General features: G+C 46.2%; 96 protein-coding genes (1 of these 96 only partly in view). 59 read left to right on the plus strand and 37 right to left on the minus strand.

Going from position 1 to position 99,452, the window contains the following annotated elements:
• Nucleotides 1-168: the end of a hypothetical protein gene (locus tag BUB37_RS16745; RefSeq protein ID WP_072994980.1), read on the plus strand. The gene continues 192 nt to the left of window position 1, outside the view; the window shows 168 of its 360 coding nt (coding positions 193-360); its start codon lies off the left edge, out of view; its stop codon occupies nt 166-168.
• Between the two features lie 587 nt (nt 169-755).
• Here the strand turns inward: BUB37_RS16745 and BUB37_RS16750 are convergent.
• From BUB37_RS16750 to BUB37_RS16775, 6 genes are all read right to left on the minus strand, one after another.
• Complete coding sequence (locus BUB37_RS16750) at nt 756-6,788, minus strand: alpha-2-macroglobulin family protein (RefSeq protein ID WP_072994981.1); 6,033 nt, start codon at nt 6,786-6,788, stop codon at nt 756-758.
• Nucleotides 6,789-6,904: 116 nt separating this feature from the next.
• Nucleotides 6,905-7,690 carry an SDR family oxidoreductase gene (locus tag BUB37_RS16755; protein ID WP_072994982.1) on the minus strand — a complete coding sequence of 262 codons (786 nt, stop codon included), beginning with the start codon at nt 7,688-7,690 and terminating at the stop codon, nt 6,905-6,907.
• 35 nt (nt 7,691-7,725) lie between these two features.
• On the minus strand, nt 7,726-8,037 hold the full coding sequence (locus BUB37_RS16760) for a cupin domain-containing protein (RefSeq protein WP_094766779.1): 312 nt from the start codon (nt 8,035-8,037) through the stop codon (nt 7,726-7,728).
• A gap of 137 nt (nt 8,038-8,174) precedes the next feature.
• Nucleotides 8,175-10,319: an OmpA family protein gene (locus tag BUB37_RS16765; RefSeq protein ID WP_072994984.1), complete on the minus strand. Its 2,145-nt coding sequence runs from the start codon at nt 10,317-10,319 to the stop codon at nt 8,175-8,177.
• Nucleotide 10,320: 1 nt separating this feature from the next.
• A complete protein-coding gene (locus BUB37_RS16770; protein WP_072994985.1) occupies nt 10,321-11,259 on the minus strand; it encodes a PorP/SprF family type IX secretion system membrane protein in 939 nt (312 codons plus the stop codon).
• 19 nt (nt 11,260-11,278) lie between these two features.
• Nucleotides 11,279-14,170 carry a T9SS type B sorting domain-containing protein gene (locus tag BUB37_RS16775; RefSeq protein WP_072994986.1) on the minus strand — a complete coding sequence of 964 codons (2,892 nt, stop codon included), beginning with the start codon at nt 14,168-14,170 and terminating at the stop codon, nt 11,279-11,281.
• Between the two features lie 255 nt (nt 14,171-14,425).
• On the opposite strand from BUB37_RS16775, the gene BUB37_RS16780 reads away from it, so the two are divergent.
• From BUB37_RS16780 to BUB37_RS16810, 7 genes are all read left to right on the plus strand, one after another.
• Nucleotides 14,426-15,784 (plus strand): UDP-N-acetylmuramate--L-alanine ligase, encoded by a 1,359-nt coding sequence (locus tag BUB37_RS16780; RefSeq protein WP_072994987.1) that lies wholly within the window; start codon nt 14,426-14,428, stop codon nt 15,782-15,784.
• Between the two features lie 125 nt (nt 15,785-15,909).
• Nucleotides 15,910-16,608, plus strand: a complete 699-nt coding sequence (gene radC, locus BUB37_RS16785) for a RadC family protein (RefSeq protein WP_072994988.1) — start codon at nt 15,910-15,912, stop codon at nt 16,606-16,608.
• Nucleotides 16,609-16,646: 38 nt separating this feature from the next.
• The gene (locus BUB37_RS16790; RefSeq protein WP_072994989.1) at nt 16,647-17,945 is read left to right on the plus strand and encodes a DUF7033 domain-containing protein; all 1,299 of its coding nucleotides are present in this window, start codon (nt 16,647-16,649) and stop codon (nt 17,943-17,945) included.
• Entirely contained in the window at nt 17,938-18,627 is a 690-nt protein-coding gene (locus BUB37_RS16795; RefSeq protein ID WP_072994990.1) for a YjjG family noncanonical pyrimidine nucleotidase, read from the plus strand. Before BUB37_RS16790 ends, BUB37_RS16795 begins: the two co-directional genes overlap by 8 nt.
• A gap of 56 nt (nt 18,628-18,683) precedes the next feature.
• Nucleotides 18,684-19,235: a hypothetical protein gene (locus BUB37_RS16800; protein ID WP_072994991.1), complete on the plus strand. Its 552-nt coding sequence runs from the start codon at nt 18,684-18,686 to the stop codon at nt 19,233-19,235.
• Nucleotides 19,232-20,662: a DUF5723 family protein gene (locus tag BUB37_RS16805; RefSeq protein ID WP_072994992.1), complete on the plus strand. Its 1,431-nt coding sequence runs from the start codon at nt 19,232-19,234 to the stop codon at nt 20,660-20,662. Before BUB37_RS16800 ends, BUB37_RS16805 begins: the two co-directional genes overlap by 4 nt.
• Nucleotides 20,663-20,748: 86 nt before the next feature.
• Nucleotides 20,749-21,690, plus strand: coding sequence for a hypothetical protein (locus BUB37_RS16810; RefSeq protein ID WP_139278128.1), 942 nt, complete (start codon nt 20,749-20,751; stop codon nt 21,688-21,690).
• On the opposite strand, the gene BUB37_RS16815 is transcribed toward BUB37_RS16810, so the two are convergent.
• Nucleotides 21,687-22,964 (minus strand): replication-associated recombination protein A, encoded by a 1,278-nt coding sequence (locus BUB37_RS16815; RefSeq protein WP_072994994.1) that lies wholly within the window; start codon nt 22,962-22,964, stop codon nt 21,687-21,689. The genes BUB37_RS16810 and BUB37_RS16815 overlap by 4 nt on opposite strands.
• A gap of 141 nt (nt 22,965-23,105) precedes the next feature.
• On the opposite strand from BUB37_RS16815, the gene BUB37_RS16820 reads away from it, so the two are divergent.
• Nucleotides 23,106-23,858 carry a rhomboid family intramembrane serine protease gene (locus BUB37_RS16820; protein ID WP_072994995.1) on the plus strand — a complete coding sequence of 251 codons (753 nt, stop codon included), beginning with the start codon at nt 23,106-23,108 and terminating at the stop codon, nt 23,856-23,858.
• A 25-nt stretch (nt 23,859-23,883) separates the two neighbouring features.
• Here the strand turns inward: BUB37_RS16820 and rlmB are convergent, their stop codons facing one another.
• The 4 genes from rlmB to BUB37_RS16840 all read right to left on the minus strand — a co-directional run bounded on the left by rlmB (nt 23,884) and on the right by BUB37_RS16840 (nt 30,427).
• Nucleotides 23,884-24,618 carry a 23S rRNA (guanosine(2251)-2'-O)-methyltransferase RlmB gene (gene rlmB, locus BUB37_RS16825; RefSeq protein WP_072994996.1) on the minus strand — a complete coding sequence of 245 codons (735 nt, stop codon included), beginning with the start codon at nt 24,616-24,618 and terminating at the stop codon, nt 23,884-23,886.
• A 290-nt stretch (nt 24,619-24,908) separates the two neighbouring features.
• Nucleotides 24,909-25,763 carry a hypothetical protein gene (locus BUB37_RS16830; RefSeq protein ID WP_244526873.1) on the minus strand — a complete coding sequence of 285 codons (855 nt, stop codon included), beginning with the start codon at nt 25,761-25,763 and terminating at the stop codon, nt 24,909-24,911.
• A 23-nt stretch (nt 25,764-25,786) separates the two neighbouring features.
• The gene (locus BUB37_RS16835) at nt 25,787-27,217 is read right to left on the minus strand and encodes a SusD/RagB family nutrient-binding outer membrane lipoprotein (RefSeq protein WP_072995073.1); all 1,431 of its coding nucleotides are present in this window, start codon (nt 27,215-27,217) and stop codon (nt 25,787-25,789) included.
• A 12-nt stretch (nt 27,218-27,229) separates the two neighbouring features.
• Entirely contained in the window at nt 27,230-30,427 is a 3,198-nt protein-coding gene (locus BUB37_RS16840; RefSeq protein ID WP_072994997.1) for a SusC/RagA family TonB-linked outer membrane protein, read from the minus strand.
• Nucleotides 30,428-31,104: 677 nt separating this feature from the next.
• Here BUB37_RS16840 and rpsL point away from each other — a divergent pair.
• The 37 genes from rpsL to BUB37_RS17025 all read left to right on the plus strand — a co-directional run bounded on the left by rpsL (nt 31,105) and on the right by BUB37_RS17025 (nt 55,016).
• Complete coding sequence (rpsL, locus tag BUB37_RS16845; protein WP_010519393.1) at nt 31,105-31,479, plus strand: 30S ribosomal protein S12; 375 nt, start codon at nt 31,105-31,107, stop codon at nt 31,477-31,479.
• A 71-nt stretch (nt 31,480-31,550) separates the two neighbouring features.
• Nucleotides 31,551-32,027, plus strand: a complete 477-nt coding sequence (rpsG, locus tag BUB37_RS16850) for a 30S ribosomal protein S7 (protein ID WP_072994998.1) — start codon at nt 31,551-31,553, stop codon at nt 32,025-32,027.
• A gap of 6 nt (nt 32,028-32,033) precedes the next feature.
• Entirely contained in the window at nt 32,034-34,163 is a 2,130-nt protein-coding gene (gene fusA / locus BUB37_RS16855; protein ID WP_072994999.1) for an elongation factor G, read from the plus strand.
• A 12-nt stretch (nt 34,164-34,175) separates the two neighbouring features.
• Nucleotides 34,176-34,481 (plus strand): 30S ribosomal protein S10, encoded by a 306-nt coding sequence (gene rpsJ, locus BUB37_RS16860; RefSeq protein ID WP_007094989.1) that lies wholly within the window; start codon nt 34,176-34,178, stop codon nt 34,479-34,481.
• Between the two features lie 188 nt (nt 34,482-34,669).
• Nucleotides 34,670-35,287, plus strand: coding sequence for a 50S ribosomal protein L3 (gene rplC, locus BUB37_RS16865; RefSeq protein ID WP_072995000.1), 618 nt, complete (start codon nt 34,670-34,672; stop codon nt 35,285-35,287).
• Complete coding sequence (rplD, locus tag BUB37_RS16870; protein ID WP_072995001.1) at nt 35,287-35,919, plus strand: 50S ribosomal protein L4; 633 nt, start codon at nt 35,287-35,289, stop codon at nt 35,917-35,919. The genes rplC and rplD overlap by 1 nt, the downstream gene beginning before the upstream one ends.
• 3 nt (nt 35,920-35,922) lie before the next feature.
• The gene (gene rplW / locus BUB37_RS16875) at nt 35,923-36,213 is read left to right on the plus strand and encodes a 50S ribosomal protein L23 (protein ID WP_072995002.1); all 291 of its coding nucleotides are present in this window, start codon (nt 35,923-35,925) and stop codon (nt 36,211-36,213) included.
• Between the two features lie 9 nt (nt 36,214-36,222).
• Nucleotides 36,223-37,047: a 50S ribosomal protein L2 gene (gene rplB / locus BUB37_RS16880; protein WP_072995003.1), complete on the plus strand. Its 825-nt coding sequence runs from the start codon at nt 36,223-36,225 to the stop codon at nt 37,045-37,047.
• A gap of 13 nt (nt 37,048-37,060) precedes the next feature.
• The gene (gene rpsS, locus BUB37_RS16885; protein WP_072995004.1) at nt 37,061-37,339 is read left to right on the plus strand and encodes a 30S ribosomal protein S19; all 279 of its coding nucleotides are present in this window, start codon (nt 37,061-37,063) and stop codon (nt 37,337-37,339) included.
• A gap of 3 nt (nt 37,340-37,342) precedes the next feature.
• Entirely contained in the window at nt 37,343-37,750 is a 408-nt protein-coding gene (rplV, locus tag BUB37_RS16890; protein WP_072995005.1) for a 50S ribosomal protein L22, read from the plus strand.
• A 1-nt stretch (nt 37,751) separates the two neighbouring features.
• Nucleotides 37,752-38,474, plus strand: coding sequence for a 30S ribosomal protein S3 (gene rpsC / locus BUB37_RS16895; protein WP_072995006.1), 723 nt, complete (start codon nt 37,752-37,754; stop codon nt 38,472-38,474).
• Between the two features lie 17 nt (nt 38,475-38,491).
• Nucleotides 38,492-38,920: a 50S ribosomal protein L16 gene (gene rplP / locus BUB37_RS16900; RefSeq protein ID WP_072995007.1), complete on the plus strand. Its 429-nt coding sequence runs from the start codon at nt 38,492-38,494 to the stop codon at nt 38,918-38,920.
• Nucleotides 38,921-38,928: 8 nt separating this feature from the next.
• Nucleotides 38,929-39,120 (plus strand): 50S ribosomal protein L29, encoded by a 192-nt coding sequence (rpmC, locus tag BUB37_RS16905; protein ID WP_072995008.1) that lies wholly within the window; start codon nt 38,929-38,931, stop codon nt 39,118-39,120.
• A gap of 13 nt (nt 39,121-39,133) precedes the next feature.
• Nucleotides 39,134-39,394 (plus strand): 30S ribosomal protein S17, encoded by a 261-nt coding sequence (gene rpsQ, locus BUB37_RS16910; RefSeq protein WP_072995009.1) that lies wholly within the window; start codon nt 39,134-39,136, stop codon nt 39,392-39,394.
• A 2-nt stretch (nt 39,395-39,396) separates the two neighbouring features.
• Nucleotides 39,397-39,765 (plus strand): 50S ribosomal protein L14, encoded by a 369-nt coding sequence (gene rplN, locus BUB37_RS16915; protein ID WP_013993867.1) that lies wholly within the window; start codon nt 39,397-39,399, stop codon nt 39,763-39,765.
• An 11-nt stretch (nt 39,766-39,776) separates the two neighbouring features.
• Nucleotides 39,777-40,091, plus strand: coding sequence for a 50S ribosomal protein L24 (gene rplX, locus BUB37_RS16920; protein ID WP_072995010.1), 315 nt, complete (start codon nt 39,777-39,779; stop codon nt 40,089-40,091).
• Nucleotides 40,092-40,093: 2 nt separating this feature from the next.
• Entirely contained in the window at nt 40,094-40,645 is a 552-nt protein-coding gene (gene rplE / locus BUB37_RS16925; RefSeq protein WP_072995011.1) for a 50S ribosomal protein L5, read from the plus strand.
• Nucleotide 40,646: 1 nt separating this feature from the next.
• Complete coding sequence (gene rpsN / locus BUB37_RS16930) at nt 40,647-40,916, plus strand: 30S ribosomal protein S14 (RefSeq protein ID WP_072995012.1); 270 nt, start codon at nt 40,647-40,649, stop codon at nt 40,914-40,916.
• 63 nt (nt 40,917-40,979) lie between these two features.
• A complete protein-coding gene (gene rpsH, locus BUB37_RS16935; protein ID WP_072995013.1) occupies nt 40,980-41,378 on the plus strand; it encodes a 30S ribosomal protein S8 in 399 nt (132 codons plus the stop codon).
• A gap of 21 nt (nt 41,379-41,399) precedes the next feature.
• Nucleotides 41,400-41,942: a 50S ribosomal protein L6 gene (rplF, locus tag BUB37_RS16940; RefSeq protein WP_072995014.1), complete on the plus strand. Its 543-nt coding sequence runs from the start codon at nt 41,400-41,402 to the stop codon at nt 41,940-41,942.
• A 9-nt stretch (nt 41,943-41,951) separates the two neighbouring features.
• Nucleotides 41,952-42,308 carry a 50S ribosomal protein L18 gene (rplR, locus tag BUB37_RS16945; protein ID WP_072995015.1) on the plus strand — a complete coding sequence of 119 codons (357 nt, stop codon included), beginning with the start codon at nt 41,952-41,954 and terminating at the stop codon, nt 42,306-42,308.
• An 8-nt stretch (nt 42,309-42,316) separates the two neighbouring features.
• Nucleotides 42,317-42,841, plus strand: a complete 525-nt coding sequence (gene rpsE, locus BUB37_RS16950) for a 30S ribosomal protein S5 (RefSeq protein ID WP_072995016.1) — start codon at nt 42,317-42,319, stop codon at nt 42,839-42,841.
• Between the two features lie 12 nt (nt 42,842-42,853).
• Entirely contained in the window at nt 42,854-43,036 is a 183-nt protein-coding gene (gene rpmD, locus BUB37_RS16955) for a 50S ribosomal protein L30 (RefSeq protein ID WP_072995017.1), read from the plus strand.
• A 14-nt stretch (nt 43,037-43,050) separates the two neighbouring features.
• Nucleotides 43,051-43,503, plus strand: coding sequence for a 50S ribosomal protein L15 (gene rplO, locus BUB37_RS16960; protein ID WP_072995018.1), 453 nt, complete (start codon nt 43,051-43,053; stop codon nt 43,501-43,503).
• Nucleotides 43,504-43,515: 12 nt separating this feature from the next.
• The gene (gene secY / locus BUB37_RS16965; RefSeq protein ID WP_072995019.1) at nt 43,516-44,859 is read left to right on the plus strand and encodes a preprotein translocase subunit SecY; all 1,344 of its coding nucleotides are present in this window, start codon (nt 43,516-43,518) and stop codon (nt 44,857-44,859) included.
• Nucleotides 44,860-44,861: 2 nt separating this feature from the next.
• Entirely contained in the window at nt 44,862-45,077 is a 216-nt protein-coding gene (gene infA / locus BUB37_RS16970) for a translation initiation factor IF-1 (RefSeq protein ID WP_013751343.1), read from the plus strand.
• A gap of 20 nt (nt 45,078-45,097) precedes the next feature.
• Nucleotides 45,098-45,214 carry a type B 50S ribosomal protein L36 gene (ykgO, locus tag BUB37_RS16975; protein ID WP_013305171.1) on the plus strand — a complete coding sequence of 39 codons (117 nt, stop codon included), beginning with the start codon at nt 45,098-45,100 and terminating at the stop codon, nt 45,212-45,214.
• Between the two features lie 2 nt (nt 45,215-45,216).
• The gene (rpsM, locus tag BUB37_RS16980) at nt 45,217-45,591 is read left to right on the plus strand and encodes a 30S ribosomal protein S13 (protein ID WP_072995020.1); all 375 of its coding nucleotides are present in this window, start codon (nt 45,217-45,219) and stop codon (nt 45,589-45,591) included.
• Nucleotides 45,592-45,603: 12 nt separating this feature from the next.
• The gene (rpsK, locus tag BUB37_RS16985) at nt 45,604-46,008 is read left to right on the plus strand and encodes a 30S ribosomal protein S11 (RefSeq protein ID WP_072995021.1); all 405 of its coding nucleotides are present in this window, start codon (nt 45,604-45,606) and stop codon (nt 46,006-46,008) included.
• Nucleotides 46,009-46,099: 91 nt separating this feature from the next.
• Nucleotides 46,100-46,705 carry a 30S ribosomal protein S4 gene (rpsD, locus tag BUB37_RS16990; protein WP_072995022.1) on the plus strand — a complete coding sequence of 202 codons (606 nt, stop codon included), beginning with the start codon at nt 46,100-46,102 and terminating at the stop codon, nt 46,703-46,705.
• An 18-nt stretch (nt 46,706-46,723) separates the two neighbouring features.
• The gene (locus BUB37_RS16995; protein WP_072995023.1) at nt 46,724-47,716 is read left to right on the plus strand and encodes a DNA-directed RNA polymerase subunit alpha; all 993 of its coding nucleotides are present in this window, start codon (nt 46,724-46,726) and stop codon (nt 47,714-47,716) included.
• A gap of 61 nt (nt 47,717-47,777) precedes the next feature.
• Nucleotides 47,778-48,320, plus strand: coding sequence for a 50S ribosomal protein L17 (gene rplQ / locus BUB37_RS17000; protein ID WP_072995024.1), 543 nt, complete (start codon nt 47,778-47,780; stop codon nt 48,318-48,320).
• A gap of 95 nt (nt 48,321-48,415) precedes the next feature.
• Entirely contained in the window at nt 48,416-49,537 is a 1,122-nt protein-coding gene (gene carA / locus BUB37_RS17005) for a glutamine-hydrolyzing carbamoyl-phosphate synthase small subunit (RefSeq protein WP_072995025.1), read from the plus strand.
• Nucleotides 49,538-49,655: 118 nt separating this feature from the next.
• Nucleotides 49,656-50,948: a phosphopyruvate hydratase gene (gene eno / locus BUB37_RS17010; RefSeq protein ID WP_072995026.1), complete on the plus strand. Its 1,293-nt coding sequence runs from the start codon at nt 49,656-49,658 to the stop codon at nt 50,946-50,948.
• Nucleotides 50,949-51,072: 124 nt separating this feature from the next.
• On the plus strand, nt 51,073-52,608 hold the full coding sequence (locus tag BUB37_RS17015) for a glycogen synthase (protein ID WP_072995027.1): 1,536 nt from the start codon (nt 51,073-51,075) through the stop codon (nt 52,606-52,608).
• Nucleotides 52,609-52,727: 119 nt separating this feature from the next.
• A complete protein-coding gene (locus BUB37_RS17020; RefSeq protein ID WP_072995028.1) occupies nt 52,728-54,014 on the plus strand; it encodes a citrate synthase in 1,287 nt (428 codons plus the stop codon).
• Between the two features lie 90 nt (nt 54,015-54,104).
• Entirely contained in the window at nt 54,105-55,016 is a 912-nt protein-coding gene (locus BUB37_RS17025; protein ID WP_072995029.1) for a dimethylarginine dimethylaminohydrolase family protein, read from the plus strand.
• Here the strand turns inward: BUB37_RS17025 and BUB37_RS17030 are convergent.
• On the minus strand, nt 55,013-55,420 hold the full coding sequence (locus BUB37_RS17030; RefSeq protein WP_072995030.1) for an ACT domain-containing protein: 408 nt from the start codon (nt 55,418-55,420) through the stop codon (nt 55,013-55,015). The two genes, BUB37_RS17025 and BUB37_RS17030, sit on opposite strands and share 4 nt — an antisense overlap.
• 102 nt (nt 55,421-55,522) lie before the next feature.
• Here BUB37_RS17030 and ctlX point away from each other — a divergent pair, with 102 nt between their 5' ends.
• A complete protein-coding gene (gene ctlX / locus BUB37_RS17035) occupies nt 55,523-56,452 on the plus strand; it encodes a citrulline utilization hydrolase CtlX (RefSeq protein ID WP_072995031.1) in 930 nt (309 codons plus the stop codon).
• Nucleotides 56,453-56,474: 22 nt separating this feature from the next.
• Here ctlX and BUB37_RS17040 read toward each other — a convergent pair whose 3' ends face one another.
• From BUB37_RS17040 to BUB37_RS17060, 5 genes are all read right to left on the minus strand, one after another.
• A complete protein-coding gene (locus BUB37_RS17040) occupies nt 56,475-57,125 on the minus strand; it encodes an SCO family protein (protein WP_244526877.1) in 651 nt (216 codons plus the stop codon).
• A 16-nt stretch (nt 57,126-57,141) separates the two neighbouring features.
• Nucleotides 57,142-57,753 (minus strand): toxin-antitoxin system YwqK family antitoxin, encoded by a 612-nt coding sequence (locus BUB37_RS17045; RefSeq protein WP_094766777.1) that lies wholly within the window; start codon nt 57,751-57,753, stop codon nt 57,142-57,144.
• An 8-nt stretch (nt 57,754-57,761) separates the two neighbouring features.
• Nucleotides 57,762-58,532, minus strand: coding sequence for a YHYH protein (locus tag BUB37_RS17050; protein ID WP_072995033.1), 771 nt, complete (start codon nt 58,530-58,532; stop codon nt 57,762-57,764).
• 130 nt (nt 58,533-58,662) lie between these two features.
• A complete protein-coding gene (locus tag BUB37_RS17055; protein WP_072995034.1) occupies nt 58,663-59,292 on the minus strand; it encodes a hypothetical protein in 630 nt (209 codons plus the stop codon).
• A gap of 8 nt (nt 59,293-59,300) precedes the next feature.
• Nucleotides 59,301-60,374 carry a YHYH protein gene (locus BUB37_RS17060; protein WP_244526878.1) on the minus strand — a complete coding sequence of 358 codons (1,074 nt, stop codon included), beginning with the start codon at nt 60,372-60,374 and terminating at the stop codon, nt 59,301-59,303.
• Nucleotides 60,375-60,672: 298 nt separating this feature from the next.
• On the opposite strand from BUB37_RS17060, the gene BUB37_RS17065 reads away from it, so the two are divergent.
• Together BUB37_RS17065 and BUB37_RS17070 are read left to right on the plus strand one after the other, a co-directional pair.
• Nucleotides 60,673-61,704 carry a sensor histidine kinase gene (locus BUB37_RS17065; protein WP_072995036.1) on the plus strand — a complete coding sequence of 344 codons (1,032 nt, stop codon included), beginning with the start codon at nt 60,673-60,675 and terminating at the stop codon, nt 61,702-61,704.
• Nucleotides 61,691-62,383, plus strand: coding sequence for a LytR/AlgR family response regulator transcription factor (locus BUB37_RS17070; protein ID WP_072995037.1), 693 nt, complete (start codon nt 61,691-61,693; stop codon nt 62,381-62,383). Before BUB37_RS17065 ends, BUB37_RS17070 begins: the two co-directional genes overlap by 14 nt.
• A 2-nt stretch (nt 62,384-62,385) precedes the next feature.
• Here the strand turns inward: BUB37_RS17070 and BUB37_RS17075 are convergent, their stop codons facing one another.
• Both BUB37_RS17075 and BUB37_RS17080 read right to left on the minus strand, forming a co-directional pair.
• The gene (locus BUB37_RS17075; protein ID WP_072995038.1) at nt 62,386-63,390 is read right to left on the minus strand and encodes a phosphotriesterase family protein; all 1,005 of its coding nucleotides are present in this window, start codon (nt 63,388-63,390) and stop codon (nt 62,386-62,388) included.
• Entirely contained in the window at nt 63,387-64,181 is a 795-nt protein-coding gene (locus BUB37_RS17080) for a DUF3050 domain-containing protein (RefSeq protein ID WP_072995039.1), read from the minus strand. The genes BUB37_RS17075 and BUB37_RS17080 overlap by 4 nt, the downstream gene beginning before the upstream one ends.
• A gap of 281 nt (nt 64,182-64,462) precedes the next feature.
• Here BUB37_RS17080 and BUB37_RS17085 point away from each other — a divergent pair, with 281 nt between their 5' ends.
• Nucleotides 64,463-65,137 (plus strand): class I SAM-dependent methyltransferase, encoded by a 675-nt coding sequence (locus tag BUB37_RS17085; protein WP_072995040.1) that lies wholly within the window; start codon nt 64,463-64,465, stop codon nt 65,135-65,137.
• Nucleotides 65,138-65,165: 28 nt separating this feature from the next.
• Here BUB37_RS17085 and BUB37_RS17090 read toward each other — a convergent pair whose 3' ends face one another.
• From BUB37_RS17090 to BUB37_RS17130, 9 genes are all read right to left on the minus strand, one after another.
• The gene (locus BUB37_RS17090; RefSeq protein ID WP_072995041.1) at nt 65,166-66,086 is read right to left on the minus strand and encodes a response regulator; all 921 of its coding nucleotides are present in this window, start codon (nt 66,084-66,086) and stop codon (nt 65,166-65,168) included.
• A gap of 6 nt (nt 66,087-66,092) precedes the next feature.
• Nucleotides 66,093-68,411, minus strand: a complete 2,319-nt coding sequence (locus BUB37_RS17095; protein WP_072995042.1) for a sensor histidine kinase — start codon at nt 68,409-68,411, stop codon at nt 66,093-66,095.
• A complete protein-coding gene (locus BUB37_RS17100; protein ID WP_072995043.1) occupies nt 68,411-69,625 on the minus strand; it encodes a DNA cytosine methyltransferase in 1,215 nt (404 codons plus the stop codon). Before BUB37_RS17100 ends, BUB37_RS17095 begins: the two co-directional genes overlap by 1 nt.
• Nucleotides 69,626-70,096: 471 nt before the next feature.
• The gene (locus BUB37_RS17105; RefSeq protein ID WP_317616557.1) at nt 70,097-71,026 is read right to left on the minus strand and encodes an RluA family pseudouridine synthase; all 930 of its coding nucleotides are present in this window, start codon (nt 71,024-71,026) and stop codon (nt 70,097-70,099) included.
• Nucleotides 71,027-71,058: 32 nt separating this feature from the next.
• The gene (locus BUB37_RS17110) at nt 71,059-71,682 is read right to left on the minus strand and encodes a class I SAM-dependent methyltransferase (protein WP_072995044.1); all 624 of its coding nucleotides are present in this window, start codon (nt 71,680-71,682) and stop codon (nt 71,059-71,061) included.
• 218 nt (nt 71,683-71,900) lie between these two features.
• Entirely contained in the window at nt 71,901-73,346 is a 1,446-nt protein-coding gene (locus BUB37_RS17115) for a NupC/NupG family nucleoside CNT transporter (protein WP_072995045.1), read from the minus strand.
• Nucleotides 73,347-73,379: 33 nt separating this feature from the next.
• A complete protein-coding gene (locus BUB37_RS17120) occupies nt 73,380-74,009 on the minus strand; it encodes a bifunctional nuclease family protein (RefSeq protein WP_072995046.1) in 630 nt (209 codons plus the stop codon).
• Between the two features lie 86 nt (nt 74,010-74,095).
• Entirely contained in the window at nt 74,096-75,064 is a 969-nt protein-coding gene (locus BUB37_RS17125; RefSeq protein WP_072995047.1) for an electron transfer flavoprotein subunit alpha/FixB family protein, read from the minus strand.
• Nucleotides 75,065-75,114: 50 nt separating this feature from the next.
• A complete protein-coding gene (locus BUB37_RS17130; RefSeq protein WP_072995048.1) occupies nt 75,115-75,855 on the minus strand; it encodes an electron transfer flavoprotein subunit beta/FixA family protein in 741 nt (246 codons plus the stop codon).
• 176 nt (nt 75,856-76,031) lie between these two features.
• On the opposite strand from BUB37_RS17130, the gene BUB37_RS17135 reads away from it, so the two are divergent.
• The 5 genes from BUB37_RS17135 (at nt 76,032) to BUB37_RS17155 (ending at nt 84,266) form a co-directional block, all read left to right on the plus strand.
• Nucleotides 76,032-77,009: a pyruvate dehydrogenase complex E1 component subunit beta gene (locus BUB37_RS17135; RefSeq protein ID WP_072995049.1), complete on the plus strand. Its 978-nt coding sequence runs from the start codon at nt 76,032-76,034 to the stop codon at nt 77,007-77,009.
• A gap of 105 nt (nt 77,010-77,114) precedes the next feature.
• Nucleotides 77,115-79,616, plus strand: a complete 2,502-nt coding sequence (locus BUB37_RS17140) for a DUF5686 family protein (protein WP_072995050.1) — start codon at nt 77,115-77,117, stop codon at nt 79,614-79,616.
• A gap of 205 nt (nt 79,617-79,821) precedes the next feature.
• Entirely contained in the window at nt 79,822-80,349 is a 528-nt protein-coding gene (locus BUB37_RS17145; RefSeq protein WP_072995051.1) for an inorganic diphosphatase, read from the plus strand.
• A gap of 109 nt (nt 80,350-80,458) precedes the next feature.
• The gene (locus BUB37_RS17150; RefSeq protein ID WP_072995052.1) at nt 80,459-82,846 is read left to right on the plus strand and encodes a sodium-translocating pyrophosphatase; all 2,388 of its coding nucleotides are present in this window, start codon (nt 80,459-80,461) and stop codon (nt 82,844-82,846) included.
• Between the two features lie 316 nt (nt 82,847-83,162).
• The gene (locus BUB37_RS17155; protein ID WP_072995053.1) at nt 83,163-84,266 is read left to right on the plus strand and encodes a glycoside hydrolase family protein; all 1,104 of its coding nucleotides are present in this window, start codon (nt 83,163-83,165) and stop codon (nt 84,264-84,266) included.
• A gap of 129 nt (nt 84,267-84,395) precedes the next feature.
• Here BUB37_RS17155 and BUB37_RS17160 read toward each other — a convergent pair whose 3' ends face one another.
• Nucleotides 84,396-84,890, minus strand: a complete 495-nt coding sequence (locus tag BUB37_RS17160) for a GNAT family N-acetyltransferase (RefSeq protein WP_072995054.1) — start codon at nt 84,888-84,890, stop codon at nt 84,396-84,398.
• Between the two features lie 318 nt (nt 84,891-85,208).
• A complete protein-coding gene (locus BUB37_RS17165) occupies nt 85,209-87,635 on the minus strand; it encodes a TonB-dependent receptor (RefSeq protein ID WP_072995055.1) in 2,427 nt (808 codons plus the stop codon).
• Between the two features lie 19 nt (nt 87,636-87,654).
• Between BUB37_RS17165 and BUB37_RS21965 the strand changes: the two genes are divergently transcribed.
• The 4 genes from BUB37_RS21965 (at nt 87,655) to BUB37_RS17180 (ending at nt 91,741) form a co-directional block, all read left to right on the plus strand.
• Entirely contained in the window at nt 87,655-87,777 is a 123-nt protein-coding gene (locus BUB37_RS21965; protein ID WP_262987431.1) for a hypothetical protein, read from the plus strand.
• Nucleotides 87,778-87,830: 53 nt separating this feature from the next.
• Nucleotides 87,831-88,994, plus strand: a complete 1,164-nt coding sequence (locus BUB37_RS17170; protein WP_072995056.1) for a sensor histidine kinase — start codon at nt 87,831-87,833, stop codon at nt 88,992-88,994.
• Nucleotides 88,975-89,745: a LytR/AlgR family response regulator transcription factor gene (locus BUB37_RS17175; RefSeq protein ID WP_072995057.1), complete on the plus strand. Its 771-nt coding sequence runs from the start codon at nt 88,975-88,977 to the stop codon at nt 89,743-89,745. Before BUB37_RS17170 ends, BUB37_RS17175 begins: the two co-directional genes overlap by 20 nt.
• A gap of 1,006 nt (nt 89,746-90,751) precedes the next feature.
• Entirely contained in the window at nt 90,752-91,741 is a 990-nt protein-coding gene (locus BUB37_RS17180) for a DUF4138 domain-containing protein (protein ID WP_170863182.1), read from the plus strand.
• Nucleotides 91,742-91,791: 50 nt separating this feature from the next.
• On the opposite strand, the gene BUB37_RS17185 is transcribed toward BUB37_RS17180, so the two are convergent.
• The 7 genes from BUB37_RS17185 to BUB37_RS21670 all read right to left on the minus strand — a co-directional run.
• Complete coding sequence (locus BUB37_RS17185; RefSeq protein WP_139278129.1) at nt 91,792-92,610, minus strand: hypothetical protein; 819 nt, start codon at nt 92,608-92,610, stop codon at nt 91,792-91,794.
• Between the two features lie 291 nt (nt 92,611-92,901).
• Nucleotides 92,902-93,381: a hypothetical protein gene (locus BUB37_RS17190; protein WP_072995060.1), complete on the minus strand. Its 480-nt coding sequence runs from the start codon at nt 93,379-93,381 to the stop codon at nt 92,902-92,904.
• Nucleotides 93,382-93,469: 88 nt separating this feature from the next.
• Nucleotides 93,470-94,648: a hypothetical protein gene (locus tag BUB37_RS17195; RefSeq protein ID WP_072995061.1), complete on the minus strand. Its 1,179-nt coding sequence runs from the start codon at nt 94,646-94,648 to the stop codon at nt 93,470-93,472.
• Nucleotides 94,627-95,772 (minus strand): hypothetical protein, encoded by a 1,146-nt coding sequence (locus BUB37_RS17200; RefSeq protein ID WP_212635315.1) that lies wholly within the window; start codon nt 95,770-95,772, stop codon nt 94,627-94,629. The genes BUB37_RS17195 and BUB37_RS17200 overlap by 22 nt, the downstream gene beginning before the upstream one ends.
• Complete coding sequence (locus BUB37_RS17205) at nt 95,759-98,266, minus strand: DUF4280 domain-containing protein (RefSeq protein ID WP_072995063.1); 2,508 nt, start codon at nt 98,264-98,266, stop codon at nt 95,759-95,761. The genes BUB37_RS17200 and BUB37_RS17205 overlap by 14 nt, the downstream gene beginning before the upstream one ends.
• 8 nt (nt 98,267-98,274) lie before the next feature.
• Nucleotides 98,275-98,514 carry a hypothetical protein gene (locus tag BUB37_RS17210; RefSeq protein ID WP_072995064.1) on the minus strand — a complete coding sequence of 80 codons (240 nt, stop codon included), beginning with the start codon at nt 98,512-98,514 and terminating at the stop codon, nt 98,275-98,277.
• 62 nt (nt 98,515-98,576) lie between these two features.
• Nucleotides 98,577-99,452 (minus strand): phage baseplate assembly protein V (locus BUB37_RS21670; RefSeq protein WP_244526879.1); only part of this gene is annotated, 876 nt, incomplete at its 5' end.

Consider the following 99,452-nt stretch of genomic DNA (forward strand, 5'->3'; position numbering starts at 1 on the left):
AAAATGAATGCCTATGAAATTTTTAAGGACGGTGTGCCCCTCGCACTGATCAATGTGGAGCAGGGCAAGGCCCTGCACTTTTTGATTTTTATCCTTATTGTAGGCGTTGGCTGTGGTTATCTTTTCGGTGTCTTTCTCTATCAGCTGTTTTTTTCTCCCTTTGGCTAGGCCTCTGGCTTTTCCTTTGGTCGGTTACCTCCTTAAATCCCATTCGAAAAACTGCACGACACCAACCTGTCTTCCGTTAACCCAGCGCAATTTACCGCTTGTGATATAAGGTTATCGGTGCCGTTGGGTGGGGTCAATACCCGCTGCCCACTGCCCCCTGTTAATTGTTCATTGCTAATTGCTAATTGTTCACTGTTCACTGTTCACTGCCAACTGCCCACTGCCCACTGCGAACTGCCAACTGTTAATTGTTCATTGCTAATTGTCCACTGACAACTGCCAACTGCCAACTGCCCACTGTTCATTGTTTATTGTTCATTGTTCACTGCCAACCGCCAACTGCCCACTGCCCACTGCTAACTGCCAACTGTTAATTGTTCATTGCTAATTGTTCACTGCTAATTGTCCACTGCCAACTGCCCACTGCTAACTGCCCACTGTTCATTGTTTATTGTTCACTGCCCACTGCCCACTGTTAATTGTTCATTGCTAATTGTTCACTGTTCACTGCCAACTGCCAACTGTTAATTGTTCATTGCTAATTGTTCACTGCTAATTGTCCACTGCGAACTGCCCACTGCCCCCTGTCACCCCTCCACCTTTACCCGAAGGCCTTCGGAATGACTTGAAAACTCGGGCGCATACATGCTTTGGATGGTAGTGATGCCATTGCTGAATTCACCGGCGTTGTTTACCCTTAAATCGTACTCGAAAACATATACCCCTTTGGGCAAATAATCGAAAAAGAAGTTGGTGCTGGCATCTTTGGTACTTTCGTAATAGCCCAGTCCGTCTTGCCATTTGTACCTAGAGATTACATTTACCGGTTCAAAACCTGCGGCACGCATGTCTTTCATATGGACGAATTCCATATCGCGGTCGGAGCGGAGTTCGATCCGCACCCGTACCAGGTCACCTACTTTTAAACCGGTGGTTTCGGTAAGCTCCGAAATTTTTTCGCCCGTATCGGTATTCTTTTTAAGAAAGAGCTTCTTTTTGAGCTGTAAAGGCGTCTTGGCCGTCGTTATTTTGTCCAGGTCCTCGAAATACTGCCAATACAGGGCTCCCCAGGCAATGCCCTTCCCTTTTTTGCGCAGGGTGGCCTCTGCCATGGTTTGTTGTATTTCGGACCTATTCCAGGAAGTTTTGAAATAGCCTGTCCCGGCTTCGGTTTTTGTGTTTTCCATGGTTGAGGGGTCGATGTTCTTCCCTCCGACCGTAACGTCGACGGCTTCGGTGACCGAAAGCCAATCGCTGCCTTGTAAAAGAAGGGCATAGACCGCCTCCGACGTAGATTTGGTGGTGGGCCATTGATTGGTCTGCTTATGTTTTAGAAGCCATATCTTCAGGTTGTCGATGGTTTCCGTGTCGTCTTCGATTTCCCCGAAAGCCTCGATCAAAAGGGCCTGGGTTTCGATGGGGGCTTGGTACCAATACCAAGAGGCGGTGTTTTCTTTCCAGTACATGCCCAGTTCGTCGGAAACGATGCTGTTTTCCTTTAGACCCCTTAAAATTTTTCTGGAAGTAACGGCGTCGCCCTCCCTGCTCAAGGTCAGGGCCAGCATGCCCTTGGCATAAAGTCCTTTCTTGGGCCAATATTTCTTGGCCTGCCCCAAGTAATACCGCTTGGCCTCATCGACCTCTTCGGAGGCCTCAAAGTCTTTAAAGAAGCTGCGCATATACAGATAGTGCATCTGCGTCGGGGTCAAATGGTCGTGGTCGAGGTTATCGGCATAGCGCTTCATGGTTTCATACTCCTCGATGAATTCGGCATCCAAATAGGCTATGGCCTTTTGGGTAATCGCAGCGATACGGGTATTGTTTTGGTCGGAGGCGGATCCCACCCTGAGTTTTTTTAGGTGCCCCAAACCGGCTACGATGTGTTGGGTGATGTAGCGGTTGTCGGGCCCTCCGTTGAACCAGGGCCAGGCCCCGGAAGGTTTTTGGTTGTTGGTTAACTGGTTCAGCGCCCGGGTTTCTTCGTCCTTCATTTTGTTGAAGTCGAACAAAAGGGCAATGCGCTTTTTTTGTTCCGCTTCCGATTGGGCATCGCGGAGCCAAGGCGTTTCTTGGATCAGCAGCGATTTGAGTTCTTCGTTCTTTTCCAAATTGCCGATGAGGGCATCGGAACCGGCCCATTGGTCAAATACCCGCTTGATCTTTTCATTGGAATGGGCTATGTGGCTTGCCAAGGCATTTGCATAGTACCGGGCAAAGGTCTGTTCGTTGCAATCGTAGGGGTACTCCATAAGGTAGGGCAGGGCCTGTACGGCATACCACGCGGGGTTGGAAGTGATTTCCAGGGTCAGCTTATGGTTTTTAAGGGTAGTCGAGGTATTGTCTTTCAGTTTTTCCAGAACAAAGGTCTTGGTCTGGCCGCTACGGACCCACATGGGCAGGCTTTCGGTAACCAACATGCGGTTGGTCAAAACGGGAAGTGCGTTTTGTTCCCCATCGCTAAAATCGCCGGCCTTGGCCATCACGGTATACTCCACCGCCTGTAGGTTTTCGGGAATTTTCAAACGCCATGAAACTTGGGTGTTTCCCTGTGCATCGACCGAAAACGGATATTCGGTCCCGGCACCCAAGAGTCGATCGGAGACATCCTTGCCTGAAACAAGGTCCACAAGAACCAATTTCGCCTGTCCCGACAAGGGCTTGTCCGTGAGGTTGGCAATTTTGCTGCTAATGGTTATTTCATCGCCCTCACGAAGAAAGCGCGGTGCATTGGGCATGACCATCAACTCTTTTTGGGTAAGGGTGTAAAGCGTTCGTTTTGCATTTTGTACGGTCTTGGTATGGGCCAATAACTTCAATTTCCATTTGGTGAGCGCTTCGGGGGTGGTAAAGCTGAACGACACGTTTCCTTCTTTATCGGTGCGCAATTCGGGAAAGAAAAACGCGGTTTCCTGAAGGTTTTTACGGATTTGGATGTCGGTGTCGTCTACTTTCGTGTCATTTGTCGTCGGGGCGGTCAACGTACCGGTAAGGATGGCATCGGCCACGGTTTCTTCTTCCAAGGCTTCGCCTTCGGCCATGGCGTCGGCCATCATCGGGGCGGCACTTTTCATTACTTTATTGAGGCCACGTCCATAGATATAACCTTTCCCGAAATAAAATCCGAACCAGTTAAAGGAGTCGTATAATTGGGGTTTAGGGTGATAGGGGTGATTCTTGAGATAGGTTCTGAACGAATGGGTTCCGTAGCAGATATGCGAATTGGCGTAAATGGAGGTATAGTAGTTGCCTCTGGCAAGGGGATTGAAATTCCAGTAATGCGGCCGGAAGGTATCCAAAGAGGCGTCGTACATACTGGCCAAAAGTTCTGCGGATACCCTTTCGCCCTGTGGTCCCTTTATTTTAAACGACCAGGTTTCCCCGGTTCCGGGATGCAACTTGTCCCTGAACGTGTTGGTCTCAATCTCGAGGTCCGTTTCGGGATAGGGTACCGAAACAGGTAGGGTCCCCGATTCGAAAGAATTATAGGCCGAAAACGTATAGTTGACGGCAAACCCGCCTAGATCATCCTCGGTTACCGGTAGGGTAATCGTCTTTGAATTCCGGTTGAGGTGGATTTTATGGGTGCCGACAATTTTTTGTTGTTTGTCGATAAATACCGTTACCGTAAGGTCTTCTGAATTCGAAGACAAGGTAAGTCTTACCTTGTCGCCGGCACGGTAGTCGTCTTTGTCCGTTTTGATGCTGAACAAGCCGTTGTCGGCCAGCTGCTTGTCGTTTTCGCTGATAAGTGTGGTTATGGCCTTTTCGGTTACCGGCTGTCCGGATTTGTCCTGGGTCTCGAGTTCTATAAGGTATTTTCCCGATGTCAGGTTTTTCAGGTTTTTGATGTTGAATTCCTTCGATTTTTCGGTATCGAAGTCCGTTTGCCAGACCAATTTGCCCTTGTTCCAGTTCGCCGGTTGGTCTTCTTTTTCATAGGCCTCGTTCGGAAAGAGGTTTTTGTACGCTTCCTTGTTCCAGTTTTTATAGTCGGGAGCGGGCCACACCCTGGGGCGCAATACCTGTTCCGGGGCTTGTAGTTTGTACATTTTCAAGCTTCCTTTAGAAGCCGTTTCCTGGCCGTTGAGGTTGGTGGTCGAAATCTGTATTTTGTCTTGGTTCCTGTCCTTGTCCCAGAGATCGGGCACGGTAATGTGGGCTACGAGCGAATGGTAGCCCACCGATACAAAGGTGGAGGTGCTATGGGTCTCCCCGTTGATATCGGTAACGTCGGCCGTAATCTCGTAGGTAAAGGTGGGCAGGTTTTCTTTCGATACACTGTTGTCCGGCAGGGCCTTGAAGCTAATGTCGTATTCGCCCGAAGCGTTCGTGCGTGTCTCCCCATGGGCTATTTCTTGGGAAGATGGGGTGTAGTAGGGAGGCATGTGCCAGTAGTACCAACGCGGAAAATAAACGGCACGTTTCACCCTGTAGCTTACTTTCGCGTCGCTAATGTGGCTTCCGGCGTAGGCCGTGGCGGTGCCGGTCACGGTGACGCTATCGTTTACCTTGTAGGTCTCGCTTACCGGTTTGAAGGAAGTCTCGAATTTGGGACGTTTGTATTCTTCCACGGAGAAGTAGTGCGAATAGGTGGTTTTGCCCGAAAAGGCGCTGGTTTTTATATGAAATTCTCCCGTTAGCCCAGAGTTGGGAAGTATAAACTCGCCGTTGAACGATCCAAATTCATTGGACAAAAATTCAAGTTCGGAGATCTTTTGGCCGTTGACGTCGTGCAGGCTTGCCCGTACGGCTCCGTTTGCCACGACCCGTGATCGGTCTTCGGAAGACGCCGTAAGGATGCCCTTAAAGTAGACCGGTTGGCCGGGGCGGTATATACTTCGATCGGTAAACAGGAAAATTTGGTTGTGCACATCATCGGCCGTGTTTTCTTCCTGCTTTTTGTTGATCGCATAGTCGCCGTAAAAGGCGCGCTCCCCGTTAAAATCGATCTCGACCTTTACGTAATTCCAATGCTCATGGGTAAGGGGAATGGTAACCAATCCCATTTTGTCGGTCCGTTCCGTTCGGGTCAGGTAGGGTTTGTTGTAGTTTTTGAGGTAGGTAAAGGTCATCTTGGCGCCCGAAAGGGGTTCGCCCGTCATGCGGTCGATTACCTGATAGCGCTTTTCCGAATGGGCGTTGATCTCGACCAAGGCCATATTGGTTACCTGGATCTGGCCGAAGGCAAAGCTTTCGTCACCCTCTTTTTCTGGGGTCGCCAAAATAATATACTGTCCGTTTTCCAAAGGGGGGAGCAATACCTCGATACCATGTACTTGGTAATCGTTTTCGTTTTTTAATCGGGCGGACCAACTTTTTACGGACTTCAATTGCTCGATAAAGGCCAACTGTTTTTTTTGCGGATATAGCTCGTTGAGCTCCTTGATCTGGGCATTGTTCACCACATGGGCCGAAAGTTTCAGCGAATTCAGGTTCTTGTAGTGGACCAATAATTTCGACGGCCGGTCGACGGGTATGTTTCTTTCCGTGACGATGGACAGGCTAGGGGCCAAGATCTGTGATTTGAGGGCCTTGCACTTTTCGGCCCCCATACTATTCGGAAATCGGGCGATGACCTCATCGCATAGGGCAAGGGCTTCTTTATGCTTCCAACGTGCTGCCGTGTTGGTCTCGGGATCGAAAGCCTGCCCTTGTCGATGGTACATTTCGGCAAGGGAGTAATTGTAAAGTGCCGAAACCTCATGGTGCCTTAGGCGTTCGGCCGAATTTCTTAGGGTTTCCTCGTAATACATTTCCTTGTTGGGGAAAGTGGCGTTCTGGTATACGAAATCCATACGCTCGATATCGGCCATGACCAAAGGCTCCAATTTCGGATGGTCAAAATGAAAGCGGATCAATTCTTGGTAAACACCGAGCGCCTTGGCCTGTAGGGAAGTTTTGTCGTTTGTGCCCAGGTCGAGGTCAATAAATTGATAGGCCTCGCACAAGGTTTCCGGGTCTTTGATCTCGTATTTGTCCGCCGGCCGGGTAATGGCGGTTTCATTGGTTTTGTAGAACTGAAGGGCCGTGTGGGCCAGCAGGTCGTAAAGGGTGGGGCGAAAGGTCTCAGAGTCTTCCTGTCGATTCAGTATTTCCTCAAATCCTTTTAAATCGGTCTTTTGGAGCCCTTGTTTGTTCGCTAGGGATGCCTTGAAGTGAAGGTCTATCCCATAGAACAGCGTATTCAGGTCCCACGTGCGAAAATCGGTACTATCCACTTTGGTTTCGGTGGTAGAGCGCTGGTAAAACCGATATCTGTTTTGTTGGAAATACTGCCAATACATGTTGGCCAAATAGCTTTCCAGGATGTTTTTCGTGGGGAAATCGGCCCTGGCGATTTCGGCCTTAAAACGTTCTATGATGCTCAATTGGGCATCTTCCTCCAGGGTCATGGCGTATTTTGAAACGAACAACAGGGCCTTTACCGCCTGTTGTGCATTTTTTTCCTTTGTGGCCTTTTTCGAAATGCCCTCTACTAGTTCCAAGGCTGATTTTGTCAGGTCTTCGCGCTCCAATTCCTGCACTTTTTTCCAAAGCGATTGATAGGGGTCTCCGTTGTCTTGGGCTTGTAGCATGGGTGAAAAAAGGATTAGGGCAAATATGAGGGACAATCTTTTCATAGTATAAAATTACAGAACGAAACTGTGCAAAATCGATGCCAATAAAAACTGTAAATGAGTGAACGGTATCACCCGGTGAGGGAATTGGGGGCTTTGGTACGGATAAAATATGTGGCCTATAGGCTTTTTAAAAGTCCCCCGTCGATGGGTATTTGGGTACCGGTGATATAGGCGGCTTGGTCCGAGGCCAAAAAAGTGGCCAGATACCCGTATTCTTTGGGGTCCCCTATTCGCCTTAGCGGTACTTTGGCCTCCATGTCGGCCCGTACCCGGTCTTCCGAAATGCCCAATTGCTCCGCCTTTTTGGCGTTCAGTTGGGCAATGCGCTCGGTGTCGAAATACCCCGTTAGAATGCTGTTTACCGTTATTCCGTAGGGTCCCACGTCATTGGCCAACGATTTGGCCCATGTAACTACGGCGGCCCTAATGGTGTTTGAAAGGGCGAGGTACGACAAGGGCTCCTTGACCGAAACCGAGGCTACGTTGATGATACGGCCCCACCGCTTCCTTTGCATATGCCCTAGGGCCAGTTCGGTAGTATAGGAAACGGTCTTGAAAAGCAGGTCGAAGGCTTCTTGGTAATCTTGGGTGTGTTTCTCCAAGGCACTTCCGGCCGCAGGGCCTTGGGTATTGTTGACGAGGATATCGACCCCGTGATCTTCAAAATAGCGGTATATGGTTTGGCGATAGCCGTGAAAATCGGAAAAATCGACTACCAGATAACGATGCTCCTGTCCTTGGTCATGGGGCAGTTCTTCCACGATTTTTTTGAGTTTGTCCTCGCTGCGCGACATTAGGGTAACACTGGCCCCACTTTCGGCCAATTGCTGTGCGATGGCCTTGCCTATGCCTCCTGAGCTTCCTCCGACCAGTGCGTTTTTACCTTTTAAAGAGATGTTCATATTGTAAGGTTTTCGGGGTTTTCAATTCTGTCTTTCTATCGGTACGCTTCCCGTACGGGACTAAATACGTCCATGAGTTTGCAAGGAGTGAGCGCCTTGCCGCTATGGGGGCTATGGGGCGGTATGACAACAATGTCATTGGCCTTGTAGGTTTTTGTGTCGCCGTCGAGCGTAAATTCAAAGCGACCTTCCTGAACGTGCATTATTTGTTCGTTCATATGGGAATGCTCGGGTACTTCGGCGCCTTCCTCCACTGTCCAAAAGACAATGGACATATTCTGGGAATGCACCAATTTACCGTGGTAGCCCGGCATAATTTCCTTCGAAGGCAGATCGGATAGATTCATAACATACATATTCTCTAACGAAGATAAAAAGAATAGCGACAGAAATGAAAAAGCCCCAAACCCTATTTTGGGTTCGGGACCAGGTTTAGGCTGGGTAGTTTCGTTTATGTACTGGGGTTTTGGGGCTGTCGGCCGGCTTATTCCCATTTTACGACCACCAGTTCGCACCTTCGGTTCCATTCATGGTCTTCTTCGGTACAGCTCTCTTCGGTCTCGCATTTGACAATGGGCCGCGATTCGCCGTACCCCTTGGCGATTACACGGTTCTTGGCGATTCCGTTCTTGACCAGGTAATCCTTGGCGGCATCGGCCCTTTTCTGCGAAAGTTCCCGGTTGTATGCGCTGTTGCCCCTGATATCGGTGTGCGTGCCGATCTCGAGTACCATGTTCGGGTACTTTTTCATGATTTCCACCACCTTGTTCAAACGCATTCGGGCTTCCCTTCGCAAATACCACAGGCTGTAATCGAAATGTATTTCACCGATCTCGAGAAGCGTACGGTCGTCTTTTTTGACAATGGCCTCTTCCGTGGCAATGGCCTTTTCTATTTCTTTTGCGCGTTTCGATTTTTCCTTTTGCCGGGTCTCGGCCTGTTTTTTCCTGTTTTCTTCCTCCCTTAAAAGGCGTTCCCTTAGGGCCAGCTCTTCTTGCTCCTTCCTTAGTTTTGCCGCGGCCAAGGCCTTTTTCTCCGCCGCTTCGCGTTCTTTTTGAAGGGCAAGGGCCTTGCGTTCCCCAATGACCTGCAAAGATTCAAGGGATAGGGAGCCGTCCTTGCTATCCTTGCGCACATCGTCGGTGGGCACCATCTTGGAGTTGCTTTCATAGCCCTGTTTTTGGGCGGTTATCCGGTAAGAGGCATTACAGTCGACCACAAAGGTAAACGAACCATCGGGGGCCGATAAAAGGCTTTCCCTTACGGTTCCGCCCGACTTGACAATTTCAATATTGGCCCTGGCCAAGGGCTCTTTTGTGGTCCGGTCGGTAATTACGCCCGAAATCAACTGCCAGCAGTCTTCAATGATTAGGGGCCGGGTTTCCCTGAATGAATAAATATCGTCGCTGCCCTTGCCCTCGGGGCGATTGGATGCAAAAAATCCGTGGACTTCATCGTCGGAAAGCCAAAAGGCGAAGTCGTCGTAGCCGCTGTTGAGCGGCAGGCCCAAATTATCCGGTTTCGAAAAGCTGCCCTCGTCGTTCTTCGATAGGAATATATCCAACAGGCCAAAGCCCGGATGGCCGTTGGACGAAAAGTAAAGGTTGCCCTTTTGGTCTACAAACGGAAATTGTTCCTTTTGGGCGGTGTTGATCGTACCGCCCAAATTTACCGGGCTTCCGTAAGTACCGTCCTTTTGAACGGCCACATAGTAAATGTCGAAGCCACCGTGTCCTCCGTCGCGGTCCGATGAAAAATAGAGCCGGGTTTCGTCGGGATTCAAAGCAGGATGTTCGGTTGAGAAACCATCTCCGTTAAAGGGCAGTTCGGTAATGTTCGTCCACGTTCCGTCGATCTGATCGGCCCTGTAGATTTTTAGATGACTGATCTTCTCGTCTTCGGTCCTCTTTTTGCTGTTCCTGGTAAAATATAGGGTCTTTCTGTCCTTGGTAATGGCAAAGGTGCCTTCGTGGAGCCTTGAATTGATCTTTTGGGAGAACGGCGTACTGAGGGTGTCGCCCGATTGTAGTCGGTCCTTTGGGTGCGAATAGAGGTCGAGGTAGTTCTGATTGTTCCAACGGTACAGTTTTGGGAGTACCCCCGGCTTTTTTCGCGTTGCGCTATACACCACGACCGAATCGACGATGGCGGCCCCGAATTCGGAACTGGCCGTATTGATCGACAGGTTTTTAATGGCAAAGCGTTCGCCAATGGCCCTTACGTTTTTGAGGTAGGTGCCGTTTCTTTTTGTTTGTCGGACCTTCTCCTCCAGGTTTTGGCCCTGGTAGTGGTCGATCAATACCCGATCGGCCTTTTCGTATTGCCCGATGGCCTTTAACGATTGGTTGAGTTTGAAGTAATGGTTTTCGTCCATGCTTTCCGCATAATGGGAAGCAAGGTATTCGTACCATTTCGCGGCCGCCCTCATATCGAAGGTGTGGTAGTAGCAGTCGGCCAGGTTTTTAACTAGTTGGGCACTTTTGTTCTTGGGGAGGAGGGCTTCATAAAGGGGGATGGCATCCCTGTAATAGGCCCGCTCAAAATAGGTGTCGGCCCGCTTGGTATCGGTTTGGGCATTGACGGGGACCAAAACGACCAGAATGATGAGTATAAAGAGTAGCTTTTTCATCTTAATAAAATCTGGGGGATTTGTCGTAGCCCTTGCCAAGGCCAAGAAGGTCGAGGTCGAACAGTACGAATATTTCATGCGAACCGGCACTGTAGTCGCTGAGGTTCGATAGGGTATAGTCGTAGGCATATCCAATGCGCAGCGCCGGTAGCACCGCAATGTTGAACATGGCGCTGACCGAGTCTTCCAAACGATAGGACAGGCCGCCCTCGAACCGGTCGTAAAATAGGGCGTTGAACGATAGGTCTACGGTCAAGGGAGCACCCTCCACCATTTTGGCAAGTAACGACGGTTTTAATTTAATCTGCCGGTCGAGGTCGTAAACATATCCCGCGGTAAGGAAGAAATGTATTTTTTCAGAACCTATCCGGGTGATTCCGTTCCTGTTCTCCAGGTGTTTCGATGTAAGTAGGTTGGGCGCCGAAATGCCGGCATAAAAATCGCTTCGGTGGTAAAAGGCCCCGACACCGAAATTGGGAAAGGTGTTGTTTACGTTCTCGTTAAAGGCTTCGTCGTCTTGAAATTCGGGCAACATAAAGCCGTTGAAATTGGTTTCGAAGGAGGTAAAACCTCCTTTGAGCCCCAATGAGAGATTGCTCTTTGCATCCAGCTTCAATACATAGGCGAAGTCGGCATAGACGTTGTTTTCCTTCAGTGCCCCGTCGCCGATCTTGTCGCTTACCAGCGAAAGCCCCATTTCGATGTTTTTGCCCATCGGTGCATGGGCGTAAAATGTCATGGTCTCCGGGGCTCCCACGGCGTTTTTCCATTGGGAGCGGTAGAGGGCGCCAAAATTGAGACGGCCCAGGTCGTTCGTCGTATAGGCCGGGTTGACGATGCTCATATTGTACATGTACTGGGTGTACTGTGGGTCTTGTTGTGCTATCAGCCCAAAGTGAACGAACAACAGGAGCCATATGAAGGTGTAGGGATGTTTCACGTTTTTTTGTTATAGCCGATTAGCGGTTTAGGTAAAGTCGTCCTTGAACAGGGGCGTGACCTTTTTTGTTATAATTGATGATGTAGAAATAGACCCCGTTGGGGGCTACCTGCCCACCGTTGGATCCGTTCCATGCCGGGTCGTTCCGGTCGCCCTTGAACATGGTGGCCCCGTAGCGGTTGATGATCTCGAGGGTATAGTTTGGAAATATGACTTCGATGTTGGGAACGAAGAAGGTATCGTTTCGGCCATCCCCATTGGGCGAAAAACCATCGGGAACAAAGAAACCGTAATCTTCGGGGTCGCAGTTGGTCAGGTCGACCGTTACAGCCATGCGTTCGGTGTTCATACAGCCGGTTTCGGGGTTGAAACTAACGGCGTAATAGGTGGTCTCGTTCTGTAACAAGGTATTGTCGTCAAGGGGGGCGCCTTCCTCTGGGGTGTCGTACCATAAGACCTCAAAGGCATTGTCGCTTTCCACGGCCCTTAAATCGAGTATGGAGGGGTTGTCGAGTCCACATAGCGCCAAGCTTGTAAATTCCAACGAAGCCGGTTCGAGTCCGTATACCGTAGGAACAATTTCCACACGGGCGGAGCTCGGGCATTGGTCGCTCCCCTGCGCGACGGCAAAATAACTTTTGCCGTCGATAAGCGGAGTGTCGTTACCCAAGGCGCTTCCCCCGGTTGGTGCGTCGAACCAAAGGATGTTGTTTCCGTTACCGTCTACATATGCGTCCAAGTTTTGTAGGCTAGGTTCCTCGGAAGCGCAAAACGAGGGTGCCGGGTCCAATGCCGTGGGGGCTTGGGGGTCGGATAAGGTAATCACGACCCTAATCCTGTCCGAACCCTCACAATTGTTGTCGGGGTCGGTATTCGAGATAAAGTAGTCTTCACCGTGCTGAAGTGGCGTATCCAAGGCTAGGATGTCGGTGTCCGTAGCCGTGGCATAGAACAGGACCTGGCCATTGGCCGAAACGTCGATATCGGCCAGGGTGGGCCCGCTTTCGGGGAAGGCGCCGAGGCAAAGGGTCTGTTCGGCCTCCGCAACGGGAAGGGAGGGAATGCCCTCAATGGCAAAATTTTCGCTTTCCTCGAATTCGAATTCGATCCTGCATGGTGTGGTATCGTTCTGCGAACTGCGTACGCTTACCGTATAGTTGCCCGGTGCGAGGGGGGAAACGTCGAGGTCGTAAGAGGCGGTTCCACCGGTAAAGCTTATGGTGTTCTCCAAAACGGTCTGTCCCGTTCCCTGGCTGACCACATCATAGATAATATCGTAGTCGCCATCGTCAAGTACGGGGGCATCGACCATCACGTCGATTTGGGTGGCATTGCACGAGTTGTCGACCAATAGGTTTAGTTCAATTGCCGATGGGGGCGGAACAAGGACAAAGGAGGTTGCTATCGCACATCCAAGATCAAAACCACTATCGATGTCGAACCGGATATCGTATTCCCCGCTTTCGCCGACCTGGTCCCCTGGAATTGAAAAAGAGGCGTTTCCCGAGCTAAAGGCGACCGAGGTCGTTGTATAGGAGCTCTCGTCCCCGTTCGGTGCGGTAAGGGTGTAGGTAACGTCATAATTTCCATTCGCCTGGTCCAGGGTGGCATCAAAAATATGGGATAAGCTTACGGGAATATCGGTGTCTTGGCAGCTGTCTGCCACCGAGGCGACGGGGTCGGTAACGATAAACGACACCGGAGGTACCTGAATGTCGGGGCATACCTCGGCGCCCAAGGAGGTGATGGAAAGGATCGTATTCTCGTTTAAGACCACGTTACTTGCATTTATGCTAAAGGATCCCGTTCTGTCGTTGTTCAATACGATGGAGGTGGTACCGCCACTGGTTCCGCTGTCAGAGACCAAGGTGTAGCTACCTTCGTAGGTGCCGCTGCCGATCAAGGTGTCGTCGTAGTCGGTGATCAGAACGGTATAGTTCTCGGGCCCTTCGCAAAAATTGGAAGCCTCCATGGTGCCTCTCAGGGTCGGTAGGATAACGATATCGACCGAGGTACGTTGAATGGTACAGACGGCATGCTGCGGGTAAACGGTGTAGGTAAAGGTAAATGTGCCGGAAAGGTTGTTGTCCCTTATGGCCTGAATATCGATGGTGTGGTCGGTGAGGTCGTCCAGTTGGTCGGTAGAGGGGCCTTCCGACCAGGTGCCGTTGATATCCTCCTCTTCCAACAGGTCGTTCAGGTCAAAGTCGGTCAGGCCCGAAAGGTCATCGGAGGTACAAACGACAAGGTTCGATCCGAAGCCCGAGTTGGCCGGGCGTTGCACCTCCAAGATTAGGCGTACTTGTCGGCTCGGGCACGCACCTACGGCGGGAGTGGTATGGGTAAACTCATAGATTCCGGTACCGGCATCCTTGGCATTGAAAAAGTTGGTGGTCAGAAAAGGGGCCGCCTCAGGCGTTACGGCCTCCCAAAGACCGTTGAAGTCCTGAAATTTTCCTTCGGTCTCGTCACCGATATAACCGTGCAGGTTTACCGCCGGGTCGTCTCCACAGGCATCTGCGCTTCCATCGGTGTTGTCCTCCCCGGGATAACCTCCCAAGATTACCGTCATCGTGGCCGATTCCTCGATGCCCGAACAGGTAATGGTGTACTTAAATTCGTGCAGGCCTGAATTTTTGACTTCCCAAAGGTTGACAATTCCGGTATTGCGGTCCAAGGCGAAAAAATTGGCGGGATCATTTGTCGACCAGATACCTCCTGTGCTGGGGATTCCGCCCAGTTCCGAAAAAAGGTCGAAGGTCTTATAGCCTTCATCCGAATCCTTGTTGCATACGATCACCGAACGATCGGTACCGGCGGAACACTGCGCCGCGGCACTTGCGGGGAAAAGAAGCATGCACAGGGGCAGGGCCAGCAGCAATAGGGGCTTCATGTAGGATGGGTCGGTCATGGTGTGTTTTTGGGGGAGAGCGAATGCTTTGCCCGTAACAAATGTAACAGGGACCCGGGCCCTGGTTGCATAAATGTTGTAAACGGTAAGGAATGAAGGGTGAATCTTACGATTTAGGTGGACTGTGGCCTCTTAAAAAGTGTATTTCATCGATTATTTACAGGGATATGACCGGAAATAATGGTGCCGGCGATGTGTTTTTTGCACCCTTTTTTCCGGATCGCAATGCCTATATTTGCCGGAAACAAGTAGGAAATGCAAATTCATTTTATAGCCATAGGGGGCAGTGCCATGCACAATTTGGCCTTGGCCCTTGAACATAAGGGGTATACCGTTTCGGGAAGCGACGATGTAATTTTCGAACCTTCTAAAAGTCGTTTGTCCGACAAGGGCTTGTTGCCCGAAGCTTTCGGGTGGTTTCCCGAAAAGATCCATCAGGGGCTTGATGCCGTTATCCTCGGAATGCACGCCAAACCCGACAACCCCGAATTGCTAAGGGCCCAGGAATTGGGGCTCAAGATCTACTCGTATCCCGAGTTCCTTTACGAACAATCGAAACATAAGACAAGGGTCGTTATCGGCGGTAGCCACGGTAAGACCTCGATTACTTCCATGATCCTGCATGTACTCAATTACCACGATATAGAGGTCGATTATATGGTCGGGGCGCAATTGGACGGCTTTGAACGTATGGTACACCTTACCGAAGACAATGATTTTATCGTGTTGGAGGGAGACGAATACCTCTCGTCGCCTATAGACCGGAGGCCCAAGTTTCACCTTTACCGGCCGAATATCGCCCTGCTGAGCGGTATTTCTTGGGACCATATCAACGTATTCCCTACGTTTGAAAATTACGTTGGGCAGTTTCAGGTTTTTGTAGACAGTATCGTAAAGGGGGGGAGCATTACCTATAACGTGGAGGATGCCGAGGTTAAAAGAGTGGTAGAGGCATCGGAAAACCCCATTCGTAAGTTTCCTTACGCGACACCGGCCTATACCGTAGAAAATGGGCAGACCTTATTGGAAACCCCTGATGGCCCGATGCCGATCGAGGTTTTTGGAAAGCATAACTTGAGCAACCTTGCCGGTGCCAAATGGATTTGCCAGCATATGGGCGTCGACGAGGATGATTTTTACGAAGCCATCGCCACCTTCAAGGGGGCCGCAAAGCGATTGGAGAAGATCGCCGAGGGTAAGTCGGGTATCGCCTACAAAGACTTTGCCCATTCCCCCAGCAAGGTATCCGCCACGACACGGGCCGTGAAGGAGCAGTACCCGGATCGAAAATTGATAGCATGCCTCGAACTGCATACCTATAGCAGTTTCAATCCCGAATTCCTAAAGGAGTATCAGGGAGCCCTTGATGCCGCCGACGAGGCCTTGGTCTTTTACTTGCCCGAATCGGTGGCCATAAAGAAATTGGACCCCGTTTCACCGGAACAGATTTCCGAGGCCTTCCAAAGAAAGGACCTTCACATTTTTACCAAGGCGGAGGCCTTTCATCAATTTATCTTTGACCAAGATTACGACGATTCGGTCTTGCTTCTGATGAGTTCGGGCAATTACGGTGGTCTGGACCTAGAAGCGGTGAAGGCGAGGGTAGAGCGGTAGGGGCCTTGGCTTTGCCTGGCCGCGATGGGGCGGCTGGACAAGATCGTACCGATCACCACATTTGTTCAAGTGGGGAGGTATCTATCGAAAATCGGGAAAATAATTTTGTTTGCTATCTTTATGGGATGCAAGAAAGTCAGACTTCTTTTTCAATCAAACATTGGTCCGACGACGATAAGCCGCGCGAAAAATTGGTGCAAAAGGGAAGGTCGGTACTGTCAGATGCCGAGTTGATCGCCATTTTAATCGGGTCGGGCAGTAGAAACGAGAGCGCCGTTGAGCTTTCCAAACGTATTTTGGCATCCGTAAATAACAACCTGAACGAGCTGGGCAGGCTGTCGGTCAAACAATTGATGCGCTTCAAGGGGATCGGGGAGGCCAAGGCGGTTACCATTGCCGCGGCATTGGAAATCGGCCGTCGCAGAAGGGGGGAGAATGCCGGACAGATCGTTAAGATACGGAGCAGTAGCGACGCCTTTGAACTGCTTCAGCCCATACTCGGCGAATTGGCGCACGAAGAATTTTGGATACTCTACCTGAACAATGCCAATAAGGTCTTGCATCGGTCGCAGTTGAGCAAGGGCGGACTCACAGGGACGCTGGTCGACGTTCGGATTGTTATGAAACAGGCCTTGGAACTCGGGGCCGTTGCCCTTATCCTGGCCCATAACCACCCTTCGGGAACCTTGCGGCCCAGCGAACAGGACCGTAAAATTACCGATAAGCTGAAACGGGCATCGGAGGCCTTGGATGTGAAAGTTTTGGATCATTTGATAGTTACACAGAAGGATTATTATAGCTTTGCCGATGAGGGAATACTTTAGTATATTCCATTTTTCGGTTTTTAGATATTGAGCTATCCATGTTATTGATCTACAGCCATAAGATAACGCCCCGACTGACCTATGTGATGAGGCAGATCTTTACACGTGTTCTAGGCGTGGAAATTGCGTTCACTACCAAGGTCGAGGATTTTATCAAGCATACCGAGGCCAAGATTACCTATACCAAACAGCCCCTTCAAAACGAATTTTTTATCCGTAGCAACGATTTGTTGTTCGAACAGGGGATCAACGACCTGACAATATCGGTTCGCGAGTGGGATGGCGTACCCTGTTTCTTTAGTGCCGGGGAACGCAGCAACATACCGTTCGACATTTTTTCGGCCAGTTTCTATCTACTAAGCCGCTACGAGGAATACCTGCCCCACGTAAAGGATATACATGGCCGGTTCCCCCCAAAGGAAAGCCTTGCCTTTATCAATGGCTTTCTTCACTTGCCCGTTGTCGATATATGGGCCCACAAGATGTTCGGGCTGTTGCAAGACCGGTTTCCCGAACTGCAACGAAAGGCCAAAACGTATAAATATACTTCGTTGATAGACGTTACCTCGTCGCACAGCTATGCTCACCGGGGCTTTGTCCGAAGTTTGGCCGGACTGGCCTACGATATAGGCAGCCTGAGGCTAAAACGGGTGCCCGAACGGATCAAGGTATGGTTTTATCCCGATAAGGATCCCTACGACAATTTCGACTTCCTGGTCGATCTGCACAAGCAATATGGGGTAAAGAGCATCTTCTTTTTCCAGTTTGCCACCTATTCTACCTACGATAAAAATGTATCGCCCAACCATAACAAGTTCAGGCACCTCATTAAATCGATAGCCGATTACAGCAAGATTGCCCTGGCCGCGTCCTATAGCTCTTTCGACAACGTAGACCTGTTGAAAAAGGAAAGGAAGAACCTCGCAGGTGTAATAAACAGGACCATAGAGGCCTCGCGTATGCGGTACAACAGAATCCATCTGCCCCAAACCTACCGGAACCTGATAGAGGCCGAATTTACCGATGACTATACCATGGGATATACCCACGAAATCGGTTTTCGGGCAGGGACTTCCTTTCCGTTTTACTTTTACGACATCAGTTTGGAAATTCAACAACCCATAAGGATCCACCCTTTTGCCGTACACGATTACGCCTTGGTCAATTTAAAAAGCAAAAAGGAGATTTATGATAAGGTGTATCGGCTATACGACCAAGTAAAAAAAGTTGACGGCCATTTTATATCGGTTTTTTCAAACGAATTGATAGGAAATGGTTCGAACAAGATAGATTGGAAGGATTTGTACACCACTTTTTTAAAAAACTTCAATGCTTAGGAATACCGTTACCGACATTTTTTTTGATCTGGACCATACGTTGTGGGATTTTGAGAAGAATTCGGCCCTTACCTTTGAGAAGATTCTTTTGGATCATAATATCGATATAAGTTTGGACGACTTTCTCAAGGTCTATGTTCCGGCCAATCACGCCTTTTGGAAATTGTATAGGGAAGAGAGGATAACCAAGGAAGAGTTGCGCTACCAACGGTTGAAAACCGTGTTCGATAGACTGCGGTACCGGGTTTCCGATACCTTGATCCATAAGATGGCCGAAGATTATATAGCCAACCTGTCTTCGTACAACCACCTCTTTCCCAACGCCGTGGCCGTGCTTGATTACCTCAAGCCCAAGTACAACCTGCATGTGATCACCAATGGCTTTCGGGAGGTACAGGGGAGAAAGCTGAGAAATGCGGGCATACATCAATATTTTGGTCAGGTAATCGATTCCGAAATGGCGGGGGTCAAAAAGCCCAATCCGATTATTTTCGAACTGGCCCTGGAAAAGGCCGGCACACGTCCTGAACGATCATTGATGATAGGCGATAGCCTAGAGGCCGATATACAGGGGGCACTGGCCGTAGGGTACCATGCGGTCCACTTTAACGCCCATGGCGAACCGGCCCACGGGCACTGTAAAATGATTGACGATCTTATTGAAATAAAATTCTTTTTATAGAGTTATATAGGTATAGCCAAGAAAGTAATCCTAACTTTAAGGTAAAAGCTTATGTCATGAAGTTTCTTTTCAAGTACATGTTGCTGTGTTCCGTGGCCTTGGCCACCCTGTCTTCGTGTGTTGAAAGTCAAGATTTTGGGCAGTACGACGAGATCGAGGTGACCCCCACTTTGGAGGCAAGCATGCTCTATGTCGAGGCACCCGAGTCTATGATCAACGAGGCACCATCCAATTATGTCTTTTCGCAGAACTTTAATTTCGACGCCTTTAGTTACGATGAATTTTCGGAAAGGGTCTTGGACGGTTCCGTTACCTATGTCATTGAGAATACGACGAGCAAGCCCCTCGATATTACCATAGAATTTCTCGACGAACAAGACAACGTTCTGGGGCCCGTAGATACCTTTGAGATTCCGGCCACGCCATCCGGGGAACAGCAATACATCGTTTATTACGGCGATGCGGGCTATAGTATCGATATTATCAAAAACACTTCAAGTATCAGGGTAACGGCCGTCAATCGGGGCGATAATTCGAGTATTTCCGTTGAGGCCGACCCAAAGGTGACTATCAAATCAAGTGCTAAATTCCGAGTCAGACTAAAATGAGCCTTCGTAGAATCTTAAGTTTCGGCTTGGTCTGGATGGGCTTTTTTGTTTACGGACAGAACAAACAACTGGTCTACGATTTTGTCGAGATTCCACAATCGGCCATGGTCAACCCGGGAGTGGAGACCGACTTTCAGTGGTACGCCGGGGTGCCCCTGCTATCGGGAATCTCGTTACAGGCGGGGTCGAGCGGTATTTCGGTGGATGATATCTTTGCCGATGACGGCCTCGATATCAACGATAAGATAAGGGATCGGGCCATTAATGGCATGAACCCCCGCGACGAACTCAGTGGTACCTTTCAGGTCGAATTTCTCAATTTTGGTTTTAGGGGGCGAAATCCCGCTCATTTTTTTACCGGCGGAATCTATTTGGAGGGCGATGCCATCGGTTATTGGTTTAAAGACTACGCGATACTGGGTTTTGAAGGGAATGCCGACAAACTGAACCAGCGCTTTGACCTGGGACATTTTAAAACGCGCGGCGAACTGGTCAACGTTTTTCATTTTGGGGTCAACAAGCGCATCGACAGCGATTTGACAATAGGGGGCAGGGCCAAGGTCTACTCAAGCATCTTCGATTTCAATTCGACCAAAAACCGGGGCTATTTTGTTACCCGCGAAGGGGAAAACAACTTGTTGGTCAGTACCCTGCAGGCCGATATGGCCTTGCGGACCTCTGGCCTGAACGCCATTAAGGATGCCTATGACGAGGGCAATACGGCGGCAACGGTAACCAAAAGGGCCTTCTTGGGCGGCAACTTGGGCCTAGGCTTCGATTTCGGACTTACCTATCATTTGAACGAACAAACGGTGTTTACGGCAAGTCTTTTGGATTTGGGATTTATTTATCACACCGGTGACGTAAGGAACTTTACATTGAACGGTTCCTCCACGATCGAGGGAATCGAGGTGGTTCTGCCCGATGCCGCCAGTGACCCGAATACCGATTTCTGGGAAGACCTGGTAGATGAGGTGGAAGAATTCGTCCCTTTTGAGGAGAACGGCGACAGCTATGTTTCCTTTCGTCCTACCAAGCTCTATGCCTCCTTGAGGTATAATTTCGGTGAAACCATAAGGGGCAGGGGCTATTGCGAATGCGGGCCTGACCCCGGGGCTGCGGCGAACCGGAATAGATACGTCAATAGTGTCGGGGGGCAGTTGTACGCCATCAATAGGCCTAGGGGGCCACAGACCGCACTGAGCGCATTCTATCAAAGGAGGTTCGGCCATCTTTTGGCGTTGAAAGCCACCTATACCGTCGACAAGTTTTCACTTACCAACCTGGGGCTGGGGGTCAACCTTCAGGCCGGACCGGTCAATTTCTATGTGGTAGCCGACAATCTTTTGGCCTACCGCAACTTGGCCGCAAGCCAATATACTTCTTTTCAATTAGGATTAAATATCATATCTTGGGGACCAAGATGATACGGGCCCAACGATATTTTCCCAACAAGCGTCTTTGGCACGTTTTTTTCATCTGTCCTTTTGTAAATAGTTAAATTCAACGCATCGTGAAGCATTTATTTCTAGCCCTATTTCTTATGGCAGGTCTATCGGGTATGGCCCAAGCGCAACTAAACGACTATAAGTACATCATAGTCCCTAAAAAGTTCGATGGCTTTAAAAAAGAGAACCAGTATCAGACCAGTACCTTGGTCAAGCACCTGTTTACGCAAAAAGGGTTTGAGACGGCCTACGAAGACGATCTTCCTTTTGACCTGGTCGCCAATCGCTGTCTGGGCCTAACGGTGTATCTTATCGACGATTCCTCCATGTTTACCACAAAGGCTTCGTTAAAGTTGGAAGATTGCCTAGGGAAGGAAGTTTTTACCACACAAGAGGGAAGGAGCAAGATAAAGGACTTTAAGGATTCGTATAACGAGGCCATTCGGGAAGCCTTCAATTCGATTTTGGCCTTGAATTATGTGTATTCGGGCAAGGCGGAAAACACCGATCCCGTGACGGTTAGCTTTAGGGACGATGTGAAAAGGCTTGAAGCAGGAACGGGACAGGCACCGAAGCCCAAAAATTCGAACGCTATGGTGGAGCAACAGGCTACCACCGAAAACCAGCTATACAAAGACCGGCGACCCGTACCTTCCGATTTTACGAAGGGCGAGGAGAAAAGGGAAATGGTAAAGCAAATGGCCACCAGGGAACAGCAACGTTATGAGGACAAGACGCCCCAAGCGACGGATAAGTCCGTTGTTCCCATCGCGAATGCCAAGCCCCGGGAAGGCGTGCTCTATGCCCAAGAGACGGAAAACGGTTACCAGTTGGTCGACAGTACGCCCAAAATCGTGCTTAGGTTGCAAAAGACTTCGGTTCCCAACTACTTTATAGCCAAGGGCGACGATGCCTCGGGTACGGTATTCGAAAAGAATGGGAATTGGTATTTTGAATACTATGTGGGCGATAAGCTGGTTACCGAGATGCTTGAAATCAAGTTTTAAGATTCGTACTTGTCCTTCCACCGGTTTTTAATGAACTCCTTGATGTTGTTTTCCCGTGCGTTGTTTCCGGGACGGTAAAAGGCCGTGCCCGAAATCTCCTCCGGAAGGAATTCCATATTTACAAAGTTGTTCTCGTAGTCGTGGGCGTATCGGTATTCTTCGCCATAGCCCAAGTCTTTCATGAGTTTGGTCGGGGCGTTTCGAAGGGGTAGGGGAACGGTAAGATCACCGGTTTCCCTCACTTTTTGCTGGGCCTTGTTAATGGCCATATAGCTCGCATTGCTTTTGGGCGAGGTGGCCAGGTAAATGGCGCATTGGCTTAAAATGATACGGGCTTCGGGATAACCGATGGTGTTGACCGCCTGAAAGGCATTATTGGCAATGACCAGGGCGGTAGGGTTGGCAAGGCCGATATCCTCCGAAGCGGAAATCAACAACCTGCGGGCAATAAATTTGACGTCTTCCCCGCCCTCGATCATCCGGGCCAGCCAATAAACGGCCCCATTGGGGTCGCTTCCCCGGATCGATTTGATAAATGCCGAAATGATATCGTAGTGCTGCTCCCCCGTCTTATCGTAAAGCACGGTGTTTTTTTGAACCTTGCCCAAGACCAGCTCATCGGTAATCACGACCTTGTCTCCCTCGACCGAATTGACGATCAGTTCAAAAATGTTCAACAGCTTGCGCCCGTCGCCGCCCGACAATCGCAATAGGGCCTCTGTTTCTTTGAGAACGATGTTTTTTTTCCGTAGCACGGAATCCTCCTTCATCGCCCTTTTGATCAGGTTTTCCAGGTCTTCCTTTCCGAAGGCGTTCAGGGTATACACCTGACAGCGCGAAAGCAGGGCGGGAATCACCTCAAAACTGGGGTTTTCGGTAGTGGCCCCGATCAGGGTTACCCATCCCTTCTCAACGGCCGCCAACAGCGAATCTTGTTGCGACTTGCTGAATCGATGTATCTCGTCTATAAATAAAATCGGATTTTTTGCCGTAAAGAGTCCCCCGCTCTGTTTGGCCTTGTCGATAACCTCCCTAATGTCCCTAACCCCACTGTTAATGGCGCTAAGGGTGTAGAACGGTCTTTCGCTCTCGTGGGCGATGATGTTGGCCAGGGTGGTCTTGCCAGTGCCCGGAGGGCCCCAAAAAATAAGGGAAGGGATTATTCCCCTTTTGATTTGCTGGGTCAGTGATCCGTTCTCGCCTACCAGATGGCGTTGGCTGATATATTCGTCCAGGGTCTTTGGCCTGATGCGCTCTGCTAAGGGTTCGTTCATCTTGCAAAAGTATGATAAGTTTCAGCCCAATTCAAGGGAAGACCATCAAAGGATGTTTTTTATGAGGTCGTTTCGAAGGCCAGGGAAATGACAATATTTCAGTACTTGTATGCTTGGCGGACTTATTGTTAACTTAGGGGTATGGCCGATACCCCATATTTCAGGTTTACGAATGCCGTTATCGTTGCGCCCTTATTGGCCGTTCTGGCGATATGGACCGTTTTTTGGTTGGAGCTTACATTGAGGATAAACTTGAACGACTACGGTATTTATCCGCAACGGCTGTCCGGCTTGAAAGGGATTGTAATCAGTCCGTTTATTCATGGGTCGGTCGAGCACCTTTACAACAATACGATACCCTTGGCGGTTCTCATGGCCTCCTTGTTTTATTTCTATCGAAAGGTCGCCCTGCGGGTGTTGGTCGTGGGGGTACTCCTTTCCGGGCTCTTTACCTGGGCCGTTGGCCGGCCATCGTTTCATATTGGGGCCAGTGGGGTAATCTATCTTTTGGCAAGTTTTATATTTTTTAAGGGGATACGCACCAAGCATTATCGCTTGGTGGCCCTATCGCTGGTTGTTGTGTTTATTTACGGAAGTATGCTTTGGTATATCTTCCCGATCGAGGATGGCATTTCTTGGGAAGGGCATTTAGGCGGATTTTTGGCAGGGATGCTCTTGGCTTTTGTGGTGAAGACGCCCGTGCCTCCCATTAAAAAATACGATTGGGAACGCGATGACTACGATGAGGAGGCCGACGAGTTTCTAAGACAGTTTGATGAGGACGGTAATTTTGTCGGGGACCGGACCAAGGAGGAAGGGCAGGTAAACGAAATCAAGATCGTCTATGAATACAAAAAGGATATAGGGCACGATAAGGATGCAAAGCGGGAATAATCGTCGTTATGGCCTTGGTGATGGCCTATTGGCGCTGCCTTACGGCCTCGTAGAGGAAAACGGCGCAGGCCACCGAAACGTTTAGCGACCCGATTTCGCCCAGCAGGGGAATCTTCGCCAAATGGTCGACCGCTTTAAGGGTAGAGGGCGATATGCCCCTATCCTCGGAACCCATGACAATGGCCGCAGGACCTGTAAAATCGATATTGTAAATATAATTGTCCGTTTTCTCCGTAGCGGCAACGACTGAGATGCCGCTTGCCTGCAAATAGTAAACGGCGTCTTTGATATGGTCTACCTTGGCAATGGGAATTTTAAAGACGGCGCCAGCGGAAGTTTTTATGGTATCGGCGGTTACCGGGGCCGCGCCCTTTTTTTGGATAATGATCCCGTCGACTCCCGTACATTCGGCCGTTCTTATTATTGCGCCAAAATTACGTACATCCGAAAGTTGGTCGAGCAATAGAAACAGGGGTGCCTTATCCTTTTGTACGACCGTTTCGACCAATTCTTCCAATTGATGAAAGGTAATCGGCGATATGTTGGCGACCACGCCCTGGTGGTTGTTTTTGGTCAGGTGGTTGAGTTTTTCGATGGGAACGTAGGAAGCCTTTATCCCCTTTTTTCTCAACAAACCTTCCAGCTCACGCGACAAATCGCCTTTCAGTCCCTTTTGGATAAAGACCTTATCGATGGGCTCGTTCGAATTGATGGCTTCGATGACCGCGCGAATGCCATAGATCTGAGATGTTTTTTGCATGGGGCAAAGATAGCGAACGGCAAATAAAAAAAGCCACCTAAAAATAGGTGGCTTTGAATTATTTCGGAGGACATCATTGGCCTCTAATGTCGTAGTGTTTGTTGCCGATTGCAAGTCAGGTTATACTATTATTCGGTAATTTAAACGTGATGGGTCATAACCGAAGTTGTTAGGGCTATACTTCTGTCTTAATTGGTTGTTGTTACTAATTCTGAAGTAGGGGGGATATGATTGGCCAAAACAAAAAAACGCCCTCGAAAGAGGGCGTTTTGGATGGTATTTAGACTTTTTTATTGTCTGACATAGGTCGCTGTATAGTCGCCATTGCCAAAGAAGTCATCGTTTAGTTGTAGTTCAAGAACACCTGTTTCTTGATCCCAAGTTCCACCGGTTATACATCCAATACCGTAATCGGGACAGAAATCCGTATCGGAAGAAGAAGATGAGACCTCTCCACATATAACGGATATGATACCTCCGTTGACCAATCCTGTGTTAGAAGTACAGTATTGAAGCAAGCCCCCATCCGCGGTTTCCAATTGCCACGAACCGTCAGGTGTTTCAGTGATGGTTACTGAAGGTATAGTACCGCTCGAACCTTCACCACAAACAGAGTTTGTTACGGTGTAGGTACCGCTTAAATCGGCATAACAGTTAACGATAAGGTTAAAACTATCACCTTGGTAATAAAAGACATCACCATTGGTTTGATGTACCTTAACGGTAAAGGTGAAAAGATCACCTATTTTAAGGTCATCTACGGTTGCGGATGTTCCTTCAAGGAATTCGTCTATTTCCGTTAAACTTACTGTGAAGGGTAGGGCGTCATAGGTTCCAACTGAGATTTCTTCTCCCCCGTTGAACACTTTTACCACTTCATAGCTAGAGACAAGGCTCTCGTCTTCGATTGCCCCCGCACTTACTTCCATATTAAGCTCGTTGGCCAAGATGGTAAGGTCGCTTTCAGCTATATTGTCCCAATCTTCCGGTTCTCCTTGGACCTTGCCAAAGCCACTTACGCTAATCGCTGTACCAGATATTTTTCTATTTTTCAGTACTTCTGATTCTTCTTCGCCATCACATCCCGTAAAAGCAAGGGAAATGCTGAGAACCAATAGAAGATATATGTTATACTTTTTCATCATTTTAGAATTAGTTTTTTAATTAATTATTTAACGTCCCACCACACTTTGGTAGTTAACGCGTCCTCTCCTTGGTTGGCCACGGCTGCGGCTACATTTTCTGCATTCAAGGAGTTTTCGTCATTTGTATAAGTATAACGGGTCGGGATACCACTTACGCCTGGTTGGGCATCAACGGCCATTACTAAATCGGAGGGTATATCCGATCTTCTCCATTCGGCCCAAGTCTCATACCCTTGTAGAAAGGTACTCGCCCATAATTGTTCGGCAATGGATACGTATCCTTCGTATGCAGGGGTAAATGACCCTGCTTCCAATCCATTTTGGGTTAATGAAGCGTCGATACCGGCTTGGAAATAGGTTGCTGCATCCCCTGAAGCGCCGAACCTCTCAATAGCTTCGGCAATCAACAGGTTAACCTGGGCTGCCGAGATGTAAAAAAGAGGGGCATCGGCTGCCATGTAGGCATCACCAATTGGTGATACAACGCCAGCACCATAGCCTGATAATCCCGGGTTGATGTAACCTGCAGGCTTTCCAACATATTCTCCTGAACTGTTTTCATTGGCGTAAACCTCTAGCCTTGGGTCACCCTTGGCCTTCATAAACTCTACTAAGGCCTCTCCCATACACCATTCCGCTTCACGGCCATTTTGGACGATACCATAATATGGATTGGCATTGGGTGCGTTTTCAGTTTCAAAGACAATAACGGCATTATCGGCGTTGTCGGTAATTAAATTACCCGAAGCAACGAGGGATTGCACTTCGAGCTCATCGAAAAGGGAAGTGTCGGAAACTCGCATCATGGCCCTAAATTTAATAGAGGTGGCAAATTTCAACCATTTGTCCAAATCTCCACCGTAAATCAAGTCTTGGGTTGCAGTCAACGAACCTTCACCCGTTGCAAATTTGGCGATGGCTTCATCCAACATGCCAAAAATTGCGGTATAGACTTGTTGCTGCGAATCGTAGGCCGGGGCAAAATTGTTCTCGGTCAAACCCTTATTGGCATCTGTTAAGGGAATATCGCCAAAGGAATCTGTCAAATATTGGTAAGCCATTGCCTTTAAGGTAAGGGCGGCGGCTTGTATAGCCGGGTTTTCCGCCTCACCACCTAGGATGTACATCTCATCGGCTTCTGCGATAACATTCACGTACATGGTATTCCAGAAGGTGTTGATGGCCGATAGACGCGGATAATAACGATCCGCATCGTTGTAAATGGGTTTTGAAATGTGTTGTGGCCAAGTTGCGGCACATTCACCAGAAACAAAGTAATCGTATACTTCATTAATAAGAGATCTCTCGATATAACCTAATTGTAGGTCGGCAGAAATCTCGGTGGGGTTGTCCGGATCGGTATTGATTTCCTCAAAATTGGCATCACAACCCGAGAACAACATGGTTATTCCTAGGGGAATGCTTATTGATAAAGTTTTATATATAGTTTTCATTTGTTGTGACATTTAGAAGTTAACATTTAGACTCAACCCTATAGTGCGTGCTGCAGGGGTTTGGGCATATTCCAAGCCTTGTTGTCCGATATCTGTACCAAAAGCCGTTTCGGGATCGATGTGCGGAGCCTTTTTATATAAAATGGCCAAATTGCGTACATTGACACCAATGTTTATCGACTCTACGGACATGTTGTTAAACAATCGGCTTGGTAGGTCATAACTCAAGGAGAGTTCCCTCCATTTTACGAATGTGGCATCGAAAACGGAAGACTCGGCAATGTTTTGGTTGAATGCCGAAGAATAATAATCGAGAGCAGGGACAACAACATTGTTCGGTACATAGCCACCACTGCCATCAGCCATTACACCGTCTCCGACGATGCCGGACTCACGACCGATAACTGTTTCTTCCAAAATACCCGCTAACATACCCCAGGTGTTTGTTTGCGAATATACCTCGCCACCGTACTTGGTATCGAATAGGGTACGGAACCTGAAGCCTTTGTATGAGGCATTGATGCCTACACCACCGACCCAGTCAGGTTGTGAATTACCAAGTACTTCAGAATCGCCTATCACGGGAAGGCCATCCTCATAAATAATTTTTCCGGAAGCTTCATCGCGAGCGAAGGCTGGACCGTAAATGGCGCCGATAGCCTCCCCGTTACGCGCTTGGGTATATACGTTCCAAAGGTTACCGTTGGAAAGGTTGATTACACCAGATCCTTCGATGTCGCTTACCTCGTTTACGTTTTTGGCAAAGTTGACGTCAACTCCCAAGTTAAAACCATCACTTTCAGAACTTCTTAGGATATCCACTCCCAAGAAAGCTTCAACACCTTTATTACTGATAGTCGCTGCATTCTTCCAGACACTGGTAAAACCAGAGGAGGCCGAAACATCCAACGGCATGATTACGTCTTCGTTCTTTTTGTCGTAGTACGTCAAGTTCAAATTAAGTCTGTTTGAGAACAGTCTAGCCTCTATACCGGCTTCAATGGCCGTTTCCGTTTGGGCTTTGATATCGCTGTTCCACGCAGTGTTGGGAACGTATGCGGTAGGAGCGCTACCGTTTAATGGATATGCCGATAACTCGTATACAGGGGTTACGCTATAGGCGTTCAATGGACCGGCACTACCCGTTTGGGCCCACGAACCCCTTATTTTAAGGAAATTTAACTGTTGACTCTCAATATTAAGGATGTCATCTAGTAGTAAACTGGTTGATACAGCTGGGTAAAAGATGCTATTGTTCTTAACCGGCAATACGCTGGCCCAGTCATTTCTTCCCGAGAAGTTTAGATATACAAGATTCTTATAGCTCAAAGAACCTGTTCCGTAGAGACTGTTGATTCGTTGTTCACTACTGTCGTCGTCCAAAATGGGGGCTCCATCGGAGTTGGCCAGGTTGAACAGGCCGTCGATTACCAAGTTTTGGGCCTCGCCTGAGAAAAACTTGTATTTATTTACCATAATCTGTCCACCAACCAAAAGGTTAAGCTTCCATTGGTCTTCCGCCCCAAATTGGTCGTCGTATGAGAACATGGCTTGAGAGTTGACCTCGTATCGGTTTCTGTCTTCCAGTTTGTAATAGCCATTTCTGTTGTCAACGGTACCAAAATACATCATTGTCTCCCTGGTGTCGTCAAAGTAATCGATAGCGGTACTGACATCAAACCTGAACTTTTCACTCAATTGGTGACCTATGTTGGCCGTGGCTATGAAACGGTTTCGTTCCCATGGGTTAAGGTTTTTGTCCAATGCCCAAAATGGGTTGTTGTTGTATCTAAGGTTCCAGTTGAGGGGGGTTAGCCTTACTCTGCCGTCGTCTACAGTATTAATTAAGGGTAGGTTCTCCCAATCTTTTAAAAGGGACCAATCCACTTGTCTTGCAGACCATACCAACTGGCCGACCTGGTTGGCCGTTTCGCCGTAACCTACACCGTTACGCTGATCGGAAGTACTTTTGGTATAACGGGCACTGAAGCCTGCAGTCCACTTGTCATTTAAGTCAAAAGTGACGTTTCCTCCGATGTTGTACTTTTTTAAATCGGTGTTGTAAACAATACCGCTTGCGTCGGTAAGCCCTAGTGAAAGGCGGTAAGCCGTACTTTCCGTTCCACCTGATAGGGCGATGGTGTTGTCGGTAGAAAGACCCGTTTGATAAAACTCGTCCACTACACTATTGGGGTAAGAAACCCATGGAAGTGGTTGTGGGTCGTCTGGGTTTTGCAGGTAAGACGCATATTGAACGAACTCGTATCCGGCATCCAATTTAGGTCCCCAACTTTCGTCCGTACCTCCATCACCGCCTTCCAGACCTTCGTCATAACCAAAACCGTCGATAAAATGGAATAAGGTCGAACTATGGCCCTGTCCATAGGAGTTCTGATAGTCTGGGAAAATATATGGGCTGGAAAAGGAAACGGTGCTGTTTACGCTGATGCCCAGTGCCTTTCCTTTTTTGCCGCTTTTGGTGGTTATTACCAAAACGCCGTTGGTTCCCCTCATCCCGTATAATGCGGTAGCTTCACCGCCCTTGAGGACGTTGATGCTTTCAATGTCTTGGGGATTGATGTCCGCAAGACCGTTAGGTACGTCGGTTCCTCCGTTGCTGTTTCCAGATGTGTATGTGTTGTTGTCTACAACGGCTCCGTCAACCACGATAAGAGGTTGTGAATTACCGAAAATTGTGGATACACCCCTTACGGTGATACGTGAGGATGCCCCAATGTCACCAGATGATTGTGTAATGTTTACACCCGCTACCTTACCCGAAAGGGAATTGACAACGTTCGTAGTGGGTACATCGGTAATACTCTCACTTTGTAGTTGCTGAGAGGCGTATCCAAGGGATTTTTCTTCTCTTGATATACCCAAGGCAGTAACGACCACCTCTTCAAGGGCTTGGGCGTCCTCTTGCATTTGAACGTTGATGGTGTTCGATGCGCCTACATTTCGTCGTTCCTCTTTTTGGCCGATATAGGTGAAGACAAGAACTTGGCCTTGCTCGGCTTGGATGGAGTAGTTTCCATCGAAATCGGTTTGGGTACCATTCGTAGTTCCCTGAACGACGATGTTTACCCCAGGTAAGGGTAAACCGTCTTGATCAGAGACCGTACCCGTAATGGTTTTTGTTTGCGCAAAAGAAATTTGCACGAATAACGCCAAGAACAGCGTCAACAATCCTTTGTGTTTTGCTCTCATTTTATAATTATTTGAATTAGCTGAGGGCAAAAGTCTTAATTTAACGTTAATAATGCAATTTTTTTTAACTTTAAATTATGCGCGCATAGTATTTTTGGTGTTAGAAATATTGCTAAACCGCTGAATTTTTGTCAAAATCCCACAGATTTTCTTTGGCTTGTTATGGAAATACCGTGTTTCGATGATTTATTGTGTAAATCATCAATCGATTTTGTTAAAATATTTGAGATTCATCAATAATCGTCAAAACAATGAAATTTTGCAGAATTAACGAGTTTATTCTTGTTAATAATTCGGGTTATGTTGCTTTTTGTTGAAGGAAATGCTTCTTTTTCGGGTTATTGTTCCCTTTTCTTTAAAATTTATTAACGTAAATATTGCGTGGGAATGCCTTTGTGGCGATGGGTGTTTCCGCTGGGCGGATGAGGTGTGTATTTGGCATTGTGCGTGACGTTTTCCGGGGAGGTAGGCGAGGTGCTTTTTTTTCTTCTTTTTGGGGTCGGGGTCCGATGGGAGGTGTTGGTGGTCGGCCTGGGTTTGCCCACTTGATTTTGCTCGTCTGGTCGGCCGGAAAATAAATCTTTGAAAATTAATGCCTAAGAATTTGAATTTTTATCAAATAGTATTACATTTGCCGACCCTTAAACAAGGGGTTATTTTATACATATATAATTAGTATGCCAACAATTTCACAATTAGTACGAAAAGGAAGGTCCACGATTACTAAGAAGAGTAAATCGGCGGCTTTGGATTCGTGTCCTCAAAGAAGAGGGGTTTGTACGCGTGTTTATACCACTACGCCTAAGAAACCGAACTCGGCTATGCGAAAAGTAGCAAGGGTTAGGTTGACCAATGGGAAAGAGGTGAACGCTTACATCCCTGGGGAAGGACACAACCTCCAAGAGCACTCGATAGTATTAGTAAGGGGCGGAAGGGTGAAGGATTTGCCAGGTGTTAGGTATCATATCGTGAGGGGTGCCCTAGATACCGCAGGTGTTGCGGGTCGAACTCAGAGAAGGTCTAAATACGGCGCAAAACGACCCAAGAAGTAAATGATTAAAAAAGGCGTCGATCGTGTCGGTTCTTTGGGAATGGATGGGGTCGGTGGCCGAAAGTTAACAAAATGAGAAAAAGACAGGCAAAAAAGAGACCGCTTTTACCGGATCCACGGTATGGTGATCAATTGGTTACACGTTTCGTGAATATGATGATGTGGGATGGCAAGAAATCTGTGGCCTTTAGTGTTTTTTACGATGCAATGGATATCGTAGAGGAGAAAAAGACCGATGATGAAAAAACGGCTTTGGAGTTGTGGAAAGATGCCCTTTCCAACGTGATGCCCCATGTTGAGGTACGAAGTAGAAGGGTTGGGGGCGCTACTTTTCAGATTCCCATGCAGATTCGTCCCGATCGAAAGATTTCGACTGCTATGAAGTGGTTGATCAGCTTTGCTAGAAAGCGCAACGAAAAAGGGATGGCCCAAAAATTGGCCGCTGAAATTTTAGCTGCTTCCAAGGAAGAGGGTGCCGCGGTCAAGAAGAGAGTCGATACCCACAAGATGGCTGAAGCGAACAAAGCATTTTCCCACTTTAGATTTTAATCAGAAATGGCAAGAGATTTAAAATACACAAGAAATATAGGTATTGCTGCGCATATTGATGCCGGTAAGACAACAACTACCGAGCGCATCCTCTTTTATACCGGTGTTAGTCATAAGATCGGCGAGGTTCACGATGGTGCGGCTACGATGGACTGGATGGAGCAGGAGCAGGAACGTGGTATTACCATTACTTCCGCGGCTACAACATGTACATGGAAGTTTCCTATGGAGAATGCAAGGCCTTTGCCCGAAACCAAGGATTATCACTTTAATATTATAGACACTCCCGGCCACGTTGACTTTACCGTTGAGGTAAACCGTTCCTTGAGGGTGTTGGATGGCTTGGTCTTCCTATTTAGTGCGGTCGATGGTGTCGAGCCACAATCCGAGACGAACTGGAGGTTGGCCGATAACTATAAGGTGCCGCGTATTGGTTTCGTAAACAAAATGGACCGTCAAGGGGCCAACTTCTTGAATGTCTGTAAGCAAGTTAAGGAAATGCTCGGTTCAAATGCCGTGCCGATCGTTCTTCCTATTGGTGATGAGGCCGATTTTAAAGGTATCGTCGATTTGGCCAAAAACAGGGCCATCGTATGGCATGAGGATAATTTCGGCTCTACTTTCGACGTGATCGACATTCCGGCCGAAATGGAGGCCGAGGTAAAGGAGTACAGGGCCGCCTTGATCGAGGCTGTTGCGGAGTACGATGAGGAGTTGATGGAGAAATTCTTCGAAGATGAGGATTCCATTACTGAGGATGAGGTGCATGCCGCCTTGCGTGCTGCGGTGATGGATAGGGCCATTATTCCTATGGTCTGTGGTTCTTCCTTTAAAAATAAAGGGGTGCAGTTCCTTCTTGACTGTGTTTGTAGGTATTTGCCTTCTCCGGTTGACAAGGATGCCATTGTGGGTGTTGATCCCACTACGGGCAAGGAGGTCAGTAGAAAACCTGATGTCAAGGAGCCTTTTTCGGCCTTGGCGTTCAAGATCGCTACCGATCCCTTTGTAGGTCGATTGGCCTTCTTTAGAACCTATTCGGGTCGACTTGATGCGGGTTCTTATATATTGAACAACCGTTCGGGTAAGAAAGAACGAATTTCTAGAATATATCAAATGCATTCGAATAAACAGAATGCGATCGATTATATCGAGGCTGGTGATATAGGTGCCGCCGTTGGTTTTAAGGATATTAAGACCGGGGATACCATGTCTGCCGAAAATGCGCCGATTGTATTGGAGAGTATGGACTTTCCCGATCCCGTTATCGGTATTGCCGTGGAGCCTAAGACCAAGGCCGATGTTGATAAGTTGGGTATGGCGTTGTCGAAATTGGCGGAAGAAGATCCAACGTTTCAGGTTAAGACCGACGAGGCTTCCGGGCAAACCATTATATCCGGTATGGGTGAGCTTCACCTGGATATTATTGTCGACCGTTTGAAACGTGAGTTCAAGGTCGAGGTGAACCAGGGTCAGCCACAGGTAGAGTACAAGGAAGCGCTTACAAGAAGTGCCGACCACAGGGAAGTCTACAAGAAGCAATCGGGTGGTCGTGGTAAGTTTGCGGATATCGTGTTTACCATGGGGCCTGTTGAAAATGATGAGGTGGCCGGACTTGAATTCGTCAACGAAATCAAAGGGGGTAACATTCCAAAGGAATTTATACCCGCTGTCGAGAAAGGCTTTAAGGAGGCCATGAAAAACGGTCCTTTGGCCGGCTTTGAAATGGACAGTATGAAGGTCGTGCTTAAGGATGGTTCCTTCCACGCGGTTGACTCCGATTCGCTATCGTTCGAATTGGCGGCCAAATTGGGTTACAAAGCTGCGGCGAAAGCTGCCGGTGCCGTATTAATGGAGCCTATCATGAAAATCGAGGTGTTGACGCCCGAAGAGAATATGGGTGATATTGTAGGTGACTTGAACCGTAGAAGGGGTACTATCTCGAACATGAGTGATAGGGCCGGGTCTAAGGTTATAAAGGGTGAGGTGCCCTTGTCCGAAATGTTCGGTTATGTTACCTCGTTGAGAACATTGTCCTCAGGTAGGGCGACTTCTACCATGGAGTTCTCGCACTATGCCGAGACCCCGTCGAACATTGCAGAAGAAGTTATTAAGGCAGCTAAAGGTGTAACCGCTTAATTTGTTAGAAAGATGAGCCAAAAAATTAGGATAAAACTTAAGTCTTACGATCATAACTTGGTAGATAAATCTGCCGAGAAAATCGTAAAAACGGTAAAGACTACCGGAGCAGTGGTTACTGGGCCTATTCCTTTACCAACACATAAAAAGATCTTTACGGTATTGCGTTCGCCGCACGTAAATAAAAAATCGAGGGAGCAGTTTCAATTGAGCTCGTATAAGCGACTATTGGATATTTACAGCTCTTCGTCGAAGACCATCGATGCGCTAATGAAGCTTGAGCTTCCCAGTGGGGTCGAGGTCGAGATAAAGGTTTAAATGATTTGGGCCGCCCTTAAAGGGTGGCGGACATGTCCTAAGCTTCGGGCGAGGGAAAAACGGAGAAAAAAATTAATTCGGGGTCGAATAATTTTTGACCCTATTTTTTTGTCAAATAAACAATAAGGTTAATATGAACGGACAATGGGTTTCAATCGAAATCCAACGTCTATAATTTAAAATCAATTATGTCTGGGTTAATAGGAAGAAAAATTGGCATGACCAGCATCTTTGACGAGAACGGAAAGAACATTCCGTGTACCGTTATCGAGGCGGGGCCATGTGTGGTTACCCAAGTCAGAACCGAGGAAGTTGATGGCTATAACGGTCTGCAACTTGGTTTCGATGACAAGGCAGAGAAGCGTGCTAACAAGGCCGAGATCGGTCATTTTAAGAAAGCGGGCACATCTCCTAAAAAGAAGGTCGTCGAATTTAAAGGTTTTGAAGGGGAGTACAAATTAGGGGATACCGTTGGTGTTGACCTCTTTGTGGAAGGTGAATTTGTCGACGTGGTCGGTACATCCAAAGGTAAAGGCTTTCAGGGTGTTGTAAAACGTCACGGTTTTGGTGGTGTTGGCCAGGCTACCCACGGTCAGCACAATAGGCTAAGGGCTCCAGGTTCCATTGGGGCGGCCTCTTATCCTGCTAGAGTATTTAAAGGAATGAAAATGGCCGGTAGAATGGGTGGTGAACGAGTTACCATTCAAAACCTTAGGGTGTTGAAGGTTGTTCCGGAAAAGAATCTTTTGGTCGTAAAAGGTGCTGTTCCAGGTCATAAGAACGCTTACGTAACTATCGAGAAGTAATGAAGGTAGCAGTTTTAGATATCAAAGGAAAAGAAACGGGTAGAAAGGCAGACCTTTCTGATGCCGTTTTCGCAATAGAGCCCAACGAGCACGCAGTGTATTTGGACGTTAAGCAGTATTTGGCGCACCAGCGTCAAGGTACGCACAAGGCCAAGGAACGTGCCGAGATTGCGGGAAGTACACGCAAGATCAAAAAACAAAAAGGTACCGGTACCGCCCGTGCGGGAAGTATCAAGTCGCCCGTGTTCAGGGGCGGGGGTAGGATCTTTGGCCCGAGGCCCAAGGATTACTCACAAAAGTTGAACAAGAACGTTAAGCGTTTGGCAAGGAAATCGGCATTGAGCATCAAGTCGAGGGAAAACGCCATTATCGTTGTGGAGGACTTCAGTTTCGAAACTCCTAAGACCAAGGAATTTAAGGATATTTTGAAGTCCTTGGGCATTGAGAATAAAAAGTCCCTGATTGTCTTGGGCGATTCAAATAATAGCGTATATTTGTCTTCGCGAAATTTGAAGGGCTCCGAAGTTGTAACCTCCTCAGAAATAAGTACTTACAAGATTATGAACGCCAATAATATTGTCTTGGTCGAAAGTGCTTTGGAAGGATTGGAGTCGAATCTAAATAAAAATTAAGCCATGAGCGTGTTGATAAAACCTATTATAACCGAAAAAATGACCGCTGAAAGCGAGTTGTACAACCGGTATGGGTTCATAGTGGATCCCAAGGCCAACAAGATACAGATCAAGGATGCCGTTGAGGCTACTTACGGTGTTGCGGTCAAGAAGGTTAGGACCATGAACTATGGGCCTACTAGAAAAACGCGGTATACCAAGACCGGTATACAGCATGGCAAGACCAATTCGGTCAAGAAAGCGATTGTCGATGTCGTTGAAGGTGACATCATCGATTTTTACAGTAATCTATAAAGGCACAAAATGTCAGTTAGAAAATTAAAACCTATCACTCCAGGGCAGCGTTTTAGAGTAGTAAACGGATTTGACGCGATTACTGCTGATAAGCCGGAGAAAAGCTTGCTTGCTCCGTTAAAAAAGTCCGGAGGTAGAAACAGTCAAGGAAAGATGACCATGCGCCATAGGGGCGGGGGTCACAAGAGGAGGTATCGTATCATCGATTTTAAGAGGGACAAACAAGATGTTGTCGCAACGGTAAAATCGATACAGTACGATCCCAACAGAACGGCCTTTATCGCATTGGTCGAATATGCCGATGGCGAGAAAAGATACATTATTGCGCAAAACGGTTTGCAGGTGGGCCAAGAAGTTGCCGCTGGCGCTTCGGTCGCCCCTGAGATCGGAAACGCGCTTCCGTTGAGTGCCATTCCCTTGGGTACGATTATCTCTTGTATAGAGTTGAGACCGGGTCAGGGAGCTGTTATGGCTAGAAGTGCCGGTACCTTTGCCCAATTGATGGCGAAGGATGGCAAATTCGTAACGGTCAAGATGCCTTCCGGTGAGACACGATTGATATTGTCTTCCTGTATGGCCACCGTTGGTGCCGTATCCAACTCGGATCACCAGTTGTTGGTTTCAGGTAAGGCCGGTAGAAGTCGATGGTTGGGTAGAAGGCCAAGGACAAGGCCGGTTGCCATGAACCCTGTCGATCACCCAATGGGTGGTGGTGAAGGAAGGGCTTCCGGAGGACACCCAAGGTCTAGGAACGGTATACCTGCCAAAGGGTATAGGACCCGTGTCAAGACCAAAAAGACAAACAGATATATTTTAGAACGTAGAAAGAAATAAAAAGTAGAGAAAAATGGCACGTTCATTAAAAAAAGGACCTTACGTTCACTATAGCTTGGAGAAGAAAATCCAGCAAAATGTATCTTCCGGAAAGAAGAGTGTGATCAAAACGTGGTCAAGAGCATCGATGATTACACCCGATTTTGTGGGGCTTACCATTGCGGTTCATAACGGGAGGCAGTTTGTTCCCGTTTTTATAACCGAGAACATGGTAGGGCATAAATTAGGCGAATTTTCTCCGACACGATCTTTTAGGGGTCATGCGGGAGCTAAGAATAAAGGAAAGAAGTAAGCTATGGGAGTTCGAAAAAAACAAATGGCCGAAAGAATTAAGGCTGAGAAAAAGCAATTGGCGTTTGCCAAGTTGAACAACTGTCCAACCTCGCCCAGAAAAATGAGATTGGTAGCTGATTTGATTAGGGGAGTGGAAGTTGAGAAGGCTTTGGCCATCCTGAGGTTCAATCCTAAGGAGGCTTCCCGCAAGTTGGAAAAACTATTGCTTTCGGCCTTGGCCAACTGGCAGGCAAAGAACGAAGATGCAAGTGTTGAGGAAGCAGGTCTTTTTGTCAGGGAAATCCGCGTTGACGGGGGAACCATGTTGAAAAGATTGCGTCCGGCTCCACAAGGAAGGGCTCATAGAATCAGAAAGCGCTCGAACCATGTAACCTTGGTTTTGGGATCTAACAATAATACAGAAAGCTAGAATGGGACAAAAAACAAATCCGATAGGAAATCGTCTAGGAATCATCAGAGGTTGGGAGTCTAACTGGTACGGTGGAAACGATTATGGTGATAAGCTAGCTGAAGACAATAAGATACGCAAGTACATTCATGCCCGTTTGGCCAAGGCCAGTGTTTCGAGGGTAATTATCGAGCGTACGCTTAAATTGATAACCATTACCGTTACTACGGCCAGGCCGGGTATCATCATCGGTAAAGGTGGGCAGGAAGTGGATAAGCTGAAAGAAGAGCTTAAGAAGATTACGAACAAAGAGGTTCAGATCAACATCTACGAAATCAAGAGGCCGGAGCTCGACGCCAATTTGGTGGCTGCCAGCATCGCCCGTCAGATCGAAAGCCGTATTTCTTTTAGAAGGGCTATCAAGATGGCGATCGCTGCCGCTATGAGAATGAATGCCGAAGGAATCAAGGTTCAGATTTCCGGACGATTGAACGGGGCTGAAATGGCGCGTTCCGAGTCGTATAAAGATGGAAGGATTCCTCTATCTACGTTTCGTGCCGACATTGATTATGCCTTGCAAGAGGCGCAGACCACCTATGGTAAATTAGGGATCAAGGTCTGGATCATGAAGGGCGAGGTATACGGTAAGCGCGATCTTTCCCCATTGGTCGGTATGACCAAGGGACAGTCGGGCAAAGGAGGAGATAAACGCGACAGCACAAGAAAGCCACGTCGCAGAAAGTAATTTTAAAAGAGTAAGCAATGTTACAGCCAAAAAGAACCAAGTTTCGTAAGATGCAGAAAGGCCGCATGAAAGGTAATGCGGGCAGAGGTTTTCAATTGTCGAACGGTATGTTCGGAATCAAGACTTTGGATTCTAAATTTATAACATCACGTCAGATCGAGGCGGCCCGTATCGCGGCTACCCGTTATATGAAAAGACAAGGGCAACTTTGGATCAAGATCTTTCCGGACAAGCCCATCACCAAGAAGCCTCTCGAGGTTCGTATGGGTAAAGGTAAGGGTGCTCCCGAGTATTTCGTTGCCGCCGTCAAACCGGGCAGGGTGCTTTTTGAAGTGGCCGGGGTTCCTATGGATGTGGCAAAAGAGGCCTTGCGCCTGGCAGCTCAGAAATTACCCGTGCGTACCAAGTTTATCGTCGCCCGTGACTATGTTGAAGAAACTATTTAAGGTGTATCATGAAGAATAAAGAAATAAAAGAATTGTCCGTCGAAGAGCTTAAGGCAAAGCTTGCCGAGTACAAAAAGCAACATGCGGACCTTAAAATGGCTCATTTTGTTACACCGTTGGAAAATCCTCTTCAGATAAGGACTGTAAGAAGGACGGTGGCTAGATTGGCAACGGAATTAACTAATAGGGAAAACCAATAATTGGTTCTGCTTTATGGAAGAAAAAAGAAACTTAAGAAAAGAAAGAGTAGGGGTTGTAACCAGTAACAAAATGGAGAAGTCCATTGTAGTTGCCGAGGTGAAACGAGTAAAGCACCCTATGTACGGTAAGTTCGTTTTGAAAACGAAGAAATATGTCGCTCATGACGAGAAGAACGATTGTAATGAGGGAGATACCGTAAAAATAATGGAGACCCGTCCTTTGAGTAAGACCAAGTGTTGGAGATTAGTAGAAATCTTAGAAAGAGCTAAATAATTATGTTACAGCAAGAATCAAGGTTAAAGGTAGCTGATAATACTGGTGCAAAAGAGGTTTTGACCATCCGGGTTTTGGGTGGTACCAAACGTAGATATGCATCTATTGGCGATAAGATCGTCGTTACCGTTAAAGAGGCTACGCCGAATGGTGGTATAAAAAAGGGAGCTGTTTCTACGGCCGTAGTGGTACGCACCAAAAAAGAAGTTAGAAGACCTGACGGCTCATACATACGTTTTGATGATAATGCGTGCGTGTTGTTGAATCCAACCGGTGAAATGAGGGGTACCCGTGTTTTCGGTCCCGTTGCCCGCGAACTTCGCGACAAGCAGTTTATGAAAATTGTTTCATTGGCCCCTGAGGTACTTTAATATAGTAGAGCATGAAAAAGTTGAAAATAAAAACAGGAGATACGGTTCGAATTATTGCCGGAGACCATAAAGGTACCGAAGGCAAGGTTGTGTCCGTAGACCGCGAAAAGAACAAGGCGATCGTTGAGGGGGCCAATATGGTTTCCAAGCATGAGAAGCCCAGTGCGCAAAACCCTCAAGGTGGTATTGTTAAGAAAGAAGCTCCTATCCATATTTCGAACCTTTCGCTCATCGACCCAAAATCGGGCGAGGCGACCAGGGTCGGTTATGAAGTTAGGGACGGAAAGAAAGTAAGGTTTTCCAAGAAATCCAATGAAGTAATATAGTTATGGCTTACGTTTCAAGGTTAAAGAAAGAATATAAAGAGCGGGTTATCAAAGCTCTTCAAGACGAGTTCGGTTATAAGAACGTCATGGAGGTTCCTAAGCTTCAGAAAATTGTGGTCAGCAGGGGTGTCGGTGCCGCTGTTGCCGATAAGAAACTGATCGACCACGCGGTCGAGGAGCTCACCAGCATCACAGGCCAAAGGGCCGTGCCAACGGTCTCCAAAAAAGACGTTGCCGCCTTTAAACTGCGTAAGGGCATGCCTATCGGCGCCAAAGTTACGTTAAGGGGCGAGCGCATGTACGAATTCTTGGATCGCTTGATTACATCGGCATTGCCACGTGTACGTGATTTTCAGGGAATCCGCGCCACCGGCTTCGACGGACGGGGAAACTATAGCTTGGGCATTACCGAGCAGATTATTTTTCCTGAAATCAATATCGATAAGATCAACAGGATCAATGGTATGGATATTACCTTTGTGACAACGGCCCAGACCGATAAGGAGGCAAAGTCGCTATTAACTGAATTAGGATTACCATTTAAAAAGAACTAGAATGGCTAAAGAATCAATGAAGGCCCGTGAGCGAAAAAGGGCGAAGACAGTAGAGAAATATGCCGCAAAGAGAAAGGCTTTGAAAGAGGCCGGTGATTACGAGGCTTTGCAGAAATTGCCGCGTAACGCCTCTCCGGTGCGTATGCACAACCGCTGTAAATTGACCGGTAGGCCAAAGGGTTATATGAGAACTTTTGGTATTTCTAGGGTAATGTTCAGGGAAATGGCAAACAAAGGCTTGATCCCAGGGGTTAAAAAAGCAAGCTGGTAATAATAAGTTTAACTGGTTCCAGGTTCGTTCAAACAACGAAAACCGTTACCGAATTATATAAAGATGGTCACAGATACTATTGCAGATTATCTAACTAGGGTTAGAAACGCCAGCAGGGCTGGTCACAGGGTGGTAGAGATACCTGCCTCCAAAGTAAAGAAGGAAATAACCAAAATATTGTTCGATCAGGGCTATATTTTGAGCTACAAGTTTGTAGAGGACAAGACTCAAGGAACGATAAAAATCGCCTTGAAATACGATAAGGCCACCAAGGAGCCTGTCATCAAAAAGATCCAAAGGGTGAGTAAGCCCGGTTTGCGTAAGTATGCCGGTGTCGAGAACTTGCCAAGGGTGTTGAACGGACTTGGAATAGCGATCGTATCCACATCCCACGGGGTAATGACCAGCAAGCAGGCCAAGAACGAGAATGTAGGTGGTGAAGTGCTTTGCTACGTATATTAATCAGGAATAAAGTTTTAAGAAATGTCAAGAATAGGTAATAATCCGGTAGCGATTCCCGAGGGAGTGACCGTAGATATAAAGGATAACGAGATTGTTGTAAAAGGCAAGCTTGGAGAGTTGACCCAGGAGTATTCGGCTGTCGAGGTAAAGGTTGAAGGAAACGAGGTTTTTGTAACACGACCCTCCGATTCCAAGGAACACAAGGCCAAACATGGTCTGTACCGTTCCTTGATCGAAAACATGATCGAGGGAGTTTCCAAGGGTTGGACCAAGGAGCTAGAGTTGGTAGGGGTAGGTTACCGTGCCAGCAACCAGGGCCAAAAATTGGATCTGGCCTTAGGGTTTTCACACAATATTGTCTTTGAATTGGCTCCCGAGGTCAAAGTGGAGACTTCTTCCGAAAAAGGTAAGAACCCTATTGTAAAATTGACATCCCACGACAAGCAATTGGTCGGCCAGATCGCTGCCAAAATACGTTCTTTCCGTAAGCCTGAGCCTTACAAAGGAAAAGGTGTCAAGTTTGTAGGGGAACAATTGCGAAGAAAAGCAGGTAAATCAGCTTAATAGTATATCATGGCATTATCAAAGAGCGAAAGAAAACAGAGAATACGCAGAAGGATTAGAAAGGTTTCCTCAGGTACTCCCGAGAGACCGAGATTGTCTGTGTTTAGAAGCAACAGTGCAATTTATGCACAGGTTATAGACGATACGGAAGGGAAAACCCTTGTATCCGTTTCGTCGAGGGACAAAGACTTTGCCCAAGTAAAGGGCACGAAGAAAGAAGTGGCTGCTATCGTTGGAAAGGCGGTTGCCGAGAAATGTAAGGAAGCCGGTATTGATAAGGTGGCCTTCGATCGCGGTGGTAACCTGTATCACGGTAGGGTTAAAGCATTGGCCGAAGGGGCTCGTGAAGGAGGACTTAATTTTTAAATAATACTATGTACCAGAAATACAAGAACGTAGAGACTGTTAAACCTGGCGGTTTAGATTTAAAGGATAGATTGGTAGGTATACAGCGAGTTACCAAAGTGACCAAAGGTGGTAGGGCCTTCGGCTTTTCGGCCATAGTTGTTGTTGGAGACGAGAACGGTGTTGTCGGAAGCGGTTTGGGTAAATCAAAGGAAGTTGCAACGGCAATAGCCAAGGCAATTGAAGATGCCAAGAAAAACCTGATTCGCATACCTTTGAACAAAGGTACCGTGCCCCACGAGCAGAAAGGTAAATACGGTGGTGCAAGGGTATATATTCAGCCAGCCTCACACGGTACCGGGGTAATCGCCGGTGGTGCTGTCCGCGCGGTATTGGAATCGGTAGGTGTGCAGGACGTACTTTCCAAATCACAGGGGTCTTCCAACCCGCACAACGTGGTAAAGGCTACTTTCGATGCGCTTTTGCAGCTTAGGGATGCCGGTACGATAGCAAAACAAAGAGGAGTTTCTTTAGAGAAGGTATTTAAAGGATAAGCGAAAATTATTATGGCTAAGAAAATACAGGTAAAGCAGCTGAAGAGCAGTATCAAGAGACCACAGAACCAAAAGCGCACCTTAAAGGCTTTGGGTCTGAAAAAAATCGGTCAGGTGGTCGAACATGACGCGACCCCGAACATACTTGGTATGATAGATAAAGTTAAACATTTGGTTTCCACTCAGGAAGCTTAATATATACGATAGTGATGAATTTAAGCAATCTTAAGCCGGCAGCGGGTTCAGTAAACAGGGCAGGAAAAAGAGTTGGTAGAGGTCAAGGTTCCGGTAAAGGCGGAACGGCGACACGTGGCCATAAAGGTGCTAAGTCTCGATCCGGATATTCCAAGAAAATCGGTTTTGAAGGGGGTCAGATGCCACTTCAACGTCGAGTGCCCAAGTTCGGTTTTACAAACATCAACCGGGTAGAATACAAGGGTATAAACCTGGATAAGTTGCAGGAACTTGTCGATAAAAAAGTCGTTAAGGATACTGTAACCGTCGATACGCTTGTTGAAAACGGCTTGGCCAAAAGAAAGGATTTAATAAAAATATTGGGCGGTGGGGAACTTAAGGCTTCCCTTAAAGTTTCCGTGCATAAATTTACGGCGAGTGCCAAAGCGGCGATCGAAGCTGCTGGTGGAGAGGCAATAAATTTATAAGCATACCCGACTATGAAGAAATTTTTCGAGACCATATCCAACATTTGGAAGATTGAGGAACTGAGGAACCGTATTGTGCTGACCCTCGGGTTGCTGCTGGTTTACCGTTTCGGTTGCCAAATCGTTCTTCCGGGTATCGATTCGACACAGTTGGCGGCATTGGCCTCAGGTACCGACCAAGGTATCTTTGGTTTGTTGAACGCCTTTACCGGAGGTGCATTTGCCAACGCGTCGATATTCGCATTGGGTATTATGCCTTATATCTCTGCCTCCATTGTGGTGCAATTGATGAGTATAGCCATTCCCTATCTGCAGAAACTCGATAAGGAAGGCGAAAGCGGTAGAAAGACCAAGAACCAGATTACGCGTTGGTTGACCATCGGTATTTGTGTGGTACAGGCTCCGGCTTATTTGTACGGGCTTGAGGCCTTCGGGGTACAAGACAGTGCCTTTTTGTTGGGCAAAGGTCTTGATTTTATGATTCCCGCTGTATTGATCCTGGTTACCGGATGTGTATTTGCAATGTGGTTGGGGGAAAAGATTACCGATAAGGGAATCGGTAACGGTATTTCCCTTTTGATCATGATCGGGATCATTGCGACCATGCCCCAATCCTTTGTGCAGGAATTTTATTCGCGCACAACCAACAACACCGGGGGCTTGATGTTCATGTTGATCGAGGTTATCCTTTGGTTCCTGGTTATCTTGGCCAGTGTACTATTGGTAATGGCTACACGTCAGATACCGGTCCAGTATGCGAGAAGGACGGCTTCGGGCGGCTACGAGAAAAACATTATGGGTTCCCGTCAGTACATTCCCCTAAAGTTGAACGCCTCGGGGGTTATGCCCATCATCTTTGCCCAAGCGATTATGTTTGCGCCCAGTTTGATCGGTAAGACCTTTAACAATACGGCTGCGGGACAATGGATGGAAGTCCAGTTTCAAGACATCTTCGGATGGGCCTACAACTTGTTGTTCGCCATATTGATTATCATATTTACGTATTTCTATACGGCCATTACGGTGCCTACCAATAAGATGGCGGACGATTTGAAGCGTAGCGGGGGCTTTATACCAGGTATCCGTCCTGGAAAAGAAACCGGTGATTTTTTGGATAAGATAATGTCTTTGATAACTTTGCCGGGTTCGGTATTTTTGGCCGTCTTGGCGGTATTGCCGGCCATTGTGGTCAAACTTTTGGATATTCAGGCCAACTGGGCCCTGTTTTACGGCGGTACCTCGCTATTGATCATGGTAGGGGTGGCCATAGACACCGTTCAACAGGTAAACGCCTATTTGTTGAACAGACATTACGACGGTTTGATGAAGACCGGTAAAAATAGAAAAGTAGCATAAGTATGGCTAAACAAGCAGCAATAGAACAAGATGGATCTATAATCGAGGCATTGTCGAACGCAATGTTTCGCGTAGAACTTGAAAATGGGCACGTAGTTACGGCACATATTTCCGGTAAGATGCGTATGCATTATATCAAATTGCTTCCTGGAGACAAGGTCAAACTGGAAATGAGTCCCTATGACCTGTCCAAAGCTAGAATCACCTATAGATATTAATAGAAGAGAAAGATCGCGAGATGAAAGTTAGAGCATCAGTTAAGAAAAGAAGTGCCGACTGCAAGATAGTGCGCAGAAAGGGCAGGTTGTACGTAATCAACAAAAAGAATCCTAGATTTAAACAAAGACAAGGATAATTATGGCAAGAATTGCAGGTATAGACATACCAAAACAAAAAAGAGGTGTTATTGCCTTGACCTACATTTTCGGTATCGGGAGAAGTAGGGCCAAAGAGATTTTGGAGAAGGCCAATGTTAGCGAAGACACTAAGGTATCTGATTGGAACGATGATGAAATCGGCCGTATAAGGGAAGCTGTTTCCGCTTATACCATTGAGGGTGAATTGCGTTCGGAAACCCAATTGAACATTAAACGTTTGATGGATATTGGCTGTTACCGTGGCATTCGTCATAGATCCGGTCTTCCACTGCGCGGGCAGCGTACGAAAAACAATTCTAGGACTAGAAAAGGAAAAAGAAAAACGGTCGCCAACAAGAAAAAGGCAACTAAATAATAGTAGGTTATTATGGCAAAGTCAACTTCAAAGGCAGGTGCAAAAGCGGCAAAGAAACGTAAAGTTATCGTTGACTCGGTGGGTGAGGCCCACGTTACTGCATCTTTCAACAATATCATTATTTCCCTTACCAATAAGAAAGGAGACGTTATTTCTTGGTCTTCGGCAGGGAAGATGGGTTTTAGGGGTTCTAAAAAGAACACTCCCTATGCAGCTCAAGTAGCTGCCGAGGAGTGTGCTAAAACTGCACACGAGGCCGGTCTTAGAAAAGTGAAGGTCTATGTAAAAGGACCTGGTAACGGTAGGGAATCTGCCATAAGGGCCGTGCACAACTCGGGTATCGAGGTAACCGAGATCATCGATGTTACGCCAATGCCGCACAACGGTTGTAGGCCTCCGAAACGAAGAAGAGTATAATTTTATTCACTATAAATTTCACGGGAAATGTAGTTAACGATTATCGAAGGATAAGCCTTAATTCATAATCACATTTCCAAATCATTAGAAAATGGCAAGATACACAGGACCTAAAAGTAAGATCGCCCGTAAGTTCGGCGAAGCTATCTTCGGAGACGACAAGTCTTTCGAGAAAAAGAATTACCCTCCGGGACAACACGGTAACAACAGGCGACGAGGAAAAAAATCGGAGTACGCCGTGCAGTTGATGGAAAAGCAAAAAGCGAAATATACCTACGGTATTTTAGAAAAGCAGTTTAGAAACATATTCGCCAATGCCAAGAGAAAGGAAGGCGTAACCGGTGAAATATTGCTTCAATTGTGCGAGTGTCGTTTAGACAATGTGGTGTACCGTATGGGTATCGCCCCTTCGCGAAGAGGAGCAAGGCAATTGGTTTCGCACAGGCACATTACCGTAAATGGCGAGTTGGTCAATATTCCTTCATACACCTTAAAGGCAGGAGATGTTGTAGGTGTTCGTGAGAAATCAAAATCACTTCAGGTGATAAAGGATTCTCTTGATGCCAATAGTAATGTTTATGAGTGGATTACCTGGAACGCTGAAAAGAAGGAAGGAACTTTTGTTTCCGTACCCGAAAGACTGCAGATTCCAGAGAATATCAAAGAACAATTAATTGTTGAGCTTTACTCTAAATAACATAGAACACTAATTCATATGGCATTATTTAATTTTCAGAAACCCGATAAAGTAATAATGATCGATTCTTCGGATTTCGAAGGAAAGTTCGAATTCCGTCCTTTGGAACCCGGTTATGGATTAACTGTTGGGAACGCATTAAGAAGAGTATTGCTTTCTTCTTTGGAAGGTCATGCGATTACCTCCGTCAGAATTGACGGGGTAGAGCACGAGTTCTCTGTTATTTCGGGTGTGGTTGAAGATGTTACCGAAATCATATTGAACCTGAAGCAGGTACGCTTTAAAAAGCAGATCGAAGATTCAGAGGCCGAAGTGGTCTCTATCTCCGTTAGCGGCAAGGAGCAATTGACCGCCGGTGATTTCCAAAAGTTCATTTCAGGTTACCAGGTCTTGAATCCCGATTTGGTTATCTGCAATATGGATCCCAAGGTAAGCATCAATATGGAGATCGTTATCGATAAAGGTCGTGGTTACGTTCCTGCCGAGGAGAATAAAAAATCGAACGCGGCATTGGGAAGCATAGCCATCGACTCGATCTTTACACCGATAAAGAACGTAAAATACAGCATCGAGAACTTTCGTGTAGAGCAAAAGACCGATTACGAAAAATTGGTGTTCGAGATCGTTACCGACGGGTCTATCCATCCTAAGGATGCCTTGACAGAGGGGGCCAAGGTGTTGATCCACCACTTTATGTTGTTCTCCGATGAGCGTATTACGCTAGAGGCCGATGAAATCGCCCAAACGGAAACTTACGACGAAGAGTCTTTGCACATGCGTCAGCTCTTGAAGACCAAATTGGTAGATATGGATCTTTCGGTCCGTGCCCTGAACTGTTTGAAAGCGGCCGAGGTCGATACCTTGGGCGACTTGGTTTCCTTCAATAAGAACGACTTGATGAAGTTCAGGAACTTCGGTAAAAAATCACTGACCGAACTCGAAGAGTTGGTCATCAACAAAGGTCTTAGCTTTGGAATGGACCTTTCAAAATACAAATTAGATAAAGATTAACCGCTATTTCTTACAGGTTAGGGATACACCCTCAGTTGGAGAAATACAATAGAACGAAAAGATGAGACACGGTAAAAAGGTCAATCATTTAGGGAGAAAAACGGCGCATAGAAAGGCGATGTTGGCCAATATGGCCTGCTCCTTGATCGAGCACAAGAGAATCAATACTACGGTTGCAAAGGCCAAGGCGCTTAAGCAGTTTGTAGAGCCTTTGATTACAAAGGCAAAGGCGGAAAACAACATCACGGCCGAAAAAGGTACGCACAATCGTCGTATCGTATTCAAGAACCTCCGCGATAAATATGCGGTAACCGAACTGTTCGGTGCCGTGGCCGAAAAGGTAGGTGACCGTCCAGGAGGGTACACCCGAATTATCAAATTGGGCAACCGATTGGGTGATAACGCCGATATGGCAATGATAGAGTTGGTTGATTTTAACGAACTTTACAATGCCGGTAAGCCTAAAAAGAAAACGACCCGACGAAGCAGAAGGGGAGGCGGCAAAAAAGAAGAGGAGAAAACAGAGGTGCCTGCAGTAGCCCCGACCGAAAAAGCGGAGGCCCAGACCGATGTTGAAAATGTAACGGACGATTCAGAGGAATAAGATGTTCATAACTCCTAAAAACTTGAAAAGGATAAACTTAATAGTTTATCCTTTTTTTATGTTTAATTTTGAAAAATTAAGAAAGAGCAAGACAAATGAAGTATCGATCTAAAAAAAAGGCCCTGATATTATTGGCAGATGGTACTATTTTCTATGGTAAGGCCGTAGGGGATAAAGAAGGAACCGCTTTTGGTGAGGTCTGTTTTAATACAGGGATGACCGGTTACCAAGAAATTTTTACCGACCCATCGTATTACGGACAGTTGATGGTGACCACCAATGCCCATATCGGTAATTATGGTACCAACGTAGACGAGGTTGAGTCCGATTCGGTCAAGATATCCGGACTGATCTGCAGAAATTTCAGTTATGAATATTCAAGGGACGCCGCCGACAAAAGCCTGCAGGCGTTTTTGGACGAGAACAATCTCTTTGCCATCTCCGACGTAGATACACGGGCCTTGGTAAGTTACATTCGCGATAATGGTGCGATGAATGCCGTTATTTCCACCGATGTAAATAATATAGAGGATTTGAAAAGGCGTTTGGCCGAGGTTCCCAGTATGGAAGGGCTTGAGCTATCGTCCAAAGTGTCGACCAAGGAGGCGTATTTCGTAGGGGACGAAACCGCTCCCTATAAAATTGCTGCCCTCGACATCGGGATTAAGAAGAACATATTGAGAAACTTGGTCAAAAGGGGCGCGTATGTCAAGGTCTTTCCTTACAATACCTCCTTTGACGAAATGAGCGCATGGGAACCGGATGCCTATTTTATATCCAATGGCCCTGGGGATCCCGAGCCGCTTGTCGAGGCAATTGAGGCCGCCAAAAGGATGATCGAAAGCGCCAAGCCCGTTTTTGGTATTTGCCTGGGGCATCAGGTCATTGCCTTGGCCAATGGTATTTCTACCTATAAGATGCACAATGGGCATCGGGGAATCAACCATCCCGTACTCAACTTGGTGACCGGCAAGGGGGAAATAACCTCCCAAAACCACGGTTTCGCCATCAATAGGGAAGAAACCGAAGCCAACACCGATATCGAAATAACCCATGTACACCTGAACGACGATACGGTCGCAGGTATGCGGATGAAGGGCAAGGATGTGTTTTCGGTCCAGTACCATCCCGAAGCTAGTCCTGGACCCCATGATGCCGACTATCTCTTCGATCAATTTTTCGACTTGATCAAAAAGGGAACGGCGCAGGCCGTTTAGGTTAAACAATCGTTATTATCGATCAAATATACATCGCCGGCCATGTATTGTGCTCCTAGGGTTTTGTATATTTGTGAACCTTGAAAAACAATACTTTTTTGCAACTAAAAACATATTTATGAGTATTATACTAAGTGTACACGCACGACAGATTTTAGATTCCAGGGGCAATCCTACCGTAGAAGTGGATGTGGTAACTGAAAATGGTGTAATGGGCCGGGCGGCCGTGCCTTCTGGGGCATCAACAGGGGAACATGAGGCTGTGGAGTTGCGTGATGGCGGCGCTGCCTTTATGGGCAAAGGCGTCAGCAAGGCCGTTGAGAATGTCAATACCTTGATAGCCGAAGAGATTTTGGGCATGTCGGTATTCGAACAAAACCTTATCGATCAGGTAATGATCGATCTCGACGGCACCCCGAATAAATCCAAACTTGGGGCAAACGCCATTTTGGGCGTTTCATTGGCCGTTGCCAAGGCGGCGGCGAACGAATTGGGTATGCCCTTGTACCGTTATGTGGGCGGGGTTAGTGCCAATACCCTTCCCGTGCCCATGATGAATATCATCAACGGGGGGTCCCATTCCGATGCGCCTATCGCCTTCCAAGAATTTATGATCATGCCGGTGAAGGCCAATAGTTTTAGCCATGCCATGCAAATGGGTACCGAAATCTTCCACAACCTCAAGAAGGTCTTGCACGATCGAGACCTCAGCACCGCAGTGGGCGATGAAGGTGGTTTTGCGCCGAATCTTGCCGGTGGCACCGAAGATGCCTTGGATACGATAGCCAAAGCCGTTGACAAGGCGGGATATAAATTGGGTGACGAGGTGATGATCGCATTGGACTGTGCCTCGGCCGAATTCTATGTCGATGGCAAGTACGATTATACCAAGTTCGAAGGCAGCAAGGGAGTGGTGAGAACCTCGGAAGAACAGGCCGAGTACCTTGCCGAACTTTGTTCGAAATACCCCATTATCTCCATAGAGGACGGTATGGACGAGAACGACTGGGACGGATGGAAGGCCTTGACCGACAAGGTTGGTGATAAGGTACAACTTGTAGGTGACGATCTTTTCGTAACCAACGTAGAGCGCCTTTCAAGGGGAATCGAAAACGGAATCGCCAATTCAATTTTGATAAAGGTCAACCAAATCGGAACCCTTACCGAAACCATAGCCGCGGTTAACATGGCCAAGAACGCAGGGTATACCTCTGTCATGAGCCACCGCTCCGGTGAAACCGAGGACAACACCATTGCCGATTTGGCGGTAGCCCTGAATACAGGTCAGATCAAGACCGGTTCGGCCTCCCGATCCGATAGGATGGCCAAATACAATCAACTACTTCGAATAGAGGAAGAATTGGGCGATACGGCCTATTATCCCCAAGAGAAAGCCTTCAAGATCAAGTAGGTTTTTGCTATATAGACAAAAGAAAGCCCCTTCTCTCCAAAAATTGCTGGTGAGAAGGGCTTTTTTTTGGTCTCTTCACAAAGTTTACTTACCTTTTTCCCATAACCGTTAACTTGGACGCCCGATGAACAATTTTCTTTTTGTAGCTGCAGAAAACGACGCCATAGCCAATTGCAAGGCGGGTGGAATGGGTGACGTGGTTCGGGATGTTCCCCGCGAAATCGCCAGGCGCGGCGATAAGGTACATGTGGTGGTACCGGCCTATTCCCGATTGCACCACAATGGAACGTTTCGTACAAAACTGAATTTTAGACTACGGGGCATCGATTATTCGGCCGAGCTTTATGTGGTGGCCCCAAAAAAGGAATTTGAAAACATCATCCACTACGTGATCCATCATCCGGAAATTACGGAAGGAGGTATAGCCCATATTTATCACGACGACCCCACAGAGCCCTTTTTTAACGACTTTATAAAGTTTATCGTTTTCAATACGGCGGTGGCCGAAGCGATCAAAATGGGGGCTTTCGGCGAATTGGACGTCGTTCATATGCACGATTGGCATTCAAGTGCCCTATTGTTTCTCAAACACTACCATCCAGACTATAAGGTGTTGAAAAAAATGCGCTATGTATACAGTATCCACAACTTGGCGATACAGGGTATACGTCCTTTTTATGACAATTATGCCTCGGTCAACAATTGGTTTCCCGAGGTCGAATTGGACCACGGCGCCCTGAAAGATCCCAGGTATCACGATTGCATCAACCTGATGGCCGTGGGCATACGCTTGGCCGATGCCGTGCATACGGTGTCCAAGGCGTATAAGGAAGATGTTCTCCTGCCCAGTGCCCGGCCCGAGTTCGTCGGAGGGGAAAGCTTGGAGGGGGATCTGCAAAAGGCCAATAACGAAGGTCGGTTGTACGGTATCCTGAACGCATCGAACTACCAAAATATCCGGCAGGCCGAAAAGGGACTGTTGTACAGAAATACGGTAAAGGCCCTGTTCAGGTGGCTACAAGACGAGTCGAAAAAATACAAGGCCGATTTTTTGGCCCATACGGGCGAAAAGATCATGGAGTATGTTTCCAATAAGCCCAAATTTATCGTTTCGAGTGTGGCCCGGTTGACCGAACAAAAGTTCTATTTTTTTATGCGCTCGCCCGAGTCGTTCGAAAAAATACTGCAAAGACTGCAACAGGTCGATGGTATTTTTATGCTCTTGGGTACGGGCGATCCCGATTACGAACAACTGTTTCGCGATATGAGCTACAAACACAAAAACTTCATCTTTACCAACGGACAATCGGAAGACCTTATCGATTCGATGTACTTGGAAACCGACCTTTATTTTATGCCCAGTCTTTTCGAGCCCTGCGGAATAAGTCAAATGCTGGCCATGCGAAACGGCAACCCCTGTTTGGTACACCATACCGGAGGGCTTAAGGATACCGTTGAACATATGAAAACCGGTTTTGCGTTCGACGGCAAGACCTTTAGCGCCAAGCTGGCCGATATGGTAGCCAAGTTCGACGAGGCGTTGAACGTGTGGGAACACGACCGGCCCAAGTGGAATAGGATAAGGGCCAACGCCAAGAAAATGCGATTTACCTGGGAAAAGTCCTTGGATGAGTACTACGAAAAACTCTACCTGTTGTAATAGCTACATTGCACTCAAAAAAGTGTAGTTAATATTGGGTGAAAGCCCTATGCATAATTGTTAAGATGCCCCTTTTTTATTAATTTTACGGATCACTTAAATTCAAGTAAAAACTACAAATGTCAGATAAAGCCATATTAGAGTACAACGGCCAGAAATACGAATTTCCAGTAATAAAAGGCTCCGAAGATGAACATGCCATAGATATCAAGACTTTGCGCTCCGTTACCGGGGGGATGATAACGATCGATCCCGGTTACAAGAATACCGGTTCTTGCGAGAGCGCCATCACTTTTTTGGATGGGGAGAAAGGGATTTTGAGGTACCGCGGCTACTCGATTGAGGAGTTGGCCGAAAAGGCAGATTTTCTAGAAGTAGCCTACCTGCTCATTTTTGGTGAACTGCCCAATAAGGAAGAGCTTAAAAAGTTTCATAAGGATATTACGGACGAGTCGCACGTAGACGAGGAAATGAAGAAGATTTTGGACAGCTTTCCAAAGTCGGCCCACCCAATGGGGGTACTCTCTTCCTTGACAAGTGCCTTGATCGCTTTCAATTCTTCCACGGTAGATGTTTCGTCCGAAAAGGATATGTACGAGGCCATTGTCCGCATTTTGGCAAAATTTCCCGTGTTGGTAGCGTGGACCTTGCGCAAGAAGAAAGGATTGCCCTTGGACTACGGCGACGATACCTTGGGTTATGTCGAGAACATTCACAAAATGATGTTCAAGAGACCTAATCAAACCTATCAAAAGAACGATATTGTAATCAATGCTTTGGACAAATTGTTGATCCTACACGCCGATCACGAACAAAACTGTTCTACCTCGACCGTGCGAATTGTGGGTTCTTCCCATGCCGGGCTCTTTGCTTCCCTTTCCGCCGGTATATCGGCCCTCTGGGGACCACTGCACGGAGGGGCCAACCAGGCCGTGCTCGAAATGCTCGAAGCCATTGAAGCCGATGGGGGCGATACCAAAAAGTATATGGCGAAGGCCAAGGACAAACAAGATCCATTCAGGCTCATGGGCTTTGGCCACAGGGTGTATAAGAACTTTGATCCCCGTGCCAAGATTATCAAAAAGGCCGCCGATGAAGTCTTGGGCGATTTGGGAATCGATGATCCCATTTTGGATATAGCCAAGGGCCTTGAAAAAGAAGCCTTGGAGGATCCGTATTTTGTAGATAGAAAACTCTACCCGAACGTAGATTTCTATTCGGGCATAATCTACAGGGCCTTGGGTATACCTACCGAAATGTTCACCGTCATGTTCGCCTTGGGCCGTTTGCCGGGTTGGATTGCCCAGTGGAGGGAAATGAGACTACGGGGCGAGCCGATAGGTAGGCCAAGACAGGTGTATATCGGCGAAAAGCAAAGACCTTTTGTTGAACTCGATTTGAGGTAGGTCCCGTTTCCGAAAATTAATTGTCCTTTCATCTTTTGAAAGGACATTTTTTTATGCCAAATAGTACCTTTGCCCCAAACTACTGTAAATATGCTACGATTAAATATCAATGATGAAATATCCCGGCTGCGTTCGGTAGTGTTGGGCACGGCCGAAAGCTGCGGGCCGGTGCCCTCCCCGGAAGAGGCTTACGACCCCAAGTCATTGGAACATATTTTGGCCGGAACCTATCCAAGGGAAGAGGATATGGTAAGGGAGATGGATGCCTTCGCAAAGGTTTTTGAGAAGTACGGTGTGAAGGTGTACCGCCCGGAGGTTATCGAGAATTGCAACCAGATTTTTTCACGCGACATAGCCTTTGTTATCGAGGACAAGCTGATAATCGCCAACATCTTGCCCGATCGTGAGAAAGAGGTCGAGGCCATATTGCACGTGTTGGAGGAAATAGACAAAGGGCATATTCTACGCCCTCCGGCCGAAGTGCATGTCGAAGGGGGCGATGTTATGCCCTGGAACGATTATATCTTTATAGGAACCTATACCTATGACGACTACCCCCAGCATATTACGGCACGTACTAATAAAGCGGCAGTCGAATATATCGCCGAACAGTTTCCGCATAAAAAGATTAAGTCCTTTGAGTTGCGAAAATCAAAGAAGGCCATCGAAAACGCGCTGCATCTAGACTGTTGCTTCCAGCCCTTGGGCAAAGGGAAGGCCATACTTCACAAAAACGGATTTTTGGTGGAGGAAGAGTATCAATGGTTGGTCGATTTCTTCGGAAGGGAGAATATCTTTGAAATTACCCCGATGGAGATGTACCAGATGTTCAGCAATGTATTTTCGATATCCCCCGAAGTCGTTGTTTCCGAACAGGGCTTCGTTCGTTTGAACACTTGGCTGCGAGAACAGGGTTTTCAGGTTGAAGAGGTCCCCTATTCCGAAATTGCCAAGCAAGAGGGCTTGTTGCGCTGTAGCACCTTGCCCTTGGTGCGCGACTAAGTCCTGTTGCGGTAATCTTCTGACAGTTCGGTGAGCACCTTTATGGCTTTTTCCCCGTCTTTATAGTCTACGAAAATATGGTCGTGGTAATAACCGGCCACGACGTTGCAACCAATATCGAACCGGGCCAGCTCCGAAGCAAAGATCGCCGTAAGGCCTACGGCTTCAAGGGACGAGTGTACCTGTAGGGTAATCCACGCGGCAATAAATTCGTACGCGAGATTGAGGCGGTCGGCATCTTCCTTTTTTAAGATAAGGGTATTGCCCTCCTTTTCCCTGAAAAGACCGATTACATGGTCGGGGGTCTTTGTTTTCGGGGGCTGTACCGCAAATACGTACCTGCCCTCGTTCAAAATGGGCTGCATAGATTGCACTAGCTTTTTTAGTTCGGTTTCGGCTGGCATGGGTTTCTTGGCAAATGGTTAAATTATGGATATGTTTTTTCGACTGCTGTTTAATGTAGGTAAAAAAGCTAATTTAGCGGCCAAAGCAAAGTTAATGAACCCATGCAGATAACGAATACGATTTTAATGGTTCGTCCGATAAATTTCCGAAAGAACGAACAAACAGCGGTAAACAATTACTTTCAAGAAGACATGGACCTAAAGAAGGTAACGATCAATGAAAGGGCCCAAAAGGAGTTTGATGCCTTTGTTGCCGCGCTTCGCCAAAAAGGAGTTAACGTTGTGGTCGTAGACGATACGGCAGAACCCAATACCCCCGATTCCATATTTCCCAATAATTGGATTTCTACCCACGCCGATGGTACGCTGGCGCTATATCCCATGTATGCCGAAAATAGAAGGAAGGAGAGACGTGAGGACATTTTGGACCTCTTGGAGGAACAGGGATTTCGAATCGATACGATCGTTGATTATACCTCTGCCGAAGAGGAAGGGGTATTTCTCGAATCGACCGGAAGTATGATTCTAGACCGTATCCACCAAAAGGCCTATTGCGCCCTATCGGAACGGGCCGACGAAGATCTTTTTATCGAGTTTTGCGAAGATTTTGAGTATACCCCGGTGGTATTTACCGCCAATCAGTCGGTCGATGGAAAACGAATGCCCATTTACCATACCAATGTTATGATGTGTGTCGCCGAAGACTTTGCGGTCATCTGCCTCGATTCCATTGACGATAAGAAAGAAAGGAAGAACGTTCTTGATCACCTGAAACAGGATAACAAGGAAGTCATTGCCATAACCGAGGAACAGATGCACCGTTTTGCGGGTAATATGCTCCAGGTTTTGGGAGAGGATGACAAGCGATTTTTGGTGATGAGCTCGTCGGCCTACAAAAGCCTGACCGATGCCCAAATCGGGCGGATCCAAGCGCATTGCGACATTATACACAGTCCCTTGGATACTATCGAGACCTGTGGCGGGGGCAGTGCCCGGTGTATGATGGCCGAGGTGTTCTTGCCGAGACAATAAACGTTAGGGGCCGTTGACCGTATTACAGTTCTTCCTTCAGGGCCTTGATATCGGTAATCAACTGGGCTACCGACGAACGGTTGAGTCCGTTGTAGATGCCCCTGATGTGCTTGTTCTTGTCGATCAGGAGAAAATTTTCGGTGTGTAGAAAATCGTTGATGTCCTTGGGGATACCTAGATCGTTTTCTACAAAATACTGGTTTCGGCCCAGGTCGTATATCTCTTTTTTGTTACCGGTGACCAAGTGCCATTTGCCATCGATAACGCCGTTCTTTTCGGAATAGGTCTTCAAGACCGCTACCGAATCGATAGAGGGCGTAACGGAATGGGAGAGCAGCAATACTTCAGGGTCGTCTATAAAGGCTTCCTGAACCTTTTGCATGTTTCCCGTCATTTTCAGGCAGATGCCCGGGCAGGTGGTAAAGAAGAAGTCGGCGACATAGATTTTATCGTCAAAGGTTTCGGGGGTAATGGTATCGCCCAATTGATCGATCAAGCTGTACCCCGAAATTTTATGGAAGTCCTTTTCCTGTTGAGAGCCGGGTTCGATCCAGTGGGGTGTGAACGATTCGTCTTGATAGTAGGGTAGATGGGCAACGCGGCTCGATGCCTCGCTTGGGCGCGGCGTTTTTTTTGCCTCGGGCTTACAGGAGGCCAGAGCGCTTAATAGCATCAGGCAGATTCCCGTTTTATTTATCTTTGACAACAACTTCATTCTCTAATTGATAACACGAATTGGCTCTTCTCATTCCGAATATCCTGCCGTTTTTGGCTTCGTAGTTTACGTATAGTTTACCGTTTTTTAACCAGGCCCTTTGCATTCCCTCTTCCTTTCCGTTGACAAGGTGCCTTACCTTGGCCAGTTCGCCGGAGGCATACCATTGTCTTTGCTCGCCGTGTAGCACGCCATCCTTATAATACGATTCTTCTGCCAGTACTCCGTTTTCCCACCAGGTTTTGAACTCCCCCTCTAGGCGGTTGTGCCTGTAATGGGACATGACCCTCAGTACCCCATTGTCGGAATACCTTTTGGCAACGCCTTCCCTTTTTCCGTCTACATAGCCCAGCCTTTCGCCCAAGGCCCCGTTGGGATGGAATTTAACGGAATGGCCGTTAAAAGGTTGGTTGTTGTAGTACCACTTCCCTTCGATGGGGTTGAGGACAAGCTCTTTTTTTAAAACCTCTTGCAGGTCGATTTCAGGGGAGATTTCTTCCTGTAATGACGCCACGGCCGTTTTCTCCTTACAATGCGACAGTAAGAGGACAAAGAGTAGTGGGTATAGGAGCAAGGTAGCCTTCATAATACGGTTTAGTACCCCTGAAATGGTCCGGCGAAGGCCAGATATGATCCCGTGGTCGCGTATACCTCGTTGATAATGTGATAGTGGTATTCCTCTTCCCCATCGGTGTACTGGGTGGTTGAAACATGTCCGCCCGATTCGTCCAGGTCCGTGGGATACGTACCGGTAGAATGGCATTTTCGCCCGTATAGGAATACGCCGTCCAATAGGATGCCTACCAAATTTTCATCGTCATTGGTGAAGGCCTTGGGTTCTAAATGGTAGTGGTACACCCCCGGACCTATATGTGCGCCCGTCCAATCCAAACTGGCGGCGGCCTGGTCCAAGGGGCCGGCACCTTCTTGGTCATTGAATATGGACGCCCCGCTTACGGCTATGCCAATGGTGTTCAGTTCCGTTTCCACTGGATTGCCGTCAAGATCGGGCGTGGCATCGACCCTAATGGTAGTGGCGTTGTTGTTGCTCGACATAATGCTCGGGGTGAGGGCAACATCAGGTTCTTCTTTGTACAGGCTGTGGCCTTCGCCCCAGTATACCGTTTCGTGGTTCGGCAAACCGGTGGTTTCGATCACTACTTGCGAGCCGTCCAAATAAATGGTAGTAGCCTCGGGGTTAAAGGCCGCAAAGGCCGCATGCAGTTCGGTTACCGTTTCCTCATCGCCATCCTGGTCAATAGTGGAGTCGTCCGTGCTGTCCGTACTGCAGGAGAGCAATTCTATAAGGAAAACAAGTAGTGCAACGCTCCAAGGGAGCTTTTGGGTAAAATAGGTGTTCTTCATCGTGTCGATTGTCGAATGGGTTAAACTTGATTTGGTAAATAACGGGAATTGAAAGCTGTGAAATGAGGTGATTCTGTGAATGGCCGGGTAGGTTCAGTGAACCGTGGAAATAATTAAGCCGGCCTTCTGGCTATACCGGCCTCAGGGTGGTTTTGTACTTGGTGAACATTCGGGAAATGGAAATGAGGGTAAAGAGCACCAAAACGGCCAAGCTTGCCATCGGCCACAGTAAATCGGAATCGTTGTCTACCTGTTCAAAGGTGCCGTTCGTATTTTTAATCGAGACTTCGAAGCCATTTGCTTTTTTGAGGACAAAGTTTTTAGAGCCGTTTGCGCCTCCAGTAATCTTGAATATCGTATGGTGGTTCGATGCCTCGTCAAGCCCTTTCAGCTTTACCTGCAACCGGGTCGGCTCTTCCGGTAGGCCGGTAAGCTTGAACTTTATATCGGTCTGATGCCCCAATCTGATGGCGCCTTCCCCAAGGACTGCCGTGTAATCATAATTGCCGCGGATCGATATGTTTTCCCTCAGGTATTGGACGAGTAATTTTTGAAATTCATTCGACGTTAGTCCATCTACATCGATCTCGGGGTAGTTACCGATCAACCGGTTTCGAAACCCGTCGAACGCCGAACTGATGTGAAGGGTATAATGGCCTTGTGGGTCCTGTGCCAAGGTCATGGTCGCGATTTGCGGATTATGGGCATTGGCGAAGGGGCAAAACACACACATCAGGAGCACGAATACAATTCTCTTCATTTTCTTTTCTAATTGATTTCAAAAGTTCCCTGTGCCCCGGAAAAGCAGCCGATGAAGCTGTTCGTTCCCGCGGCGGCCACATGGTAATGGTAACCCCGGATATCGTCGGTATGCCCTCGGCAGTCGTCCAGGTCGGTAGGTTCGTTGCCGTTTTCGTCCAAGCGTTCGAACATGGGAAAGCCATCTAGGGCATAGCCGATCAGTGCGGCGTGGCCGTCTGCTTGTTCCACCTTGGCGGTCATGCCAGTGGCGGCGTGGTAGTGATAGCCGGTATTGGGGTTGATATGGCCTCCGTTGTCGTCCATTGGGGCCAAGGTATAGGCGCCGAGGATTTCACTGGTGGGTGCCGGGGGGTCGAAGTTGACCCCGTTCAGGGCGAGGCCTACTACCGATCCACCGCCCCCACCGGGAGGCGGCCCTTGGTGGTCCTTCCTATCCGGTGGAGGTCCGTTGCCCTTTCTGTCGGCCGGAGGCCGTCCGCCCCCGCGTGCCCCCCTGTTGAAATAATCGGGGGTGTCCAATTTAACGGGGGTCACGGGAATATAATAGGTAATGGAAACGTCGGAAACAAAGGAAGGTTGACATTCGACACAAAAGTTCTCGTATTCTTCCCCCACATTGGGGTTGGCCGCATTTTCACAATCCTCCAGGGTCTGGGTGACAAATATGTTGCCTTCCTCGTCGTACATCTTCCATGTGGCATCGGAATAAAAATCGGCCATGTTTTCTATAAATGCCCCGTCAACGTCGTAGAGCTCGCCGTTTTCAAACCACTTGCCCCCTTTGTCAGGCCCGTCGGTAATATGCGTGGGGCACCAAGGCCCCATTGGGTGTTCGGTAGGTACCGAGGTGGTGGTGATTTTATAGCAAGTAGCCACCGTTCCGTCCGATAAGGTTTTCTCTACTTTGGTAATAGGTTCGACCAGGCCCTCTTTAATGAATACATCGGGGTCGACCTCGGTTACGCCTTCCCGGTTGGGGCCATCGTTTTGCATGTTGCCGTTCTTTTTGTTTGACTTACAGCCGATACCCGAGCCAAGGAGAAGGATGCCGGATAGAATATACAGGGATAGTCGTCGCATTTTTATGATATTTAGGTGGTCCATTTACAATGTTTTTTGTCCTGTCTTTGTCGGCTTTCGCCCTTTGCTTGGGTACCTTCGCATTGGCCTATAGTGCGTTGCCTTTTGTCGTTAAGTCAGGGTTTTCCCGAATTAGGGTACAAAAGTGGGCAATCGTTATATGCAAAGGGAGGCCAATCAATGTATGGCGGTAGGTTTTCGGTGAATGCTGGGTTATGTACGGTAGACCGTATGGTTTTATGGGTTTGGGAGGGGTGTTTTGGAGGGGCGTCGAGAAATAATTACTTTAATTTGCAGCATGAAACAAACGAATCGTTTTCTTTTTCATGTTTTTCTATGGATGGCCGTTTGGCTAATGGCCTGGCTGTTGTTCAGTGAGGATATCAGGTTTTTAAGGAACAACCTGCCATCATTTGTCATGCAGATCCTTGTGATTGCCGTCTTGATCTACGTGACCGCCCCCCGCCTGTTGTTCAAAAAAAGGTACTTGGTATTCGGGGTGGTTTCCTTTCTTTTGGTCGTCGCATGCTCCTTTCTGATCTCGGAAGTCCCCTTCTCGCCTGAAAACGGGATGCCCCCTCCCCAGCGAAGGATGCCTGGAGTCGGACCTCCCCTGGCCCCTCCGAAAATATTGATCCAATTTTTGGTGCTTTCGATAGCCTATGTGCTGGCCACTTTTGTAGAGACCTTCTTGTTCGCACAAAAGAAGGAAGAGGAAACCATCAGGAACAGGAACGAAAACTTGCAGATGGAACTGAAGTTCTTGAAATCGCAGATAAATCCACACTTTTTGTTCAATGCCCTTAACAATATCTATGCCTTGTCGGTAATAGACTCGAACAGGACACAGGAAAGCATAGGTACCTTGTCCGATATGTTGAGGTACGTACTGTATGAATGCGAACAGCCCGTAGTGCCCATTAAAAAGGAGATTGCCTATATTCGTAATTATTTGGACCTGTTCCAGTTGAAGAGCAGCAAGCCCTTTACCATCAAAACCGATTTTCAAGTGGCCGATTTAAGCGTGGGCATTGCGCCTATGTTGTTCATCCCCTTTGTAGAAAACGCCCTTAAACACGGTAACATAGACCATGTGGCCGATGGCTACCTGGAAATTAAGGTGCATTCCGATACTGAAGGCATCGATTTTTTTGTGGGGAACAGTGTTTCCGAACGTCCTGTCCAAAAGGATGCGGTCGGGGGTATAGGCTTGGAAAACGTTAAAAAACGCTTAGAGATCCTCTATCCGAAGAATCACCGATTGAACATTGAAAAGACCCCGAAGAGTTATACGGTAAACCTTAGCATCAGATTGAATGGAACCCATTAAATGTGTCGTCGTAGACGACGAGGAATTGGCGCGCGGCCTTTTAAAGGCCTATATCGAACGCTTGGATTTTTTGACCCTTGTTGCCGAAGTGGCCAACCCCTTGGAGGCACTGAAGATTTTAAAGAACGAAGGTATAGGCCTGCTTTTTCTCGACATTCAAATGCCTGAGATCAAAGGTACCGACTTCGCCAAGCTCGTGCCTCCCGAAACGCAAGTGGTTTTTACCACGGCCTATTCGGAGTATGCCCTCGAAGGTTTTGAACTCAGTGCCCTTGATTATCTTTTAAAGCCCATTACCTTCGAGCGTTTTCTTGCCGCCGTAAACAAGGTAAGGGGCAAAAGGGAAGAAAAAACCTCCTTCGAAAATTTTTCGGATACCACGATTACCGTCAAGTCCGGCTACGACCTTCATAAGGTGAGGTATCAAGACATCCTATTTATCGAAAGTGATAGCGAGTACGTCCATTTTCATCTCAAGGATAAAAAAATAATGAGCCATCAGTCCCTTAAAAAATTGATGGAACTGTTGCCGCGTACATTGTTTATGCGGGTACATCGCTCGTATATCGTCAATCGCAACCAGGTAACGGCCCTAAAGGGCCGGGATGTCTATATCGGGGATCGGGAAATTCCGGTTAGTGCCCAATATTTCGAAGAGGTAAAGCGCCAATTGTTTTGATCTTATGGTCGACTGTGTTTAACGCCGGGAAGAAAGGCTTTTTTAGGGTTCTCCTTGGTAATCAGGTCAATTTCACTTTGGGGTATGCCACGGTATAAAAGCTCGGGCACGAGATACTTTACCAAGGCGTCAAAACCGCGAACAGGCCCGCCAGCGGGAAACCCGTTGCCGTCATGGGAAAGCAACAGGCGTTCGAGTAGACCGTTTTTCCTGAACTTTTCAATTCGGTCGGCGTACTCCTTGTAATTGGAGCTGCTTACGCCATCAAAGGATATCCAAGCCCCTTTTTTTGCGGTGTCCAATAACAATGCGTCGTCCTTTGCCTTGTTGGCATGCACCCATATCCAGGCACTGGGGTCGACCTTGTACCCTTTGAGCAATTGCATTTGTAATTTTGCGGCCTCCCTGTTATCTCCTGTATGGACCACTAGGGTAAGGCCGGTTTTTAGGTGGGCGCGTACTCCGGCTTCGAATAGTTTGGTGTCTATTGGGGAAGGGGTGCCCATATCGAAGGCCAGTTTAATGAAACCGGGTTTTATATCCGAGCCCCCAATACCGTTTTCAAACTCATCGACCCATAGATCGGCAATTTCCGCGGCCTCCATTTCATAAGCGAAAGAAGGTATATATCGATCATTCGCCGCAGCGTAAAAACCGGTATTGGTGATGATGTTGATATCCGTTTCCCTGGAAATTTTTTGGAGCAAATCGGTTCTTCGGCCAAAATAGGCGGTGGTGCAATCAAAAATGGCATCGACGCCGAGCCTCCTCAACTTCTTTAAATAGGGGACGACTTGCCCCAAAAGTGCAGCATCGTTATAGAATGAAGTCGAATCTTGGGGCTTCCCGTAGTTCGACATGATATGCTCGTGGGTGAGCACAAAACCAAGTTCCGAAACTTTAATGGGGCCTTGTACGGTCTGTATCGTTCCCTCTTGTGCTAGACCAAAGTCGAGGCACAGGAGGCTTAGTAGGTAAAGGCACCATTTGAGTTTTACGGTGTTCATCGTCTATACCTTTTGCATGGCTTTCTTTTTTCTATTTCGTCGGCGATCTCGTCCCATAATTTAATTCGGCATAGTAAGGCCTTTTTGGCCGTATCCCCCGCTTCCTGCCATTTCTTTTCACTTTGCCCGCAAAGCTCCTTGACCATTTCCAGTGAAAGCGGACCGTGCTCATCGCCGTCGAGTTCGATGTGCCGCCGTAGGTAATAGGTAAGTTTCGGAAAGCTTTTTTTATGCTTTTCGGACGATTGTTCAATAATTTTAAGGAACATATCCGGGATTAAATCTTCCCGGCCAAAAGTAAAGGCGGCTGCTGTTTTGTGTATTTGGTCTTCGTGTATGGTCGCAAAAGTGAAGTGAAGAAATTCCTTTTCCGCCGCCTGCAAGGGAGCATGGTTTATCTTTTCGCCTAGGTCGCTAAGGTCGTCTAAAGATGCAATGAATCCCAGCACTTTTGAGGTGTCTGCATTTACTTCGCCCATGGCGTCCAAATACATCTCAAAATGGCTTTTGGGTACCCCGTTTTCGTTGATGTCGGTCTCCTCGCCCAGCACGATTTCATTTATAAATCGGGCTGTTTTGGCATTGTTTGTCGGTTTCCATGGCAATGAGGTACAGGTCAATCGGTTTTGTAAGGCCTTTAGAAGCGACATGAAGTCCCAAACCGGGTAGACATGCTTTTGCATAAAGATTCTAATATCGTCCATTTCCGACAACAACCCGTAAACACGATGGTCGGTAAGCTCTTTTCTCAGGCCTTCGATTTCTTGTTCAATGTATGCTATTCTGTCCATAGACCTATCAATGATTGCACAGTTCTTTTTTGAGGTTTATGATGCTTCCAATAGAGCGGTTGTATTTGATTTCACTGTGGAAGCCCGAAATTAGTCAATTCTTGTGATTTGGTCAGGGCAAAAGGGAAAATATGTTAGCCTTAAGGTATCAGGGCTGCGACTGGTCCGGTGCGACACAGTGTGGCCTTGCACCTAAAGGGATAAAGCGGTAATATTACGGCCGGGCACGGCATGGGGATCCCATAGGGGGTTATGGACGAAGATAGCAGTAAGGGTGTAGTATGGAAAAGAACGGGAATCAAAACAAAAGGGCGAAGCGGCCATGGCCGACCAAGGATGCCATGGCCCAGGTCTACGAAAAGAATCTATGGGGTGGCGAAAGCACCTTCTATTCAGGAGAGGGCTCGCACCGACCCGAACTCGTAGGGCCCTATATCGATGTGGTGCGTACGTTTTTGCGTTCTTTCGACCCGGCCCTTTCGGTGTGCGATCTGGGCTGTGGCGACTTTAATGTCGGCAAGGAATTGGTCGCCCTTGCCCGAAGCTATGTGGCGGTGGACATTGTACCCGCCCTTATCGTCCGTAACCAAGAGAAGTTTAAGGCCGAAAATCTCGAATTCCGTTGTATGGACATCGCCGTGGACGATTTGCCCCCTGCCGATTGTGCCCTGCTTCGGCAGGTGCTCCAGCATTTGTCGAACGCCGAGGTACAAGGGGTGGTCGAAAAACTTGATCGGTATAGGTATGTCATCTTGACCGAACACCTGCCCATAGAAGATTTTATACCCAATAGGGATATTATTTCAGGGCAGGGCATCCGGCTGAAGAAGGGGAGTGGGGTCGATCTATTGGCCCCTCCCTTTAATTTTCGGGTAAAGGAAGAAAAGCAGTTGTTGTCTTTGGATGCCGGGGGTGGAAAGGGGCAGATCGTTACCCGTTTGTATCGGGTCAAGTGAGTTCGTCCGTTAGGGATAATCCCTTCGTTTAATCTTTTCCTAAAAACTTTTTTAATTTTTCAATGTTCCGTTTATGATCAATCAAATTTCTTCGAATTTCAACACAACTGGCTTCCGTAAATTCAAAATCTTGCCCCTCAATTTGTCCTTTTAGTTTTAACGTTCCTTTGTCATCAAAGGCTTTAGCATGGGCGAATTTGTTTCGTATATCAATAACTTGAGTTTGATATGTTTTGTTTTTGTCAAGGAAATATTTTATTTCGTCATTAGTTTTCAATGGTTTTAACAAATCTCTTAAAATTTCCCATTTCTTCACTGCATCAATTTTGGGAAAATAACTTTGAAAATCTCGGTATTTATCCCAAAAACTCTCGAGTCTTTTTTGTAATGGCGTATGTGCTTTGTCCGAAACTATTTGTTTTAAATCTTTGTCACTTTTTTCATGTTGTACAACTAATAGCATTACAAGTTCTTCTATCTCTACATCCAAATCGCTTGTTGCTGCTGTTATTAGGCCTCTTGTAGCATTGAGTTCAAGAAGCTTATCTAATGTTAATCTTATAAGTTTTTCAACTTTATCTAAAAATGTATCTCGATTTGAGTGAAAGGTTATTCTATCCATAAAAGCCAAACGTTCTTTTACCTCTGGAGCGTCCCTGAAGTTTGATTTAGCGGTATAAAACAAAATCTCTGTTGAAAAACCTTTCTCTTCCCTAATTTTTTTAATGATTTTGTCTCCGGTAGTGGCATTTAAATTAAAGTCTGAAATAATTAAATCGTACTTATGGCTATAAATGAATTTGTCTAAATCTGCCTCATCTGCAACAGTTACAATATTGGGTTCAAACCCTAGTTCTTCTAAATAAGAATTGAGATTACCAACTTCTCCGTTCTCAATATATTCTTGTATGTCATTATCAATCCATAAAATATTATATTCCAATTGCATATGTGATTAACTTTTGAAGGAAATAACAAATTCAACTCCTTTGTTAAGTTTGTTATTAACGGTTATTGTCCCTTTCAATTTCTCAATGATTTCTTTTACATGATACAATCCGATTCCTGTACCACGTCTTGAGGTGGTAAAACCAAAATCAAAAATGTTGTCAACTATGCTGTCTTTAATACCTGCTCCATCATCTTTAAATGATAATTGAGTGATTTGGTCTACCTTGTTCCATTCTAGCACCACTTTTGAAGCGCCGTGTTTGGAAGAATTACTGATAAGATTATCTAAAACTATAACAACATCAATGGGGTTGAATTTAGTGTTGAGTTCTAAACCTTTTGGAGTGGCTATTTCAATATTTAACAATTCACGATTAATTCGTAAGTCATCTCTTTGTTTATAGACATTGGTAAGATATTCATTGATAAAAGAGACAAGGTCAGAATTTAGTTTATTGGAATGTATATTAAAATTAACCTTTTTAAAATACTTGGAAAAAGAGGTTATCTTTTCATTTTGTTGACTAATTCTCTTAACAATTGTCTGCAACTCCTCTTTTGGAGCATCTTTGTTTATTGCTTTAACAAGGTTTTGAATGTCTATTTTCAGTAAACTTGTAGTTAACCCGATGTGATGTAAAATACTCTCTAAGTTTTTGGTGTCATCACTAATTTCTGATTGCAAAAAATTTTTTTGACTGGATATAATATCAAGTTTCTGCTCAGTTTCTTTGCGTAAAGATTCTTCTTTTTGGGCTTTTGCTTTATCTTTTTCTGCATCTGCCTTTATTTCTTTGACTGCCTTTTCAATTTTTTTAGCTTCTTTTACTAATTCGGGATTGTCGGAATTGGCTGCTACTTTAGTAATGTTTTTTACAATTTTATCAACACTTTTCTCTTGTTTACTTTCAATAATTTCAAGAAAGTCTTTGCTGTATTGTATATCAATTATATCCTTGGAATTGATAAAACCAGTAATTATTTCAAGGATTTCAACTTTAACATCCTTTGCCCACAATTCAGGATTTATTATTTCTCCCGTTTCTTTATTTACTCTTTCATCTCCCCAACGAATTACATTTACAACATAATTTTCTAGCCTTTTCAACACGTAGTCATAGAAAAAATCTACAAATTGAAAATATGTGTCAGTTTTTATTAACCCACCATCTCGTGTAGTAGTTTCTTTTAATTCAGGTTGTTCTCCAGAAATTTCAATTCTACCAATTAAGTCTCTATTTCCTAAGAAACGATTATAGCCTTGCGCTTTTCTTCTGTCTATTAATAATAAATCTTCCCCCGGTTCTCCGAATGGATACACCCTAAAACCGTTCTTATACATAAATACAGAACCATAATCAATCGAACGCATTCCCATAATCCTATGAAAATTTGTTTTTGCCTTGAAATTGAGTTGAAATAGGTATGTTTTGATATTTTCTAATTTTTCAAAAGGATTTCTTTCTTTTAGATAATAAATTAAATCTCCTCTATCTTGTAAAGTTGTTTCTATGAAATTACCATCTTCTGAAATTTCGACTAAGATATTCGTAGTTTTAATTTCAAGAGTTTCAAAAACAGTATTCTTAACAAATCCATTTACTATTTCTAAATCGCCTCTAACTTTCCCTTTTTTATTGGGGGTCTTATCAATGTTTAGTTCATCTTTAGCAATAATTTCTATACTAAATCTTTCACTATCATTTCCTTGATTGGGGTTAATCAGTTTTGCTAATGATTTTTTTAAGTTTAAAATTCTTTTTCTATCCCAATTGTCTCGCAGTCCAGTAATTTCGAGAATTGTTCCATGTTTAATTTTATTTGGTGTGTCTTTCAGTTCATTGTGTGTAACTTTGATATTTACAAACTCTTCTTCGTCGGCATTTTCAAAATCTTCCCAATGCACCACAAGGTTTTCAATTTTAGGATTGGGTTCGTCTTTTATTGTGATTAAATTAAGATGCTTTCCTAATCTATCACACGAAAAACGTCCAACACCTTTTGCTCCGGCAAATATCCGTTGTGTTTTTATTTTATTGCGGTAATCTTCATTTTCCTTTCCCAAGCGTTTAGCGGAGTAGGCTACAAACAACCACTTATTTTTGAGGTCGTCATAGTTCATCCCTTTGCCATTATCTTTAATGATGATTTTGGCGTTGTCAGGATTATAATTGTCTTCAAAAATGACTTTTACTTTAGTGGCATTCGCATCAAAGGAGTTTTTAACCAATTCAAAAACAGCAACAAACTCATCAGTAATCAATTCTCTACCAATGAGGTCTTTTAATGCTGCACTTATTTTGAATGATTCGGTATTAGCCATTAAATGAGTTGTTTTAATATTAATCCTGCCTGTTCGCCAAATAATGGGGGAATTGCATTTCCAACTTGTGTATACCTTGGAACTTCCATTTTTCGTAATTTTCCACCCGTTGTATATTTACCTTTAAAGTCAAACCAATCGGGAAAACTTTGCAATCTTGCACATTCTCGAACAGTCAAAATTCGAGGTTCGCAATAATGTATCATATCATCAGGGTGCGAAGTAACAGTAGGAGCTTGTTCTTTAGGTTGTAATGGAACTAAAACCTGTGTGGAAAGTCCGATTTGCTTTTTCAAATCTTCCGATATGTTTTTACATTCCGTTGAAACAGATTGAACATAGCTCAAGCGCTCAATTACTTTTTGTGAATGTTTGGTAAAGCTATGGCTATTGGGAATTTTGGTTTCTTCATTTTCTTTTCGAACAAATCGCTGATAGTTAGATTTTGTTTTGCTATAAAATCCACTTGTAAACCCTTTTCTATCAGGTGTTTCAATAGTTTTTTTACTACGGATTAAATCCGAAAGAGCTTCTTCAATAGTTGGTTTTACGGAAAGCTCTTTTTCGGCCAAAAAAGAAAACTTGTTTTTTTCGATAAGATTGAAAAAACTTTTTGCTTTTTCTACGCTCGAATTTTTGATATTGTTTCTGATACCTACAAGAATAAAACGTGTCCGCTTTTGTGGAATTCCATAATCTCCAAAATTGACCAATTGTCCATATACGTTGTAGCCTTCTTGCGTTAATTTGTCGGTTACAATTTGTGAGTATTTCTTTCCTTTTTGCTTATTACTTTTAAACTTCATTGTAAAACCTTTCACATTTTCAAAAAAGATGAGTTTAGGTTTCACTAACGAAACAAATTCAATGTATGAATTAATTAAAGTATTGCGTTCGTCCTTTTCATTTCTTCTTCCGGCAATGGAAAACCCCTGGCAAGGTGGTCCTCCGGCAATTAGAGTTACTTTTCCTTGTAGTTTTTTTAATTTATCAGAATAGTTCTCAATAACTTCATTAATATCGTGGGCCTCTTGTGGCAGCCATTTAGGCCAATCAAAATGATTTATTTTTTTTATCAAGTTATGTTCTAACGTTTGAAAAGCGTGCGGACTTTTTTCAATTGCAAAGAAGCCTTTCCAATTGGAACGGTTTAAACCGAGTGAAAGTCCACCACAGCCGGCAAACAAGTCGATGTATGTGTGTTTACCTTTCATTAGTCTTTATTGTGTTAAAAGTTGACGAAAATTAAGATTAAGCTTTTTCGCAATATTAATGAAGTGTTCCCCAAAAATGATTGTTTTGAGTGATTATACCACCGTGAAATAGTTGAAATTTCTTTTCTCCACTTGCAGTAGACTACTTGTTTCGTTCAGCTAAATTATAATACGAATTCTAATAAGTCTATTAGAAGACAAATTTCATCGGATTTTAGGTAAAAATATGTATTATTAAATAAAAGAGATTCACGATTTTTGAAATTTGTTTAAGTGAATAAAATAAATAGTTGTGTTGTAAACATACTTCAATTTTTTAAAGGGGATATTGGGTGTCTTTAAAAAATGATCCTATATTCTACCGGAACTTCTTTTTAAAAGTTAGCCAACTGGTTTCATGCTTTTAAATTTAATCTAATTTCCATTTGAAATAGAGGAAGATTGGTTGATTGTATCTTGATTTTTATGGTATTAAAATAGTAATATAAAAAAAAAGCACCAAACAATATCGTCACCGAACAACTTGGTAAACCGTAGGGGTAGAGGGGCTTTTAACTCGACGGGTTCCCCTGGGGCCAATGGGTGTTCGAATTGTAGCGAATGGGCATGTAAGTACAGACCTTTTCCCCTTAAGATCAAATTATCGGGGCCATAGATTTGGTCGCCCAAAATGGGGTTTCCGATTCCCGATAGGTGTTGGCGCAATTGGTGCCTTCGACCGGTTCTGGGTTCGAGCCGAACCAGATTGAGCTGCCCGAAGCGTTCCGAAGCTACGGACCGTACCTGTGTATACTCCGATTGGGATGCCTTGCCGTCGACTGCCGCGTTTATTTGCCCACTGCGCTCCATCGACCCGATGGTGACCGCATAATAGGTCTTCTTGATCGCCTTGTCTTCGAACATACGGTTCAGGTTTCGAATACTGCTACTTGTCTTGCCGATCAGCAAAATACCTGTGGTGGCGTAGTCCAAACGGTGAACGGGCCAAGGTATTGTGGCGTCGACGTGCCCACTGGGCCGAAGGTTCCCTTCCAGGGCCTTGGCAACGGTCTTAAAGCTATTGCCGCTGACCAAGATACCGGCGGGTTTGTGGACGACCGCCAAATAATCGTCTTCGAACAATACCCTGAGGGGGAAGATCAGTTTTTTCTTCGGACCGGCTTTTGGGGGTATGGAAAGTTCGATGTGCTCACCGCCCCGTATAAAAGTGCCCGAAGTGGCGAGAACTCCGTTGACGGTAACGTAGTCTTTCTTTAGGGCCTTTTTTAACGCCGATTTGGTAAAGGCCGCCCTAAAAAGGCCCACGCCATATTCTTGAAGACGAATAGGGGTGGGTATTTTAGGTACGATATGCGTTTCGTTTAAATCGATAGCGGCTTTTGTTGGGCCAAATTTAGGCAATGCGCGCCCTTTAAAAGGGGAGGCGGGATTTTTTACTTCTTTTGCGCCACAAAACGGATTACCGAACCAAGGCCGTTGTGGTACAGTCCTTCTTGGAGTTCGACGATTTTTTCCTCGGCTTCGATGATTTCGTAATCGGGAAAATCGGTGCGTAGCTCCCCGATGGAAAAGAGGCTGTCGAGATTGCCCGGGCCTCCTACGCCGGGGTTTTTTGACTTATACTCCAAATGGTTTTTGCCAAAGGCCTCGATGATTATCGTACCCCCTTTTCGAAGGTAGGTGCTCAGCATACGATGGTATGTTGACTTGATTTCAGGAGGAAAGTGGGCATAGACCAAGGCAATGGCGTCAAATTCGCCTTCTTGGTAATCGAGGGTGGGAAGTTCGCCCACCTGGTAGTCGATATCGACCCCATGGGCTTCGGCCAGTTGAAGTGCTTTTTTTCGGCCTTGGGCACTGATGTCGAAAGCCGAGACCTTCCATCCCAAATTGGCGGCGAAGATGGCATTTCGGCCTTCCCCTTCCGCGCCGAAAAGTATTTTGCCGGGTTGGAGTTTTTCTAACTGTTCCTTGAAATATACATTGGGCTCGAGGCCAAAAGCATACTCGGTTGCGCTGTACCTGTCGTCCCATCGTTTTTGCCACGGGTCTGTCATAGTCGTTTTGTTATAGGTTTATTTTCAGTTCATGTCGAATGCGCTTCGGCGATTGGGGAACGGTCCGAAGTGAGGAGCTATTAAAAATAACACATTTTAATGGAATTTGGAAGGGAAGGGGGGGGCAGCTCAGGGGATTTAACGGAACATTGTTATGTGTATGGGCGATACGCTCCAAGGCCGGAGGCTTGGCTGTGGCCTAATCGGGGCCGTATGGTTTATCCCAGGATCATACCGGCGATGGTCGCGGAAAGTAAAGAGGCTATAGATCCCCCCAGTACGGCCTTCATGCCGAATTCGGAAAGGGTCTTGCGCTGTCCGGGTGCCAAGGAGCCGATACCCCCGATCTGTATGCCGATGGAGGCGAAATTGGCAAAACCGCACAGCATATAGGTAGCCATGATCACCGATTTGTTGTAGGTGAGGTTGGCTCCTTGGGTCAGGTCCTTTAGTTCGGCCAATTGGATATAGCCCACAAATTCGCTGGCGGCCAGTTTGATGCCCAATAGCTGCCCCATGAGCATAATATCTTCCTTGGCTACGCCGATGAGCCACATCAATGGGGCGAAAATGGTGCCCAATAGGGCCTCTAACGACAATTCGCTATACGAGGTGTTTTCGGCCATCCATTGGTTGAGGTGGGTCAGGTCGCCCGCGTAGCCCAAAATACCATTGATCATGGCGATCATGGCCACGAATACCAATAACATGGCGCCGACGTTGACGGCCAATTTTAAACCTTCGGTAGTACCGTTGGCGATGGCATCGAGCATATTGGATCCAATTTTTTCGGTAGAGACCTCCATGTTGGTGTTGACCGCTTCCGTTTGTGGGTGCAGTATCTTTGAGATAACGATGGCCCCGGGTGCGGCCATGACCGAGGCGGCCAGTAGGTGCTTGGCGAACACCAGTTGCAGGGCTTCGTCTTCCCCTCCTAAAAATCCGATATAAGCGGCCAAAACGGCTCCGGCCACGGTAGCCATTCCACCGATCATTACCAAAAGGATCTCGGAGCGGTTCATTTTTTCGAGGTAGGCCTTGATCAACAAGGGGGCCTCGGTCTGGCCCAAAAATATATTTCCTGCCACGGAAAGACTCTCCGGTCCTGAAATGCCCAGGCTTTTTGAAAGTAGCCAAGCCAGGCCGCGCACTACCTTTTGAATCACTCCCAAATAAAACAATAGGGAGGTCAAGGCAGAAAAGAAAATGATGGTGGGCAGCACCTGAAAGGCGAAAATATAGCCGAAAGTATTGGTGTCGACCACCAAGCCCTCGAAGAGAAACTTGCTTCCCGCCCGGGTAAAGCCCAAAATACTGATGAATACCTGGCCTACCGTTTCAAAGGCCTTTTGAACAAAGGGCACCTTCAACACGCCTATGGCGATCAACAATTGTAACGACAGTCCAATGCCCACGGTTTTCCAATTGATGGCCCTGCGGTTCGAACTGAACAGAAAGGAAATAAGGATGAGTACGGCCATGCCCAGCATGCCACGCCATAGGCTGTTGATACTGAAGCCTTCATTAGGTACGATATCGGGCACGTTCGTGTGAACGTCGTTGTAGGTCACTGAATCGACAATATCGATCGACAGGGAGTCTTGGGCCAAGGAAGGAAAAGCGGTACATAGGGCAAGCAGTAGGATCCATAATTTGGTGTTCATATAATTGCTTGCGGGTTTGATGATTAGTATTGATTAGTTGCGTTTGGATATTTCGTCGCGCAGTTTGGCCGCCTTCTCGTAGTCTTCGTTGGCAACGGCCTTATCAAGTTCTTTGTTGAGTTCTTCTATGGTGAGCTCCTTATAGCCGTCGCTCGCCCCTGATTCTATTTCCACGGTTTCGCCTTCCTGAAGGATCTCATCGACGACGATGCTATCGTCCGATTCTTCCTTTTCGGTATCCTTTGATGAGAATTTAAGATAGATGCCGGCTTTGTCCAAAATGGTCTTATAGGTGAAAATGGGTGCGTTGAATCGAAGGGCCAGGGCAATGGCATCGCTTGTGCGGGCATCGATGATTTCCTCGATTTTGTCCCTTTCGCAAATAATGCTCGAATAGAAGACCCCATCCACCAATTTGTGGATGATTACCTGTTTGATAACGATATCAAAGCGGTCGGCAAAGTTTTTGAAGAGATCGTGGGTCAACGGCCGCGGTGGCTTTATTTCCTTTTCCAGGGCAATCGCAATGGATTGTGCCTCGAAAGCCCCGATAACAATGGGCAATTTTCGTTCACCTTCCACCTCGTTCAAAATAAGGGCGTAAGCACCGTTTTGCGTTTGGCTGTATGAAATGCCTTTTATTTTTAACCTGACTAAGCTCATAGTATCTTAAAAATACAAAAAGGCTGTTTAAATATGGGCATACCCTAAATTTAAACAGCCCTTCCGAAGGCGCAAATTAACAAAAATTAAGCGTTTTGAGCTTTAAATTCCCTTAATTTTTCAATGAGCTGGGGCACCACTTCAAAGGCGTCCCCCACAATTCCGTAGTCGGCAGCCTTGAAAAATGGGGCCTCGGGATCGTTATTGATCACAACTTTTGTTTTACTGGCACTTACCCCTGCCAAATGTTGAATGGCCCCTGAGATGCCTATGGCGATATAGAGGTTTGACGCTACGGGTTTTCCGGTTTGGCCCACGTGTTCGCTATGCGGCCTCCATCCCATATCCGATACGGGCTTCGAGCAGGCAGTGGCCGCTCCCAAAACCTCGGCCAGTTCTTCGACCATACCCCAGTTTTCCGGACCCTTGAGTCCACGACCGCCGGAAACCACGATTTCGGCATCGGCGATCGATACCTTACCGGCCACTTTGTCGACCTCTACCGATTGTACCGCAAAATCGCCATCGCTTAGGGCAGGGGCAAAATCTTCCACTGTGATATCGGCACTGTTTTCGATTATTCCGAAAGAATTGTTCGATACGCCAACGATTTTTTTGGCAGTGCTTATTTCAGTATGGGCGAAGCCCTTGTTGCTAAAAGCGGTTCGCTTAACGGTAAAGGGTGCCGTACTACTGGGCGACTCGACCACGTTGGGCACGTAGCCGGCCTTTAATTTGGCCGCCAAGAGGGGGGCCGTGTATTTGCTGTTCGAACTTGAGCTGAAGACGACGACGTCGGCCCCTTCCCTTTCCACGGCCTCGGCGATCGCTTTGGCGTACGCCTCGGCATTGAAACTGTTCAATTGGTCGTTCGAAACGCTCAATACCTTGGAGATGCCGTAAGCGCCAAGACTGTTGTTTTCATCGGCGCTGAAGGAAATGGCCACAGCCGAGGTGCCCAATTGATCGGCCACGGACTTGGCGTACGAAGCAACTTCAAAGGCACTTTTTTTGAACTTTCCGTTTTCTGATTCTGTATATACGAGAACTGACATTTTTTTGTGTTTAAATTATCTGAAATAAATTCGAATATCGCTTCGGATGCTTAGATTACCTTGGCCTCGGTATGTAGCAATTCTACAAGCTCGTCTACCGATTCGGTAAGTTTAACGGCTCCTTTGGGTTCGGGCTTTTCAAACTTTTTGTCGGCCGTGGCGGTAGTGGCACCGATGGGTTCGACCACGTTCAGGGCTTTCTTGCGGGCCATCATTATGCCTCGCATGTTGGGTATTTTAAGGTCGCTCTCCTCGACCAATCCTTTTTGGCCACCGATGACCAAGGGCAGTTGGGCCGTTACTTTTTCCTTTCCCCCATCGATCTCGCGCAAGGCGGTGGCGGTATCGCCCTCCACTTCAAGTCCGATACAGGTATTTACGAAGTTCATCCCCAACAGGCCGGCCAAAATGCCGGGCACCATGCCGCCGTTGTAGTCGATAGACTCCCTACCGGCGATGATCAGGTCGTAGGCCCCTTCTTTGATTACATGGGCGAGTTGCTCGGCAACAAAGAATCCGTCGGTAGGTACCGCATTGATGCGAATGCCTTCGTCGGCACCTATGGCGAGGGCCTTGCGCATCGTGGGTTCTACCGATGCATCGCCCACCGTGGCTATATGAACCGTGGCCCCTTGCTTTTCCTTGAACCACATGGCCCGTGTCAACCCGAACTCGTCGTTTGGGTTGATGACAAACTGTACCCCGTTGGTGTCGAATTGGGTGTCACCTTCCGTAAAGTTGATTTTGGACGTTGTATCCGGAACGTTACTAATGCAAACTAATATTTTCATCTATACTACTCTTTTAAAATAACCACACGAAGATAAGTATTCTTTTTCTGAAATACTATGCATGCATAGTATTTTTTATGGCTTTTTTTGATGGCAAGGCTCAATGAATTGATATATATTTTCCTATTTTTGCTTGCCATTTTAGCTAATTATTAAATAGACACATCACATAGCATATGAAGACGTTACAATTTAGGGAAGCCATTGCCGAGGCCATGTCGGAAGAAATGAGAAGAGACGAGGCCGTTTATCTAATGGGGGAGGAAGTGGCCGAATATAACGGTGCATACAAGGCCTCCAAGGGGATGTTGGACGAGTTTGGCCCCAAACGTGTTATCGATACGCCTATTGCCGAACTTGGCTTTGCCGGTATAGGTGTGGGTTCGACCATGACCGGTAACCGCCCTATAATTGAATTTATGACATTTAACTTCGCCCTGGTCGGGATTGACCAGATCATCAACAATGCGGCGAAGATCCGTCAAATGTCGGGAGGCCAGTTTCCCTGCCCCATCGTTTTTCGCGGTCCCACGGGATCTGCGGGGCAATTGGCGGCCACCCACTCGCAGGCCTTTGAAAGTTGGTACGCCAACTGTCCGGGCCTTAAGGTAGTGGTGCCCTCCAATCCGGCCGATGCCAAGGGATTGTTGAAGTCGGCCATTCGCGACGACGACCCGGTCATCTTTATGGAATCTGAGCAGATGTACGGCGATAAGGGCGAAGTGCCCGAAGGCGAGTATACCATTCCCTTGGGGGTAGCCGATATCCGTAGGGAGGGAAGCGATGTAACGATCGTCTCCTTTGGAAAAATAATCAAAGAGGCGGATAAGGCTGCCGATGAGTTGGAAAAGGAAGGCATTAGTTGCGAGATTATCGATTTGCGCACCGTGAAGCCTATGGATTACGAAGCCATACTGAAATCGGTGAAGAAAACCAATAGGTTGGTCGTACTCGAAGAAGCCTGGCCCTTTGGCAATGTGGCTACCGAAATAACCTTCCACGTACAGGCCCATGCCTTCGATTATTTGGATGCACCGATTCAGAAAATAAATACCGCCGATACCCCGGCGCCTTACTCACCGGTTCTGTTGGCCGAGTGGTTGCCCGATTACAAGGATGTAATAAACGCTGTTAAGAAAGTGTTATATAAATAAGGAATACCGATCGGTAAAGGTACTTTTGCTTCGTCGTCCCTAAGGTCGGCGAAGTTTTTTTTTAATGGTACACTATTTGCTGGCTGTAAGGAGAATCGATAGTTAATGAATAAATTCCTCTTTTCGTTTTTTGTTTTGTTCGCTTACGTCGCCGCTGCGCAAAGTAAGGTCAGTGGCATGGTTGTAGACGAGTTTGGCAAACCCGTTGCGTATGCGAACATTATTTTCAAAGATTCGTACGAAGGTACCATTACAGACGATAATGGACAGTTCTACTTGGAGTCCGACACGACCTACGATACCTTGATGGTGACCTTTATCGGGTACGAAGACCTGATTGTTCCATTGACCTCCAAAGTCACCTACGACATGAAACTGCAGCTGAAGGAGTCGTCCGAGCAGTTGAAGGAAGTGGTCATCTTTGCGGGAAAACAGTCGAAAAAAAACAATCCGGCCGTTGAAATCTTAAAGAAGATTTGGGCAAAAAAGCGACAAAACGGACTGCGAAAGTTTAAGCAGTATGCCTATGACAAGTACGAAAAGGTAGAATTTGACCTGAATACGATCGACAGTGCACTGATGAAAAAGAAAATTTTCAAGGGGCTGGAGTTCGTCTTTCAAGATTTGGATACCTCGAGGATTACGGGCAAAACCTATTTGCCCATTTTTTTGAACGAAACCTTTTCGAGGGTCTATGGCGATAATCTATTGGGCGAAGAGAAGGAAGATGTACTAGGAAACAAAAATTCGGGCTTCGATAACAATCAGGCCATTATCGGTTTTATCGCCGACCTCTATCAAGACTACGACATATATGACAATTACCTCAAGTTTTTTGACAAAAGCTTTACCAGTCCGCTTTCCCGAACGGGCATAGATACCTATAACTATGCCTTGCGCGACAGCGCCTTTATCGACAACAAGTGGTGCTATAACATTGTGTACTATCCACGACGAAAGAACGAACTGACCTTTAAGGGCGATTTTTGGGTGAACGATACCACCTATGCCATTAAGAACATCAACCTGGAGGTGACCAAAAGTGCCAATATCAACTGGGTTAAGGAAATTTATATCGAGCAAGATTTCGAGGTGGTCAACGACAGTGTCTTCCTCCTGAAGCGCGATTATATGATGAGCGATTTCAGTTTCAGTAAGAAGGAGAAGTCACGCGGGGTGTACGGAAAACGGACCACGGTCTACGACAATTATGTCTTTGATCAGGAAAAGCCCAAACCTTTTTACAGGACGGAAAGCAACCTCTACGATCCCGTGGTGCAAAACCGCGATAGCGTCTTTTGGAAGAACAACCGCCTAGAAGACCTGAACAAGGACGAAAAGGGAATTTACCAGTTGTTGGATACCCTGAAGACCGTTCCCAAGTTCAAGTCGTACTACAACCTGGTCAGTATTTTGGGGTCGGGCTATGTGGAAATCGACAAATGGAACATGGATATCGGTTCGGTCTACGACGTGTTCGGGTATAATGAGGCCGAAGGGCCCCGGGTACGCCTGGGTGCCCGGACCTATTTTGGCGAAAACGACCTGTGGCGCTTGGAAGGTTACATGGCCTATGGGTTTACGGACCAGAAGGCGAAGTACGGTACCTCGGCCAAGTTTTTGCTTGACCGAAAGACCCGTTTGATCGTCTCCGGGGGCAATCGAAGGGATGTCGAACAGCTTGGCGTTAGCCTGACCGCCACCAACGATGTGTTGGGGCGCAGTATCGCCTCTTCCTCATTGGTTACCGTAGGGGCCAACAATAGGTTGACGAATATCAACCTCAGCAAGCTGAGCTTTGAGATGGAGCCCGTTACCAATTTACGGGTGGGTATTGGGGGCACTTTTAGAACCTTGCGGTCGGCACTGCCCGAAGACTTTAGCCTCGACTATATCGACCCGGAGCAACCTTCGGGCATCGCTTCGACGATCAGGCAGTTCGATTTTAACGCCTTGCTGATCTACACACCGGGCAAGCGTACCATTGGTTATGGCGTGGAAAGGCGGACCATCAACGACAACTACAGTACCCTCTTGCTGAACTATACCAAGGGGAACGAAGGGGTGCTCGATAGCGATTTCAGTTATAGCAAGTTGCAGTTCTCCTATAGCCAACCTTGGCAAATTGGCGGCTTCGGTAGGCTGTTCAGCACCTTGGAGATGGGCAAGACCTTTGGCGAGGTGCCCCTCGGACTGTTGAACGTAATACCGGGCAACCAGACCTTCTTTTCGAATTACGGAACCTTTCCCAACCTCGATTTTTACGAGTTCGTGACCGATACCTATGTGGCCCTGCATTTGCAGCACAACTTTAACGGGAGGCTGTTTTCTAGGATACCCCTGTTGAGAAAGCTCAATTTAAGGGAAGTGGTCGGCCTTCGGGGGGTATGGGGCCAATTGTCCGACGAGAATATCGCGCTCAACGCCCCGGCCACTATTGATACGCCGTTGCAGGCGCCTTCCGATAAGATCTACTACGAATACTCCTTCGGTATAGGCAACATATTAAAGATCCTTCGCATCGATTTCAATTTCAGGGGCAATTATCTCGACGCGCCCGATGCCAGGCCCTTCAGTGTTACAGGTACTTTTGGCTTCGATTTTTAAAGCATCCGATGATATCTTCGCATAACCCTACTTTTTGCTGGGTTTTTAGTGGTAATCGAGCTTAATCGCTAAGGTTTTTTCGATCAATGGCAATTAATTTTGTTAAGCTTGGATTTGTGTTCCGTAAAGCCCTGTTTTTTTGGATGCGGCACCCGTCCTACCTTCCATTTTTTGTACCTTCGTGCCGTTACATAAAACCACAAAAATGGGAAAGAAAACGAATATTACCTTTGATGTTTTAATAGAGATCCCGAAAGGGAGTAGAAATAAATACGAATACGATTTTGTACTGAATAAGATCCGTTTCGACCGAATGCTTTTTTCTTCCATGATGTATCCCGGCGACTATGGTTTCGTACCGGAAACCTTGGCGCTCGATAAGGATCCCTTGGATGTGCTCGTTATGGGTACCGAGCCTACTTATCCCATGGTAGTAATGGAAGTAAAGCCCATTGGCGTATTTCATATGACCGACGAAAAAGGGCCGGATGAAAAAATTATCTGCGTTCCCGTATCCGACCCGATCTGGAGCAACAACAACGATATCAGCGACCTGAATCCACATCGGTTAAAGGAAATCGAACACTTTTTTCAGGTATACAAGGATTTGGAGAAGAAGAAAGTCGATACCGGCGGATGGGGCAATGCCGAAGAGGCAATAAAGATTTATCACGAATGTGTCCAGCGCTACGAGCAAAGTGATTTAAAGAAGAAACGCACTTTTACGATATAATCAACGATACCCTTAAAAAATAGCCTTATTATTGATATAATAGGGCTTTTTTTATTTAATTCTATTTTACTACATTAGGTGCCGTTAAAAAAACTTAATTCAGTAAAGAATGGAATATATCGTAAAGTTTTTACCGGTATTCGGTGTCCTGGCCTTGCTCTACGTGGCCTGGAAAAATGCTTGGGTAGGCAAGCAGGAAGTTGGCAATGAAAAAATGGCGCGTATAGCCAAGAACATCGCCGATGGAGCCATGTCTTTCTTAAAGGCCGAGTACAAGATCCTATCCATCTTCGTGGCCGCGGTCGCTATTTTGTTGTTTTTTAAGGGAAGCAACGAAGTCGGTTCCAATGGCATGGTCGCAGTTTCTTTTATAGTAGGTGCCATCTGTTCGGCCTTGGCGGGCTTTATAGGGATGAAGGTGGCCACCAAGGCCAATGTACGAACAACGAATGCTGCACGGACTTCCCTGGGCAGTGCCCTTGAAGTGGCATTTGCCGGCGGGTCCGTTATGGGGCTAGGTGTAGTGGGCCTCGGTGTATTGGGACTAAGCGGGTTGTTTATGATATATAGCGGACAGGGATGGAGCCTCGGTGAGGTTCTCAACGTACTTTCCGGTTTTTCGCTAGGTGCCTCCTCCATAGCGCTTTTTGCCCGTGTAGGCGGTGGTATCTATACCAAGGCGGCCGACGTAGGTGCCGATTTGGTGGGTAAGGTAGAAGCGGGTATTCCCGAAGACCACCCCTTGAACCCGGCAACCATAGCCGATAATGTCGGTGACAACGTGGGCGATGTGGCCGGTATGGGGGCCGATCTCTTTGAATCGTATGTGGGATCCATCATTGGTACCATGGTATTGGGTGCGGCCTTTGTGCAGGTTGACGCCTTTGGCAGTGCGTTCGATGGCCTGGGGGCGGTTTACCTTCCCTTGGTCTTGGCCGCCATAGGAATTATTATGTCGATCATCGGAACCTTCTTCGTAAAGGTAAAGGAAGGGGGCAATCCGCAAACGGCATTGAACATTGGTGAGTTCGGTTCCGCCGCCCTGATGCTTGTGGCATCCTATTTTATTATCACCGCCATGTTGCCGGAGACTTGGTCGTTCGGTGGCGAGGCCTACTCTGCAATGGGGGTATTCTGGGCCGTTTTGGCCGGACTGGTGGCAGGGCTTGCCGTAGGTAAGGTCACCGAATATTATACCGGAACGGGTACCAAACCCGTAACTTCCATCGTAAGGCAGTCCGAAACCGGTGCCGCTACGAATATCATTGCAGGTTTGGGCGTGGGCATGATGTCGACCATGTTCCCGATTCTTATCATTGCCGCGGCAATTATCGTTTCGCACATGTTCGCAGGTTTGTACGGTATCGCCATTGCGGCCGTAGGTATGCTGGCCAATACGGGAATCCAGTTGGCCGTTGATGCCTACGGACCGATTTCGGATAATGCCGGGGGTATTGCCGAAATGTCGGAACTGCCCAGTGAGGTACGTGAACGTACCGATAAGCTTGATGCCGTTGGAAATACCACGGCGGCCATCGGAAAGGGCTTTGCCATTGCCTCTGCGGCATTGACGGCCTTGGCCTTGTTCGCCGCCTTTATGCAGACCGCGAACGTAACGGGAATCGATGTGGCCAAGCCTACCGTAATGGCCGGCCTTTTGGTAGGGGGGATGCTTCCTTTCGTATTCTCGGCCCTTTCGATGAACGCCGTTGGCCGTGCGGCCATGGCTATGATCGAAGAGGTGCGCCGACAGTTCAGGGACATACCCAAGTTGAAGGCGGCCTTGGAGGTTATGCGCCAGGTAGATTCCGATATGTCAAAGGCAACGCCCGAACAGCGCGCTATTTTTGACGAGGCGGATGGAGTGGCCGAATACGAAAAATGCGTGGCAATCTCTACCCAGGCGTCCATTCGTGAAATGGTACTGCCAGGCCTTTTGGCCATTGCCGTACCCGTAGCGGTCGGTTTTCTTGGTGGGGCCGAAATGCTCGGGGGGCTTTTGGCAGGTGTAACCACTTGTGGCGTGCTCATGGCCATTTTTCAGTCCAATGCCGGTGGGGCATGGGACAATGCCAAGAAAATGATCGAAGAGCAGGGAAGAAAAGGTACCGATGCCCATAAGGCCGCCGTTGTCGGCGATACCGTGGGGGATCCCTTTAAAGATACTTCCGGACCTTCGTTGAACATCCTTCTAAAACTCATGTCGGTGGTGGCCTTGGTAATCGCCCCCAGTATCGCCATGAACGTAACCGCGACGGCCGATGCCGATCACAAAACGGAAATTAAAGTGGAAATGCTTACCGATAAGGGCGATTTGGCCGAAGCTACCGTCGCTTATTCGACCTTGGTCAACGGGGAAAAAGTTACGGATCGCAAAACGTTTAAAGGTACGGAAGACGAAGTTAGAAAGCAGTTGCAAGACTTTGAGGATGAAACCAATAAATCAAAAGGGTCGGATGTCGAGATCAACATAGAACGTATTGATGTTCGCAAGTGAACATTACCAACTTGAACACGGAAAAGGGCTGCCAAAGGGCAGCCCTTTTTTATGGCCCATACCCCTCGCCTTTGCCATGTCGCTTACCGTCTTGGGGCGGTTTCGTAGGCATATGTTAAAAGGAGGGGCCCGCGAGGGGCCTCCGCACTAAGCTTTAATGGAATCGGGAAAATACGCCTTTGCGGTTTTAATTTTCATAAATATCGCGACTGGGAATGCCGGTTATGCAATTCTTGTTCTGCTCCCGAAATTGCAGTTTAAAGTCGGGGGTAAAGAGATTTCGATTTGCTAAATTTGACATCCTTAAATCGATTGTATGAAAAATATATTCCTTCCCCTATTGTTGTTGTTTTCTATATGTGCCAGTGCACAGGATGTTAAAATTCCGGTCTATGCCTGGCTAGGCGGTCCCGGCAAGGCAAGCGATCAAGAACTTCAAAAACAGTTTACGGATTTAAGGGAAAAAGGAATCGATGGCCTGTTGTACAGTGGCGGACATGACCCCGAGACCTATAAGCGTGTGGGCAAGTTGGTCAAGGAAGCGGGAATGGAGTTCCATACGTGGATTCCGACCATGATCCAGGGCGACCCCAAGTTAAAACCCGAGTGGTACGGTGTGAGCGGAAAGGGGGAGTCGGCCTATGAGATCCAGCCCTATGCCCCATACTACAAGTTTCTTTGTCCCAATAAAAAGGGAGTCCGTAAGTATTTAAAAAACCTCTATACAAGTGTGGCCGAGGTAGAGGAGGTTGATGGCATTCACCTCGATTACATTCGCTACCCCGATGTGATATTGGCGCGCGGACTTTGGGAAAAGTACGGCCTGATCCAAGACCGCGAATTTCCGGAGTACGATTTTTGCTATTGCGATACCTGTACCTCGGACTTTAAGAAGAAAAGCGGTATCGACATTACAGCAGTTGAAGACCCGACGACGGTACAGGAATGGAAGGAATACCGGTACGATGTCATCACGGATTTGGTAAACGAACTGAAGGAAGCGGTGCATAAGAAAGGGAAAAAAATAAACGCCGCCGTTTTTCCCGGGCCTTCGATATCAAAAAAGTTGGTCCGCCAAGAATGGAACGAGTGGGATTTGGACGCCTATTTCCCTATGAACTACAACGATTTTTATATGGCCAACACCTTGTGGATCGGTAGTTTGGTAAAGGAGGAAGTAAAGGCTGCGGGAAACACACCGGTTTACAGTGGTTTGTTTATCTGCCCCAGACCGTGGAACAAGGCCAACGAAAAGGATCCCGAGGGCCATGGCCTATTGCCCGAAGAATTGGGCGATGCCATTCGCGAATCCATGGAGAACGGTGCGGCCGGTATTTGTCTCTTTACCCCAGGTAGGATGACCGACGCCCATTGGGCGGCATTTGAGGAAGCCATACATAAAGAATATTCAAAAGAATAAGGACCGGTAAACAACCCCCGCCCTGCCCTTGCCGAATGGCGGTAGGTGGGCAAAGGGCTTTTGCTTTTGGCCGGGGCATAAAATGGTCCCGTCACGGTTTTGTAAGAGAATGGGATGTGGCCTTGGGTTTTAATCCGTTTCCTTTAGGTCTTTGTACATAATATAGGTGTCTACCAAACCCAATTGGGAATGTCTAAACCCTTTGGGCATAGTCCCGATGATTTTAAATCCGTATTTCTTCCATAAGGCTATGGCTCCCTTGTTGGTGCTTACCACAATATTGAACTGAATTCCCTCGAATCCATTTTTTCGTGCCGTTTCAAGCGAGTGCTCACATAGTTTTTTCCCGATTCCTCTGCCTTGCGCATCGGGTTTTACCATATAACTGCAGTTGGCAATATGGTTGCCCAAGTCTATTTGATTGGGTTTTATAATGTAGGTTCCAAGTATGGATCCGTTATCTTCGATTACATAGGTTTCCATATATTCGGCAAACCAATGCTTTTTCAGGTCTTCTTTCGGAGTGTTGGGATGAAAGACGTATGTGTCTCCCGTTTTAATGACCTTGGAGAATATCTCCCAAACCTCGTCAAGGTCGAGTGCTGTTGCTTTTCTAATTTCCAATTTTATTTTTTTATGCGACTACAACGAAGTATGGCCTTACACTTTTTAAGGCCGTGCAAAATTCATGAAATTATCATTAATGTTCATGTTTCTGGGGAGAATTCTTTTATAAAAAAACGAGGTTTATTTTCCCGTGGTACCCTATCGAGAATCGATAAAGGGGATAGAGTTTGCTTATGGGGTCTTTCTGACCTTTGCTAGGGTTTTACCATAAAAAGGCGCATCCCATTGTTTGTGGTGATGCGCCTTGGGCAGGCCTATTCCATACACTTAAAATAAGCCTCGAACGGTGTTGGCAATTATAAAAAAAGAGCAAAATTAGTTGCCGCCCACCCGGTTTATTTCCTCCAAGCTGTTTTTTCGAACTTCCCGTTCGGCTTTATTGCCTTTGTCAAAGCTATAGCGCAGGTTAAGGCTTACGGCCTGTTGCCAGAAATATTGTTTCAGGTTAAAGTAGTTTCCGCCGTAAGTGGCATCGACCTTCATGTCCATGCTCCTAAAAATATCGGAGGCCCTTAGGGAAACGTTCAGTTTATTGTCCATAAAAGAGCGTTTAATACCTGCATCTACCCACCATTGGCCGTCAATATTGTAAATTCCGTTAATCGTTGGTCCGTTGACCGTAGCGCTCACCTCCAGTTTAAAATCCGCTGGAAGGTTGACCTGGTGGTTGGTTTGGGCCATAAAATGGAGGTTGTTGTTATTGATTATTTCGTTGTCCATTTCCATTTTAAAGTTTTGATAGGTTAGGCTCAGGTTATTATTGGTTTGCCAGAAGGAAGCCAATTGGATCGGTGCAATTGCCGTAGCGTTGTAACCTTTGTAATAATCCAGGTTATTGGTGGTGTATGTTGATTTACCGGTTATGGGATCGGTAGTTGGTTCTTCGGCCATATAGTTTTTAGTATAATCGTAGCTCAGTATAAGGTTGTACTTTCTAAAAAAGGTCTGCCCCAATTTAATGACGTTGGATATTTGAGGCTGTAAATCGGGGTTACCTACGATAGACGTATTGGGATCCAAGTAAAACAGAAATGGATTCAGTAACTGGTAATTCGGACGGGTAATACGTCTGCTAAAGGAATAATTCAGTTTATAATTATCGTTTACTTGCTGTTCAACCGAAACATTGGGGAACAGATTTAGGTAATCGTTAGTATGGGTTTGGTCGAGGATAAAGGATTGCCCCTGGCCATTGGTTTTTTCTACGCGCAATCCTCCTTGAATGTTCCAGGTATCGTTAATGCGGTTGCTATAGTTTACATATCCGGCAAAGATTTCTTCTTCATATCGGAAGTCATTGCTTCCGTCTGGATCTAAGGTACGGCCTTCCCCTATGCCGAAATAGGCCTGCAGCTCACTGTTTGAAATTACCTTACTGGCCTTTACACCGGTTTCAAGTGTTGAGGTAGGGGACAAGGGTAGGCTGAAGTCGATTCTTGCGGCATAGATATCGTAGTCTGAGTTGTTTTCGTTGGATAGGGCTTCAAAGGGGTCTGAACCATCCTCGGAATACAAATAGTGATTCCTGAATTTTGATTCGCTTTCCTTTTGCAACCTAACGTAATCGACATCTGCCGATATACGGGTTCCCAGCGTATCGAGTTTTCCGGTATAATGAAGGTTGATCCGTGCATTTCCAAAACTTTCGTTCATATGGTTTTTGGCATCGATATCGACGGAGGTATCGTTGTTCATAATTCCAAGGCTTATAAGGTTCCAGTCTTGCTTGCGATCCTGGTACATAAAATTCCCCATGATCCCCAAGCTGTGCTTTTCGTTGAGGTCGTAGTCGGTTCCGAGCTTGAGCGATGGAACAAAACGTTTGCTGGTCTGTCTCCCATCCTGACTATAATAGCTATAGGCACTCACCTCCGGAAAGGTGCGGTAAGAGAAGGCATCCCGTACCAAGCCGCGTTGTGAGGCGTCTATGTTTAAAAAGGAGTTCCATTTTCCCTTTTTGTAGTTTATGTTGGCACCGCTGTTGAAGAGGGTTTGTCGGCCCATTTTTATTCCGCTATAAACACTTCCGTTTATACCGCTAAGGGTGTTCTTTTTAAGGGTGATGTTGAGTATGCCGGCACTTCCCTCGGCGTCGTATTTGGCCGAGGGGTTGGTAATAACCTCAATGTTTTCGATATTTTCTGCAGGCATGTTTTCAAGTAGGGTTTTAAGCTCTTCGGAAGAAAAATAAGTAAGGCGGTCATCTATCATTACGGCGACCCCGTCTTTACCGTTGATCTGAAAATCGCCATTTTGGGAGACAGATACCCCGGGTGCCTTGGTCAGCATCTGGTAAGCGGTGTTTCCTGCGGCAAGGGAGCTTCCTGCGACCCGCATTACCACTTTTCCGTTTTCGGCACGCACCTGGGGCCTCCAGGTCTTTACGACTACTTCATCGAGCATGGTGGTTTCTTCGTTCAGGGTGATACGTCCAAAATCCTTGTTGAATCCGGGACCGGTAATCTCAAATTCCGGGGTGAGGGTATTGGTGTATCCTATGGCGCTCAACCGCAGGTAATACTTTCCGGTAAGGTTGGGCTTCAAACTAAACTGTCCGTCTATATCGCTCATTGTTCCGGTAACCATGGTCGAGTCGGGCAGTTTCATCAAGGCGACCGTGGCAAAGGAAACGGGCTCCTCGTTCTGGTCGTACAACGTTCCGTTGAGGCTGGGGCCTTGGGCCAACAAAAATTGGCTTAGAAATAAGGCCATTGTTGCGAAAATTATCTGAAAAAATTTCATAACGGCAAATTTTAAGTTGTTGTGCTTTATCGTTTTCAATGGCAAATATGCCGTGATCGAAGGGCCTGTAGAAGGGGTTTCCGATGAATCGGGATATGGGGTAAATGAATCGGGATATGAAGGGAATGAAACGGAAGGATAGGTAAGCGAATTTTAGGAAATTGGCGGTAGTATAAGCATTGAAACCAAAGAAGTATGCGATCGGGAAAGAACAGGAATATTTTATACTTTTATCTTAAACACAAGGTATCTTTTATTAAACCAAAGGAAGAAAATAATAGCCTAACCCAAGGGGAATCGTCGCGTTCGCGTTTTTCAATGGTCCTTGAAAAAATCGGAATAGCGGCCCTCACCACCCTTGTCGTTTTTGAAGCGGTAGTCTATATGAATGTCGGGAAGGTGAAGCTCTTTTTCTCCATATATGAGTTGCAAGAGCTTTTCTTCGCATTTGTCTTTCTACTCTCGTTGTTCGGGACCCACAGTTTAATCTCGGTATGGATGAAGCATCGATTTTTCAAGGAAATCAACCCTTTTCTGAAGCTCTTTATTGAAATGCTGATCGTAATTTCCTCCACCTTGGTCATTTATATGGTAACCAATTACCTTCCCTTGGTCCTTATCTTTGGTGAGGAAGGGCTTTTGCCGGTACGTGTGAGAACGGCATTTATATCGGGCACCTTTATCTCCCTGTTTTTCTATTATTTTGTGGAGCGCGAGCGGCATAAAAACCAATTGCAGGCCGAAATGCTACGCTCGGCAAGGCTACAGAAGGAAAACTACCAAGCGCAGTTAGAGGGACTCAAAAACCAAGTGCAGCCCCATTTTTTGTTTAACAGTCTAAACGTTCTGAGGTCGTTGATCCACAAAGACCAAGAAAAGGCGACCGAGTTTACCCAAAGGCTGTCGGATCTGTACCGTTCTTTTCTTACCTATGGCGATGAGCCCTTGATTTCCCTGGAAAAGGAACTGGAAGTAAGCAAAGCCTATATTTTTCTGCTTGAAACCCGTTTTGGAAAGGCATTGCAAATAAGTTTGGACATACCCGAGGATAGCTTATCCTACTTTTTGCCTCCCGGGGCCTTGCAGACACTTATCGAAAACGCCATAAAGCACAACGGGTCCACGTCTAAAAAACCGTTACGGGTACGTATCCATACCGAGGATGGAAAGTTGGTGGTACGCAACAGGCTTAGCCCTAGGTTCGAAGAGACCACTTCGACAAAAACAGGGCTGAAAAACCTAAAAACGCGTTACAGCTTCCTTTCGCAAGAAGAAGTGGAATGGGTAAGGACGGAGGAGGAATTTATAGTCAGGCTTCCGTTGTTAAAAGTCGAGAATTATGAAAATAGTAATAGTTGAAGATGAGCCCTTGGCGGGAGATGCCCTCGAAGAACTCGTTCTAAAGCTCCGGCCCGATTATGAGGTGTTGGAAAGAATCGAGTCGGTCGAGGAAGGCATAGAATGGTTTGATACCCACGATGCGCCGAACTTGATCTTTTGCGACATCCATCTTTCCGATGGCCGGAGCTTTGAGATGTGGCGGGAGGTAAAAATCGACTGCCCTGTTATATTTACGACGGCCTATAACCAATACGCCATAGAGGCCTTTAAGGTCAACAGTGTCGATTATTTGTTAAAGCCCATCAAGGAGGAGGAGCTTCAAAAAGCCATTGAAAAGTATGAAAGCCTGCATAAGGAAGCGCTTTCCTCCGAAATGAAAAACTTGCGGAATTTGATTGAAAACTCCGTGTTGGAACGGGGGTATCGCGAAGTCAAGACCAGGTTTATGGTAAAAACCGGGCAGGTGATAAAGAGTATTTCCACGAGCGAGGTGGCCTACTTTATTGCGGAAGAAGGCGTGGTGCTGTTGGTCAATTTTAAGGGAAACCGCTTTGTGGTCAACTATACCCTAGACCAATTGGAAGCGCAATTGGACCCCCAGATGTTTTTTAGGGCCAACCGTCAATTGGTGGTAAACATCGAGGCCGTAAAGGAGGTAACGCCCTATTTTAAAGGTCGCCTGTATTTGCTTTTGGAACCGGCCCCGGACGGAGACCAGGTAATCAGTAGCGGAAAGGCGAACGCTTTTAAGGAATGGTTGGATATGTAAGGGCTTGGCGCACTTACGGGCTCGTGCCATGCCTGTCCATGATCGCTAGACATAGGGAACGGCGACTTCGATATTTCCTTTTCCCAATGCAAAAGAAACGTTTAGAAAAATGGTCCGTTCGCGGTTAGAAGACGATTCCAAGGGATCGAACCCATCCAGTTCAATATAATTTACTAGGTCTGAATGGAGTTTTTCTATTTTTTACTCTTCAAGTTCGATCCGTAATGACATTGAGACATCGGAAAACTGTTTAACATCGACTACATCCCCCGAATTGTTTACAATCCGATTTATTTTATCAAGCGCTGTATACCTGCTTTCTTTGCAATATCCCTTCCAAAAAAGAAATTCCTTAGCCATCTTTACTATTGTTTTACGTGGTGCACATCGAGGGCCTTACGGGTTGGGAACCCACGGTAATGGACCTTGGGTGTCGTTAAGTACCTCGCTTTGATGGCCATGTGTCGATACCGGTCTTTGCTTCGAGGTCTTGCACCATAAAAATAACGAATTTCCCGGCCGAATCACAGCAATATTTTCATGGAGGCCATGGCCTAGGCTGCATAACCGTTTGGGTTCTTTGGTTCAATGCGGGGTAGCATGCTTTGGGGGAGGGAGTATGTAAAAGGAGGTATCCCATACTTATACGGCCCTTTTTGAGGGGAATCAGTGGCCTGCAAGGGTAGGACCTTTGATTGAGGGACATATAATCCTGAACGGTATTGCTAATGATAGGAAAGGTATAATGGAGATGGGTGTTCTTGTTATGGTATGATTTCTAATTTGTTGGATGCCCTTGGCCTCTGAATAGACCAATGAATTTGATATTTAAGGGCACGATGGGCTCAACCGAGGACAGAATTACAAGCAATGCCAACGCCAGAACAATTATTTTAATCGGGATAACGAAAAAATTATGTAGAACCAAGAATAGCTTATACTTTTAGGGAGCCATAGTTATATGGCAAGGTATATTGTCCCAAATTGCCTTAAAAACCTACTTGTTATGAAATTGAAATGCGTGTTTTTCATTCTTTTCATTGCATTTACTACAATGGCAATGAAGGCAGGTAATTTGCCCATACCTGTATCGGTAAATGAAAGTATTACGGTTACGCTGTTTTTTCCTTCAGAGATCAAAAAGGTCATAGAACCGGCCCCCAACTATAAGTTAGAGTACGATCGGAATGGAAAAATGGCCACTCTTGTGGCCAGGAAGGGAGCGGCCAGTAACCTCACCGTTATTACCAAAAATGGTTATATTTTCTCGTTTTTGCTTCAATATGAAACCGAGGTCGATAATTTCACCTATGTGTTGGCAGAAGATCAGGCCATCGGAAAATTAAACGGGTCCTCAGTCGTTGAACTAAGTGGTACAAATGGCGATGTAACCATTCAAGATGAAAAACCGGTTGACCAAGAACCTATTGTGCAGATTGAAGTGACAACCTCCGAAACATCAGGTTCAAAAGAAAATAACGATACGGATAAAGAGGTTGGGGCTGAATTAGGACCTAGTGCGATGGCTACCGAGGAAACCCCGGAGAATGCGGGGAGTAGTCTTTACGATTCGGATAGGGAGGGCTATTACCGGATTTTTTGTGAAAATAGTTATTTACAAAAATCCAAGTTTAAAAAAATTTCGAATACGGTAAATTTAATCGGGCTGCAGCTAAACAATATTATTAAGGACCATAACGATTTACACTTCGTTTTAGAAGTAAAAAACAATTCTTGGAGCGATTATAAGGTGAAGTCGTTGCGGTTTTTTATCAAATCCTTGGAGGGTAGTCGCGAAATACAAGTTAAGGATTTGTTTATTTACAACCTCCAGGAATCCATTGCCGCCCATAACAGCAATCATCTTGTGTTTGTCTGCAAGGAATTTGTTCTGGGTGAAGGCCAAAACATTTATGTGTTGCTTGAAGAGGATGGGGGCAGGGAACGCTCTGTAATGCTAAGTTTGACTTCACAACAAATCAAACATAGTAGATAAATTTTGTGGTTTGTTGATTGCACTGGCCATTATTTGGCTTGATAAGTGCATCACTCCTTTTGTCTTGTCCATTGTTTATACTCCTCGGTCTCTATGGATCTTGAAGGGTCGATGATCTCGTTGCCTTCGGGATCGGTCTTATAGACGATTTTCTTATACCGGCGTTGGGGCTGGTTCGGGTCCCGGGGACGAATGGCGTACATGCCCCCTACCTGTTCGGGGAATAGTTCTTCGGGCTTTTGGACGATGAACAGGACATCTTCACGGCCACCGTATTCTTTGGGCACTTTGTAAAGTTTTAGCTCGGGGTCTTCGAAATAGCTGTACCTTTTGATGCGAAGGGTATCGCCCAAGGGCATGTAGACCTCGAGGTACCACCAACCGGCCGAAAAGCCGTATTGATTGAGGCCTTGATCTACTTTTTCGAAGTATGTAGATTCATAGTCTACCATTTTGATCAGGCTGGTATCACGATCTTTAAATCCTTTGTGGTACCATACAGGGGCCAGGTTTTCCAATTCTACCATACGGACGTCCTGGTCTTCTTTGGGAGGGTATTGTTGCTTTAAATTATCTGGCAAGCCCTCTAAATTAGCTTCCATCCAGTACCATTTATGATTTACTTTTAAGTAGTACATACCTAGATATACATAAACGTATTGGGCATGGCTATATAGTTCCTTGAATTTTTCCAACCATTTTTCGGGGTCTTGTTCATTGGCTTTGAAGTCATAGGGGTCTTCTATCTCTTTATTGGAAAAGGGATCTAGATATTTATGTTCGGTGGTGTCTCCATTAATTACCCAATTGCTATAATAATCCGAGGCACTTATTGTACCATCCTTCAATAATAAATTGGAATTTTCCATTTCACTATTTCCATCACCTAAAAACGTAGTTTTTTTAAAAACATGAAGATTTTTTTTCTCCTGTTTTTGTTCTTTATAACCATAAAATATAACATTCTTATTCTCTATATCAGCCAATACCGCCTCTTTAATCTCAAACTTTTTATCTAAGGGATTTGCTACCTTGTAGTTTTCTGAACCTTTATGTTTATGAAGCTCCTGATATTCGCTATGGGCAATTATTTTTTCTTTTTGTTTCATGTTGCAGCCTGTAAAGATTAGGATAATAGCAAGTAGTAGTATGCTCTTCATTTAATATGGTTTTAAAGGGCGTTTCAGAATTTTTACTGCTGTATTGTCTTGTTTGACTTGGGGCTTATCCTGCATTTCTTTATTTAAAATTTCTTTCCATGAATTGTCATTCTGTCCCAATTGCTTTATAAGACGGTCGATATCGGCTTGCTCCTTGTCAGTGAGAACAGGTTCTTCATACAGCTGTTTTTCGGCATTGGGATCTCCATAAACATAGGCTTTAATAACATTATTGACATAATCGGTATTTGCGAAAGTTGTGTTTATTAATAGTTTTTTTCCTTCTCCTTCAACATATTTTTTTGATTCTTCTCTTCTTTTCTTTTTTTGTTCAACAGATAATTTGCTTTCATCCTTTTCTTTATTACGATATTCCACCCTATAAAACTTGTTTTCCCCTGCCTTTTTGATCCGGTCCCAGATCGTCGTATTGCCCAAGCCATCTTCGAAATCTTTGTTTTTTAATATTTTTTCGTTCAACAGTAAACCTACGGGACTAAAGTGGGCATAGAGGTCTGCGGTCTGTAGGGCAGAATATTATTAAAACCATCGTTATTTGGTAATACTTTTATTGTCGCCGTATTGCTTCGATGTCAACGCGTTTGCTTGGTCCATTGTTTATACTCCTCGGTCTCTTCTGATTTTGAACTGTCGATGATCTCGTTGCCTTCGGGGTCGGTCTTATAGACGATTTTTTATACCGGCGTTGGGGCTGGTTCGGGTCCCGGGGACGAATGGCGTACATACCGGCCACTTGCTCTAAATGGGCGTCCTTTGGTTTTTGTACAATGAACAAAACGTCTTCACGGCCTCCGTATTCTGTGGGTACTTTGTACAGTTTTAGCTCGGGGTCTTCATAATTGCTATATCGTTTGATGCGAATGGTATCGCCCAAGGGCATGTAGACCTCGAGGTACCACCAGCCGGCGGAATATTTATAACTGTCCAGACCTCCTTTTTCTTCGTAATAGGTGGACTCATAGTCGATCATTTTGATTAGGCTGGTATCACGATCTTTAAAACCCTTATGGTACCATACAGGGGCCAGGTTCTCCAATTCTACCATACGGACGTCCTGGCCTTCTTTGGGGGGGTGGTTCTTTACAAAGCCATCATCAACAATGTCCAGATTGTATTTGATGAAGTACCATTTCTTATCAATTTTAAAATAATAATTCCAAGAAGATTCATATACGTACGAAGCTTTATTATATAGTTCATTGAATTTTTTCAACCATTTTTCGGGGTCGGTTTCTTTGGCCTTAAATTCATAGGGGTTTTCTATCTCTTTATTGGAAAAAGGATCTAGGTATTTATGCTTGGAGGTATCTGAATCTATCAACCAATTTATATAATAGTTACTGTTCCAAAGCGTACCGTCTTTTAGTTTTGAATGGGCCTCAGTGGAATCTATTGTGTTGCCGATTAAGTCTAGTCGTAAAATATGGTACTCAATCTTATCCTTGTCTGTGGATTTTGGTTCAAAAAAGGAATTGACAAATACTTTTTCTTGAATGGTATCCAACTCAAAATAACTTGCCTTATTTCTTAGGGGAATTATTTCTTTGACTTCGTAATTTTCACTTCCCTTATGAAGGTGTAGTTCTTTGAACTCAGAGAGATTTATAGATTGCCTCTCTCCCAAGGAGCAACCGTTTAAACCTAATATTACGGATACACGAAGAATAAGCTTTGCATTCTGCTTTATGAAGTAAATTGCCTTGGCTATTTTTTGTCCTTTTTCCATTGTTTGTACTCCTCGGTCTCTATGGATCTTGAACGGTCGATGGTTTCATTACCTTCGGAATCGGTCTTATAGACTATTTTCTTGTAGCGGCGTTGGGGCTGGTTCGGGTCTCGGGGGCGGATGGCGTACATGCCCCCTACCTGTTCGGGGAATAGTTCTTCGGGTTTTTGGACGATGAACAGAACATCTTCACGGCCACCGTATTCTTTGGGCACTTTGTACAGTTTTAGCTCGGGGTCTTCATAATTGCTATATCGTTTGATGCGAATGGTGTCACCTAAGGGCATCGGTATTTCCAAATACCACCAGCCGGCCGAAAAGCCGTATTGATTGAGGCCTTGATCTACTTTTTCGAAGTATGTAGATTCATAGTCTACCATTTTGATGAGGCTGGTATCACGATCTTTAAATCCTTTGTGGTACCATACAGGGGCCAGGTTCTCCAATTCTACCATACGAACGTCTGAATCTTCTTTGGGAGGGTATTGTTGTTTAAAATTATCTGGGAGACCCTCCAAATTGGCTTCCATGAAATACCATTTGTTATCTAATTTAAAATAGTAAAACCTCATAAAAATATATATATATTGGGCTTTTTGATATAGCTCTTTAAATTTTGCTAACCACTTTTCAGGATCTTTTTCGCTGACTTGAAATGTATGAGGGGTATCAATTATTTTTTTGGAAAAAGGATCAATATATTTATGCTTGGCCGTATCCCCATTGATAATCCAATTGTTATAGGCATTAGTCTCCCATGCTGTTCCATCTTTTAACACTCTACCTGAAACACGTCTCTTTTTTATGGTTGAGCCCAATAAATCCGCTATATAAGTTCCAGATATATCAGATGAATTTCCTTTAATTTCATATGCTCTAATCAGTACAGTTGCTGTGGTTGTATCGATTGCAATCTTTATAGATTCTGTTCTACCAAAGAAGTCCGACACTTCAGCTTTTTTTCCTACAATTTCAATTATCTCATAGTTTTCGCTACCAGGATTATTGTTCAACTCTTGAAAATTTTTGAATTCTACAATTTGTGATTTCATATGACAACCCGAAAGGCTAAAAATCAATATTATTAGTATTGTTATTTTTTGAAACATATTATTCGTTGTCAAAGCTTTGAATATACTTTTGTATTTTTTCGATTTCTTGGTTAGTGGGCATTTTCATTTCAGTAGCCTTTCTTAAGTGTTCAGGAACACTATCACCTATTTGTTTCATTAATTTCTCAAAGGCCGCAATTTCCTTGTCCGAACGTTTTGGTTCATCGTATAGCTGTTTTTTTGCTTCACCATCATTATGTACATAGGCGTTGATGACATTTTGGATATAATCGGTATTGGCAATCGTTGTATCAATCAAAACATTCATTCCATCCCCGTCTACATAATTTTTTGCTTCAATTCGTTCTTGTTCTTTCCATGCTTCCTTTTCTTCATCGTTCAAATCTTTGATTTCTTTTGGAGTTTTGGAATACTCCACCCTATAAAATTTGCTTTCCCCGGCTTTTTTGATGCGTTCCCAAATGCTGGTATTGCCAAGGGAATCTTCAAAATACTTGCTTTCAAGAATTTTTTCATTATGAATAAATTCAACCGGGCTAAAGTGGGCATAGAGGTCGGCAATTTGAATACGGGCATAATGATAGACTACCATTCTATATGCTTTTTTTAATTGTTGACTTTTAACGACCTCCTTTCCCTTTTTGTACAAGGGGGAAATTAAAAATTCTGTTAAGGTCATTTTGCGTCCCGTAAGTCTTTCATATTCTTTTTTTAAGCGTTTGTATTTGGCCATGGCATTGCCCCAGTCAATGGCTATACTCCTATAGTCATTCCACGTCTCTATTTTGACTCCATCTTTGGCTTTTTTGTCTTCTTTTGCATTTAGGCGAGGAACAGCAGCATACGGGGGTATCACTAAAAAGCCTCCTTCCTTCAACTCCACGATTTCCTTGCCTTGGTCTTTAGCATAATGAGCGGGAACTTGATTACTAAAAAATTCAACGCTAAATAAGGTGCTGTCTATTTTAGGGTCACAGGCACTATCTATCTCTGGAATATCCCCATCCCTACAAACGATATCTGCATGATCGTTGGTAAATGTGAACTGTACCGCACGTTCTTTAATGGCATTGAAGTCGGTGATAGCCTTTACATGTTCGTAGATACCTCTTTTATTTCTTAATTTATGGTGTTCCTGGCTAAATAGTTCCGAGATGCCGTTCAGGTACTTTAAAATATTATAATCTTCTTTATTAGCTCTGATTTGCTTAACAACAGTATTTACTTTACCCAATTTTCCGCCAAATAAAAATAATCCCTTATCTAGGATGGATATGGTATCCCAAAAATCACTGTCCGCATGAAAATGTTGTGTCCTGGCCTTGATGAATTTATCATATTCATGGTCCCATAGGTTTTTAGGTTGGTGTACGCCCAGAAATATCAGATTGAGGGGTATTTGTTCCCACCCCAGTTCGTTGGCATATTTCATTGCACCCAAGGCAAAACCCACACCGGGGGCATTGCCCTGACTGTGCATGACTATGGTTATGGGTTTATAGGCAGGTGAGTAGCTCTCGATATAGGGTACTTTTTCCTTGGTCTCGTCGACTTCATCCTTCGGGATGATTCCCCATTGGTACATGGCCCAATGATACCCTTGGGCAATACCATGGTCCATGCGATGGGCGGCATTGGATCCCAGGCCATGGGATCCGTTTAAAAAGTGTTCGCGGTTCTCTGCGTTAAAATATTTGGCATAGGTTTGTGAACCCCTGTGAAAATTACCAATTTGGTTCCAATAGCCCCAAAATGTATCTTTTATTTCTTCCGATGTAAACTCTGGGACAGATTTTAAAACGGTCGGAAGATTAATTTTCATTTCTTGGATAATCGGCACCGTTAAGGGTATGGGACTTAACGGGGGGACCACCGGAGATGTACGTAAGGGAAAAGGAGCTAAATTGGGAATGTTTCTTATCAGCTCCTTTTTCAAAGCTTCCCTTCTTTCCTTTGCATCTGCCTGATCTTTTTTTATTTTGGCATTAATATTTTCCAGTTCAAGAGGGGTCAGCATGTCATCGGGATCCAATTTATCGTCTTCATTCATATTATGGCCCCTTCTTAGTCCAGGATCGGGTTCATCCGGGTTGAAATCCAAAAGTGCATTGAGAGTGCCTCCCATAGAAGAACTTAAATACCCGTTGGCAAAAATAATTTCCCCTTTTAACTCAGGGTATTTATCATCAAGTTCAGGTTCCTTTTTACCCGTTCCTACTAAATCTTGTCCTACATCCTTGATGGTTATCGTTCCACCTTTTTCACATTGTATTTTCGAATCGGCCATTAAAAAGGTCTTATCGCCCATGGTCGATTTCTTGCTCGTCAGTCGCCACTCTTTAAATACAGGGGAACAAGGCGGGTTGGGTGAAGAGCAAGTACAAGATCCAAAAAAAGGAGGCTTCAGCATCTTATCTTTATTGGTGGCTTTCAATTTTTTCTTGACTCTTACCTTTTGTTGTGAGGTCACGACCAGTTCCCCTGGGGCAGTTCCCAATGTGCATTCCAGTTGTGCCCCCTCCACTACGTAATCCCGTCTTGCCATAATTCAATTTATTTTTTTTTTGAAGTTTTTATAAAGTAAATACTCGTCAATAGTATTGTAAAAGCGAGACCACCCAAAGCTCCAGGAATTATGCATGCGGCCATAGCTAAGAGTACGAACATCCCAGATCCTTCGGCAAGATGGTTTCCTATTAAATACCCAAGTATAATGCCAATGAACGCACCAATTAGGACACCTGTGATGTTGAACAGTATTGAGCCAATTACTCCAATTTCTTTTTTGGCCATTTGAACGTTAGGTTAATAAATTTGATTGATTCTTTCTATCACATTGAATAAGACTATGGTGGTCAATCCCCATAATCCACGGCTTCCTTACTTTGCAGGGTAAGTTTTCCTTTGCTGTCGATCAGCATTTCCCCTTGATTGGTCTGTACAAAAGATTCCCCGGAAATCTGCTCTAACTTTTTGCCAATACTGATTTCTTTATTGTCAAAGACCCGTTCGATTCTATTTTTGGTATCTGTCTCGTAATTTTTCTTGACCGATACCTTTTTATTGCCCCCGATTTCCACATCCATATTTTCCTGTACGTTGAAACGTACGTTTTTGGCATTGAACTCCATGTCGCCTTGGGCGCTTAGGGTCATTTTCCCTTCCGTGGTATTAATATGGATACTGTTGCCGTTTTTATCTTGGATGGTAATCATTTCCCCGCCATCGGTATCGTTCAATTCTATGATGTGGCCACTTCTTGTCTTGATGGCCTTGATGTTGTTGTCGGCATCGGCAAAGCCGCTATGGGCACTGCTGTTAAAGCCGGCACTGAGTACAAAGGGTTTTTCGGGGTTGTCGGCCTCGAAGCCGACCAAGACCTCTTCCTCCTTTTCGGGGATGAAGTAAAAGCCCTTTCCGCTACCGGAGTAGGGGGTGGCCATCTTGATCCAGGGGGTACTGGTGCCCATGGCCCTTTGCCAGGGGAACTGTACCTTGATACGTCCGAGTCCTTCCGGATCGGCATTGTCGAGTACCCAACCTCGTTGTGCGCCCGATCGGGGCGCTGCAAAGCTGTTGGAGTAGGGCAGGTGCTCGGTGCCCTCGGGTACGCCCTCGAACTCGTTGCGGTAGTGCCCGCTATGGTCGAAGCGGTGCACGACCTTGGTGATGTCATAGGAACCGTAGGGGTCCTTTTTCGTCTGGTCGGAGAAGTTGAGCCCTTCCAAGAT

It is taken from the genome of Pseudozobellia thermophila (assembly GCF_900141855.1).
Classification (GTDB): domain Bacteria; phylum Bacteroidota; class Bacteroidia; order Flavobacteriales; family Flavobacteriaceae; genus Pseudozobellia; species Pseudozobellia thermophila.

Coding starts and splice junctions, on each gene's coding strand:
- rpsE (WP_072995016.1), top strand. CDS start 42,317: ATGTACCAGAAATACAAGAACGTAGAGACTGTTAAACCTGGCGGTTTA.
- BUB37_RS17130 (WP_072995048.1), bottom strand. CDS start 75,855: ATGAAAATATTAGTTTGCATTAGTAACGTTCCGGATACAACGTCCAAA.
- BUB37_RS16760 (WP_094766779.1), bottom strand. CDS start 8,037: ATGAATCTATCCGATCTGCCTTCGAAGGAAATTATGCCGGGCTACCAC.
- BUB37_RS17100 (WP_072995043.1), bottom strand. CDS start 69,625: ATGAAAGGTAAACACACATACATCGACTTGTTTGCCGGCTGTGGTGGA.
- rpsJ (WP_007094989.1), top strand. CDS start 34,176: ATGAGCCAAAAAATTAGGATAAAACTTAAGTCTTACGATCATAACTTG.
- BUB37_RS17210 (WP_072995064.1), bottom strand. CDS start 98,514: ATGGCCAAAAAAGAAATTGGAGTAATTGGCTCAATACTGTTCAACATC.
- BUB37_RS17045 (WP_094766777.1), bottom strand. CDS start 57,753: ATGAAGGCTACCTTGCTCCTATACCCACTACTCTTTGTCCTCTTACTG.
- rplC (WP_072995000.1), top strand. CDS start 34,670: ATGTCTGGGTTAATAGGAAGAAAAATTGGCATGACCAGCATCTTTGAC.
- BUB37_RS17115 (WP_072995045.1), bottom strand. CDS start 73,346: ATGAACACCAAATTATGGATCCTACTGCTTGCCCTATGTACCGCTTTT.
- BUB37_RS16750 (WP_072994981.1), bottom strand. CDS start 6,788: ATGAAAAGATTGTCCCTCATATTTGCCCTAATCCTTTTTTCACCCATG.
- rplN (WP_013993867.1), top strand. CDS start 39,397: ATGTTACAGCAAGAATCAAGGTTAAAGGTAGCTGATAATACTGGTGCA.
- BUB37_RS17165 (WP_072995055.1), bottom strand. CDS start 87,635: ATGAAATTTTTTCAGATAATTTTCGCAACAATGGCCTTATTTCTAAGC.
- BUB37_RS17060 (WP_244526878.1), bottom strand. CDS start 60,374: ATGCGACGACTATCCCTGTATATTCTATCCGGCATCCTTCTCCTTGGC.
- ykgO (WP_013305171.1), top strand. CDS start 45,098: ATGAAAGTTAGAGCATCAGTTAAGAAAAGAAGTGCCGACTGCAAGATA.
- rpsH (WP_072995013.1), top strand. CDS start 40,980: ATGGTCACAGATACTATTGCAGATTATCTAACTAGGGTTAGAAACGCC.
- BUB37_RS17110 (WP_072995044.1), bottom strand. CDS start 71,682: ATGACAGACCCGTGGCAAAAACGATGGGACGACAGGTACAGCGCAACC.
- BUB37_RS16820 (WP_072994995.1), top strand. CDS start 23,106: ATGGCCGATACCCCATATTTCAGGTTTACGAATGCCGTTATCGTTGCG.
- BUB37_RS17120 (WP_072995046.1), bottom strand. CDS start 74,009: ATGAGCTTAGTCAGGTTAAAAATAAAAGGCATTTCATACAGCCAAACG.
- rpsS (WP_072995004.1), top strand. CDS start 37,061: ATGGCACGTTCATTAAAAAAAGGACCTTACGTTCACTATAGCTTGGAG.
- rpmC (WP_072995008.1), top strand. CDS start 38,929: ATGAAGAATAAAGAAATAAAAGAATTGTCCGTCGAAGAGCTTAAGGCA.
- rpsD (WP_072995022.1), top strand. CDS start 46,100: ATGGCAAGATACACAGGACCTAAAAGTAAGATCGCCCGTAAGTTCGGC.
- rplP (WP_072995007.1), top strand. CDS start 38,492: ATGTTACAGCCAAAAAGAACCAAGTTTCGTAAGATGCAGAAAGGCCGC.
- BUB37_RS16800 (WP_072994991.1), top strand. CDS start 18,684: ATGAAGTTTCTTTTCAAGTACATGTTGCTGTGTTCCGTGGCCTTGGCC.
- BUB37_RS17195 (WP_072995061.1), bottom strand. CDS start 94,648: ATGGAAAAAGGACAAAAAATAGCCAAGGCAATTTACTTCATAAAGCAG.
- BUB37_RS17125 (WP_072995047.1), bottom strand. CDS start 75,064: ATGTCAGTTCTCGTATATACAGAATCAGAAAACGGAAAGTTCAAAAAA.
- BUB37_RS17085 (WP_072995040.1), top strand. CDS start 64,463: ATGGAAAAGAACGGGAATCAAAACAAAAGGGCGAAGCGGCCATGGCCG.
- BUB37_RS17095 (WP_072995042.1), bottom strand. CDS start 68,411: ATGGCTAATACCGAATCATTCAAAATAAGTGCAGCATTAAAAGACCTC.
- BUB37_RS17040 (WP_244526877.1), bottom strand. CDS start 57,125: ATGCTATTAAGCGCTCTGGCCTCCTGTAAGCCCGAGGCAAAAAAAACG.
- rplR (WP_072995015.1), top strand. CDS start 41,952: ATGGCATTATCAAAGAGCGAAAGAAAACAGAGAATACGCAGAAGGATT.
- BUB37_RS17180 (WP_170863182.1), top strand. CDS start 90,752: ATGAAATTGAAATGCGTGTTTTTCATTCTTTTCATTGCATTTACTACA.
- BUB37_RS17205 (WP_072995063.1), bottom strand. CDS start 98,266: ATGGCAAGACGGGATTACGTAGTGGAGGGGGCACAACTGGAATGCACA.
- BUB37_RS16840 (WP_072994997.1), bottom strand. CDS start 30,427: ATGAGAGCAAAACACAAAGGATTGTTGACGCTGTTCTTGGCGTTATTC.
- BUB37_RS16815 (WP_072994994.1), bottom strand. CDS start 22,964: ATGAACGAACCCTTAGCAGAGCGCATCAGGCCAAAGACCCTGGACGAA.
- rpsG (WP_072994998.1), top strand. CDS start 31,551: ATGAGAAAAAGACAGGCAAAAAAGAGACCGCTTTTACCGGATCCACGG.
- rpsN (WP_072995012.1), top strand. CDS start 40,647: ATGGCTAAAGAATCAATGAAGGCCCGTGAGCGAAAAAGGGCGAAGACA.
- BUB37_RS17145 (WP_072995051.1), top strand. CDS start 79,822: ATGGGAAAGAAAACGAATATTACCTTTGATGTTTTAATAGAGATCCCG.
- BUB37_RS16835 (WP_072995073.1), bottom strand. CDS start 27,217: ATGAAAACTATATATAAAACTTTATCAATAAGCATTCCCCTAGGAATA.
- BUB37_RS16775 (WP_072994986.1), bottom strand. CDS start 14,170: ATGACCGACCCATCCTACATGAAGCCCCTATTGCTGCTGGCCCTGCCC.
- BUB37_RS17015 (WP_072995027.1), top strand. CDS start 51,073: ATGAACAATTTTCTTTTTGTAGCTGCAGAAAACGACGCCATAGCCAAT.
- BUB37_RS16755 (WP_072994982.1), bottom strand. CDS start 7,690: ATGAACATCTCTTTAAAAGGTAAAAACGCACTGGTCGGAGGAAGCTCA.
- BUB37_RS17020 (WP_072995028.1), top strand. CDS start 52,728: ATGTCAGATAAAGCCATATTAGAGTACAACGGCCAGAAATACGAATTT.
- rplF (WP_072995014.1), top strand. CDS start 41,400: ATGTCAAGAATAGGTAATAATCCGGTAGCGATTCCCGAGGGAGTGACC.
- rplQ (WP_072995024.1), top strand. CDS start 47,778: ATGAGACACGGTAAAAAGGTCAATCATTTAGGGAGAAAAACGGCGCAT.
- BUB37_RS17090 (WP_072995041.1), bottom strand. CDS start 66,086: ATGCAATTGGAATATAATATTTTATGGATTGATAATGACATACAAGAA.
- BUB37_RS17135 (WP_072995049.1), top strand. CDS start 76,032: ATGAAGACGTTACAATTTAGGGAAGCCATTGCCGAGGCCATGTCGGAA.
- rpsC (WP_072995006.1), top strand. CDS start 37,752: ATGGGACAAAAAACAAATCCGATAGGAAATCGTCTAGGAATCATCAGA.
- rplW (WP_072995002.1), top strand. CDS start 35,923: ATGAGCGTGTTGATAAAACCTATTATAACCGAAAAAATGACCGCTGAA.
- BUB37_RS17140 (WP_072995050.1), top strand. CDS start 77,115: ATGAATAAATTCCTCTTTTCGTTTTTTGTTTTGTTCGCTTACGTCGCC.
- BUB37_RS17065 (WP_072995036.1), top strand. CDS start 60,673: ATGAAACAAACGAATCGTTTTCTTTTTCATGTTTTTCTATGGATGGCC.
- BUB37_RS17185 (WP_139278129.1), bottom strand. CDS start 92,610: ATGGAAAATTCCAATTTATTATTGAAGGATGGTACAATAAGTGCCTCG.
- BUB37_RS16765 (WP_072994984.1), bottom strand. CDS start 10,319: ATGAAAAAGCTACTCTTTATACTCATCATTCTGGTCGTTTTGGTCCCC.
- rlmB (WP_072994996.1), bottom strand. CDS start 24,618: ATGCAAAAAACATCTCAGATCTATGGCATTCGCGCGGTCATCGAAGCC.
- BUB37_RS16795 (WP_072994990.1), top strand. CDS start 17,938: ATGCTTAGGAATACCGTTACCGACATTTTTTTTGATCTGGACCATACG.
- BUB37_RS16995 (WP_072995023.1), top strand. CDS start 46,724: ATGGCATTATTTAATTTTCAGAAACCCGATAAAGTAATAATGATCGAT.
- rpsL (WP_010519393.1), top strand. CDS start 31,105: ATGCCAACAATTTCACAATTAGTACGAAAAGGAAGGTCCACGATTACT.
- BUB37_RS17170 (WP_072995056.1), top strand. CDS start 87,831: ATGCGATCGGGAAAGAACAGGAATATTTTATACTTTTATCTTAAACAC.
- BUB37_RS17175 (WP_072995057.1), top strand. CDS start 88,975: ATGAAAATAGTAATAGTTGAAGATGAGCCCTTGGCGGGAGATGCCCTC.
- BUB37_RS17075 (WP_072995038.1), bottom strand. CDS start 63,390: ATGAACACCGTAAAACTCAAATGGTGCCTTTACCTACTAAGCCTCCTG.
- BUB37_RS17155 (WP_072995053.1), top strand. CDS start 83,163: ATGAAAAATATATTCCTTCCCCTATTGTTGTTGTTTTCTATATGTGCC.
- rplX (WP_072995010.1), top strand. CDS start 39,777: ATGAAAAAGTTGAAAATAAAAACAGGAGATACGGTTCGAATTATTGCC.
- secY (WP_072995019.1), top strand. CDS start 43,516: ATGAAGAAATTTTTCGAGACCATATCCAACATTTGGAAGATTGAGGAA.
- BUB37_RS17050 (WP_072995033.1), bottom strand. CDS start 58,532: ATGAAGAACACCTATTTTACCCAAAAGCTCCCTTGGAGCGTTGCACTA.
- infA (WP_013751343.1), top strand. CDS start 44,862: ATGGCTAAACAAGCAGCAATAGAACAAGATGGATCTATAATCGAGGCA.
- BUB37_RS16830 (WP_244526873.1), bottom strand. CDS start 25,763: ATGATGAAAAAGTATAACATATATCTTCTATTGGTTCTCAGCATTTCC.
- eno (WP_072995026.1), top strand. CDS start 49,656: ATGAGTATTATACTAAGTGTACACGCACGACAGATTTTAGATTCCAGG.
- BUB37_RS16790 (WP_072994989.1), top strand. CDS start 16,647: ATGTTATTGATCTACAGCCATAAGATAACGCCCCGACTGACCTATGTG.
- rpsQ (WP_072995009.1), top strand. CDS start 39,134: ATGGAAGAAAAAAGAAACTTAAGAAAAGAAAGAGTAGGGGTTGTAACC.
- BUB37_RS17030 (WP_072995030.1), bottom strand. CDS start 55,420: ATGCCAGCCGAAACCGAACTAAAAAAGCTAGTGCAATCTATGCAGCCC.
- BUB37_RS17055 (WP_072995034.1), bottom strand. CDS start 59,292: ATGAAGAGAATTGTATTCGTGCTCCTGATGTGTGTGTTTTGCCCCTTC.
- BUB37_RS17070 (WP_072995037.1), top strand. CDS start 61,691: ATGGAACCCATTAAATGTGTCGTCGTAGACGACGAGGAATTGGCGCGC.
- rplE (WP_072995011.1), top strand. CDS start 40,094: ATGGCTTACGTTTCAAGGTTAAAGAAAGAATATAAAGAGCGGGTTATC.
- rpsM (WP_072995020.1), top strand. CDS start 45,217: ATGGCAAGAATTGCAGGTATAGACATACCAAAACAAAAAAGAGGTGTT.
- rplD (WP_072995001.1), top strand. CDS start 35,287: ATGAAGGTAGCAGTTTTAGATATCAAAGGAAAAGAAACGGGTAGAAAG.
- BUB37_RS16780 (WP_072994987.1), top strand. CDS start 14,426: ATGCAAATTCATTTTATAGCCATAGGGGGCAGTGCCATGCACAATTTG.
- BUB37_RS17025 (WP_072995029.1), top strand. CDS start 54,105: ATGCTACGATTAAATATCAATGATGAAATATCCCGGCTGCGTTCGGTA.
- rpsK (WP_072995021.1), top strand. CDS start 45,604: ATGGCAAAGTCAACTTCAAAGGCAGGTGCAAAAGCGGCAAAGAAACGT.
- BUB37_RS17150 (WP_072995052.1), top strand. CDS start 80,459: ATGGAATATATCGTAAAGTTTTTACCGGTATTCGGTGTCCTGGCCTTG.
- fusA (WP_072994999.1), top strand. CDS start 32,034: ATGGCAAGAGATTTAAAATACACAAGAAATATAGGTATTGCTGCGCAT.
- carA (WP_072995025.1), top strand. CDS start 48,416: ATGAAGTATCGATCTAAAAAAAAGGCCCTGATATTATTGGCAGATGGT.
- rpmD (WP_072995017.1), top strand. CDS start 42,854: ATGGCTAAGAAAATACAGGTAAAGCAGCTGAAGAGCAGTATCAAGAGA.
- BUB37_RS16805 (WP_072994992.1), top strand. CDS start 19,232: ATGAGCCTTCGTAGAATCTTAAGTTTCGGCTTGGTCTGGATGGGCTTT.
- rplV (WP_072995005.1), top strand. CDS start 37,343: ATGGGAGTTCGAAAAAAACAAATGGCCGAAAGAATTAAGGCTGAGAAA.
- BUB37_RS17080 (WP_072995039.1), bottom strand. CDS start 64,181: ATGGACAGAATAGCATACATTGAACAAGAAATCGAAGGCCTGAGAAAA.
- ctlX (WP_072995031.1), top strand. CDS start 55,523: ATGCAGATAACGAATACGATTTTAATGGTTCGTCCGATAAATTTCCGA.
- rplO (WP_072995018.1), top strand. CDS start 43,051: ATGAATTTAAGCAATCTTAAGCCGGCAGCGGGTTCAGTAAACAGGGCA.
- radC (WP_072994988.1), top strand. CDS start 15,910: ATGCAAGAAAGTCAGACTTCTTTTTCAATCAAACATTGGTCCGACGAC.
- rplB (WP_072995003.1), top strand. CDS start 36,223: ATGTCAGTTAGAAAATTAAAACCTATCACTCCAGGGCAGCGTTTTAGA.